Source organism: Blautia sp. An46 (assembly GCF_002161645.1).
GTDB classification, from domain to species: domain Bacteria; phylum Bacillota; class Clostridia; order Lachnospirales; family Lachnospiraceae; genus Blautia; species Blautia ornithocaccae.
Genome location: NZ_NFIF01000010.1, coordinates 1 through 113,246 on the forward strand (window position 1 = coordinate 1; position 113,246 = coordinate 113,246).

122 protein-coding genes and 2 other annotated features (1 of these 124 running past the window's edge) are annotated in these 113,246 nt (G+C 44.6%); of the genes, 115 read left to right on the forward strand and 7 right to left on the reverse strand.

All coding sequences use genetic code 11. The features are described from left to right. Positions 1 to 221: 221 nt before the first annotated feature. From alaS to rpsA, 35 genes are all read left to right on the forward strand, one after another. Entirely contained in the window at positions 222 to 2,861 is a 2,640-nt protein-coding gene (alaS, locus tag B5G00_RS09460; RefSeq protein ID WP_087272334.1) for an alanine--tRNA ligase, read from the forward strand. A gap of 137 nt (positions 2,862 to 2,998) precedes the next feature. Continuing rightward, complete coding sequence (gene rpsU, locus B5G00_RS09465; RefSeq protein WP_004222305.1) at positions 2,999 to 3,175, forward strand: 30S ribosomal protein S21; 177 nt, start codon at positions 2,999 to 3,001, stop codon at positions 3,173 to 3,175. 59 nt (positions 3,176 to 3,234) lie between these two features. Beyond that, a complete protein-coding gene (gene cls / locus B5G00_RS09470) occupies positions 3,235 to 4,770 on the forward strand; it encodes a cardiolipin synthase (protein WP_087272336.1) in 1,536 nt (511 codons plus the stop codon). Positions 4,771 to 4,834: 64 nt separating this feature from the next. Further along, on the forward strand, positions 4,835 to 6,007 hold the full coding sequence (locus tag B5G00_RS09475; protein ID WP_206423785.1) for a D-alanyl-D-alanine carboxypeptidase family protein: 1,173 nt from the start codon (positions 4,835 to 4,837) through the stop codon (positions 6,005 to 6,007). A 142-nt stretch (positions 6,008 to 6,149) separates the two neighbouring features. Further along, the gene (locus B5G00_RS09480) at positions 6,150 to 7,508 is read left to right on the forward strand and encodes an MATE family efflux transporter (RefSeq protein WP_087271969.1); all 1,359 of its coding nucleotides are present in this window, start codon (positions 6,150 to 6,152) and stop codon (positions 7,506 to 7,508) included. A 100-nt stretch (positions 7,509 to 7,608) separates the two neighbouring features. Beyond that, complete coding sequence (locus tag B5G00_RS09485; RefSeq protein WP_087271972.1) at positions 7,609 to 8,427, forward strand: metallophosphoesterase; 819 nt, start codon at positions 7,609 to 7,611, stop codon at positions 8,425 to 8,427. Continuing rightward, complete coding sequence (locus tag B5G00_RS09490) at positions 8,424 to 9,356, forward strand: AAA family ATPase (protein ID WP_087271975.1); 933 nt, start codon at positions 8,424 to 8,426, stop codon at positions 9,354 to 9,356. Before B5G00_RS09485 ends, B5G00_RS09490 begins: the two co-directional genes overlap by 4 nt. A 1-nt stretch (position 9,357) precedes the next feature. Next, a complete protein-coding gene (locus tag B5G00_RS09495; RefSeq protein ID WP_087271978.1) occupies positions 9,358 to 10,482 on the forward strand; it encodes a DUF58 domain-containing protein in 1,125 nt (374 codons plus the stop codon). After that, positions 10,479 to 11,702, forward strand: coding sequence for a DUF4129 domain-containing protein (locus tag B5G00_RS09500; protein ID WP_087271981.1), 1,224 nt, complete (start codon positions 10,479 to 10,481; stop codon positions 11,700 to 11,702). Before B5G00_RS09495 ends, B5G00_RS09500 begins: the two co-directional genes overlap by 4 nt. A gap of 46 nt (positions 11,703 to 11,748) precedes the next feature. Beyond that, a complete protein-coding gene (locus tag B5G00_RS09505) occupies positions 11,749 to 12,504 on the forward strand; it encodes a segregation and condensation protein A (protein WP_087271984.1) in 756 nt (251 codons plus the stop codon). Between the two features lie 5 nt (positions 12,505 to 12,509). Next, complete coding sequence (gene scpB, locus B5G00_RS09510; protein ID WP_087271987.1) at positions 12,510 to 13,079, forward strand: SMC-Scp complex subunit ScpB; 570 nt, start codon at positions 12,510 to 12,512, stop codon at positions 13,077 to 13,079. An 88-nt stretch (positions 13,080 to 13,167) separates the two neighbouring features. After that, positions 13,168 to 14,397, forward strand: coding sequence for a D-alanyl-D-alanine carboxypeptidase family protein (locus B5G00_RS09515; RefSeq protein WP_087271990.1), 1,230 nt, complete (start codon positions 13,168 to 13,170; stop codon positions 14,395 to 14,397). 46 nt (positions 14,398 to 14,443) lie between these two features. Then, positions 14,444 to 14,962, forward strand: coding sequence for a nitroreductase (locus B5G00_RS09520; RefSeq protein WP_087271993.1), 519 nt, complete (start codon positions 14,444 to 14,446; stop codon positions 14,960 to 14,962). Positions 14,963 to 14,975: 13 nt separating this feature from the next. Then, positions 14,976 to 15,725 carry an arginase family protein gene (locus tag B5G00_RS09525; protein WP_087271996.1) on the forward strand — a complete coding sequence of 250 codons (750 nt, stop codon included), beginning with the start codon at positions 14,976 to 14,978 and terminating at the stop codon, positions 15,723 to 15,725. A gap of 83 nt (positions 15,726 to 15,808) precedes the next feature. Further along, complete coding sequence (gene cooS / locus B5G00_RS09530) at positions 15,809 to 17,692, forward strand: anaerobic carbon-monoxide dehydrogenase catalytic subunit (protein ID WP_087271999.1); 1,884 nt, start codon at positions 15,809 to 15,811, stop codon at positions 17,690 to 17,692. Between the two features lie 16 nt (positions 17,693 to 17,708). Next, entirely contained in the window at positions 17,709 to 18,155 is a 447-nt protein-coding gene (locus B5G00_RS09535; RefSeq protein ID WP_087272003.1) for a 4Fe-4S dicluster domain-containing protein, read from the forward strand. A gap of 2 nt (positions 18,156 to 18,157) precedes the next feature. Beyond that, positions 18,158 to 19,396: an NAD(P)/FAD-dependent oxidoreductase gene (locus B5G00_RS09540; protein WP_087272006.1), complete on the forward strand. Its 1,239-nt coding sequence runs from the start codon at positions 18,158 to 18,160 to the stop codon at positions 19,394 to 19,396. An 82-nt stretch (positions 19,397 to 19,478) separates the two neighbouring features. Then, positions 19,479 to 19,732, forward strand: a binding site (T-box leader). A 425-nt stretch (positions 19,733 to 20,157) separates the two neighbouring features. Next, entirely contained in the window at positions 20,158 to 21,381 is a 1,224-nt protein-coding gene (gene tyrS / locus B5G00_RS09545; protein ID WP_087272009.1) for a tyrosine--tRNA ligase, read from the forward strand. Positions 21,382 to 21,863: 482 nt separating this feature from the next. After that, positions 21,864 to 22,553, forward strand: coding sequence for a hypothetical protein (locus B5G00_RS09555; protein WP_087272015.1), 690 nt, complete (start codon positions 21,864 to 21,866; stop codon positions 22,551 to 22,553). Between the two features lie 35 nt (positions 22,554 to 22,588). Next, positions 22,589 to 22,871 (forward strand) — a binding site (T-box leader). A gap of 123 nt (positions 22,872 to 22,994) precedes the next feature. Further along, a complete protein-coding gene (trpE, locus tag B5G00_RS09560) occupies positions 22,995 to 24,449 on the forward strand; it encodes an anthranilate synthase component I (RefSeq protein WP_087272018.1) in 1,455 nt (484 codons plus the stop codon). Then, positions 24,446 to 26,050, forward strand: coding sequence for a bifunctional anthranilate synthase component II/anthranilate phosphoribosyltransferase (locus B5G00_RS09565; protein WP_087272021.1), 1,605 nt, complete (start codon positions 24,446 to 24,448; stop codon positions 26,048 to 26,050). Before trpE ends, B5G00_RS09565 begins: the two co-directional genes overlap by 4 nt. A gap of 3 nt (positions 26,051 to 26,053) precedes the next feature. After that, on the forward strand, positions 26,054 to 26,845 hold the full coding sequence (gene trpC / locus B5G00_RS09570) for an indole-3-glycerol phosphate synthase TrpC (protein WP_206423786.1): 792 nt from the start codon (positions 26,054 to 26,056) through the stop codon (positions 26,843 to 26,845). Further along, entirely contained in the window at positions 26,838 to 27,446 is a 609-nt protein-coding gene (locus B5G00_RS09575) for a phosphoribosylanthranilate isomerase (protein ID WP_087272024.1), read from the forward strand. Before trpC ends, B5G00_RS09575 begins: the two co-directional genes overlap by 8 nt. A gap of 4 nt (positions 27,447 to 27,450) precedes the next feature. After that, positions 27,451 to 28,635, forward strand: coding sequence for a tryptophan synthase subunit beta (trpB, locus tag B5G00_RS09580; protein WP_087272027.1), 1,185 nt, complete (start codon positions 27,451 to 27,453; stop codon positions 28,633 to 28,635). Then, positions 28,628 to 29,404 (forward strand): tryptophan synthase subunit alpha, encoded by a 777-nt coding sequence (gene trpA / locus B5G00_RS09585; protein ID WP_087272030.1) that lies wholly within the window; start codon positions 28,628 to 28,630, stop codon positions 29,402 to 29,404. Before trpB ends, trpA begins: the two co-directional genes overlap by 8 nt. A gap of 128 nt (positions 29,405 to 29,532) precedes the next feature. Beyond that, on the forward strand, positions 29,533 to 30,969 hold the full coding sequence (locus B5G00_RS09590) for an acyl-CoA carboxylase subunit beta (protein WP_087272033.1): 1,437 nt from the start codon (positions 29,533 to 29,535) through the stop codon (positions 30,967 to 30,969). Positions 30,970 to 30,983: 14 nt separating this feature from the next. Then, entirely contained in the window at positions 30,984 to 31,754 is a 771-nt protein-coding gene (locus B5G00_RS09595) for an OadG family transporter subunit (protein ID WP_087272035.1), read from the forward strand. 25 nt (positions 31,755 to 31,779) lie between these two features. Next, positions 31,780 to 32,157, forward strand: coding sequence for a biotin/lipoyl-binding carrier protein (locus B5G00_RS09600; protein WP_087272038.1), 378 nt, complete (start codon positions 31,780 to 31,782; stop codon positions 32,155 to 32,157). 48 nt (positions 32,158 to 32,205) lie between these two features. After that, on the forward strand, positions 32,206 to 33,354 hold the full coding sequence (locus B5G00_RS09605; RefSeq protein ID WP_087272041.1) for a sodium ion-translocating decarboxylase subunit beta: 1,149 nt from the start codon (positions 32,206 to 32,208) through the stop codon (positions 33,352 to 33,354). A gap of 47 nt (positions 33,355 to 33,401) precedes the next feature. Further along, entirely contained in the window at positions 33,402 to 34,814 is a 1,413-nt protein-coding gene (locus B5G00_RS09610) for an oxaloacetate decarboxylase subunit alpha (RefSeq protein WP_087272345.1), read from the forward strand. Positions 34,815 to 34,947: 133 nt separating this feature from the next. Then, positions 34,948 to 35,880: a MurR/RpiR family transcriptional regulator gene (locus tag B5G00_RS09615; protein WP_087272044.1), complete on the forward strand. Its 933-nt coding sequence runs from the start codon at positions 34,948 to 34,950 to the stop codon at positions 35,878 to 35,880. A 38-nt stretch (positions 35,881 to 35,918) separates the two neighbouring features. Beyond that, a complete protein-coding gene (locus B5G00_RS09620; protein ID WP_087272047.1) occupies positions 35,919 to 37,175 on the forward strand; it encodes an NAD(P)/FAD-dependent oxidoreductase in 1,257 nt (418 codons plus the stop codon). Positions 37,176 to 37,179: 4 nt separating this feature from the next. Continuing rightward, entirely contained in the window at positions 37,180 to 37,857 is a 678-nt protein-coding gene (cmk, locus tag B5G00_RS09625) for a (d)CMP kinase (RefSeq protein WP_087272049.1), read from the forward strand. A 4-nt stretch (positions 37,858 to 37,861) separates the two neighbouring features. Further along, positions 37,862 to 38,713: a 4-hydroxy-3-methylbut-2-enyl diphosphate reductase gene (gene ispH, locus B5G00_RS09630; RefSeq protein ID WP_087272052.1), complete on the forward strand. Its 852-nt coding sequence runs from the start codon at positions 37,862 to 37,864 to the stop codon at positions 38,711 to 38,713. Continuing rightward, the gene (rpsA, locus tag B5G00_RS09635) at positions 38,694 to 39,803 is read left to right on the forward strand and encodes a 30S ribosomal protein S1 (protein ID WP_087272055.1); all 1,110 of its coding nucleotides are present in this window, start codon (positions 38,694 to 38,696) and stop codon (positions 39,801 to 39,803) included. The genes ispH and rpsA overlap by 20 nt, the downstream gene beginning before the upstream one ends. Positions 39,804 to 39,832: 29 nt before the next feature. On the opposite strand, the gene B5G00_RS09640 is transcribed toward rpsA, so the two are convergent. Continuing rightward, positions 39,833 to 40,951, reverse strand: coding sequence for a ribonuclease H-like domain-containing protein (locus tag B5G00_RS09640; protein WP_087272059.1), 1,119 nt, complete (start codon positions 40,949 to 40,951; stop codon positions 39,833 to 39,835). A 106-nt stretch (positions 40,952 to 41,057) separates the two neighbouring features. On the opposite strand from B5G00_RS09640, the gene B5G00_RS09645 reads away from it, so the two are divergent. The 24 genes from B5G00_RS09645 (at position 41,058) to B5G00_RS19005 (ending at position 61,720) form a co-directional block, all read left to right on the forward strand. Beyond that, positions 41,058 to 41,981: a putative ABC transporter permease gene (locus B5G00_RS09645; protein ID WP_087272061.1), complete on the forward strand. Its 924-nt coding sequence runs from the start codon at positions 41,058 to 41,060 to the stop codon at positions 41,979 to 41,981. A gap of 51 nt (positions 41,982 to 42,032) precedes the next feature. Continuing rightward, complete coding sequence (gene rsxC / locus B5G00_RS09650) at positions 42,033 to 43,355, forward strand: electron transport complex subunit RsxC (protein WP_087272064.1); 1,323 nt, start codon at positions 42,033 to 42,035, stop codon at positions 43,353 to 43,355. 12 nt (positions 43,356 to 43,367) lie between these two features. After that, positions 43,368 to 44,327, forward strand: a complete 960-nt coding sequence (locus B5G00_RS09655) for an RnfABCDGE type electron transport complex subunit D (RefSeq protein WP_087272067.1) — start codon at positions 43,368 to 43,370, stop codon at positions 44,325 to 44,327. Beyond that, positions 44,324 to 44,932 (forward strand): RnfABCDGE type electron transport complex subunit G, encoded by a 609-nt coding sequence (locus tag B5G00_RS09660; protein WP_087272070.1) that lies wholly within the window; start codon positions 44,324 to 44,326, stop codon positions 44,930 to 44,932. Before B5G00_RS09655 ends, B5G00_RS09660 begins: the two co-directional genes overlap by 4 nt. A 1-nt stretch (position 44,933) precedes the next feature. Further along, positions 44,934 to 45,638, forward strand: a complete 705-nt coding sequence (gene rsxE / locus B5G00_RS09665) for an electron transport complex subunit RsxE (RefSeq protein ID WP_087272073.1) — start codon at positions 44,934 to 44,936, stop codon at positions 45,636 to 45,638. 14 nt (positions 45,639 to 45,652) lie between these two features. Next, positions 45,653 to 46,237 carry an electron transport complex protein RnfA gene (locus tag B5G00_RS09670; RefSeq protein ID WP_087272077.1) on the forward strand — a complete coding sequence of 195 codons (585 nt, stop codon included), beginning with the start codon at positions 45,653 to 45,655 and terminating at the stop codon, positions 46,235 to 46,237. A gap of 13 nt (positions 46,238 to 46,250) precedes the next feature. After that, positions 46,251 to 47,039 carry an RnfABCDGE type electron transport complex subunit B gene (gene rnfB, locus B5G00_RS09675; protein ID WP_087272079.1) on the forward strand — a complete coding sequence of 263 codons (789 nt, stop codon included), beginning with the start codon at positions 46,251 to 46,253 and terminating at the stop codon, positions 47,037 to 47,039. Between the two features lie 199 nt (positions 47,040 to 47,238). After that, the gene (locus B5G00_RS09680) at positions 47,239 to 47,781 is read left to right on the forward strand and encodes a GNAT family N-acetyltransferase (RefSeq protein ID WP_087272084.1); all 543 of its coding nucleotides are present in this window, start codon (positions 47,239 to 47,241) and stop codon (positions 47,779 to 47,781) included. Continuing rightward, on the forward strand, positions 47,760 to 48,080 hold the full coding sequence (locus B5G00_RS18685) for a hypothetical protein (RefSeq protein WP_140403139.1): 321 nt from the start codon (positions 47,760 to 47,762) through the stop codon (positions 48,078 to 48,080). Before B5G00_RS09680 ends, B5G00_RS18685 begins: the two co-directional genes overlap by 22 nt. A gap of 128 nt (positions 48,081 to 48,208) precedes the next feature. Further along, on the forward strand, positions 48,209 to 49,198 hold the full coding sequence (locus B5G00_RS09685; protein WP_087272086.1) for an Rpn family recombination-promoting nuclease/putative transposase: 990 nt from the start codon (positions 48,209 to 48,211) through the stop codon (positions 49,196 to 49,198). Between the two features lie 185 nt (positions 49,199 to 49,383). Beyond that, positions 49,384 to 49,752: a NusG domain II-containing protein gene (locus tag B5G00_RS09690; protein ID WP_087272089.1), complete on the forward strand. Its 369-nt coding sequence runs from the start codon at positions 49,384 to 49,386 to the stop codon at positions 49,750 to 49,752. Between the two features lie 12 nt (positions 49,753 to 49,764). After that, positions 49,765 to 50,256, forward strand: a complete 492-nt coding sequence (locus tag B5G00_RS09695) for a Gx transporter family protein (RefSeq protein ID WP_087272092.1) — start codon at positions 49,765 to 49,767, stop codon at positions 50,254 to 50,256. Beyond that, positions 50,253 to 50,864: a Holliday junction branch migration protein RuvA gene (gene ruvA / locus B5G00_RS09700; RefSeq protein WP_087272095.1), complete on the forward strand. Its 612-nt coding sequence runs from the start codon at positions 50,253 to 50,255 to the stop codon at positions 50,862 to 50,864. Before B5G00_RS09695 ends, ruvA begins: the two co-directional genes overlap by 4 nt. Positions 50,865 to 50,957: 93 nt before the next feature. Further along, positions 50,958 to 51,947, forward strand: coding sequence for a Holliday junction branch migration DNA helicase RuvB (gene ruvB, locus B5G00_RS09705; protein WP_087272099.1), 990 nt, complete (start codon positions 50,958 to 50,960; stop codon positions 51,945 to 51,947). Between the two features lie 68 nt (positions 51,948 to 52,015). Continuing rightward, positions 52,016 to 52,423: a cell division protein ZapA gene (locus tag B5G00_RS09710; RefSeq protein ID WP_087272102.1), complete on the forward strand. Its 408-nt coding sequence runs from the start codon at positions 52,016 to 52,018 to the stop codon at positions 52,421 to 52,423. Between the two features lie 78 nt (positions 52,424 to 52,501). Next, complete coding sequence (locus B5G00_RS09715) at positions 52,502 to 54,760, forward strand: U32 family peptidase (RefSeq protein ID WP_242971328.1); 2,259 nt, start codon at positions 52,502 to 52,504, stop codon at positions 54,758 to 54,760. An 8-nt stretch (positions 54,761 to 54,768) separates the two neighbouring features. Beyond that, complete coding sequence (locus B5G00_RS09720; RefSeq protein ID WP_087272106.1) at positions 54,769 to 56,106, forward strand: FtsW/RodA/SpoVE family cell cycle protein; 1,338 nt, start codon at positions 54,769 to 54,771, stop codon at positions 56,104 to 56,106. Next, positions 56,072 to 57,571, forward strand: coding sequence for a peptidoglycan D,D-transpeptidase FtsI family protein (locus B5G00_RS09725; protein ID WP_087272109.1), 1,500 nt, complete (start codon positions 56,072 to 56,074; stop codon positions 57,569 to 57,571). The genes B5G00_RS09720 and B5G00_RS09725 overlap by 35 nt, the downstream gene beginning before the upstream one ends. A 102-nt stretch (positions 57,572 to 57,673) precedes the next feature. After that, a complete protein-coding gene (locus tag B5G00_RS09730; protein ID WP_087272112.1) occupies positions 57,674 to 58,126 on the forward strand; it encodes an NUDIX hydrolase in 453 nt (150 codons plus the stop codon). Between the two features lie 136 nt (positions 58,127 to 58,262). After that, complete coding sequence (gene pap, locus B5G00_RS09735) at positions 58,263 to 59,777, forward strand: polyphosphate:AMP phosphotransferase (RefSeq protein ID WP_087272115.1); 1,515 nt, start codon at positions 58,263 to 58,265, stop codon at positions 59,775 to 59,777. 25 nt (positions 59,778 to 59,802) lie between these two features. Next, positions 59,803 to 60,135 carry a hypothetical protein gene (locus B5G00_RS09740; protein WP_087272118.1) on the forward strand — a complete coding sequence of 111 codons (333 nt, stop codon included), beginning with the start codon at positions 59,803 to 59,805 and terminating at the stop codon, positions 60,133 to 60,135. 4 nt (positions 60,136 to 60,139) lie between these two features. Next, complete coding sequence (locus B5G00_RS09745) at positions 60,140 to 61,078, forward strand: DUF2953 domain-containing protein (protein WP_087272121.1); 939 nt, start codon at positions 60,140 to 60,142, stop codon at positions 61,076 to 61,078. A 19-nt stretch (positions 61,079 to 61,097) separates the two neighbouring features. Beyond that, positions 61,098 to 61,517 (forward strand): GerW family sporulation protein, encoded by a 420-nt coding sequence (locus tag B5G00_RS09750; RefSeq protein ID WP_087272124.1) that lies wholly within the window; start codon positions 61,098 to 61,100, stop codon positions 61,515 to 61,517. A 65-nt stretch (positions 61,518 to 61,582) separates the two neighbouring features. Continuing rightward, positions 61,583 to 61,720 carry a hypothetical protein gene (locus B5G00_RS19005; RefSeq protein ID WP_164496692.1) on the forward strand — a complete coding sequence of 46 codons (138 nt, stop codon included), beginning with the start codon at positions 61,583 to 61,585 and terminating at the stop codon, positions 61,718 to 61,720. A 79-nt stretch (positions 61,721 to 61,799) separates the two neighbouring features. Here the strand turns inward: B5G00_RS19005 and rpmB are convergent, their stop codons facing one another. After that, positions 61,800 to 61,988, reverse strand: a complete 189-nt coding sequence (gene rpmB / locus B5G00_RS09755) for a 50S ribosomal protein L28 (RefSeq protein WP_087272127.1) — start codon at positions 61,986 to 61,988, stop codon at positions 61,800 to 61,802. Positions 61,989 to 62,161: 173 nt separating this feature from the next. On the opposite strand from rpmB, the gene B5G00_RS09760 reads away from it, so the two are divergent. From B5G00_RS09760 to B5G00_RS09775, 5 genes are all read left to right on the forward strand, one after another. Continuing rightward, positions 62,162 to 62,518: an Asp23/Gls24 family envelope stress response protein gene (locus tag B5G00_RS09760; protein ID WP_087272131.1), complete on the forward strand. Its 357-nt coding sequence runs from the start codon at positions 62,162 to 62,164 to the stop codon at positions 62,516 to 62,518. Positions 62,519 to 62,535: 17 nt separating this feature from the next. After that, complete coding sequence (locus tag B5G00_RS09765; RefSeq protein ID WP_087272134.1) at positions 62,536 to 64,197, forward strand: DAK2 domain-containing protein; 1,662 nt, start codon at positions 62,536 to 62,538, stop codon at positions 64,195 to 64,197. Positions 64,198 to 64,223: 26 nt separating this feature from the next. Next, positions 64,224 to 64,346 (forward strand): hypothetical protein, encoded by a 123-nt coding sequence (locus tag B5G00_RS19510; protein ID WP_275532370.1) that lies wholly within the window; start codon positions 64,224 to 64,226, stop codon positions 64,344 to 64,346. Then, positions 64,343 to 66,400 carry an ATP-dependent DNA helicase RecG gene (recG, locus tag B5G00_RS09770; protein WP_087272137.1) on the forward strand — a complete coding sequence of 686 codons (2,058 nt, stop codon included), beginning with the start codon at positions 64,343 to 64,345 and terminating at the stop codon, positions 66,398 to 66,400. The genes B5G00_RS19510 and recG overlap by 4 nt, the downstream gene beginning before the upstream one ends. 165 nt (positions 66,401 to 66,565) lie before the next feature. Further along, positions 66,566 to 66,976, forward strand: coding sequence for a DUF6465 family protein (locus B5G00_RS09775; RefSeq protein WP_242971329.1), 411 nt, complete (start codon positions 66,566 to 66,568; stop codon positions 66,974 to 66,976). A 133-nt stretch (positions 66,977 to 67,109) separates the two neighbouring features. On the opposite strand, the gene B5G00_RS09780 is transcribed toward B5G00_RS09775, so the two are convergent. Then, positions 67,110 to 67,334, reverse strand: a complete 225-nt coding sequence (locus B5G00_RS09780) for an alpha/beta-type small acid-soluble spore protein (RefSeq protein ID WP_087272141.1) — start codon at positions 67,332 to 67,334, stop codon at positions 67,110 to 67,112. A gap of 286 nt (positions 67,335 to 67,620) precedes the next feature. Between B5G00_RS09780 and B5G00_RS09785 the strand changes: the two genes are divergently transcribed. Genes B5G00_RS09785 through B5G00_RS09800 form a run of 4 tightly spaced genes read left to right on the forward strand, consistent with a single transcriptional unit; the run spans position 67,621 to position 69,830 of the window. Continuing rightward, positions 67,621 to 68,013 (forward strand): methylglyoxal synthase, encoded by a 393-nt coding sequence (locus tag B5G00_RS09785; RefSeq protein ID WP_087272144.1) that lies wholly within the window; start codon positions 67,621 to 67,623, stop codon positions 68,011 to 68,013. A 19-nt stretch (positions 68,014 to 68,032) separates the two neighbouring features. After that, the gene (gene rsmD, locus B5G00_RS09790; RefSeq protein ID WP_087272147.1) at positions 68,033 to 68,584 is read left to right on the forward strand and encodes a 16S rRNA (guanine(966)-N(2))-methyltransferase RsmD; all 552 of its coding nucleotides are present in this window, start codon (positions 68,033 to 68,035) and stop codon (positions 68,582 to 68,584) included. A 2-nt stretch (positions 68,585 to 68,586) separates the two neighbouring features. Next, positions 68,587 to 69,078, forward strand: a complete 492-nt coding sequence (gene coaD / locus B5G00_RS09795) for a pantetheine-phosphate adenylyltransferase (RefSeq protein ID WP_087272150.1) — start codon at positions 68,587 to 68,589, stop codon at positions 69,076 to 69,078. Positions 69,079 to 69,137: 59 nt separating this feature from the next. Further along, positions 69,138 to 69,830, forward strand: a complete 693-nt coding sequence (locus B5G00_RS09800) for an ATPase (protein WP_087272153.1) — start codon at positions 69,138 to 69,140, stop codon at positions 69,828 to 69,830. Here B5G00_RS09800 and B5G00_RS09805 read toward each other — a convergent pair. Continuing rightward, entirely contained in the window at positions 69,798 to 70,742 is a 945-nt protein-coding gene (locus tag B5G00_RS09805) for a hypothetical protein (protein ID WP_087272156.1), read from the reverse strand. The two genes, B5G00_RS09800 and B5G00_RS09805, sit on opposite strands and share 33 nt — an antisense overlap. A 133-nt stretch (positions 70,743 to 70,875) precedes the next feature. Here B5G00_RS09805 and B5G00_RS09810 point away from each other — a divergent pair, with 133 nt between their 5' ends. The 13 genes from B5G00_RS09810 (at position 70,876) to B5G00_RS09870 (ending at position 83,089) form a co-directional block, all read left to right on the forward strand. Beyond that, positions 70,876 to 72,327 (forward strand): aminoacyl-histidine dipeptidase, encoded by a 1,452-nt coding sequence (locus B5G00_RS09810; protein ID WP_087272158.1) that lies wholly within the window; start codon positions 70,876 to 70,878, stop codon positions 72,325 to 72,327. 91 nt (positions 72,328 to 72,418) lie between these two features. After that, positions 72,419 to 73,084 carry a M23 family metallopeptidase gene (locus B5G00_RS09815; protein ID WP_242971330.1) on the forward strand — a complete coding sequence of 222 codons (666 nt, stop codon included), beginning with the start codon at positions 72,419 to 72,421 and terminating at the stop codon, positions 73,082 to 73,084. A gap of 52 nt (positions 73,085 to 73,136) precedes the next feature. Then, positions 73,137 to 73,970 (forward strand): GTP pyrophosphokinase, encoded by an 834-nt coding sequence (locus B5G00_RS09820; protein WP_087272161.1) that lies wholly within the window; start codon positions 73,137 to 73,139, stop codon positions 73,968 to 73,970. Next, positions 73,970 to 75,361 carry an RsmF rRNA methyltransferase first C-terminal domain-containing protein gene (locus B5G00_RS09825; protein WP_442856328.1) on the forward strand — a complete coding sequence of 464 codons (1,392 nt, stop codon included), beginning with the start codon at positions 73,970 to 73,972 and terminating at the stop codon, positions 75,359 to 75,361. Before B5G00_RS09820 ends, B5G00_RS09825 begins: the two co-directional genes overlap by 1 nt. A gap of 5 nt (positions 75,362 to 75,366) precedes the next feature. Further along, the gene (locus tag B5G00_RS09830) at positions 75,367 to 76,101 is read left to right on the forward strand and encodes a pseudouridine synthase (RefSeq protein ID WP_087272167.1); all 735 of its coding nucleotides are present in this window, start codon (positions 75,367 to 75,369) and stop codon (positions 76,099 to 76,101) included. Next, on the forward strand, positions 76,070 to 76,735 hold the full coding sequence (locus tag B5G00_RS09835; RefSeq protein ID WP_087272170.1) for an HAD family hydrolase: 666 nt from the start codon (positions 76,070 to 76,072) through the stop codon (positions 76,733 to 76,735). Before B5G00_RS09830 ends, B5G00_RS09835 begins: the two co-directional genes overlap by 32 nt. Next, on the forward strand, positions 76,732 to 78,657 hold the full coding sequence (locus B5G00_RS09840; RefSeq protein WP_087272173.1) for a YgiQ family radical SAM protein: 1,926 nt from the start codon (positions 76,732 to 76,734) through the stop codon (positions 78,655 to 78,657). The genes B5G00_RS09835 and B5G00_RS09840 overlap by 4 nt, the downstream gene beginning before the upstream one ends. A gap of 9 nt (positions 78,658 to 78,666) precedes the next feature. Then, positions 78,667 to 79,440: an SDR family NAD(P)-dependent oxidoreductase gene (locus B5G00_RS09845; RefSeq protein ID WP_330396342.1), complete on the forward strand. Its 774-nt coding sequence runs from the start codon at positions 78,667 to 78,669 to the stop codon at positions 79,438 to 79,440. Next, positions 79,437 to 80,057, forward strand: coding sequence for a hypothetical protein (locus B5G00_RS09850; RefSeq protein WP_087272175.1), 621 nt, complete (start codon positions 79,437 to 79,439; stop codon positions 80,055 to 80,057). The genes B5G00_RS09845 and B5G00_RS09850 overlap by 4 nt, the downstream gene beginning before the upstream one ends. An 8-nt stretch (positions 80,058 to 80,065) precedes the next feature. Continuing rightward, positions 80,066 to 81,073 (forward strand): RluA family pseudouridine synthase, encoded by a 1,008-nt coding sequence (locus B5G00_RS09855; RefSeq protein ID WP_087272178.1) that lies wholly within the window; start codon positions 80,066 to 80,068, stop codon positions 81,071 to 81,073. After that, entirely contained in the window at positions 81,070 to 81,597 is a 528-nt protein-coding gene (gene lepB / locus B5G00_RS09860) for a signal peptidase I (RefSeq protein ID WP_087272181.1), read from the forward strand. The genes B5G00_RS09855 and lepB overlap by 4 nt, the downstream gene beginning before the upstream one ends. Positions 81,598 to 81,609: 12 nt before the next feature. After that, entirely contained in the window at positions 81,610 to 82,143 is a 534-nt protein-coding gene (locus B5G00_RS09865) for a Holliday junction resolvase RecU (protein WP_087272183.1), read from the forward strand. A gap of 211 nt (positions 82,144 to 82,354) precedes the next feature. After that, positions 82,355 to 83,089 carry an AAA family ATPase gene (locus B5G00_RS09870; protein ID WP_162613501.1) on the forward strand — a complete coding sequence of 245 codons (735 nt, stop codon included), beginning with the start codon at positions 82,355 to 82,357 and terminating at the stop codon, positions 83,087 to 83,089. Here B5G00_RS09870 and B5G00_RS09875 read toward each other — a convergent pair. Together B5G00_RS09875 and B5G00_RS09880 are read right to left on the reverse strand one after the other, a co-directional pair. Further along, positions 83,053 to 84,084: a helix-turn-helix domain-containing protein gene (locus B5G00_RS09875; RefSeq protein WP_087272189.1), complete on the reverse strand. Its 1,032-nt coding sequence runs from the start codon at positions 84,082 to 84,084 to the stop codon at positions 83,053 to 83,055. The genes B5G00_RS09870 and B5G00_RS09875 overlap by 37 nt on opposite strands. Positions 84,085 to 84,098: 14 nt before the next feature. Then, on the reverse strand, positions 84,099 to 84,473 hold the full coding sequence (locus B5G00_RS09880) for an ArsR/SmtB family transcription factor (protein ID WP_087272193.1): 375 nt from the start codon (positions 84,471 to 84,473) through the stop codon (positions 84,099 to 84,101). 179 nt (positions 84,474 to 84,652) lie between these two features. Here B5G00_RS09880 and B5G00_RS09885 point away from each other — a divergent pair, with 179 nt between their 5' ends. From B5G00_RS09885 to rsfS, 28 genes are all read left to right on the forward strand, one after another. After that, on the forward strand, positions 84,653 to 84,871 hold the full coding sequence (locus tag B5G00_RS09885) for a cation transporter (RefSeq protein WP_087272196.1): 219 nt from the start codon (positions 84,653 to 84,655) through the stop codon (positions 84,869 to 84,871). 21 nt (positions 84,872 to 84,892) lie between these two features. Then, positions 84,893 to 86,776, forward strand: coding sequence for a heavy metal translocating P-type ATPase (locus tag B5G00_RS09890; RefSeq protein ID WP_087272199.1), 1,884 nt, complete (start codon positions 84,893 to 84,895; stop codon positions 86,774 to 86,776). Positions 86,777 to 86,997: 221 nt separating this feature from the next. Then, positions 86,998 to 87,384 (forward strand): hypothetical protein, encoded by a 387-nt coding sequence (locus B5G00_RS09895; protein ID WP_087272201.1) that lies wholly within the window; start codon positions 86,998 to 87,000, stop codon positions 87,382 to 87,384. Between the two features lie 31 nt (positions 87,385 to 87,415). Further along, positions 87,416 to 88,360, forward strand: a complete 945-nt coding sequence (locus B5G00_RS09900) for an L-lactate dehydrogenase (protein ID WP_087272204.1) — start codon at positions 87,416 to 87,418, stop codon at positions 88,358 to 88,360. A 20-nt stretch (positions 88,361 to 88,380) separates the two neighbouring features. After that, positions 88,381 to 89,553: an NAD(P)-dependent malic enzyme gene (locus tag B5G00_RS09905; RefSeq protein WP_087272206.1), complete on the forward strand. Its 1,173-nt coding sequence runs from the start codon at positions 88,381 to 88,383 to the stop codon at positions 89,551 to 89,553. A 233-nt stretch (positions 89,554 to 89,786) separates the two neighbouring features. Then, the gene (locus B5G00_RS09910; protein WP_087272209.1) at positions 89,787 to 90,614 is read left to right on the forward strand and encodes an alkaline phosphatase family protein; all 828 of its coding nucleotides are present in this window, start codon (positions 89,787 to 89,789) and stop codon (positions 90,612 to 90,614) included. Positions 90,615 to 90,641: 27 nt separating this feature from the next. Next, entirely contained in the window at positions 90,642 to 91,241 is a 600-nt protein-coding gene (locus tag B5G00_RS09915) for a ribonuclease H1 domain-containing protein (RefSeq protein WP_087272211.1), read from the forward strand. A gap of 19 nt (positions 91,242 to 91,260) precedes the next feature. Continuing rightward, a complete protein-coding gene (locus tag B5G00_RS09920) occupies positions 91,261 to 91,557 on the forward strand; it encodes an HPr family phosphocarrier protein (RefSeq protein WP_087272363.1) in 297 nt (98 codons plus the stop codon). Between the two features lie 267 nt (positions 91,558 to 91,824). Then, positions 91,825 to 92,739: a 1-phosphofructokinase gene (pfkB, locus tag B5G00_RS09925; RefSeq protein ID WP_087272214.1), complete on the forward strand. Its 915-nt coding sequence runs from the start codon at positions 91,825 to 91,827 to the stop codon at positions 92,737 to 92,739. A 22-nt stretch (positions 92,740 to 92,761) separates the two neighbouring features. Further along, positions 92,762 to 94,678 carry a PTS fructose transporter subunit IIABC gene (locus B5G00_RS09930; protein WP_087272217.1) on the forward strand — a complete coding sequence of 639 codons (1,917 nt, stop codon included), beginning with the start codon at positions 92,762 to 92,764 and terminating at the stop codon, positions 94,676 to 94,678. A 115-nt stretch (positions 94,679 to 94,793) separates the two neighbouring features. Beyond that, entirely contained in the window at positions 94,794 to 95,540 is a 747-nt protein-coding gene (locus tag B5G00_RS09935; RefSeq protein WP_087272221.1) for a DeoR/GlpR family DNA-binding transcription regulator, read from the forward strand. A 362-nt stretch (positions 95,541 to 95,902) separates the two neighbouring features. Next, positions 95,903 to 96,211, forward strand: coding sequence for a hypothetical protein (locus B5G00_RS09940; protein WP_087272224.1), 309 nt, complete (start codon positions 95,903 to 95,905; stop codon positions 96,209 to 96,211). Then, entirely contained in the window at positions 96,208 to 96,711 is a 504-nt protein-coding gene (locus tag B5G00_RS09945) for a DUF3990 domain-containing protein (protein ID WP_087272227.1), read from the forward strand. Before B5G00_RS09940 ends, B5G00_RS09945 begins: the two co-directional genes overlap by 4 nt. After that, complete coding sequence (locus B5G00_RS09950; protein WP_087272230.1) at positions 96,704 to 96,943, forward strand: hypothetical protein; 240 nt, start codon at positions 96,704 to 96,706, stop codon at positions 96,941 to 96,943. The genes B5G00_RS09945 and B5G00_RS09950 overlap by 8 nt, the downstream gene beginning before the upstream one ends. Positions 96,944 to 96,945: 2 nt before the next feature. Further along, positions 96,946 to 97,158 (forward strand): DUF3791 domain-containing protein, encoded by a 213-nt coding sequence (locus B5G00_RS09955; RefSeq protein ID WP_087272232.1) that lies wholly within the window; start codon positions 96,946 to 96,948, stop codon positions 97,156 to 97,158. 433 nt (positions 97,159 to 97,591) lie between these two features. After that, the gene (locus B5G00_RS09960) at positions 97,592 to 99,457 is read left to right on the forward strand and encodes a TIGR03960 family B12-binding radical SAM protein (protein WP_087272234.1); all 1,866 of its coding nucleotides are present in this window, start codon (positions 97,592 to 97,594) and stop codon (positions 99,455 to 99,457) included. Continuing rightward, complete coding sequence (locus B5G00_RS09965) at positions 99,441 to 100,148, forward strand: TIGR03936 family radical SAM-associated protein (protein ID WP_087272237.1); 708 nt, start codon at positions 99,441 to 99,443, stop codon at positions 100,146 to 100,148. Before B5G00_RS09960 ends, B5G00_RS09965 begins: the two co-directional genes overlap by 17 nt. Then, positions 100,132 to 101,361, forward strand: coding sequence for a ribonuclease E/G (locus tag B5G00_RS09970; RefSeq protein WP_087272240.1), 1,230 nt, complete (start codon positions 100,132 to 100,134; stop codon positions 101,359 to 101,361). The genes B5G00_RS09965 and B5G00_RS09970 overlap by 17 nt, the downstream gene beginning before the upstream one ends. Next, positions 101,343 to 101,846, forward strand: coding sequence for an NUDIX hydrolase (locus tag B5G00_RS09975; RefSeq protein WP_087272243.1), 504 nt, complete (start codon positions 101,343 to 101,345; stop codon positions 101,844 to 101,846). Before B5G00_RS09970 ends, B5G00_RS09975 begins: the two co-directional genes overlap by 19 nt. Then, complete coding sequence (locus B5G00_RS09980; RefSeq protein WP_087272246.1) at positions 101,818 to 102,852, forward strand: CPBP family intramembrane glutamic endopeptidase; 1,035 nt, start codon at positions 101,818 to 101,820, stop codon at positions 102,850 to 102,852. Before B5G00_RS09975 ends, B5G00_RS09980 begins: the two co-directional genes overlap by 29 nt. A 129-nt stretch (positions 102,853 to 102,981) precedes the next feature. Beyond that, on the forward strand, positions 102,982 to 103,287 hold the full coding sequence (gene rplU, locus B5G00_RS09985; RefSeq protein ID WP_087272249.1) for a 50S ribosomal protein L21: 306 nt from the start codon (positions 102,982 to 102,984) through the stop codon (positions 103,285 to 103,287). A gap of 5 nt (positions 103,288 to 103,292) precedes the next feature. After that, complete coding sequence (locus tag B5G00_RS09990) at positions 103,293 to 103,619, forward strand: ribosomal-processing cysteine protease Prp (protein ID WP_087272251.1); 327 nt, start codon at positions 103,293 to 103,295, stop codon at positions 103,617 to 103,619. Positions 103,620 to 103,622: 3 nt separating this feature from the next. Further along, complete coding sequence (gene rpmA, locus B5G00_RS09995; RefSeq protein ID WP_087272253.1) at positions 103,623 to 103,913, forward strand: 50S ribosomal protein L27; 291 nt, start codon at positions 103,623 to 103,625, stop codon at positions 103,911 to 103,913. A gap of 78 nt (positions 103,914 to 103,991) precedes the next feature. After that, positions 103,992 to 105,284: a GTPase ObgE gene (gene obgE, locus B5G00_RS10000; protein WP_087272364.1), complete on the forward strand. Its 1,293-nt coding sequence runs from the start codon at positions 103,992 to 103,994 to the stop codon at positions 105,282 to 105,284. 9 nt (positions 105,285 to 105,293) lie between these two features. Continuing rightward, the gene (gene yhbY, locus B5G00_RS10005) at positions 105,294 to 105,584 is read left to right on the forward strand and encodes a ribosome assembly RNA-binding protein YhbY (RefSeq protein ID WP_087272256.1); all 291 of its coding nucleotides are present in this window, start codon (positions 105,294 to 105,296) and stop codon (positions 105,582 to 105,584) included. 68 nt (positions 105,585 to 105,652) lie between these two features. Then, positions 105,653 to 106,291 carry a nicotinate-nucleotide adenylyltransferase gene (gene nadD / locus B5G00_RS10010; protein ID WP_087272260.1) on the forward strand — a complete coding sequence of 213 codons (639 nt, stop codon included), beginning with the start codon at positions 105,653 to 105,655 and terminating at the stop codon, positions 106,289 to 106,291. Continuing rightward, on the forward strand, positions 106,281 to 106,889 hold the full coding sequence (gene yqeK, locus B5G00_RS10015) for a bis(5'-nucleosyl)-tetraphosphatase (symmetrical) YqeK (RefSeq protein ID WP_087272369.1): 609 nt from the start codon (positions 106,281 to 106,283) through the stop codon (positions 106,887 to 106,889). The genes nadD and yqeK overlap by 11 nt, the downstream gene beginning before the upstream one ends. Further along, positions 106,879 to 107,235: a ribosome silencing factor gene (rsfS, locus tag B5G00_RS10020; RefSeq protein WP_087272372.1), complete on the forward strand. Its 357-nt coding sequence runs from the start codon at positions 106,879 to 106,881 to the stop codon at positions 107,233 to 107,235. The genes yqeK and rsfS overlap by 11 nt, the downstream gene beginning before the upstream one ends. A 93-nt stretch (positions 107,236 to 107,328) precedes the next feature. On the opposite strand, the gene lexA is transcribed toward rsfS, so the two are convergent. Then, the gene (gene lexA / locus B5G00_RS10025; RefSeq protein WP_087272263.1) at positions 107,329 to 107,955 is read right to left on the reverse strand and encodes a transcriptional repressor LexA; all 627 of its coding nucleotides are present in this window, start codon (positions 107,953 to 107,955) and stop codon (positions 107,329 to 107,331) included. A gap of 185 nt (positions 107,956 to 108,140) precedes the next feature. Here lexA and B5G00_RS10030 point away from each other — a divergent pair, with 185 nt between their 5' ends. The 6 genes from B5G00_RS10030 to B5G00_RS10055 form a co-directional block, all read left to right on the forward strand. Continuing rightward, positions 108,141 to 108,464 (forward strand): LysM peptidoglycan-binding domain-containing protein, encoded by a 324-nt coding sequence (locus tag B5G00_RS10030; RefSeq protein WP_087272267.1) that lies wholly within the window; start codon positions 108,141 to 108,143, stop codon positions 108,462 to 108,464. A 121-nt stretch (positions 108,465 to 108,585) separates the two neighbouring features. After that, positions 108,586 to 109,668 carry a LacI family DNA-binding transcriptional regulator gene (locus tag B5G00_RS10035; protein ID WP_087272270.1) on the forward strand — a complete coding sequence of 361 codons (1,083 nt, stop codon included), beginning with the start codon at positions 108,586 to 108,588 and terminating at the stop codon, positions 109,666 to 109,668. Positions 109,669 to 109,826: 158 nt separating this feature from the next. After that, positions 109,827 to 110,759, forward strand: a complete 933-nt coding sequence (locus B5G00_RS10040; protein WP_087272273.1) for an acyl-CoA dehydratase activase-related protein — start codon at positions 109,827 to 109,829, stop codon at positions 110,757 to 110,759. After that, on the forward strand, positions 110,749 to 111,831 hold the full coding sequence (locus B5G00_RS10045; protein WP_087272277.1) for a 2-hydroxyacyl-CoA dehydratase: 1,083 nt from the start codon (positions 110,749 to 110,751) through the stop codon (positions 111,829 to 111,831). The genes B5G00_RS10040 and B5G00_RS10045 overlap by 11 nt, the downstream gene beginning before the upstream one ends. Continuing rightward, positions 111,828 to 112,802: an acyl-CoA dehydratase activase gene (locus B5G00_RS10050; protein WP_087272280.1), complete on the forward strand. Its 975-nt coding sequence runs from the start codon at positions 111,828 to 111,830 to the stop codon at positions 112,800 to 112,802. Before B5G00_RS10045 ends, B5G00_RS10050 begins: the two co-directional genes overlap by 4 nt. Positions 112,803 to 112,955: 153 nt before the next feature. After that, on the forward strand, positions 112,956 to 113,246 hold the 5' portion of the coding sequence (locus B5G00_RS10055; RefSeq protein ID WP_087272283.1) for a sn-glycerol-1-phosphate dehydrogenase. Its footprint extends 1,038 nt past the window's final position; the window shows 291 of its 1,329 coding nt (coding positions 1–291); its start codon is at positions 112,956 to 112,958; the stop codon falls past the right edge of the window.

The following is a 113,246-nucleotide window of genomic DNA, read 5'->3' on the forward strand; positions in this document are numbered from 1 at the left end:
TGAAAAAGAAACGATTTGTGATCAGCATGAATCCGGAAGAGTTTTTGGAGCAGGTTTTGAATTTTTAAAAAGTCAATTTTTTTAAATGAGGGAGGAAAAAGATTCATGCGTACGTCGTGGGCTGGGGAGTTTTTGTCTTGAAATACCATTCTGGCTGTGCTATCATAAAAAACAATGACTGCTTAAGAAGAGAATATGGGCAGCAACGGGAGGGAAAAACCGTGAACAAATACGGAGTAAATGAATTAAGAAGAATGTTTTTAGAATTTTTTGAGAGCAAGGGACATCTGGCTATGAAGAGCTTTTCCCTGGTTCCTCACAATGATAAAAGTCTCCTTTTGATCAATTCCGGTATGGCGCCACTGAAGCCATACTTTACCGGAGCAGAGATTCCACCGAGACGGAGAGTGACAACCTGTCAGAAGTGTATCCGTACAGGAGATATCGAGAATGTGGGAAAGACTGCCCGCCACGGCACATTTTTTGAAATGCTGGGAAACTTTTCCTTTGGAGATTATTTCAAGCATGAAGCCATTGCCTGGTCCTGGGAATTCCTGACTGAGGTGGTAGGACTGGATCCGGAAAGACTGTACCCATCTGTTTATCTGGATGACGACGAGGCCTTTGATATCTGGAATAAGGAAATCGGCATACCGGCAGAAAGAATCTACCGTTTTGGAAAAGAAGATAATTTCTGGGAACATGGCGCAGGTCCCTGCGGTCCCTGTTCAGAGATTTACTATGACAGAGGAGAGAAATACGGCTGTGGAAAACCGGGCTGTACTGTAGGATGCGACTGTGACCGCTACATGGAAATCTGGAACAACGTATTTACTCAGTTTGATAATGATGGAGAGGGCCATTATACAGAACTGGAGCAGAAGAATATTGATACCGGTATGGGACTGGAGCGTCTGGCTTCTGTAGTCCAGGATGTAGATTCCATTTTTGATGTGGATACTCTTTGCGCCCTGAGAAATAAGGTATGTGAGCTGGCTCATACAGAGTATAAGAAAGACGAGGAGAAAGATGTTTCCATCCGTCTGATCACAGACCATATCCGTTCTGCTACTTTTATGATTTCAGATGGTATTATGCCTACCAATGAGGGCAGAGGCTATGTTCTCCGCCGTCTGATCCGCCGGGCTGCCCGTCACGGACGCCTTCTGGGAATCCAGGGCAAGTTCCTGGCAGAGTTAAGCGCCACTGTAATTGAAGGTTCCAAGGATGGATATCCGGAACTGGACGAGAAGAAGAGCTTTATCTTCCAGGTACTTACCAAGGAAGAAGAGCAGTTTAATAAAACCATTGACCAGGGTCTCCATATTCTGGGAGAGATGGAAGAGGCCATGGAAAAAGAAGGAAAGAAAGAGCTGTCAGGGGACGATGCCTTTAAGCTTTATGATACCTATGGATTCCCTCTGGATCTGACAAAAGAAATCCTGGAGGAGAAGGGATATACGGTAGATGAAGAAGGCTTTAAAAAATCTATGGATGTCCAGAGAGAAAAAGCCAGAAAAGCCAGAGAAGTTACCAACTATATGGGAGCAGACGCTACAGTATACGACGAGATCGATCCTTCCATTACCACAGAATTTGTAGGATATGACCATCTGGTATGGGATTCAAAAGTAACCGTTTTAACTACCCAGGAAGAGGTAACTGACGCCCTTACTGAGGACCAGAGAGGAACTGTGTTTGTAGAGGAAACTCCTTTCTATGCTACTATGGGCGGACAGGAAGGCGATAAGGGTATTATCACTATAGGAGATGCAGAATTCCAGGTTGAAGACACCATTCATTTAAGAGGCGGAAAAGTAGGACATGTAGGTATCCTTACCAAAGGAATGATCAAGGTAGGGGATGTGGTGACTCTTCATGTAGATGAGGCAGGAAGAGCAGACTGCTGTAAGAACCACAGTGCTACCCATCTGCTGCAGAAAGCCTTAAAAACCGTTTTGGGCTCTCACGTTGAGCAGAAAGGTTCTCTGGTAACTCCTGACAGACTTCGCTTTGACTTTGCTCATTTCCAGGCTATGACCCAGGAAGAATTGGCACAGACAGAAGCACTTGTAAACAAAGAGATTCAGGCAAATCTTCCTGTACAGACAGATATTATGACTATTGACGAGGCTAAGAAGACAGGGGCTATGGCTCTGTTTGGTGAGAAATACGGGGAGAAAGTCCGGGTAGTTTCTATGGGAGACTTCTCAAAAGAGCTTTGTGGAGGTACCCATGTGCCAAATACCGGTGTGATCACAACCTTTAAGATTGTATCAGAAAGCGGAATCGCTGCAGGCGTCCGTCGTATCGAGGCCCTTACCGGCGACGGCGTATTTGCTTACTATAAGGAAATTGAGAAACGCCAGGGAGAGATTGCAGCTATGCTGAAAACTACTCCGGCGGAGATCGAGGAGAAGATTGCCCATCTTCAGGCTGAGGTAAAGGCTCTTCACAGTGAAAACGAATCTTTGAAAGCAAAAATGGCTCAGGATGCTGTAGGAGATGTAATGAGCCAGGTACAGGAAATTAAAGGCGTCAAACTGCTGGCAACAGCCCTTGAAGATGTAGATATGAACGGTCTGAGAGATCTGGGCGACCAGTTAAAGGAAAAACTGGGCGAAGGTGTTGTTGTTTTAGCCAGCGTTAACGGTGGAAAAGTAAACCTTCTGGCAATGGTTACAGATCAGGCACAGAAAACAGGTGCCCATGCCGGAAATCTGATTAAAGGTATTGCGGCTATTGTAGGCGGAGGCGGCGGAGGCCGTCCGAATATGGCCCAGGCAGGTGGAAAAAATCCGGATAAAGTACCGGAAGCATTAAAGGCTGCAGGGAATATTTTGGCGGACCAGATAAAATAATGCAGGTTTTTAAGAAAAATTAATTCAAACCAGTTGACGTACGGGAAAAATCTGCTATAATGGTTTGTGTGCAAAAAAATACCCAGACAGTTGTATTATGCACAATTTACAGCTGGAGGGAGGTTAGGTGTGAGACTATGTCAAACGTAATCGTAAAAGAGAACGAGACTTTGGATAGCGCTTTACGTCGTTTCAAGCGTAGCTGTGCTAAGGCCGGCATTCAGCAGGAAATCCGTAAAAGAGAGCATTACGAGAAACCTAGTGTTCGTCGTAAGAAAAAATCTGAAGCAGCTAGAAAACGTAAATATAATTAATGTGCAGTAAAAGCCTCTGGAGCATACCAGAGGCTTTCTTACTTGACAAGGACAGATTTATGAAAAAGTTAGTAGACTTGTTATCCAACAGGCTGTTTGTTACAATAGTGGCGGTGCTTCTGCAGCTGGCCTGGATTTTTGCTCTGCTGTGGGGAGTGGGGGCTTTTTCCGGACACTTGATGAACCTGATCAATGTACTGAGCCTGATTTTGGTATTGTGGATAGTTAATAAAAAGAGCAATCCTTCCTATAAGCTGGCCTGGAGTATATTGATCCTGGCGGTGCCGGTCTTTGGCGTAATCATTTACCTTCTGTTTGGCCAGTCAAGAGTGGCTGGAAAAATGACCCAGGATTCCCAGACAGTAATGAAGAAAATCGCCAATTATTTTAAAGAGGATAAAAAGACCAGGGAGGCCCTGGAGAACACAGATCTGGGAGCCTCCATACAGTCTGCCTATATCCGGGATTTTGCAGGATTTCCTGTTCAGGGGAATACTACCACAAAGTATTACTCTGTGGGAGACGACATGTTCATCGATATGCTGGAAGATATGAAAAAAGCAGAGCATTATATTTTCCTGGAATATTTTATTATCCGGGAAGGCAGGATGTGGGGAGCGATCCTGGATGTTTTGGAAGAGAAAGTAAAACAGGGAGTGGATGTCCGACTTATATATGATGACATGGGCTGTGTAAATACCCTTCCCCATAAATATTATAAAAAGCTTCAGGCAAAGGGGATAAAATGTGCGGCATTTAATCCGGTAAGACCCATTCTGAATATTGTGCTGAATAACCGAGACCACAGAAAAATACTGGTAATTGATGGACACACCGGCTATACAGGAGGGCTCAACCTGGCAGATGAGTATATCAATGAGCTGGAGAGGTTTGGTCACTGGAAGGATACAGGGGTGCGGCTCTATGGTCAGGGTGTATGGAACCTTACGGTAATGTTCCTCCAGATGTGGTCAGTGATTACCAGGACCCAGGTTCAGTTTCCGGCTTATGGGCCATATATTTATCATACAGAGGAATTTGAAAATGATGGCTTTGTCCAGCCTTACGGAGATTCTCCTCTGGACGGGGAAGTAGTAGGAGAAAATGTATATCTGAATATGATTAATCAGGCTAAGAAATATGTATATATTTCTACGCCCTACCTGATTATAGATAATGAGATGATGACTGCTCTCTGTCTGGCTTCCAAGAAAGGGGTAGATGTTCGGATCATCACTCCTGGAATACCGGATAAGAAGATGGTATTTTTGCTGACACAGTCTTACTATGAGCAGCTGATCAGTGCAGGGGTAAGGATTTATGAATATACACCGGGATTTATTCATGCAAAGAACTTTGTCTGTGATGACGAGTTTGCGGCAGTGGGAACCATTAATCTGGATTACCGAAGTCTTTATCTGCATTTTGAATGCGGTGTATGGATGTACCAGAGCCAGGCAGTTGGCCAGGTAAAAGAGGATATGCTGAGGACTTTCGAGATTAGTGAAGAAATTACCCTTGATTGGTGCCTGAAACAAAATGTGGTCCGCAGGGCAGGGCAGAGTATTCTCCGGCTATTTGCTCCAATGCTTTAAAAAATTGCATATTTTACTGCTGCTTTGCTTACAATAATCTAAGAGGATTTTTGGAGCGCATTGTATGACAGGGAAAGCGGCGGGAGTTATCATGGCAGGGATTCTTATGATCTCTGCCATATTTGCAGGAGGAACGGTGTCTGTAAAGGCAGAAGGGGAGGAGCTGATCACATCTCCCCACGGAGTTCTAATGGAGGCCTCTACAGGACAGATTATTTACGAAAAAGATATGGATACGCAGGTGAAACCTGCCAGTATCACAAAGATTATGACACTTCTTCTGATCTTTGACGAATTGGCGAAAGGAACCATACATATGGAGGACCAGGTGGTTACCAGCGCTTATGCAAAATCTATGGGAGGCTCGCAGGTCTTTCTGGAAGAAGGAGAAAAACAGACTGTGGAGACCATGATTAAATGTATCGTCATAGCTTCCGGCAACGATGCCAGTGTGGCCATGGCAGAGCACATTGCAGGCAGCGAGGGAGAATTTGTCAAAAGAATGAATGAACGTGGGGCAGGACTTGGCATGGAGAATACCCATTTTGAGGATTGCTGCGGGCTGACAGAATCGGATAATCATTATACCAGCGCCCATGATGTAGCCATTATGTCCAGGGAACTGGTGACCAGATATCCCAAAGTCCTGGAATATTCCTCTGTGTGGATGGAAAACATTACCCATGAGACGGACAAAGGAACTTCTGAATTTGGGTTGACCAATACGAATAAATTGATTCGCAGCTATGACGGCTGCGTGGGACTGAAGACCGGAAGTACCAGTGTGGCAAAATACTGTGTCAGCGCTGTGGCTCAGAGAGATGGCATTACATTGATCAGTGTAGTCATGACGGCTCCAGATTATAAGGTGCGTTTTACCGATGCGGCAGCTATGCTGAATCTTGGCTTTGGAAGCTGCCAGCTTTATACAGACAGCGAACCGGAAGGGCTGCCCCAAATACCTGTAGAGGGAGGGGTGGAAGAACAGGTTCCCTGTGAGTATAAGGAAGAATTCCGATATCTGGATACCACGGGAGCCTCTCTTGAAAATGTGGAAAAGAAAATTGTGCTTCCCGAATCTGTGCAGGCCCCGGTGGCTCAGGGGGATAAGGCAGGAACAGCGGAATATTATCTGGATGGGGAAAAGATCGGCAGTGTAGACCTGATTTTCAGTCAGGACTGCAGGGAAGCTGGTTATACAGACTGCCTGAAAAAGGTTTGGGATATTTTTTTATAAAAATACCTATTGCAAGCCTTTACTTTTTATACTATAATGACCAGGCTGTAAACGAGCTGTCGCATTAATCAAAATCAAGAATATTTTTAATGTGACAGTTCCTTGAGCTAGAAATACAGGAGTATAAGTATTTGGAGATAGCATGGCAAGAAAAGAATTACAGATTGATATGACGGCTGGAAACCCGGCTAAAATTATTTTGAATTTTACTATACCGATTTTTATAGGAAATATTTTTCAACAGTTTTATAACATGGCGGATACCATCATTGTAGGAAAATTTGTGGGAACGGGGGCCTTGGCTGCCGTTGGAAGTGTTGGCACCATTGTCTTTCTGATCATCGGATTTCTTCAGGGACTGACAGCAGGATTTTCTGTACTGACTGCCCAGCGTTTTGGCGCGGGAGATATGGAAAACATGAGAAAATCCGTGGGCACCGCCTGCATTTTATCTCTGATCATTACAGTGGTGATGACGGCGGGAAGTATGCTGAGTATGAATTGGCTCCTTCATTTTATGAATACGCCGGAGGATATTTTTGCGGATGCTTATGCCTATATCATGATCATCTGCGGAGGAATTGCTGCCACTGTGCTTTATAATCTTCTTTCCGGAATCCTCCGTGCTTTGGGAGACAGCAAGACACCGTTATACTTTCTGATATTGTCTGCAGTGCTGAATATAGGACTTGACTTATTTTTGATCATTGTTTTTCATATGGGTGTAGCAGGAGCTGCCTATGCAACGGTAATCTCCCAGGGCGTATCCGGTATAGGATGTCTGATTTATATTATAAAAAAGGTGCCTCTTCTGAGGATGAAGAAGGAAGATTTCCGGCCAAGAGGATATCTGGTAAAGATGGAGATGGCAGTGGGATTTCCTATGGCTCTTCAGTATTCTATTACTGCAGTAGGAACTATGATGGTCCAGTCTTCCCTGAATCTGCTGGGCTCTTTGTCCGTGGCAGCATTTACTGCAGCCAATAAGATTGAATCCATAGGAACCCAGGCATATGTGGCATTAGGGACTACTATGGCAACTTATTGTGCGCAGAATATCGGAGCCGGAGATATAAAGAGAATCCGTCAGGGATTTAGAAATGCTACAGTTATGGGCTGTGTTTATGGTGTTATCCTGGCTGTTCCCATGATGACGGTAGGAAAATATCTGGCATACCTTTTTGTTTCTCAGGATGTAGAAGCTATTATTGGCCAGGTAGACATTTATTTGAAATGTGTGGGACTGTTTCTGATTCCTCTGACTGTGGTGAATGTTTACCGCAACGGGATTCAGGGAATGGGATATGGATTTTTGCCTATGCTGGCAGGTGTTGCAGAACTTTTAGGAAGAGGCGCCGTAGCTTTCTGGGCAGCAGGGCAGAGAAGTTATGTGGGGGCCTGCATGGCCAGTCCCATAGCCTGGATATTGGCAGGAAGTCTGCTGCTGGTTATGTATTTTCGGATTATGAAGAGTCAGAGCAGATACGGGAATTTAGAATGAGGATTAAAATAGAGAGAACAGGAGGGAGGGCCTTTTGGGTTCTCTCTTTCTTTTTACAAAGAAATGCGGTAAGATATAAGAAAATTTGAGAGGTAAAAAAGTGAAGAAATTTGTTACAGTAAAATACCAAATAGATTCAGATAAAATAAAGTGTCCTTTTACTGTAGTCATGGTCAGTGACCTGCACAATGTGGTCTTTGGAGAAAAGAACAGCCAGCTTCTGAAAAAAATCGGGGAGATTGCTCCAGATTTTCTGGTGATTGCAGGAGATCTGGTCCTGGGCAAGCCGGAAGCTTCCCTGAAAGAGCCAGAGGAATTTTTAAAACAGGCGCTGAAGATTGCCCCTGTTTTTTACGCTCCAGGCAATCATGAGCAGAGAATGAAGCTTTATCCCCAGACTTATGGAAAGGCTTATATAGGCTATGAGAAAAGGATTCAGAGAATGGGCGTAAAGCTCTTGGAAAACCGGACGGAAATCATACAGATAAAAGGTCAGGATGTGGCGGTTACAGGTCTGGAGCTGCCCTATGAATATTATCTGAAAAGAAAGCAGAAGACATTGGAGAAGAGAGAACTTACCAGACTTCTGGGAAAGCCGAAAAAGGACTGCTTCCAGATTCTCCTTGCCCATACGCCAAAATATGGAAAGACTTATCTAGAGTGGGGAGGAGATCTGATTTTTTCCGGCCACTATCATGGAGGTATGGTCCGGCTGCCTTTTTTCGGAGGTGTGGTCAGTCCGGACCTGCGGCTTTTCCCAAGATTCTCCCATGGGAAATTTACACAGGAAGACAGGCATCTTATCGTAGGAGCAGGACTGGGGGAACATACCATACCCCTTCGGATATTTAACCCCAGAGAACTGGTGGTTGTTTGTTGCACCCCAAAGGATGGACAGGAGAAAGGAAAGACAAAATGAGCAGAGAGAGTTTAAAAGCTATCGGAGATAATATAGAAAAGGTAATTATAGGAAAGAGGGATGTTATCGATCTCATACTTGCCGCAATAGTATCTCAGGGACATGTGCTGCTGGAGGATGTGCCTGGTACGGGAAAGACCAAGCTGGCCAAGGCTCTGGCAAGATCTGTGGAAGGGAGATTTTCCCGTATTCAGTTTACTCCGGATTTACTGCCATCGGATGTGACAGGTATGAATTATTATAACCAGAAAGAAGGGGAGTTTCGTTTTAAACCGGGACCAGTGTTCTGCCACGTGCTGCTGGCGGACGAAATCAACCGGGCAGCACCCCGTACCCAGTCCAGTCTTCTGGAATGTATGGAGGAAAAGCAGGTAACTACGGAAGGAGAAACCAGAAAGCTGGAGGCTCCCTTTTTTGTTATCGCAACTCAGAATCCCATTGAAAATGCAGGAACCTTTCCCCTTCCTGAAGCCCAGATGGACCGTTTTCTCATGAGACTGTCTCTGGGAATGCCAACCAGAGAAGAAGAACTCCAGATTCTGGAGCGTTTTGAAAGAGCGGACCCTCTGGACAGTCTGGAGCCGGTGAGCACGGTGGAAGAGCTGAGAAAAGACCAGGAGGAATATAAAAAGGTTTATGTACATCCGGAGCTGAAAGGCTATCTGACAGATATCTGCGAGAGGACCAGAAATATGGGAGAAATCCTTGGAGGGGTCAGCCCCAGAGGAACCATAGCTCTTTACCAGGCTGTACGGGCCTGGGCCTATATCCAGGGAAGAGAGTATGTGGTTCCTGAAGATATTAAGAAGCTGGCTGTGCCGGTGCTTTCTCACCGTCTGATCCTGGGCGGAGGCTTTCTGAAGGGGGAAGAGCTGATTCGCCGGATATTGAAAGAGACTGACGTACCAACGGAAGAATGGGGAAAATGAGATGATTTTTTTGCTCATACTGGCAGGAGGGATACTGGCCCAGTTCCTGGCAGGAATATATTATGAAAAAAACTGGAGAAAAGGACTGAAAGTGGAGGTCCATTTCCAAGGGGAGCCTATCTTTCAGGGAGAAGAAGGCTTTCTTACCGAAACCATAGAAAATGCCAAAAGGCTGTTTCTGCCAACCCTTCAGGCAGGATTTTCCGTAAGCAGGAATCTTTCTTTTGGACAGGAAGAGAATACCAGTATGTCGGATCAGAGCTATAAAAGGGATATTTTTTCCGTTATGGGGAGACAGAGGATTATCCGCCAGGTCCCTTTTATGGCTGTAAGGCGGGGATACTACGAAATACAGAAAGTGGACCTGGTAACCAGGGGAATCCTTTTGAATGGAGAGATGTATCATACGGTTCCTGCCAGTACATATCTCTATGTATATCCTAAAAGACTTTCAGGAGAAAACTGGGAAATGCTTTTTCGGCGGATTTCAGGAATCTACGAGTCCAGAAAAAGACTTCTGGAGGATCCCTTTCAGTTTCGCGGCATCCGGGAGTATACCCCGGAAGACCCTATGAATAAGATTAACTGGAAGGCCAGTGCCAGGACCGGCAGTCTTATGGTGAACCAGTTAAACTCAGCGGTGTCTGGCAATGTGTATATTCTTTTAGATGTGGAAGATGAGACGGTATGGAAATATGAGGAAATCCATGAAGAAGGAATCCGTCTGGCTGCAGCTGCAGCGGAATATTTTTTATCCAGAGGGATTGATGTAGGACTGATTACCAATGGAAAAGACTGCAAAGAAAAGTCCGAGATTTTTCTGGCCGGACAGTCTGGCAGAGGACAGAGGGAAAAACTTTTTCAATGTCTTTCCAGGATTGATCTGGGACAAGACTGCAGGAAATTTTCCGACTGCCTGGAGGGAAAAAAGGAGTTTCTTTTATCAAGAGAAAGCCTCTGCATTCTCATTACAAAAAATCAGTATGGAGAGCTGGAAGAGATTATGGCAGAACTGGGAGAAAAAAATCAGGGTAGCGTTTATCTGGCTACGCTGTATTCAGAGATGGAGCTGAAAATAAAAAGAAAACAAAGGATGGAAGTCCTTCGCTGGGAGGTGAAGAGATGAAGGAAGACAAAATTCTGAAAATATATGGCTTTCTTCACCTGTGGCTTTTTATGACAGGCATTCTTCTTCTACTTCTGCATTTGGGAGATGGGTTATATGCAGGAACTCCGGTAAAGATTTTCTGCATGCTCATATCTGCCCCGGTCTTCCGGGAAGTATCGATGAGAGGAAAGAAAATCTGGAGTTATCTGGCTGTATCATTTTTGATTCTGGCAGGTTTCTGGCTTTTGGGAAAGGCGGGATGGGAAAGAGGCTGTCTTCTTCTGGGTGTCCTTTTCTTTCTGACCCTGTTTTTTGTACAGAGGATAAAGGGGAACAGAAAGGCTTTTTTTCGGCCTTCTTATCCCTGCCTGCTGGTTTTTGCACTGGAATATATTTTTGCTCTGGAGTATGGGCTGGAAATCTTTCAGAATGTGTTTCTGGTCTTTGCCGGGTGTTATTGGCTTTTGATTCTGTGGTGCCGGAACAGGGAAGGTTTTCTGGAATACTGCGGCGCTCATGAAAAATTATACCGGTTTCCAAAACAGGGAATTGCTTATGGAAACCGGCTGATGCTGATCTTTCTCACAGGACTGACTGTGGGCTGCATGGTTATCCTGCCTTTTCTGGAAATTGACAGGGGAATCCTGGCTGTACTGGAGCTGCTGAGGCGGTTTCTGGCGATGCTCCTGTCTGGTGAAAGAGAAGCTCCGGAGCCGGAAGAACTGCCCCAGGAGGATATGGGAGCCCAGCCCCCTTTTCTGGGAGCCGGAGAAGAACCCTCTCCTCTGCTGACAGCTATTTGGGAAGTGCTGGAAAAAATATTAATCGCAGCATTCGTTCTGGCCATCCTGGGAGGAATCTGTGTGTTTCTTTACTGGTTGTATAGGAAATATAACAGTGAGACTGAAGTCAATGGGGATATACTGGAAAGCCTGGATGTTTCCAGAAAGGAAAAGACTGAGAAACTGGGAAAAAGCCGGATGCCGAGGTTGGGATTCTTTTGGGGCAGGACGCCTGAGGCCAGAATACGGAAATCTTACCGGCAAAAAATTATGAGAGAAGGGAAACCTTCTGCCGTCTTCACCCCCATGGAACTGGAGGAAGCAGCAGGTCTTCCAGAAGGGGAGGAAAGAGAAGAGTTTCACAGCCTTTACGAAAAGGCCAGATACGGAAATGCTCCCTGCTCCCAGGAAGAGGCCAGGCGCATGGGGGAGCTGGAGAGGGTGGACTTTTCCTGAAAAATAGTGTAGAATGGCACATAGCGAAAAAAAGAGGTAAGGAAATATGGGAACTGGAATTCCGGTAAAACTCCAGGTGTTTGAAGGTCCTCTGGATCTTCTTCTCCATCTGATCGAGAAAAATAAAGTGAATATCTATGATATACCGATTGCTGAGATCACAGATCAGTACATGGAGTATATCCATCAGATGCAGCAGGAAGACCTGAATATCATGAGTGAGTTTATGGTAATGGCAGCAACGCTGATTTCTATCAAGTGCCGGATGCTCCTGCCGAAAGAGGTAAACGAAGAGGGAGAGGAAGAGGACCCAAGGGAGGAACTGGTCCGTCAGCTCCTGGAATATAAGATGTATAAATACATGTCCTATGAACTCCGGGATCGAATGGCGGCAGCGGCGAAAAATGTGTATAAAGCCCCTACGGTTCCCAAGGAAGTACTGGCCTACAGAGAACCGGTGGACCCGGAAGAACTTCTGAAGGGCATTACCTTGGCAAAACTCAATGATATTTTCCAGAGCGTTATCCGCAGACAGGAGGATAAGGTAGACCCTATCCGGAGCAAATTTGGAAAAATCGAGAAGGAAGAGATCAGTCTTCCTGACAAAATGGAAGAGGTAGAGGACTATGCAAGGAGCCACAGATACTTCGGCTTTCGAGATCTGCTCTCAAGACAGTCCAGCAAGGTCCAGGTGATCGTTACCTTTCTTTCCATCCTGGAATTGATGAAGATGGGAAAAATCCGTATCAGCCAGAAAGAAACTTTCGGGGAAATTTATATTGAAAGCTGCATGAAAGGATAGAATCAATGGAACTGAAAAAAATCGAGGGTGCCATAGAGGCCATACTCTTTGCCATGGGAGACGCAGTATCATTAAGAGATATTGCCAAGACTATTGGTCATGATATGGAAACTACGAAAAAAATCATTCGAAATATGATGCTGAAATATCAGACAGAAGACAGAGGCATTAAGATCATTGAGCTGGAAGACTCCTTTCAGATGTGTTCAAAGGAAGAATACTATGATTATCTGGTGGCCATGGCACTTCAGCCTAAGAAGGCGGTTCTGTCCGATGTCATGTTGGAGACTCTGTCCATTATTGCTTATAAGCAGCCTGTTACAAAACTGGAGATTGAGAAAATCCGGGGCGTGAAAAGTGACCATGCAGTGAATAAGCTGGTTGAATACGGACTGGTGAGAGAGGTAGGCCGTCTGGATGCTCCGGGAAGACCGATTTTGTTTGGGACCACAGAGGAATTTCTCAGAAATTTTGGCGTTCAGGGTCTGGACGACCTGCCGGAGATCGATCCGGTACAGATTGAAGATTTTAAAGCAGAGGCAGAGGAGGAGATCCAGCTTCAGCTTGATGTTTAAAGAGATACTGCAGACGGGAGGAAGACCTGTTTGTGGTATCTTTTTTTGGGCCTGTTCATAACCTTTATAATAAGAAGGAGAGACAGGTATGAAAAAAGCTGGGAAAATATGGATAATAGGAATTCTGATCTGCCTGGAGATCATTCTTCTTCCCTGGCAGGTCTATGGAGAAGAAGTTCAGGAGCCGGACAGCCTGTATGCCCTGTCTGCAGTGCTCATGGACGGTGATTCAGGAAGGGTACTCTTTGAAAAGAACGGGGAGGAACAGAGACCAATGGCCAGTACCACTAAAGTGATGACCTGTATTCTGGTACTGGAATCGGGAAGGACAGGGGAGACAGCCCAAACTTCTGCCTATGCCGCATCTATGCCGGAAGTGCATATGGGAGCCAGAGAGGGCGAGAGTTATGGCGTCAGAGATCTTCTCTATGCCCTGATGCTGGAAAGTTACAATGACGCAGCGGTGATCCTGGCAGAGCATATCGGGGGAAGCACAGAAGGATTTGCAGATATGATGAACGAGAAAGCCAGGGAAATCAGCTGTGAGGATACATGGTTTATCACCCCCAATGGCCTGGACGCCCAGGCAGAAACAGAAGAAGGGGTAAAGATACATTCTACCACAGCAGAAGATCTGGCCAGAATCCTTCGCTACTGCATAAGAGAATCTTCTGCCAGGGAAGAGTTTCTGGAAATTACCCGTACGCCGTCTTACACTTTTACAGACTCTTCAGGAAACAAAACCATCTCCTGCACCAACCACAATGCTTTTCTGAGCATGATGGAAGGGGCGTTGACGGGAAAAACGGGATTTACCGCAGATGCAGGCTACTGTTATGTAGGGGCTCTTGAGAGAGAGGGCAGGACTTTGATCGTGGCCCTGCTGGGCTGCGGCTGGCCTAACAATAAAAATTATAAATGGTCAGATACCAGAAAGCTGATGGAATACGGACTGGAAAACTATACCTGGCAGAGCTTTGCCCAGGCTGAACTTCCTCAGATTCCACAGTATCTGCCGGTAGAAAATGGACAGACGGAGATACTGGGAGTCCCGGCCCAGGTGGCGGTTTCCCTGGAGGAACTTTCTCAGGAAGAAGGAATGCTCATCAGGAAAGACGAAAAACTGGAGGCGGTTGTGGAGATAGAGCAGAGCCTTCAGGCACCAGTAAAAGAAGGAGAAAAAGCCGGAGAGATTTTATATCAGGTAAATGGTCAGACCTGGAAGACCAGGGAGATCCATACGGCGGCTTCTCTGGAAAAAATTGATTTTCCCTGGTGTCTGGAGGAGACCTTAAAGAGACTGGTATTTGCTCCGTGACCGTGATAAAATAGTTATAAAACTACGAATATAGGAGGAATGGATGATGAATGCAGCTATGGAAAATATTCTTACAAGAAGAAGTGTCAGAGCCTTTGAGGAGAAAGAAATCCCCAGAGAAGAACTGGAGCAGATTGCAAAAGCTGCGATCTATGCGCCAAGTGGACAGAACAAACAAACCTGGAAGATAACTGTAGTTACAGACCGGACTAAGATCCAGGCACTGGCAAAGGCTGTAGGAGAAAAACTGGGAAGAGAGGGGTATGATATGTACAGTCCGCAAGTCCTGGTAATCCCTTCCAATGATAGAGATAATCACCACTCTCAGGATGATAATGCCTGTGCTATGGAAAACATTATGCTGGCGGCCCATTCCTTCGGAATTGGTTCTGTTTGGATCAATCAGGTAAGAGATGTCTGCGACGTCCAGGAAGTGAGAGCTATTTTGAGAGGCTGGGAGATCCCGGACAATCATGTGATATTTGGAATCGCTGCCCTGGGATATGCGAAGACTCCTGTTACTCAGAATCCTGAGAAAAAAGGGCAGATACATTTTGTGGATTAAGGATAGAAACAAGATGAAACCAATCATAATGGACTTTTCCGGCATCTACCGGGAAGAAAATTTTTTGAAAGAGGAAGAGGCTTTGTGGCTGGATTTTCGAAAGCTTCAGGGAGTAAACTGTTACTGTACCCAGGAGGCAGAGGATGAGATTAAAGAAAAGATTTACAGTCTGCCTTTTCAGGGAATCCATTTTCTGGATTCCGGCAATTATCATTACCTTACAAAATTCTGGCTGGAGAAAATCCAGAAGCCTTTTTCCCTTCTGGTATTCGACAATCATACAGATATGCAGGAGGCAGCCTTTTTCGGGCTGCTTTCCTGCGGCAGCTGGGCTGGAGAGGTCCTGGAAAGCCATACATTCCTTTCCAGTATGTGTGCAGCAGGCCCTCCTGAAAAAGCCTTTGAAGAATATCATGGCCCAGGCAGGGAGAAACTGACCTGCATCAGCAGGGAAGAACTGTCGATAAAGGGAGAAAATCTCTTTCTGGAATTTCTGGAGACAAATAGAGACGTGCCTTTGTACATCTCTATAGATAAAGATGTTTTAAGAGAAGAGGATGCCAGGACCAACTGGGACCAGGGAGTGCTTTCTCTGGAACAACTTTTAAAATGGCTGGAACTGGCCTTTGAAAAAAGGAAAATCTTGGGAGTAGATATCTGTGGAGAAAATCCTCCGGATACAGCCAGGCCTCTTTCAGGAGAAGAGCTGAAGATTAATTCCCGGACAAACAGAGAACTGTTATCCTTTTTAAAAAATAAATAAAAAAGCAAGTTATACTTGACTAATTTAATCCAAATTCGTTATAATTTTAACATACAATTATTTACATAGGAGGAATTTAAGAAATGAACCAGTGTTATGGATGCAATACCTGTGCCAGTGCAGACAAGCCTTTGGAGGGATTTATCCGCAGCCTTCCCATGGAGACTTCTCATCACAGAGTAGAAGGACAGAGCACCAAATGCGGCTTCGGCCTTCAGGGTGTGTGCTGCCGTCTCTGCGCTAACGGCCCATGCCGGATCACACCAAAAGCTCCCAAAGGAATCTGCGGTGCTACTGCAGATGTTATCGTGGCAAGAAACTTCCTGCGGGCAGTTGCCAGCGGTTCCGGCTGCTATATCCACATTGTAGAAAATACAGCTCTGAATGTGAAGAAAACAGCTGAGATCAAGGGAGAGATCAAAGGGGAGAAATCCCTGGCAAAACTGGCAGAGATTTTCGGTGTACAGGGAACCGACAAGTGGGATACTGCAAAACAGGTAGCCCAGATGGTCCTGGACGATCTGTATAAACCGGAATACGAAAAAATGGAACTGGTAGAAAAAATGGCTTACGGCCCCAGATTTAAGAGATGGCAGGAACTGAATATCCTTCCCGGAGGAGCCAAAGGCGAAGTGTTCCATGGCGTGGTGAAATGTTCCACAAACCTGAATTCTGACCCTGTAGATATGTATACAGACTGCCTGAAACTGGGTATTTCCACAGGTATCTACGGACTGACACTGACAAACCTGCTGAACGACGTACTTTTAGGAGAACCGGAACTTCGCATGGCACCGGTAGGCCTTCGTGTGATTGACCCGGATTATATCAACATTATGATCACAGGACATCAGCACACGATTTTCGTAGATCTTCAGGAGAGACTTACTTCCAAAGAAGCTGTTGCAAAAGCTCAGGCAGCAGGAGCCAAAGGCTTTAAGCTGGTTGGCTGTACCTGCGTGGGACAGGATCTTCAGCTTAGAGGCGCTCATTATACAGAAGTATTTGACGGCCATGCAGGAAACAACTACACCAGTGAAGCTGTTCTTGCCACAGGCGGCATTGACGCTGTTCTTTCTGAGTTTAACTGTACTCTTCCAGGCATTGAGCCTATCTGTGATGAACTGATGATCAAACAGATCTGTCTGGATGATGTAGCAAAGAAGGCCAATGCAGAGCTGAAACCTTTCAAATTTGAAGAGAGAGAAAAACAGAGCGAAGAGATTATTGACGAGATCGTAGAAGCTTATAAAGCAAGAAGAGGCAAAGTAACCATGAATCTTCAGCCGGAACATGGAAACGACCACACTCTTACCGGTGTTTCCGAAGGTTCCTTAAAGGAATTCCTGGGAGGAAACTGGAAACCTCTTATCGACCTTATCGTATCCGGAGATATTAAAGGTGTTGCCGGCGTGGTAGGATGCTCCAACCTGACAGCAGGGGGCCATGACGTTCTTACAGTAGACCTGGTAAAAGAACTGATCTCCAGAGACATTATCGTTCTCACAGCAGGATGTTCTTCAGGGGGAATCGAAAACTGCGGTCTGATGACGCCGGAAGCAGCAAAACTGGCAGGACCAAAGCTCCGTGCAGTCTGCGAAAAACTGAATATTCCTCCAGTGCTGAACTTTGGTCCATGTCTGGCTATCGGACGTCTGGAAATCGTTGCCACAGAGCTGGCAGAAGCTCTGGGAATCGATATTCCTCAGCTTCCGCTGGTACTTTCTGCCGCACAGTGGCTGGAAGAGCAGGCTCTGGCAGACGGATGCTTCGGCCTGGCCCTGGGACTGCCCCTTCATTTAGGACTGCCGCCTTTCGTTACAGGAAGCGATCTGGCAGTGAAACTTCTTACGGAAGATATGAAGAGCCTTACCGGCGGACAGGTGATCATTAACCCGGACGCTAAGGCAAGTGCAGATATCCTGGAAAAGATCATTGAGGAGAAACGTGCAGGTTTAAATATTTAAAAGACAGGAGCCTAAGATGAAGAGAATAATGATAGACGCCTCGAAATGCGACGGCTGCAAGAGCTGCTCCGTGGCATGTATGCAGGCCCACAGAAAAGATGAAGGCGATGTCTATACACTGGATCTCACAGACATTGCCAATGAGACCAGGAATTTTATCTATAAAAATCCTGATGGAAGTTATACTCCGGTGTTCTGCAGACACTGTGACCAGCCGGAGTGTGTCATGTCCTGTATGAGCGGCGCTCTTGCCAAAGACCCGGAAACAGGCCATGTACAGTACGATGAGAAGAAGTGCGGTTCCTGCTTTATGTGCGTGATGAACTGTCCTTACGGCGTACTGAAACCTGATGACAGCACCCGCAGCAAGGTGATCAAATGTGATTTCTGCATTGACAAGGGAGAAGATCCCAGCTGCGTAAAGGCCTGTCCAAAGCAGGCTATCTGGGTTGAGGAGGTGTAGAGATGGAATATGTGATCTTAGGAGCAGGAGCAGCAGGCATTACTGCTGCAAAGACTATCCGGAAAGCAGACAAAAATGGAAAGATTACGGTGATCTCTACAGATACTCAGGTACATTCCAGATGTATGCTTCATAAATATCTCAGTCACGAAAGAGATGCTGCAGGGATCAGCTTTGTGGATCCGGACTTTTTCGAGAAAAATCAGATCACCTGGCTGCAGGGAAAAACCGTAAACCGTCTGGATACCCAGGGGAAAAAGGTTTATACCGACCAGGGAGATGAAGTAAGCTATGACCGTCTTCTCATTGCCACAGGAGCAGAGAGCTTTATCCCACCGGTGGGAAATTTAAGAGAAGCTGAAAATGTTTTCGGACTCCGTCATTTAAGAGACGCCCAGGCTATTGATGAGCTAGCCAAGGATGCGGAAAATATTGTGATCATCGGTTCCGGTCTGGTTGGTCTGGATGCAGCCTATGGTCTGATGGAGACTGGAAAGAAAGTATCCATTGTAGAGATGGCAGACCAGATCCTGCCCGTACAGCTTGATAAGACGGCGGCTTTTGAATATCAGAAACGCTTTGAAGGAGCAGGAGCCCGGTTCTATCTGGGAAGAAAGGCTGCGGACACCATTATGGGAGAAGATAAGAACATTCATGAGATTGTCCTGGATAATGGAGAAAAGCTGGCCTGTGACCTGATCATTGTGGCTGCCGGCGTCCGGTCTGCAGTTGCAGGAATGGAAGGAGAAGGGATCGTCATTGACCGTGGAATTAAGGTAGACGATTATCTTCAGACAGGAGCCGAAGGAGTATATGCGGCAGGTGATGTAACCGGCCTTTCCGGTATCTGGCCAAACGCTCAGAAGCAGGGAGAAACGGCGGCTCTGAATATGTGCGGTTCTCATGTAGAATACACAGACCGTTATGCCATTAAGAATACCATTAACTTCTTCGGACTGGTTTCTATGTGTGTAGGTGTGATCCTTCCTCAGGAGGGCGATGTGGTCATTGCCAGAGAGGATTCCAGAAACTACAAACGTGTAGTCCTTCGGGATGGAAAGGTAGTTGGCGTTCTTCTCCAGGGAGATATTTCCCACGGCGGAATATGGCAGTATCTGATCAAAAATCAGATTTCCATATCCGGGATCCAGAAAGATATCTTTGACCTGAACTTCGGAGATTTCTATGGTATTAAGGACAATGGAGAATACCAGTGGAGAATGAAAGCCATAAGCAGATAAACCGGATTACTGCGTCATTGCAAGTTGTTAAAGTGCCCTTGACAAAGCCGGCAAGGTTTCTGTATACTGGTCTTCGTAAATGAGAAAAGCGAAGATGGGAACAAGTAGTATGCAGAGAGACCTACAGAAAGGAGCCGGCAGATGAGAGGCCCAGGAGAACTGCAGTGCGAATACCTCCCGGAGCTTCACACCGAAAAGCAATGAGTAGGCTGTGACGTTTTGGTGTACGTTACAACACTTTGAGTATCGCGTAAGCTGTACTTGCAGAGGCAGGCAGTGTGAGCTGTCTGTGAATAAAGGTGGTAACACGGGAATCTATAAGCTCTCGTCCTTTTGTAACAGGAAGGACGGGGGCTTTTTATCATTGTGGGGACTGCCCTGTAAAAGTTTTGCAGAATATTTACTATGTTTTCTTGAACAGTCTGGGGGAGCTATCGCATTAAACAAAATCGAGAATATTTATGTATTTTATTGCTCAGTCTGCGCCGCTTTGAGCCTGTAGTCTCAAAGCTGTGCTCGACAAATTCGCATAAAATACATAAATATTCCTGACACATGTTTAATGCGACAACTCCTGCTCGACAAATTTGCAGAAAACATAGCAAATATTCTCTGTAATTCTTCGAGGGCAGTTGAAAATGATAAAAGTTTGTGAGCTGTTTATCGGACAGACGATAGCGTCCTTCAGAAAAAAGCAAAAACTGTGGCAGCTGTTATTTGTATACTGCCATGGTCAAGTAAAGAGAAAAGGAGAATCTAAGATGAAAATTTATGAGGAATTGCAGGCCAGGGGGCTGATCGCACAGGTGACGGATGAGGAAGAGATCAGGGAATTGATCAACAACGGAAAGGCAACTTTTTATATCGGGTTTGACCCTACGGCGGACAGCCTTCATGTGGGGCATTTTATGGCTCTGTGTCTGATGAAGCGCCTTCAGATGGCGGGAAATAAGCCTATCGCTCTGATTGGCGGAGGCACCGGTTATATCGGGGATCCTTCCGGAAGATCGGATATGCGTTCTATGATGACGGCGGAGACTATTCAGCACAACTGTGACTGCTTTAAGAAACAGATGGAAAGATTCATTGATTTTTCTGATGGAAAAGCCCTTATGGTAAATAATGCAGAGTGGCTGTTAGATCTGAATTACATTGACTTTTTAAGAGAGGTAGGCCCTCACTTCTCGGTAAACCGTATGCTTACTGCAGAATGCTATAAGCAGCGTATGGAGAAGGGCCTGAGCTTTCTGGAGTTTAACTATATGATCATGCAGAGCTATGATTTCTACATGCTGTATCAGAAATATGGCTGCAATATGCAGTTCGGCGGAGATGACCAGTGGAGCAATATGCTGGGCGGTACAGAACTGATCCGGAGAAAGCTGGGCAAGAACGCCTGTGCCATGACCATTACCCTTCTTCTGAATTCTGAGGGCAAAAAGATGGGCAAGACCCAGTCCGGGGCTGTATGGCTGGATCCAAACAAGACCTCACCTTTTGACTTCTACCAGTACTGGAGAAATGTGGCAGACGCCGATGTGCTGAAATGTATCCGTATGCTGACCTTCCTTCCCCTGGAACAGATCGATGAGATGGATAAATGGGAAGGCAGCCAGTTAAATACGGCAAAAGAAATCCTGGCTTATGAGCTTACAGAACTGGTTCACGGAACCGAAGAAGCCCAGAAGGCCCAGGAAGCGGCAAAGGCCCTGTTTACCAGTGGAAATGCAGCAAATATGCCTTCTGCCCAGATTGAGGAGTCTGAGCTTACAGATGGAAACATCGACTTGATCTCCCTTCTGCACAAAAGCGGACTGGCTAATTCCCGTTCAGAGGCCAGAAGAGCTATTGAACAGGGAGGCGTAGCCATTGACGGAGAAAAAATTACAGATATCAAATATCTGGTTCCAGGAGAAAAACTTCAGGGAGAGGGAATTGTCCTGAAAAAAGGAAAGAAGAACTTCCGGAAGATTACATTAAAATAATAAAAGGTATTTTTGGAAAAAGCAGGGAGCTGTCACATTGATCAAATTCGGGAATATTTATACATTTTGCTGCTCAGCCTGCGCAGCTTTGAGCCTATAGTCTCAAAGCTGTGCTCGACAAATTCGCATAAAATGTATAAATATTCCTGATATATGTTAAACGAGACAGCTTCTTTTCTTTTGCAGAAAAGTGCAGGGAATTTTTGGCAAATCTGCCAGTTGTTTTTCGGATCTGATTGTAGTAGACTGAGGATCAGAGAGGCTGACAAATAACAAGTCTGTATCTGCATTTCATTTTTCAGCCGGAAAATACAGGATTTCTGATTTTTCATCATTTCACAGGTCTTTTTGCTTATCTATTCTCTTTTAAAAGAGATCTTTCAGATTCTGAAAAATTCCAGGGAAAATTTTTCTATCAGCCATATACTGCAAAAAAGTATTCTCACCTTTGAGAAATGCACTGCAGACGGAAAAGAGGTTTTATGTTAAAAAAAGGTATTTTATTTCAGGGACTGCCAAAGAAGGAAGGAGGCGATTATCGGGACATCACCTATCTTTTTCTGTATGGACTTTCCAGAAATGTCCTCTGCAGGGCGAAGATCAGGGATATGAAAAGAGAATGGAGGGAATATCTGCTGGAAAAAGCAGACAGAAGCGCTTATCAAGCTCCGGTTTTCTGGAAAATGCTGAAGAAGGAAGAAAAAAAGTGTGCCAGAATTGTCCTTGGCCTTTTAGAAGATCTGCGGAATTGTGAAGACGTAAGGGCAGAAAAGTCTTGGGTCTGCCTCAGGTATCTGATACGTTCCGGATACCGGGCAGAAGAAGAATATCTGAGAGAGAAAAAAGAGATATTCTTTTCCAGTCTTTGGGAATTGGCCGGTGAAGAGAAAGGGGATATCCTTTTAAGAAGCAGCCGGATATGCATGTGTCTGCTTATGGCGGAGGAAGATCACAGAGAGATAAAAGCAGATAAGGGAATTTTTCTTTTTGAAGAGGGCATAAAAAAGACGGAAGAATTATGGAAAAATGGAGAAAAAACAACCACTGACAGTTCTTTCAGAGATGAGAAGGCAGAATTTTTGCGTGTATGGATACCATTCTTTTTCTGTCTGAACAAGGCGCCGGCAGGATCTGCAAGAATTGGAAAAAAACAGACAAAAGTCTTGACATGAGAAAAATATATGTTATAATTCTACCAAATTAGAACTTTAAACCGTTGAACAAGAGTAGTAGGTAAAAATATTTGTTTACAGAGAGTTCCGGGGGGTGAGATCGGAACAGCAAGAGTTTTTATTGAATGGACTTGTGAGGGCAGCTCGAAATTTCTTGGGAAAGAGTAGACGCTGACGGGTGTACCGATCCGTTATCAGCAGGGAGTGTATGTCAGTACATGTAAAGAGTGGCCAGGAGTCTTTTTGTTTTATCAATAGAAGAAAAGAACAACTGGCAATTTGGGTGGTACCGCAGGAGATGATTCCCCTGTCCCAATAGAAGCAGAGACGCTTCTGTTGGGACAGGGGTTTTTTAATGCATTAATATTTCCCTATGCATTCAAAACTCCCAAAGGAAGTCCTTTACCGACATACGAAAATATCATTTAAGGAGGAATGTAAATGCTGAAACCTGATTATGCAACAGCCGGGAAACTGGCAAAGAACTATTCTGTGATTCCTGTATGCCGGGAAATCCTGGGAGACAGTACCACCCCTATTGCAGTACTGAAAAGACTGGCGGCAAAAAGCAGCCGGTATTTCCTTCTGGAAAGTGTAGAAGGAGGAGAAAAGTGGGGCCGGTATTCCTTTCTGGGATGTGATCCAAAGCGGAGGATTTTCTGTCAGAAGGGAAAGGTAAAGATCCAGGGACAAGAAGGAGCATACGAAACAACTGAGAAGCCTCTGAAAGCAGTGAGAAAACTGATGAAAAAATATAAGGCGCCGGTACTTCCGGATTATCCCCCTTTTACCGGAGGACTGGTGGGATACTTTTCTTATTCTGTCATTGGTCTGGCGGAACCGGTCCTCCATATAAAAAATGAGAAATTTCCGGATTTTGACCTTTTTCTTTTTGACAAGGTCATTGCCTATGATCATCTGAAACAGCGGCTCCTTTTTATGGTCAATATAAAAACCGATGATCTGGAAAAAAATTACCGGAAGGCAGAGGAGGAAATCGACAAGCTTCAGAAGCTTTTAGAAGAAGCTGAAGAAAAGCAGGAAGACTTAAGAGAGAAGATGGACTTCCAGTGTACCACAGGAAGAGAAGAATATTATGGAATGGTGGAGAAGACCAGAGAACATATCCGGAGAGGAGATATTTTCCAGGCAGTAATTTCCAGACAGTTTCAGAGTCCCATGAAAGGAAGTCTTCTGAACTCATACAGGCTCCTTCGGACTTCCAATCCTTCTCCCTATATGGTGTATTTTCACACAGAGGAGCTGGAACTGATGAGCACTTCACCGGAGACTCTTGTAAAGCTTCACAACGGAAAGGTGACCACCTTTCCTGTGGCGGGAAGCAGACCCAGAGGAAAGAATGAGGAAGAAGACAGAAGACTGGAAAAAGAACTTCTCCAGGACGAAAAAGAACTGTCCGAGCATAATATGCTGGTAGATCTGGGAAGAAATGACCTGGGAAAGATCTGCAGATTCGGAAGTGTGAAAGTGACAGAGTATATGGCTGTTCATAAGTATTCAAAGATTATGCATATCTGCTCTCAGGTAGAAGGTGTGATCCGGGAAGACAAAGATGCATTAGACGCTATCGAGGCGGTGCTTCCTGCAGGCACTTTGTCAGGAGCTCCTAAGATCCGGGCCTGCCAGATCATAGAGGAGCTGGAAAAAGAGGAACGGGGCATTTACGGAGGCGCCCTGGGATATCTGGATTTTACAGGAAATATGGATACCTGCATTGCCATCCGCATGGCGGTGAAAAAAGATCAAAAGGTTTATGTCCAGGCAGGAGGCGGTATCGTGGCAGACAGTATTCCGGAGAAAGAATACGAAGAATCCGCCAATAAAGCGGCGGCTGTGATCCAGGCCATCATTCAGGCAGAGGAGGAAGGAATATGATCTTAGTGATTGATAATTACGACAGCTTTACTTATAACCTGGTCCAATATCTGGGCACTATCCGGCCAGATATCCAGGTGGTCCGAAACGACCAGGTGACTCTGGAAGAAATCGAAAAATGGGATCCTTCCCATATCCTCCTTTCCCCGGGACCGGGCTATCCGGAGAAAGCCGGGATCTGCATAAATGTGGTGAAAAAATTTCAGGGAAAGATCCCTATACTGGGAATCTGTCTGGGACATCAGGCTATCTGCCAGGCATATGGGGCGGTGATCGCCCCGGCAAAAGAACTGATGCACGGAAAGAAAAGCCTGATAACCCTAAAACCGGACTGTTCCCTGTTTGCAGGACTGGCCGGGACTATAGAAGCAGCCAGGTATCATTCTCTGGCTGTAAAAAGAGATACCCTTCCGGACTGTCTGAAGATCACGGCGCAGACAGAAGACGGCGAGGTTATGGCGGTAGAGCATAAAGAATATCCTGTATATGGGCTTCAGTTTCACCCGGAGTCGGTGCTGACGCCAAAGGGAATGAAGATACTGGAAAATTTTGTAAAGATTGAGAGAAAGGAAAGAAAAGTTATGATAAAAGAAGCAATCCACACATTAATGGATGGAAAAGATCTGTCTTATGAGATGGCGAAAGGCGTTATGGAGGAGATGATGGACGGAACTGCTACCCAGGCCCAGATGGGAGCCTTTCTGGCGGCTCTGCGGATGCAGGGAGAGACCATTGATGAAATCACGGCTTTTGCCCAGGTTATGCGGGATAAGGGGATCAAGATCCAGCCTCAGAGAGAAGTTATCGATATTGTGGGTACAGGAGGCGATGAAGCTGGAACCTTTAACATCTCCACCACCTCTGCCTTTGTAGTGGCAGCAGGAGGAATTCCTGTGGCAAAGCATGGAAACCGGAGTGTTTCCAGCAAGAGCGGAGCCGCAGACGTGCTGGAAAAGCTGGGAGCCAATGTTTCCCTGGATCCGGAACAGAATGAAACTATTTTAAACCGTACAGGCATGTGCTTTCTTTTTGCCCCGGTATATCATTCTTCCATGAAATATGCAGCCCCGGTAAGACAGCAGATGGGTGTGCGGACAGTCTTTAACATTCTGGGGCCTCTTTCCAATCCGGCGGCAGCTACCATGCAGCTGTTAGGCGTCTATGACAAAAAGCTGGTAGAGCCTCTGGCAAAGGTCCTGGGAAATCTGGGTGTGACCAGAGGGGTGGCTGTTTGCGGAGCAGACGGCCTGGATGAGATCACCCTTACCGGAGAGACCCTGGTGTGTGAGATCCGGTTTGGAAAAGTAAAAAGCTATACCATTTCCCCGGAACAGTTTGGTATGGAGCGGTGTGATCTTTCCTGTCTGGTAGGAGGAGATCCTCAGGAAAACGCCAGGATCACCAGAGATATCCTGGAAGGAAGAGAGAGGGGGCCCAAGCGGAACGTAGTACTTTTAAATGCCGGCATGAGCCTGTATCTGGGCATTGACGGCATTACTCTGGAGGAAGGGATAAAGATGGCGGGCGAGCTTATTGACAGTGGAAAAGCTGCTGAGAAACTGGAAGAGTTTATCAAAGCCACAAAGGAATACGAGGTATAGAAAATGATATTAGAGAAAATTGCAGCTTCCACCAGAAAACGGGTGGAAGAAAGAAAAAAGGAAGTTCCCCTGGAGAAGATGAAAGCTCAGGCGGAAGCTATGGAGAAAAATACCGGCTTTCCCTTTTACCGGGCTTTGGCTCAGAAAGATATGTCCTTTATCTGTGAGGTAAAGAAAGCTTCCCCCTCCAAGGGAATTATTGCAGAAAACTTCCCTTATCTGGAAATTGCCAGAGAATATGAAAGGGCAGGAGCTTCTGCAATATCCTGTCTTACAGAGCCGGAGTTTTTCCTGGGAAAGGACCAGTATCTGAAAGAAATTGCCGGGGAAGTTTCTATTCCGGTCCTGAGAAAGGATTTTGTGATAGATTCCTATCAGATTTATGAGGCCAAGACTCTGGGAGCTTCTGCAGTGCTGCTGCTCTGTTCCCTGTTAGGGGAAGAGTCCTTGAAAGAATATCTGAAGATTACCAGATCTCTGGGGATGACAGCCCTGACAGAAGCCCATGATGAAGAAGAAATCCGCCAGGCTCTCAGGGCAGGAGCAGATGTGATCGGGGTAAACAACCGCAACTTAAAAAATTTTACAGTAGATGTGGAAAACAGCCTGCGGCTTCGGAGATATATACCGGAAGGAATCCTTTTTGTGGCAGAAAGCGGCATTCACAGCCCTGAGGATATTTCCAGAATGAGAGAAGCCGGAGTGGACGCTGTACTCATTGGAGAAGCCCTTATGAAAAGTGAGAACAAAAAGGAAATGCTAAACTGGCTGAAGAAAGGAGACACCAGTGACTAAGATTAAGATCTGCGGACTGAAGACAATAGAAGATATAGAAGCAGTGAATCGCTGGAAACCGGACTTTGCAGGATTTGTTTTTGCATCGGGAAAGCGGCAGATCACACCTGGGCAGGCTGCAGAGCTTCGTAGGGCTCTTGATCCCAAGATCCAGGCGGTAGGGGTTTTTGTAAATGCTCCTCTGAAGGAAGCGGCTGTTTTGGCAGAGACAGGAGTGATCCAGTATATACAGCTTCACGGAGATGAGGACGCCGCCTATATGGAGGCTCTCAGGAAACAGACAGATAAGCCTCTGATCAAAGCCGTGGCGGCCAGGAGCAGAGAAGAGATCCTGGAAGCTGAAAAACTTCCCTGTGAATATCTTCTCCTTGACGCTTACAAAAAAGGCAGCCCGGGAGGAAATGGGGAAACTTTTGACTGGAAGATCATTCCTCCCCTTAAAAAGCCCTGGTTTCTGGCAGGAGGCCTTTCTCCGGGAAATGTGGAGCAGGCCATAAAAACCTGCCGGCCTTTTGGCGTGGATGTCAGCAGCGGAGTGGAGATACAAGGGAAAAAATCCCAACAGCGGATCAGAGAATTTATAGAAAAAGTGAGAGGATAAGAATATGGGAAAAGGAAGATATGGAATTTTTGGAGGACAGTATATACCGGAAACCCTGATGAATGCCGTGGAGGAACTGGAGGAGGCTTATGCCAGATACAGTCAGGATCCGGAATTTCTGGAAGAGCTGGAGAATCTGTTGAAAAATTATGCGGGAAGGCCTTCTATGTTGTATTATGCAGAGAAAATGACCAGGGATCTTAAGGGAGCAAAGATTTATCTGAAAAGGGAAGATCTCAACCATACCGGTTCCCACAAGATCAACAATGTACTGGGGCAGGCCCTTCTGGCAAAGAAAATGGGAAAGACCAGGATCATTGCGGAAACAGGGGCCGGACAGCACGGAGTGGCAGCAGCCACAGCAGCAGCCCTTATGGATATGGAATGTGATATTTACATGGGAAAAGAGGATATGGACAGGCAGGCCTTAAATGTTTACCGTATGGAGTTGCTGGGGGCAAAGGTCCATGGAGTTTCCAGCGGAACGGGAACTTTAAAAGACGCAGTAAACGAAACTATGCGGGAATGGACTAGGAGAATGGAAGATACCCTCTATGTACTGGGATCTGTTATGGGTCCCCATCCCTTCCCTATGATGGTCCGGGATTTCCAGAAGGTGATCGGAAAAGAGATCCGGGAACAGCTTATGGAGAAAGAAGGCCGTCTTCCTGACGCGGTCATCGCCTGTGTGGGAGGAGGCAGCAACGCCATGGGAGCTTTCTATGAATTTATTCCCGATGAAAAAGTCCGCCTTATCGGCTGTGAGGCTGGAGGTCTGGGTATTGATACAGAGAAACATGCGGCGACTTTAAGCCGTGGGACCACAGGAATTTTTCACGGAATGAAATCCGTTTTCTGTCAGGATGAATATGGACAGATCGCTCCGGTATATTCCATATCTGCAGGGCTGGATTATCCAGGCATTGGACCGGAACATGCTCATCTGGCGAAAATCGGAAGAGCAGAGTATGTTCCTATAACTGACCGGGAAGCTGTGGAAGCCTTTGAGTATCTGTCCCGGACCGAAGGGATCATACCAGCCATAGAAAGCGCTCATGCAGTGGCTTATGCCAGAAAGCTGGCACCAAAGATGGGAAAAGACCAGATCATAGTGGTAAACCTCTCCGGAAGAGGAGACAAGGATGTAGCGGCAATCGCAAGATACAGAGGAGTGGAGATTTATGAGTAAGATTTCAGAAGCATATAAAGACACCAAAGCATTTATTCCATTTATTACAGGAGGAGATCTTTCACTGGAGATCACAGAACAGCTTTTATACGCCATGGAAGAGGCGGGAGCAGATATTATTGAGATCGGGATTCCCTTTTCAGACCCTATTGCAGAAGGACCTGTGATCCAGGCCGCAAATGAGCGGGCTCTGGCAGCAGGCTGTACTACAGACAAGCTTTTTAAGACAGTGAAGAAAGCAAGAAAGAAAGTACAGGTTCCCATGGTTTTTCTTACCTATCTGAACCCTATCTATACTTACGGGAAAGAACGTTTTATGGAACGGTGCAGGGAATGCGGGATCCAGGGCGTGATCGTGCCGGACATGCCTTTTGAGGAGAAAGGGGAACTTAAGGAAGTCTGCAAAGAATATGGGATAGAGATTATTTCCCTGATCGCTCCTACCTCCAATGAAAGGATCGCGGCTATTGCAAAGGAAGCGGAAGGATATATCTACTGTGTATCTTCTCTGGGGGTTACAGGGGTGCGGGAACAGATTTCTACAGATATTAAAGGCATGGTGGATAAGGTCCGGCAGGTGACAGAGGTTCCCTGTGCAGTAGGATTCGGCATTTCTACACCGGAACAGGCACAGAAAATGGCGGCAGTTTCTGACGGGGTCATTGTTGGAAGCAGAATTGTGAAAATTGTGGAGGAATATGGAGAACATGCAGTGCCCTATGTAAAAGAATATGTTGAAAACATGAAAAAGGCTCTGAAAAAAAGCTGAGAAGATGTTAAATTATTATCATAGCCTATTGAAAAAAATCTTAAAAAAGAGTAAAATTAATACGCACGTTGGTTTTATTTATGCAGTGTTTTAAATGACCAAAATATTAAAAAACGGAGGGCTGATAAATGAGTAGTACAGCACAAAGCTTGGCAGGCAAAAGAATCTATTCTTTGCTTGATGAGAACAGTTTTGTTGAAATTGGCGGCTGTGTGACCGCAAGAAATACAGATTTCAACTTATCTGAAAAAGAAACGCCGGCAGATGGTGTCATCACCGGATACGGCGTCATTGACGGCAGTCTGGTCTATGTTTACAGTCAGGATGCATCTGTGTTAAATGGGTCTATCGGTGAGATGCATGCGAAGAAGATCGTAAATCTGTATGATCTGGCCATGAAGACAGGAGCTCCTGTGATCGGACTGATCGACTGTGCAGGCCTCAGACTGCAGGAGGCTACAGATGCCTTAAATGCTTTCGGCGAAATCTACACAAAGCAGGTAATGGCTTCAGGGGTGATTCCTCAGATTACGGGTATTTTTGGAACCTGCGGAGGAGGACTGGCAGTAGTCCCCGGACTTACAGACTTTACGTTTATGGAGAAAGATAAGGCAAGACTGTTTGTAAATTCTCCCAATGCTCTGGAAGGAAATGATATTTCCAAATGCGATACTTCCAGCGCTCAGTATCAGAGCCAGAATGCAGGTCTGGTAGATGTGCTGGGAACAGAGGAAGAGATCCTGGCACAGATGAGACAGTTGATATCTATGCTGCCATCCAACTATGAAGATAATTCTGCATATACAGAATGCACAGACGATCTGAACCGGGTGTGCCCGGAACTGGCAAATTGTGTGGGAGATACTTCCATTGCACTGTCTCAGATCGCAGACAACAACGAATTCTTTGAAGTGAAAGCAGAGTACGCAAAGGATATGGTAACGGGCTTTATCCGCTTAAATGGAGCAACTGTAGGCTGTGTGGCAAACAGAAGCGAGATCTACAATGAAGAGGGAGAAAAGACAGATTCCTTTGATAATGTATTATCTGCAAGAGGATGCAAGAAGGCAGCACAGTTCGTAAAATTCTGTGACGCTTTTGAGATCCCTGTGTTGACTCTTACCAATGTAAAGGGATATAAAGCAACTAAATGCTCTGAGGCAAATATGGCAAGAAATGCGGCAGAGCTGACCAATGCATTTATCAGCGCTACTGTTCCAAAGGTAAATGTGGTGATCGGGGAAGCTTTCGGAAGCGCTTATCTGACTATGAACAGCAAATCCACAGGTGCCGATATGGTTTATGCATGGCCTTCTGCTCAGATCGGTATGATGGACGCAAAACTGGCAGCCAAGATCATGTATGCCGGATCTGACGTACAGACTATTAATGAGAAGGCAGCAGAATATGCTATGCTCCAGTCCAGCGCTCTTTCAGCAGCAAAGAGAGGCTATGTAGACACTATCATCGAGCCTCTGGATACCAGAAAATATGTCATCGGTGCTTTTGAGATGTTATTCACAAAGAGAGAAAATCGTCCTGACAAAAAACACGGCACGGTTTAAGCGAGGTGAAGCATATGAAGCAGATAGGAAAAAAATTAGGAGGACTCGTATCCTTAGGTATTCTGACCCTTACCCTGACTGCCTGTACCGGTTCCCAGGAGGAGATCAACGAAACAGTAGCAAATAATCTGTACAGCACCACTACCTCTACTATGGAGACTCTGGTTGCTTATGACAACGCAACCATGGAGCAGGCCATAGAAGAAAATCCCAACATGGACGATTTTACCAGGAGTGCTTTTCAGGCCTGGATGGATTCTTCAGAGGAACTGGGTGTCTATATCGGATTTGAAGATGTAGATCCTTCAGAGGCAGTAAGAAAAGATGGAAGCAACTATGTAGTGGATCTGGAAGCAGAATTTGAAAATGGTACAGCCGATGTTCAGATGGTTTACGACAGCAAGCTGAATGCGGACAGCATCGGATTCAGTATGCAGTATACCATGGGAGAGAAGATGCAGGATGCTGCCATGAATGCCGTAGTCGGCCTTGGAACAGTGTTTATCGTACTGTTCTTCTTGGTTTTTGTTATTTCTCTTTTTAAATATATACCCGGTCTTGTGGATTCTTTTGGAAAAAAGAAAACAGAAACCCCGGCCCCGGCTCCTGTTTCTGCAGCCCCTGCGCCTGCGGTTGTTCCTGCAGCAGAAGAGGAGGAAGTACTTACAGATGATCTGGAACTGGTGGCTGTTATCGCAGCAGCTATTGCAGCTTCTGAAAATACATCCCCGGACAGCTTTGTAGTCCGTTCGATCAGAAAATCAAAGAAAAATAATTGGCGTTAGCTGAAAGCCATAGGAGGAAAAGAATATGAAATCTTATACAATCACTGTAAACGGCGTTGCATATGATGTAACAGTAGAAGAAGGCACAGGAAATGGAGCAGCACCTGTGGCCGCACCAAAAGCAGCACCAAAGGCCGCTCCCAAGGCAGCACCTGCTCCCGCAGCAGCACCTGCACCTGCAGCAGCAGGCTCTATCGAAGTAAAGGCTTCTGTACCAGGCAAAGTTTGCAGCGTGGCAGCCAATGCCGGACAGGCTCTGAAAGCAGGAGACCCTATCGTTGTTCTGGAAGCCATGAAGATGGAAATTCCCGTAGTAGCACCTCAGGACGGCACAGTGGCAAGCATTAACGTGGCAGTAGGAGACGCTGTGGAAAACGGCGATGTCCTTGCTACCATGAACTAAGCGCTATGGACTGTGTAAAGTCAAAGAAAAAATACGGGAGGTAAAAAAATGTCAAACATTGCAGATGTTGCGTCAAATCTTATCAGCCAGACCGCTTTTATGAATTTGACATTTGGAAATCTGATCATGATCCTAGTGGCGTTTGTATTCCTGTTCCTCGCCATTAAAATGGGGTTTGAACCCCTTTTGCTGGTGCCCATTGCATTCGGTATGCTTTTGGTAAATATTTATCCGGATATTATGATCTCAGCGGAAGAGGCTTCAAACGGAACACCGGGACTTCTGCACGTTTTCTATATCCTGGATGAGTGGAGTGTTCTGCCTTCTCTGATCTTCCTGGGAGTTGGCGCTATGACAGACTTTGGTCCCCTGATCGCAAACCCCAAAAGTTTCCTTATGGGTGCTGCAGCACAGTTAGGTATTTATGTGGCTTATTTCCTGGCGATCTTTATGGGATTCAATGGAAAAGCAGCAGCAGCTATTTCCATTATCGGAGGCGCTGACGGACCGACTTCTATTTTCCTGGCCGGCAAGCTGGGACAGTCGGGACTTATGGGAGCCATTGCAGTGGCAGCATATTCCTATATGTCTCTGGTTCCCATCATCCAGCCGCCTATTATGAAACTTCTTACAACAGAGGAAGAGAGAAAGATCAAGATGGAACAGCTTCGTCCGGTTTCCAAACTGGAAAAGATCCTGTTCCCTATCGTTATCACTGTAGTAGTATGTCTGATCCTGCCTACTACCGCTCCTCTGGTTGGTATGCTGATGCTGGGAAATCTGTTCCGTGAGTCAGGCGTGGTAAAACAGCTGACTGAGACAGCTTCCAATGCCCTTATGTATATCGTGGTTATCCTTCTGGGAACTTCTGTAGGAGCTTCCACAAGCGCAGAGGCTTTCCTGAAGATGGATACTCTGAAAATCGTTGTCTTGGGTCTGGTGGCCTTTGCCTTTGGTACTGCGGGAGGCGTGCTCCTGGGCAAGCTGATGTGTAAGCTGTCCCACGGCAAGATCAATCCTCTGATCGGTTCTGCCGGAGTATCTGCCGTACCTATGGCAGCCCGTGTATCTCAGAAGGTAGGCGCTGAGGCTGATCCTACCAACTTCCTGCTGATGCACGCCATGGGACCAAACGTAGCAGGCGTTATCGGTACAGCCGTAGCTGCCGGAACCTTTATGGCAATTTTCGGCGTATAGTAAAATCCGCATCAGCGGACATGGAAATATAAATGGAGGAAAAAAAGATGGCAGAAGTAGTAAAAAAACCTATTAAGATTACTGAGACGATCCTGCGTGACGCTCATCAGTCTCTGATTGCCACCAGAATGACAACAGAACAGATGATGCCTATCGTGGATAAACTGGATAAAGTGGGTTATCATTCTGTAGAATGCTGGGGTGGCGCTACCTTTGATGCATCCCTGCGTTTTCTGAAAGAAGACCCATGGGAAAGACTTCGTAAATTCCGTGACGGATTCAAAAATACAAAGCTTCAGATGCTGTTCAGAGGACAGAACATTCTTGGCTACCGTCCTTATGCAGATGATGTGGTAGAGTATTTTGTGCAGAAATCTATTGCCAACGGAATCGATATTATTCGTATTTTTGACTGCCTGAATGATCTGAGAAATCTGCAGACAGCAGTAAAGGCAGCGAATAAAGAAAAAGGACACGCTCAGGTGGCTATGTCCTACACTTTAGGCGAGGCTTATACCCTGGAATATTGGGTAGATCTTGCAAAAAGAATTGAAGATATGGGAGCTAACTCTATCTGTATTAAAGATATGGCAGGACTTCTCCTTCCATATGCAGCAACTGAGCTGGTAACAGCCCTGAAAGAAGCTGTTGATATACCAATTCAGCTTCATACCCATTATACTTCCGGTGTGGCTTCTATGACTTATCTGAAAGCAGTAGAGGCAGGGGTAGATGTGATCGATACGGCTATGTCACCCTTTGCTCTGGGAACTTCCCAGCCAGCTACAGAGGTTATGGTAGAGACCTTTAAGGGAACTCCCTATGATACGGGATTTGATCAGAACCTGCTGGCAGAGATTGCCGATTATTTCCGTCCGATTCGTGATGAGGCTCTGGATTCCGGCCTTCTGAATCCGAAGAACCTGGGAGTAAATATCAAGACCCTTCTGTATCAGGTGCCGGGCGGTATGCTTTCCAACCTGACTTCTCAGCTGAAAGACCAGCATGCAGAAGATAAATATTACGATGTTCTGGAAGAAGTTCCGAGAGTTCGTAAGGATCTGGGAGAGCCGCCTCTGGTTACACCATCTTCTCAGATCGTTGGTACTCAGGCCGTATTTAACGTGCTTATGGGTGAGCGTTACAAGATGGTAACAAAAGAGACAAAGGACGTTTTAAGCGGCAAATACGGCGCAACTGTAAAGCCTTTCAATCCGGAAGTTCAGAAGAAATGTATCGGTGATGCAGAAGTGATCACCTGCCGTCCAGCAGACCTTCTGGAGCCTGAACTGGATACTCTGAGAGATGAAATGGCTCAGTGGTCTGAACAGGAGGAGGATGTATTGACTTATGCACTGTTCCCACAGGTTGCTACAGACTTCTTTAAATACAGAGAAGCGCAGCAGACAAAGGTAGACCCGAAAGAAGCGGATACAGAAAACGGAGTATATCCGGTATAAGAGGTAAATAATTAAAAGAAGCTGCCTTCTGCAAGACCGGCTGGTTTTGCAGGGCAGCTCCTTTTGCTTTCTTCAGAAAATTGTGCTATGATAAAAAACATCTGAAAGAAAAAGAAAAGAAGAGGCACGGAAAATGAACAATACGGAACATCTGCTTGGCAGAATTAACCATCAATATCAGAGTTTCAGTAAAGGTCAGAAAAAACTGGCATCCTATATTCTGGATAATTATGATAAGGCGGCATTTCTTACTGCAGCAAAGCTGGGGGAGACAGTAGGAGTCAGCGAATCTACGGTAGTGCGTTTTGCTATACATCTGGGCTACAAAGGATACCCGGAATTTCAGAAGGCTTTGGAAGAACTGGTACGCAATAAACTGAATTCTATACAAAGGATGGAAGTGACATATGGAAAAGTACCTCAGTCAAAAATCCTGGATACGGTACTCCATTCAGATATAGACAAAATCAAGCTGACTCTGGAAGGAATTGACCATCAGGCATTTGAACTGGCCATAGAGCTTCTTCTTTCAGCCAGAAACATTTATGTTGTGGGAATCAGAAGCTGTGCTCCTCTTGCCAGTTTTATGAGCTTCTATTTGAACCTGATCTTTGATAATGTACGGCTTTTAACTACCAGTAGTTCCAGCGAGATCTTTGAGCAGATGATTCATATAAGCGAGGAAGATGTAATTGTGGGTATCAGCTTTCCAAGATATTCTATGCGAACCCTGAAAGCTCTGGAATTTGCCAATAACCGGAAAGCCAGGGTGATTACCCTTACAGACAGCGTTCATTCCCCTATGAATCTATATTCTTCTTGTAATCTTATTGCAAGAAGTGATATGGCTTCTATTGTGGACTCTCTGGTAGCTCCATTAAGCGTGGTCAATGCTCTTGTGGTGGCCTTGAGTATGAGAAAACAAAAGGAAGTAGTGGAGCGGTTGGAATCTCTGGAAAAAATATGGGATGAATATCAGGTTTATAATAGCGACGAGATCAATCCTGCAGATAATCAGGAAATAGAGCTGCTGGACCCGGAACATGGAACCAGGCAGACTGACTGAAGCGAAAGGAAAAGGAGCGGGCATTAAAGGAGCAGTTTATGGAAAAGATAGTAATCATAGGAGGCGGTGCGGCTGGCATGGCAGCCGGTATTTTTCTAGGGGAACAGGGACACAAGGTTCATATTTTTGAAAAAAATGAAAAGCTTGGAAAAAAACTGTTCATTACGGGAAAGGGCAGATGTAATCTGACAAATTCCTGCGATGAAGAGGCTTTTTTCCAGTCTGTAGTGACAAATGCAAAATTTCTTTATAGTTCTTTTTATGGCTTTACAAACCAGAATGTAATTTCTTTTTTTGAAGACCTGGGACTGAAGCTCAAGGAGGAACGGGGAGGAAGGATTTTTCCTGTGTCTGATCATTCCTCAGATGTTATAGGAGCTCTGGAGAAAAAGCTCCATCAGCTGGATGTGAAGATACATTTAAAAAGCCAGGTTCAGGAAATTTGGACAGATGAGGATGGAGAAGGAGAGAAAAAGGTAAGAGGAGTGCTGCTGGAAAATGGAGAGAAGATAGAGGCAGACAGGGTGATTGTAGCTACAGGCGGCTGCTCCTATCAGGCTACAGGCTCTACTGGGGATGGCTACCATTTTGCACGAGCCACTGGACATACTGTTACGGAAATTCGTCCTGCTTTGGTTCCGATAGAGACAGAAGAGGCCTATATTACCAGTATGCAGGGACTTTCTCTGAAAAATGTAGAGCTGACCATAAAGGATGGAAAAAAAGTCCTGTACAAAAATTTTGGAGAACTTTTGTTTACGCATTTTGGAATGTCCGGTCCCCTGGTGCTTACCGCCAGCTCATATATTGGAAAACGGCTGCAGAAGGGCTCTCTGCTGGGAACACTGGATTTAAAGCCGGCCTTGACCAGGGAACAGTTGGATAGGCGGCTTTTGAGAGAATTCGAGGAAGGGACAAATAAGCAGTTTAAAAATATAATAAACAGCTGGTTTCCTGCAAAGCTTTATCCTGTAATGCTGGAGCTGGGAGGGATCGCCCCGGAGAAAAAAGTTCATGAGATTACAAGAGAAGAGAGAAATGCTTTCCTTGAGAAGGTGAAGAATCTGCCTTTTACTATTACAGGACTGCGGGGATTCAATGAGGCTATTATTACCCAGGGAGGAGTCAAAGTAAAGGAAATTGATCCAGGGACTATGGAGTCAAAAAAGGTGAAGGGCCTTTATTTTATTGGAGAGGTGCTGGATGTAGATGCCGTTACCGGAGGGTTTAATCTGCAGATCGCCTGGTCTACAGCAAAAGCGGCAGCCAGAGAAAGCGAAAGGAAAAGGAGTTAGAAAAATGGCAGTGAATATTGCAATTGACGGGCCGGCAGGCGCCGGAAAAAGTACCATAGCAAAAGCAGTGGCGAAAGAACTGGAATTCATTTATGTGGATACGGGAGCTATGTACAGAGCCATGGCTCTGTACCTGATCCGACAGGGAATTTCCCCTGAAGAAAAAGAAAAGATGGAAGAGGCCTGCAGGGAAGCAGATATCTCCATTGTGTATGAAGAGGGGGCTCAGCAGGTTCTTCTTAATGGAGAAAACGTAACTCCTTACCTCAGAAAAGAAGAGGTAGGGAATATGGCATCTGTAAGCGCTGGAAATCCTGTGATCAGAGAAAAACTAGTGGAGCTTCAGAGAAATTTGGCTGCAAGAGCTAATGTGGTCATGGACGGCAGAGATATTGGCACCTGTGTGCTGCCAGATGCAGATATAAAGATTTATCTTACTGCAAGTGCCAGGACCAGAGCCCTTAGAAGGTGCAGGGAGCTGGAGGAAAAAGGAATTCCCTGCAGTCTGGAAGAAATCCAGGAGGATATCTGTCAGAGAGATAAAAGAGACATGGAAAGAAAGATATCGCCTCTGCGGCAGGCAGAGGATGCCTGCCTTGTGGATTCCTCAGACATGAATATCCAGGAAGTGAAGGAGGAAATCCTTCGCCTTTACAGAGAAAAAAGCGGGGAAGAAAAATAGGATTATGAAAGTAAAAGTTGCAAAAACCGCAGGCTTCTGCTTTGGTGTAAAAAGGGCAGTAGAAAAGGCCTATGAAGTGGCTGACGCCAAAAAGGGACCGGTTTATACCTATGGTCCTATTATCCACAATGAAGAAGTGGTAGCAGACCTGAAAAAAAGGGGAGTTCAGGTTCTGGAAACAGAGGAGGAGCTGAGAGCGCTGAAAAGCGGTACTGTGATCATCCGTTCCCATGGCGTGCCGGAATATATTTATGATCTGCTGAAAGAGAAAAAGCTGGATTATGTGGACGTCACCTGCCCCTTCGTGCTGAAGATCCACAGGATTGTAGAACGGGAGAGTAAAGGTGGCCGTCATATTGTTATCATAGGAAATCCGGACCATCCTGAGGTGGCTGGTATCCGTGGGTGGTGCCATGGTCCTTCCACTGTGATCCGAACCAAGGAAGAAGCAGAGGGCTTTTTGTCAGAAGACCACGAAAAAGTTTGTATTGTGTCTCAAACGACATTTAATTACAATAATTTTCAAGAAATAGTTGAAATTCTGAACAAAAAGAGGTATGATAGACTTGTTTTAAATACGATTTGCAATGCCACCCAGGACAGACAGGCTGAGGCAGAGGAAATCGCAAAACAGGTAGACGCCATGATTGTCGTTGGGGGCAGGCATAGCTCAAATACCCAGAAGCTTTATGAAATATGTAAAAAGGAATGTAGAAATACTTACTATATACAGACACTTGCTGATTTGGATTCTGAACGTTTTCGTTCCGTTCAATGTATAGGTATTACAGCAGGGGCGTCAACCCCAAATAAAATAATTGAGGAGGTTTCAAAACATGTCAGAATTAAGTTTTGAACAGATGCTGGACGAGACATTTAAAACTATAAGAAATGGAGAGGTAGTCGAAGGCACAGTTATTGATGTCAAAGAAGATCAGATTATCTTAAACATTGACTATAAAGCAGACGGCATTATTACCAGAAGCGAATATTCCAATGACCAGAACCTTGACCTGAGAACTGTTGTACACCCAGGGGACACCATGGAGGCAAAGGTGCTGAAGCTTAACGACGGGGATGGACAGGTACTTCTGTCTTCTAAGAGACTGGCTGCAGACAAGGGAAATAAGAGACTGGAAGAAGCCTTCGAAAACAAAGAAGTGCTGAAAGCAAAGGTTACGCAGGTATTAGAAGGCGGTTTAAGTGTTGTAATCGACGAGGCCAGAGTATTTATTCCTGCAAGCCTTGTATCCGATACTTATGAAAGAGACCTGACAAAATACCAGGATCAGGAAATTGAATTTGTTATTACTGAGTTCAATCCTAGAAGAAGAAGAGTTATCGGTGACAGAAAACAGCTTCTGGTTGCAAAGAAGGAAGAGATGAAGAAAGAACTCTTCGAGAGAATCCATCCAGGAGATGTTGTAGAGGGTACAATTAAGAATGTAACTGACTTTGGTGCTTTCATCGATTTAGGTGGGGCTGACGGACTTCTTCATATTTCAGAAATGTCCTGGGGCAGAGTGGAAAATCCTAAGAAGGTATTTAAGGCAGGAGAAAAACTTACTGTCCTGATCAAAGAAATCAATGGCGACAAGATTGCACTGAGTCTGAAGTTCGAGGATCAGAACCCATGGCTTCATGCAGCAGAAAAGTATGCTGTAGGCAATATTGTAGAAGGTAAAATTGCTCGTATGACAGACTTCGGCGCTTTTATCGAGCTGGAACCTGGAGTAGATGCCCTTCTTCATGTTTCTCAGATTTCAAGAGCTCATGTGGATAAACCATCTGATGTTCTCAAAGTGGGACAGGAAGTAACTGCAAAGGTCGTAGACTTTAACGAAGAAGAGAAAAAAATCAGCCTGAGTATGAAAGTCCTGGAACCTGCCAAAGAAGAAACTGCTGAACCAGTTCAGGAAGAAGCAGCAGAAGCTGAAGAAGAATAAAAATCCAAAACAGATTAAGGGGTACCGCATTAATGCGATACCCCTTTTAATATTGCCAGAAGATAGTCGTGAAGGGAATCAGAGGACATATCCTGAAATGGCCATAGAGCATATGTGGCCTGACTTTTGTAGCTTTCTTTAAGAAGGGGAACCGGTTGGTTTCCAGGAGCAGCTACAAAGGTTCCGGTATATTTCTTATAACAGTTGGAGGCCTTGGCTTTTTTTCTTCGGGAAGGGTCTGTGTATACAGCTACGCTTTTGTGGATGGCTTCATCTTCATAAGGCAGATAGTAATAATTCTGATAGTCAGGATAGAAATATTTCAGGGTACCCTGATAAAGAGGCATTTTAAGCTTTCCGTGGGAACCTTCTATAGCTATGCGGAAGAAATCTGTGACCCCAGTAAGCCGGACTGGAATGGAAAAGGGAAAATCCAAAGAAAAGAGGAGTTCTCTTTTTTGACCTCCTTCCAATGCAGGCTCCAGTATTTCTTCGGAGTTGAGAACAAAAAAGCTGCCAGAGAGAAAATCTTTCAGTTTTCCAAGAGGAAGGAGAGAAAACATGCCTTTTAAATCATCTTGATTGTGAAGAAGAAGCAGGTCCAGTACTTTCGTTTCTTTAGATTTTACATAAATTTGATAAAAATTTATCATATCTTTTCCCGAAAGCTTATCTCTTCTGGGATAATTCATCAGGGTCTCAAAGGTTTTCTGTTTATGGTCAGGCATTTGCCGGAAAAAGCCGGGGAGTCCTGTAAGCTCTCTGTAAAGGTCGATCTGCATCAGAGAAGAGAAGGGAGATACAAGGCCCAGAGCTTTGTATCGATGGCACAGATATGGGACATCAAAGGAGGTGCCGTTAAAGTGTACCAGATATTTTTTGCCAGAAATAAGCTTTGCAAAGGATTTCAGTAATTTCTTTTCTTCTTCAGCGGTTCTGGATTCCGCCAGAAACTGTATAAGAGACCAGGGAGAGCCGTCCTTTCTTTTTTCAACAGCGCCAATGAGAAATACCTGGCTGTTTCCTGGACTTAGTCCGGTGGTTTCAATATCAAAGAAAAGTACATCTTCAGGCTTCAGATCTTTTGGAAAAAATCCCTCTCTGATATCGATATTTTTTTGACAGAGAATTGTTCTATTTGTTATCATTTTAACAAAAACCTTTCAAATTGTATTTAAAATAGTACGAAAAGTGCACAATTTTTTCTAGTGCTTTCTATAAAAAGATGATATATTATATAGAAAGGAGAAAAATATGGATTTTGAAATAGCAGGAATATCTCTTTATTATATCATAAGCTGGTTTTTTATCTACAGTTTTTTAGGATGGGTATGGGAATCAGTTTATGTATCTGTAAAGAAAAGAAAGCTTGTAAACAGAGGCTTTATTAACGGCCCTTTCTGTACCATATATGGTGCAGGAGCTGTGACAATTTATCTGCTTTTAAGGCCTCTGAGGGGAAATCTGGCTCTTCTGTATCTGGGAGGTGTGCTCACTGCCACGGTACTGGAATATTTCACGGGCTGGATCATGGAAGCTGTTTTTCATACCAGATGGTGGGATTACAGCAGCAAGAAGTTTAATCTCCATGGATATATATCCCTGGCCTCCTCATTACTGTGGGGAGTTTTTTCTATTTTGCTTTTTAAAATACTGCAGCCATTTGTCTCCTGGCTTACCAGCCTGTATCCTCAACCTGCAGGAGAGGTAATACTGGCTGTGGTGATCATTCTGTACTGTGCGGACTTTGCCGTTTCCGCATACACAGCTTTTGGACTTTCCAAGACCTTTGGAAAGGTGGAAGATATGCTTGAGGACCTTACCTCTTATCTGCAGAATACCCGCCTTTATGAAACAAGGGAAGAAATTGGAGAAAAGCTCGAGAGCATCCGCACTGCCATCAGACAGGGTGAGCTCATGGAACGTCTGGAAGCTCGAAGAGAAGAATTTATTGACCGTTTTGAGACGGTAATCGCCGAAAATTCTCTGAAAGAAGGCAGATTCTACAGCGAAAAGAAAGAGGAACTGGAAAAGCGGCTGGATGATTTTTTAAGAAAATATATGGAAATTCGCCAGAAACAGAATGTGTTTAAAAGGCGTATGGTTCGTGCCTATCCAAATCTGAAAAATGGATTTAAGCGTTACAGAGAAAAGCATCAGGATAAAAGAACCAGATAGACGATAGCCGGAAATTATCCGGTTATGGATAGATAAAGGAGGGACTAACATATGGCGTTTTTAACCTTTCGAGGCGGCGTTCATCCTTATGACGGAAAAGAGCTGTCAAAGGAAAAACCTGTCCGGGAACTCCTTCCCGGAAAAGAACTGGTATATCCGCTGTCACAGCATATCGGCGCTCCGGCGAAACCGATAGTGGCAAAAGGCGACCATGTTCTGGCAGGTCAGAAAATTGCAGAAATGGGGGGCTTCGTTTCTGCGAACATTCACGCTTCCGTGTCAGGAACTGTGAAGGAGATCAAAAAAGTCAGAAATAATGTAGGAGCCATGGTGGATGCCATTGTGGTAGAAAACGACGAAAAGTATGAAACTGTAGAATTTCAGAGTGCAGCATCTCTGGAGGCTCTGTCCAAGGAAGAAGTCCTTGAACGGATCAAAGAAGGCGGCGTTGTGGGAATGGGAGGCGCAGGTTTCCCTACTCATGTAAAGCTGGCGCCAAAAGAACCGGAGAAGATCGAGTATGTGCTGGTAAACGGTGCAGAGTGTGAGCCGTACCTTACCTCTGATTACAGAAGAATGCTGGAACAGCCGGAATGGATCATCGGCGGATTAAAGTGTATTCTGAAACTTTTCGACAACGCAAAAGGCTATATCTGTATTGAGGATAACAAGCCAGACTGTATTTCCAAACTTACAGAGATGGTAAAGGATGAGCCGAAAATCGAAGTAAAGACTTTGAAGACCAAGTACCCTCAGGGGGCTGAGCGCTGTCTGATCTATGCGGTGAGCGGCAGAGAAATCAATTCCTCCATGCTTCCTGCAGATGCAGGCTGCGTCGTGGACAATATTGATACAGTGTGCGCTGTTTACCGGGCAGTTATGGCCGGAGAGCCGGTAATGGACCGTATTGTGACAGTGACTGGTGAAGCTGTGGCCGATCCCTGTAACTTTAAGGCTAAAATGGGAATGTCCTTTGCTGAGCTTCTGGAGGCAGCCGGCGGACTTAAACAGCCTGCCAAGAAAATTGTTTCCGGCGGCCCCATGATGGGATTTGCCATGTTTGACTATCATGTTCCTGTGGTAAAGACCTCATCAGCCATGCTTTGCATGACAGAGGACGATATCTCTGAGAAAGAACCTACAGCCTGTATTAACTGCGGCAGATGCGTCAATGCCTGCCCGGCAAGGCTGGTGCCTTCAAGACTGGCCACCTATTCGGAACACGGACAGGCAGAACTGTTCGAGAAACATCATGGTATGGAATGTGTAGAGTGTGGGTGCTGCAGTTTTGTCTGTCCGGCAAAACGCCCCCTGACCCAGTCCATGCGTTCCATGAGAAAAATGGTTATGGCAAACCGCAGAAAAGCGAAATAGGAGGAGAAAGTCATGAGTGAATTATTACACGTATCATCTTCCCCTCATGTAAGGTCGAAGGTGGACACCAGCAGCATAATGCTTACAGTGATCATTGCATTACTGCCTGCCACATTATTCGGAATTTATAATTTCGGACCCCACGCCCTTCTGCTTATCCTGGTAACCATAGCCACCTGTGTGGTAACAGAAGCGGTTTATGAGAAGATTGTACATAAAAAACTTACAGTGAAGGATTACAGTGCAGTAGTTACAGGACTTCTGCTGGCGCTGAACCTTCCCCCCAAGGCCCCATGGTGGATTGCCGTAATCGGCGGTGTTTTTGCTATTTTGGTAGTAAAACAGCTTTTTGGCGGTCTTGGACAGAACTTTATGAACCCGGCTCTGGCAGCCAGATGTTTCCTTTTAATTTCCTTTACAGGAAGAATGACAGACTTTGCCGTACCGGATGGCGCCTGGGGAAATATTGTAGATACTGTATCAGGAGCTACTCCTCTGGCAGCTATGAAATCCGGAGAAACTGTGGATCTGTTAAGTCTCTTCATCGGAAATGTACAGGGAACCATCGGTGAAACATCAGCTCTTGCCATTTTGATCGGTGCAGCAATCCTTCTGATCAGAGGAATCATTGATTTCAGGATCCCGGTTGCATATATCCTTACTTTCAGTGTCTTTGCTCTGATTTTTGGCGGACACGGACTGGACTTCTACTATCTGCTGTGCCAGCTCTGCGGCGGCGGATTGATGATGGGTGCATGGTTTATGGCTACAGATTATGTCACATCTCCTATTACAAGCAAGGGACGGATCGTATATGGCATCTGCTTAGGTATTTTTACAGGACTTTTCCGTATCTTCGGAGGAGCCGCAGAGGGGGTTTCCTATGCGATCATTTTCTGCAACCTGCTGGTTCCGCTTATTGAGCGCTTTACCATGCCGGCAGCCTTCGGAAAAGGAGGTAAGAAAGCATGAAAAATACAATCATAAAAGATACCATTATCCTTACACTGATCACTTTAGTATCCGGCGGTCTTCTGGGACTGGTCTATCAGGTTACCAAAGAGCCTATCGCCCAGCAGGAAGAGCTGGCAAAACAGGAAGCCTATCAGGCGGTTTTTGAAGATGCAGATTCTTTTGAGGTCTGTGTAGAAGAAGGAGATACGGAAATCTCTCAGTATCTGGCAGACAACGGTTTTGCAAACCAAACTGTCAATGAAGTTATGGAGGCAAAGGATGCTTCCGGTGAGACTATCGGTTATGCTCTGAATATGACTACTTCTGAAGGCTATGGCGGCGATATTACTTTCTCCATGGGCGTACAGCTTGATGGAACATTAAATGGAATTTCCATTCTGACCATTAATGAAACGGCAGGTCTTGGAATGAACGCTACAGATGAATCCTTTAAGGGACAGTTCAGCAATAAAAATGTGGAGTCTTTCACAGTAACGAAAACAGGGGCTTCCGCAGATAATGAGATCAATGCTATCAGCGGTGCGACCATTACTTCAGATGCGATTACAGGCGGTGTAAACGCTGGTCTGTGTGCCTTCAATTATGTAAAGGAGGGAGAATAAGATGAAAGCAAATACACCTGTGGAACGTTTGTATAACGGTATCATTAAAGAAAATCCCACCTTTGTGCTGGTTTTGGGTATGTGTCCTACTCTGGCGGTAACAACGGCGGCTATTAACGGTATCGGTATGGGACTTACCACCACCGTAGTCCTTGCTATGTCTAACCTGTTTATTTCCCTTTTACGGAATATCATTCCGGATAAAGTGCGTATGCCTGCTTACATCGTTGTAGTTGCTTCTTTCGTAACCATCGTTCAGCTGCTTTTACAGGGATTTATTCCAAGCCTTTATGATTCTCTGGGACTTTATATTCCTCTGATCGTAGTAAACTGTATCATTCTGGGAAGAGCAGAAGCCTATGCTTCTCAGAACGGCCCTGTAGCTTCTATCTTTGACGGTATTGGTATGGGTCTGGGCTTTACCATGTCCATTACGATTCTGGCTGCTTTCCGTGAACTGATCGGCACAGGAACAGTTTTTGGATTCCAGATTATGCCAAGCGCTTATGAACCTGCGACGATCTTTATCCTGGCGCCAGGAGCTTTCTTTGTATTGGCTTTTCTGGCAGCAGTAAGGGCAAAGATCATGGAGAAAAAACCAAAAGAAGAACAGAAACCGGTACATTGCATGGAAGGCGGCTGTGCTTCCTGCAGCAATGAAGCCTGCAGCGGAAAATTTTATGACAATACGGTTGTGAAGAAGTAAGGGGGGACAGATAAATGGAAGGTTTAGGAAATTTATTAATCATAGCAGTCAGCGCTGCAGTAGTAAATAATGTCGTATTAAGCCAGTTCTTAGGTCTGTGTCCTTTCTTTGGAGTTTCCAAGAAAATTGAGACAGCGGCAGGAATGGGCGGAGCGGTAATCTTCGTTATCACCCTTTCTTCCTTTGTGACAGGTCTGGTTTACCAGTTTATCCTGGTTCCGTTGGACATGAGTTATATGCAGACCATTGTGTTTATCCTGGTGATCGCAGCTCTGGTACAGTTCGTGGAAATGTTTCTGAAAAAGTCCATGCCTTCTCTGTATCAGAGTCTGGGTGTTTACCTGCCTCTGATCACTACAAACTGTGCAGTTTTAGGTGTTGCCCTGAATAATGTGCAGTATGGATATAACCTGTTGGAAGGTGTGGTTTACGGTTTTGCTACAGCTACAGGTTTTACCATCTCCATCATCTTGATGGCAGGGTTAAGAGAAAAAATGGAGTACAATGATATTCCCAAGTATTTCCAGGGATTTCCTCACGTACTCCTTACAGCCGGATTGATGGCCATCGCTTTCTTCGGCTTTTCAGGAATCATATAAGGAGGCGTAAGACATGGTAACAGGTATTATCATTGCGGCAGTCCTGGTAGGGGGCGTAGGTCTCTTTATTGGACTTTTCCTGGGAATTGCCGGAAAGAAATTTGCAGTAGAAGTAGATGAAAAAGAAATACTGGTAAGGGAAGCTCTTCCCGGAAATAACTGCGGCGGCTGCGGTTATCCAGGCTGTGACGGTCTGGCAGCAGCTATTGCCAAAGGGGAAGCTCCCGTAAATGCATGTCCCGTAGGCGGCGCAGCAGCGGCAGCTAAGATCGGAGAGATCATGGGACAGGAGGCAGGGGAAAGCGTTCGTATGACAGCCTTTGTAAAATGTGCAGGTGACTGTGAGAAGGCTGGACAGAGCTATGAATATACAGGTGTAAAAGACTGTAAAATGGCGGCTCTGATGCAGAACGGCGGCTCTAAAACATGTACCTATGGTTGTCTGGGCTATGGCTCCTGCGTAAAGGTCTGCCCCTTCGATGCCATTCACATTGTTAACGGCATCGCTAAGGTAGATAAAGAGAAGTGTAAGGCCTGCGGCAAATGTGTGGCAGAATGTCCGAAGAAGATTATTGAGCTGATCCCTTATGATCAGAAACAGGCGGTGGCCTGCAGTTCCAAAGATAAAGGAAAAGCAGTTATGAGCGCCTGTGAAGTAGGCTGTATCGGCTGTAGAAAATGCGTAAAAGAATGCCCAAAAGAGGCTATTACCGTAGTGGACAACGTAGCCCACATTGATCCCGAAAAATGTATCAACTGCGGCAAGTGTAAAGCCACCTGTCCAAGGAAGATCATTGTATAATAAAAGTGATTGAGAAAGAGCAAGGCGCTTGTTGCATTACTCAAACTCGAGAATATTTATACATTTTATTGCTCAGCCTGCGCAGCTTTGAGCCTTTAGTCTCAAAGCTGTGCTCGGCAAATTCGCATAAAATGTATAAATATTCCTGAAATATGACTAATGCGACAGCGCCTTGTCCTTTTTAATAGAAGAATGGACTATGAGAGTAGAAAGTAGTATTTATGAAATAAAAGGAAAAGAACTGATCCTCAGAAATCCGGAAGAAAGCGACGCAGAAAGACTTTTATCTTATCTGAAAACAACCAGCAGGGAAACACCCTATTTAATAAGAGAGCCGGAGGAGATTACCCTCACCCTGGAAGAAGAAAAAGAATTTATCAAAGGGCAGAACAACTCCGAACATAATCTGCTTCTGATCGGACTGCTGAATGGAGAACATGTAGGAAATTGTTCACTGATGAGAATGGATTTAAAACGATACCAGCACAGAGCAGTTATGGCCATTGCCCTGTATCAGAAATATGCAGGGCTGGGTATCGGGAGCATCATGATAGAAAAGATATTTTCCATAGCAAAAGCACAGGGCATTGAACAGATAGAACTGGAAGTGGCAGCAAGTAATCAGAGAGCGGTTGCCTTATACCAAAAACTGGGATTTAAAATCTTCGGAACTCTTCCAGACAATATGAAATATAAAGACGGAACTTACGAGGCGGCATATTGGATGATGAAAAAGTTATAAGTTGCCTGACCATGCCATTTCACGCAATAAAAGCTGCCATTCCCGTCACAGCACCCTCTGACCTAAAAAGCCAGCAGCCCACCGCACCCTTCTCGCCGGCGAATTCCAGTCTGAGCCGGAAGAAGGGTGCGGTGGGCTGCGTCCTTTTTTGCCTAAACATCTATTTTTGCTTGCAGACTACAGAAGGCTGTTTTATAATTAATTTAATTCGCAACATTTCTTACCTATACGGTGCAGAAGTAAATCGCACCAAGTTTCAAAACGGCTATTCAGCCGGAAAATCCCACAAATTTTTATAACAACTGAATGGGAGAGGCTTGCACCCAAAATAAGGGAACAGTATAATGATTTTATAGGATAGCTGAGAATCCTGTCTCCTGCCGTTATATTCTGTAAGCTCTTCCATAACAGACAAGGAGGAAGAGCTATGAGCAGAAGAAAAAAAGGAAGAATAGCATTGTCTGCATATGATGTCGAAATTTATGAAGCCCTTCAAGAGCCAAAGGTATTTGCAGATTTGTTTAACGGCAGTCTTTTTGCTGGCCGGCAGCTGATACGAGAAGATATGCTGGAGGAGGAAAATGAAAAAGGGTTGGTAAAAGCACAGGATAACCATGGAAATCCGGCAATTATTTACCGTGTAAGAGATAACAGTAAGAAAGGATATTTTTCAGAAAACCGGCTGAAGGTTATTCTCGCAGTAGAAAATCAAAGATCTGTACATTACGGCATGCCAGTACGGAATATGATGTATGATGCAATTGCCTATACGAAAGAAGCTAAGACTTTAGAACAACAAAATCGGAAATCTCTGGCATTACAGAAATCAGAGGAATTTTTAAGTGGTTTAAAGAAAGAAGCTAAACTGTCACCAGTCCTTACATTAATATTTTATTATGGAGAAAACCAGCATTGGGACGGTCCGGTATCCCTGCATGAAATGCTGAACATTCCAAAGGAGCTAGAATCATGGAAAAACTATATACCGGATTATAAGATTAATCTGGTAAGCAGCGAAACAGTAAATAAAAACAATTTTCGAACAGGACTAAAAGAAGTGTTCGAGCTTTTGAAAGTTTTTTCAAACAAAGATGAATTGGAACAACTTTTGAAAGAAAAAGAAGCACACTATAAAAGTTTAGATATAGAAAAATCTAGGCTTATAGAAACATTTCTCGATATCCCAGTGCTGAAAGAAAATCAGGAGAAATATAGAGATGAAAGGGGAAAAGTGAATATGTGCACAGCAATCAGAGATATGGTAAAAAGCGGCGAAAAACGGGGAGAAGAAAGAGGAGAGGAACGAAGTGCCAGACTGGCATTCCTTCTGGCAAAGATGGACAGATTAGAGGATCTGGAAAAGATATCCAAGGATAAAGAGTACCGTGATAAGCTGTTCCAGGAGTTTGGAATATAGCGCAACCTGTCAGTAGCACAACCTTCCACCCTAAAAAGCCAGCAGCCCGCCTATCCCTTCTCGCCGGCGAATTTCAGTCTGAGCCGGAAGAAGGAATAGGCGGGCTGCGTCCCTTTTCTAATCAATTTGCAATTTCACTTCTCCTATGGTAAGATAAAACACAGCCAATCAAACAGGAGAGATTCATGAAGAAAAGAGACTTTATACTGATCGGCGCTGTGCTGGCTGTAGCCCTGCTGTGCTGGCTTATCCCCAGAGGTCTGGGGATTTTTGCTGGAGAGGATGCTTCTCAGGTACGGATTACCGTGGCCGGGGAAGAATATGGGACCTACAGTCTGTCAGAAGATCAGACAATAGAAATCAATGACACGAACGTCTGTGAAATACAGAATGGAGAAGTAAATATGACAGAGGCGGACTGTCCAGATCAGCTATGTATCCATCAGGGGCCTATTCATATACAAGGTGAGACGATTGTATGCCTCCCTAACCGCGTAGTGCTGGAAATTACAGGAATGGATACGGAAGAACAATTAGACGGCGTTGTCCAGTAGCAGGAGAGAAGAATGAAGAAAACAGCATATATGGGCCTTTTTGCGGCAGTTGCCATTATTTTTGGATATGTGGAATCCCTTCTTCCTGTATTTGCAGGAATACCGGGAATTAAGCTTGGACTGGCAAATCTGGTCACTGTATTTATACTCTATACTTATAGTTTCAGAGAAGCGGCTGCTATATCCCTGATAAGGATTTTAGTAATAGGCTTTATGTTTGGAAATCTTTTTTCCATTCTGTTCAGCCTGGCAGGAGCTGCCTTAAGTCTTGCATGCATGACTCTGGCAAAAAAATATCTGGGACTTTCTGTGACAGGGGTAAGTATTCTGGGAGGAGTTACTCATAATCTGGGGCAGATCGTAGTGGCAGTTTTGGTAGTAGAAAATGTAAATCTGTTCTACTATTTCCCGGCATTGCTGATTGCAGGACTGATCACAGGATTTTTAATCGGAATCCTGTCAGGGGAAATTTTAAAGAGAACACCAGGAAGGAAACTTGTATGATCGCATATATTAAAGGCACAGTAGCCGAAGTCCTGGAAGACAGGGTGATCCTGGAAGCGGGAAATATGGGCTACAATATTTTTATGCCTATGGGGGCTGTGGAACACCTTCTCCATAAAGGCCAGGAAGTTAAAATACATACGTATTTGAATGTAAAAGAGGAGGCTCTTCAGCTGTTCGGATTTTTGACCAGGGATGACTTGAATACTTTTAAGCTTCTTTTGGGAGTAAACGGTATAGGGCCTAAGGCAGCTTTGGGAATTCTATCAGGCCTTACTGCAGATGAACTGCGTTTTGCGGTTTTGGCAGATGATGTGAAGACTATTTCCAGAGCGCCGGGCATAGGAAAAAAGACCGCACAGAAACTAATTTTGGAATTGAAGGACAAATTTAATATCCAGGAAGCCCTGGAGATGAAGGCAGAACATACCCAGACCGTCAGCGGTGAGGAGACAGACCTTACCGATGTGAAGAAGGAGGCCATAGAGGCTCTTACAGCTCTGGGTTATTCAGGGGCAGATGCTCTTCGGGCTGTAAAAAAGGTAGAGCTGGCTCCGGATATGAGTGTGGAAACACTGCTGAAGCAGGCTCTGAAAAATATGTTTTAGTGACTATATCCTCTCTTGATAAGGTATGTAGATTTTTTTAAGAGAGGATAAACAGACAAAAAAGGCTGCCTTGGAACAGCCTGGGAGAGTAACATGGAAAGAAGAATCATTACCACAGATATTATGGAAGAAGACATCCGTACAGAAGGCAGTCTCCGCCCTCAATATCTGAAAGATTATATCGGCCAGGAAAAGGCTAAAAGCAATTTGAAAATTTATATTGAAGCGGCGAAGCAAAGAGGAGACGCCCTGGACCATGTACTGTTTTACGGCCCTCCTGGACTGGGTAAGACCACTCTGGCAGGGATTATTGCAAATGAGATGGGAGTGCATATGAAGGTCACCAGCGGACCGGCTATAGAAAAACCAGGGGAAATGGCAGCGATTTTAAACAGCCTCCAGGAAAACGATGTGCTTTTTGTAGATGAGATCCACAGACTGAACCGCCAGGTAGAAGAGGTTCTTTACCCGGCTATGGAAGATTATGCCATTGATATTATGATAGGAAAAGGTGCTACTGCCCGTTCTATCCGTCTGGATCTTCCAAAATTTACGCTTGTGGGCGCAACAACCAGAGCAGGACTTCTTACGGCGCCCTTAAGAGACCGTTTCGGCGTGGTCCATCATTTGGAATTCTATACGGAAGAAGAGCTTCAGAAGATTATTATCCACTCTGCTGGGATACTGGGAGTGGAGATTGATAGGGAAGGGGCTTTGGAGATGGCCAGACGTTCCAGAGGAACTCCTCGTCTTGCCAACAGACTTTTGAAGCGAGTAAGGGATTTTGCCCAAGTGAAATATGACGGAAAGATTACCAGGGACGTGGCCGACTTTGCTATGGACCTTCTGGAAGTGGACAGATATGGGCTGGATCAGACAGACAGGCTGCTGCTTTCCACTATTATTGAAAAATTTGCAGGAGGGCCGGTAGGTCTGGATACTTTGGCAGCAGCCATTGGGGAAGACGCAGGAACCATTGAAGATGTTTATGAACCGTATCTGATCAAGAAAGGATTTCTTCTCCGTACGCCCAGGGGAAGAGCCGTTACAGATCTGACGTATCATCATCTGGGGACAAAATAATAGTTGTTTTTCCATAAAATTCGATTATAATAGACATAGAAACCTAAGAAAAAGGCGGGAGGAAGCAGATGGCAGTGAAAAATACCACCCAGGTGCTGATTGGGGGAAAGATTGTCACATTAAGCGGCTATGAAAGTGAAGAATACTTGCAAAAAGTTGCCAATTATATGAATAACAAACTTACGGAGCTGGGGCAGCTTCCGGGATATAACCGGCAGGCTCTGGAAACGAGACATACTTTATTGAGCCTGAATATTGCAGATGATTATTTCAAAGCAAAGCGCCAGGCCGAAATGTATGAGGAAGAGCTGGAAGCAAAAGACCGGGAAATGTATGATCTGAAGCATGATCTGATCAATGGACAGGTGGAACTGGACAAAGAAAAAAAATCTCAGGCGGAGAAAGACCGGCAGATCGCAGAGCTTCAAGCAAAGGTAGATGAGTTGGAGAAGGAGCTGGAAGAGCTCCTGAAGTAAGAGAATAAAAAGCAGGGGCGGCAGATAATGTAACGCCCCCTTTTCTTTTTATATAGAAAATAAGGAGTTTAAGGCTGTATGGGAGAAAAGGAAAAAGAAAGGAAAAGAGAGCCTATGAATATAGAACTATTGTCTCCTGCCGGATCTTATCAGGGGCTTCAAGCCGTGATAAGAGCCGGTGCAGACGCAGTGTATATTGGCGGCAGCAGATTCGGGGCCAGGGCCTATGCGGATAACCCTGACGTGGAAGAACTGAAAGAAGCCATTGATTTTACTCACATCCATGGAAAGAAAATTTATCTGGCAGTAAATACATTGCTGAAGAATCAGGAGTTATACGGACAGCTTTATGATTTTATGGCTCCCTTTTATGAACAGGGAGCAGATGGAGTCATTGTTCAGGACTTTGGCGTACTGTCTTTCTTAAAAAGAGAATTTCCCGGACTGCCCCTTCACGCCAGTACGCAGATGACGGTTACAGGCCCAAAAGGGGCCGGGATCCTGAAGGAAGCCGGCGTCTCCAGAATTGTGCCGGCCAGGGAACTTTCTCTGAAAGAAATAAAGGCTATCCACGAAGAGACAGGAATGGAAATTGAATGCTTTGTTCACGGAGCCCTCTGCTATTGTTATTCTGGCATGTGTCTGTTCAGCAGCATGCTGGGAGGAAGAAGCGGCAACCGGGGACGATGCGCACAGCCCTGCAGACTTCCTTACCAGGCTTTTTGCGAAGGAAAACTTTTAAACGACGAACAGAGCCGGTATCTTCTCAGTCCCAAGGATATGTGTACCATTGAAATCCTTCCGGAGATACTGAAAGCAGGTGTCTATTCTCTGAAAATCGAGGGAAGGATGAAAAGACCGGAATACGCGGCAGGGGTAACTGCCGTTTATCGAAAATATCTGGATCTTTATCGGCAAAATCCGGAGAATTACCAGGTAGAAGAGGAAGACAGGAAAAGGCTTCTGGACCTGTATCAGAGGGATGGGTTTAACCAGGGGTACTATCACAGCCATAATGGAAGAGATATGATGGCTGTGGTCAATTATAAAGAGCAGAACAGAAAGAAAAAAAATTCAGAAAATCGTAATGAAGAACTGTTTACTGAATTAAAAAAGAAATATCTGGATACAAAAACACAAGAAAAAATTTATGGAAATTTAATCCTCTTTGCCGGCAGTCCTGCTATACTGGATTTAGATTTTCAGGACATCCATGTACAGGCTCAGGGAGCTGTGGTGGAGGAGGCTATAAAACAGCCTCTTTCCTCTGAAAGAGTAAGACGCCAGATGGAAAGGACCGGCGATACCCCTTTTGTCTTTGAAGATCTGGAAATCCTGACAGATGAAAAGGGATTTCTGCCGATGCAGAGTCTGAACACCCTGCGCAGAGAGGCTCTTGGAAAGCTTCAGGAAGAATTCTTGAAAAAATTCAGGCGGAGCCTTCCTGAAGGACAGACAGTGATGCCAAAAAGGGGGGAGAACAGTCAGGAAGAGGTTCCGGAGAAAAAACTTTATGTGCTTACAGAGACCAGAGAACAATGGAAAGCGGCTCTGGAGACAGATTTTGTCACAGGGATTTATTGTGGGATTTCCATGGCTGGGCTGAAGGAATTAGAGCAGAATACCAGAGAATTGGCAGAGGAAGCCGCCAAGTCAGGAAAAGAGTTTTATCTGGCAATGCCTTATATGCTCAGAAAGGGGCGGCTGGATGGATATGAGGATATTTTCAGAAATCTGGGAAAGGATATAGATGGATTTCTGGTGAGAAATCTGGAAGAGCTGGGTTATTTAAAAGAGCTGGGACTGGAGAACAAAATCGTCTGCGATTATTCTCTATATACCTTTAATGATATTGCAGGAGAATTTCTGAGAGATCTGGGGGTCCTGCGGACTACAGTTCCTCTGGAACTGAATGGGAATGAGATAAGGGAAAAGGACTGCCGCAGAAGCGAAATGGTTATCTACGGATACTATCCCATGATGGTTTCCGCTCAGTGTATTAAGAAAACCTGCGGGGCCTGTGACCACAAGCCGGGAAAAATCCTGCTGAAAGATCGGTACGGCCAGCGTTTTCTGACAAAATCCTTCTGTGATTTCTGTTACAATGTGATTTACAACAGTATTCCTACCGGACTTCTAAAAGAAGCAGAGGAGATACTGGTAATGGATATTCCTGTTCTTCGTATGAATTTTACAGACGAAAGCTACAGAGAAGCAAAGGAGATGCTGGAGCTTTTTGCCCAGGCATATGATTACAGACAAAATACAGAGAAAAAGAAAAACCGGTCTGAATTGCCAGCTTTTACTAAGGGACATTTCAGACGGGGAGTAGAGTAGGTGAAAAAGTGCTTAATATTATTGTTGAAATATCGAAATATCTGATACTGATTATTATGTTGCTGTATACCCTGGAAAGTTTTTGGGTCTTTCGGTATGAGGAGGATTATGATCAGAGATACGTTCTGAGAAATCAGCTTCTGCTGATCATTTTTTTAGATTTTACAGCTTTTCTCGTAATCTTTTTACAGACAGAAGAATTAAAGGTGCTGTATATTTTCGGGACTCTGATTCTGTACCTGGTTATTGTCCAGGCTTTGTACAGAGTCTTTTATAAAACATCGTCTATCTTGCTGCTGAATCACATGTGCATGCTTCTTTCTGTAGGATTTATTATGCTGGCCAGGCTGGATCCGGATTCAGGGCTGAGACAGATGGCAATTGCAGTGGCAGCTACGGTTCTGGCTATGGTTATTCCTGTGATGATTCGGAAAATGTATTTTTTGAAAAAGCTGACTTGGCTTTATGCCGTCGTAGGATTTCTGATGCTGTTGGTTGTTCTGGTAGTAGGGTCAAATGTAAACGGAGCCAAGATTAATATCAATATTGGATCTTTTACATTCCAGCCATCTGAGTTTGTAAAGATTATTTTTGTGTTTTTTGTGGCCAGCAGGCTTTATAAGAAAAGCGCCACATTCCGGGATCATGTGATTACTACTGCAGTTGCGGCAGCTTATGTGCTGGTCCTGGTGCTGTCCAGAGACCTGGGAAGCGCGGTGGTATTTTTCATCACTTACGTGGTGATGCTCTATGTGGCTACGAAAAAACCAGTGTACCTTTTGGCTGGTCTGGGAAGCGGCTGTGGAGCAGCAGTTATTGCTTACTTCCTGTTTTCTCATGTACGGCAGAGAGTAGTAGCCTGGAGCGACCCATTCTCTGTCTGGGAAACCTCCGGCTATCAGATTCTTCAGGGGCTTTTTGCAATAGGGGCAGGAGGATGGTTTGGCGTGGGACTCTGTAAGGGTTCTCCGGAACTGATTCCTTTTGTACAGCAGGATTACATGTTTGCAGCAATCTGCGAAGAACTGGGCAGCCTTTTTGCCATCTGTATGATATTGGTGTGCATGAGCATGTTCCTTCTGGTTGTAAATATTTCTCTGAGGATTAAAAAACGTTTTTATAAATTAATTGCCCTGGGTCTTGGAACGGAATATGCTTTTCAGGTGTTCCTGACTATTGGAGGCGTCAGCAAATTTATTCCCATGACAGGAATCACGCTGCCTTTGGTCAGCTATGGAGGAAGTTCTGTGCTGGCTACCATTATCATGCTGGCTATTATCCAGGGACTGTATATTTTGAGAGAAGACGAGGATGAGGAATTTGAACGGCAAAAAGAAAAAATATGAGAAGCAGCTTCGAAAAGAAGAAGCGCTGCAGAAGAAAAAACAAAAAAAAGCGAAAAGACGGAAAAACAGAGAATATACCATTGTCAGCTATTTCTTCGTGTTGATTTTTGTTTCCTTAATTGGCTATATGGCTTATTTCAATATTTGGGAGAGAGATGCCATAACCAGCAGCCCATATAACAGCAGACAGAATCAGGCAGAGGACCGAATCGTGAGAGGGAGTATTCTGTCTTCCAACGGTCAGGCCCTGGCCTATACCCAGGTGGATGATCAGGGGAATGAAACCAGGATTTATCCCTATGGAAATATGTTTGCCCATGTAGTGGGATATGAAGCAAATGGAAGAAACGGCCTGGAGTCTCTGGCCAATTCGTCTCTTATGTCCACTCATCATGAATATGTTGACAGGCTGAAAAATGAAATCCTGGAGCTGAAAAATCCTGGAGACAATGTAGTGACAACGCTGAATACAAGACTTCAGGAGGTTGCCTACAACGCCCTGGGAGGATATAACGGAGCTGTGGTAGTAATGGATCCTAAGACTGGAGCGGTACTGGCTTCTGTGAGCAAGCCGGATTTTGATCCTAATACAGTGGAAGCCAACTGGGATTCCCTGGTTAACGATTCTACAAACAGCAGTCTCTTAAACCGGGCTACACAGGGAGCTTATCCTCCAGGCTCCATCTTTAAAATAGTGACGGCGCTTACTTATCTCAGAGAGCATGGTACTTTAGATGACTTTTCCTATAACTGCACGGGAAGCATTACCCAGGAAGGACATACAATTCCTTGTATTTACGGAGAGGTTCATGGACAGGTGGACTTTACCACTGCCTTTGCAGAGTCCTGCAACACGGCTTTCGTTCAGATGGGACTGGACCTGGGGGCAGATGCCATTCAGGAAACAGCGGAGGACTTGCTTTTTAATCAGGAATTGCCTATTTCTCTGGACTATAGGAAGAGTACTATTGATCTGAAAGAATCTGAGGGAATTCCATTCCTTATGCAGTCTTCTATCGGACAGGGAACTACCCTGGTATCACCGATGCATATGGCTATGATCGTCAGCGCTATTGCAAACGGCGGAGAATTAATGGAGCCTTACTATATTGACCATGTGGAGAATGATGCGGGCGATGTGGTAAAGACTACCAGCCCTTCCACATATAAGGAACTAATGAGCGAAAGCGAAGCAGAGACGCTGAAAAATCTTATGGCAGAAGTAGTCAATTCCGGTACTGGTACCCAGCTTTCAGGAGAGAGCTACAGCGCCGCAGGAAAAACAGGCTCTGCAGAATATGAAGGCAGTGATGGTTCTATCCAGACCCATTCCTGGTTTGTGGGATTTTCCAATGTAGAAGATCCGGATCTGGTAGTAGCAGTAATCGCAGAGGGCGCTGGTACGGGAAGTAAAGTAGCCCTTCCTATTGCCCATGAGATATTTAACGCTTATTATTACGGGTAAGCAGATGGAATAAGATATTGCGTCGTTCCTAAAAAAGAGGTATACTACTTTTAAGAACACAACGCAGGCATTTTGGATGCCATTAGCAGGAGGACGCACAAAATGATCGAAGCAACAAGCTGTGGCGGGGTGGTAATATATCGGGGAAAGATACTGACTTTATATAAGTCCTATAAACATAAATATGAGGGATGGGTACTGCCGAAAGGAACAGTGGAAAAGGGCGAAGATTATAAAACAACTGCCCTCAGAGAGGTAAAAGAGGAAGCAGGAGTTAACGCCAGTATCATTAAATATATAGGAAAAAGTCAGTATAGTTTTTGCATACCGGAAGATACTGTAGAAAAGAATGTCTACTGGTATCTGATGTCTGCAAACAGTTATTACAGCAGACCGCAAAGGGAGGAATACTTTGTAGATTCCGGCTTTTACAAGTTCCATGAGGCTTATCACCTGTTGCGTTTTTCCAATGAGAAGCAGATTCTGGAAAGAGCTTATAATGAATATTTGGATTTGAAGAAAGCAAATCTTTGGGGGAATCGAAAGTACTTTTAAGAGAAGGCTGCCGCACTAAACAAATATATGCTGTTTATTGCGGCAGCTTCTTCCATATTCACCCATTGGATAAGGCCTTTGACCCTTTGGGTAAGGAGATTATGGTATGGATAAAACAAAGGAGGTGCAGTAAGAAATGTTAGAACAGATCAATCTTACAAAAAAAATGGAGAAAAGTGTATACCAGGAGAAAATGGAAGTCATGGAGCCTCAGCTTGCCAAGCTTCAGAGAGAATGTAAAGGCCTTGGAATTCCGGTGATCATTGTTTTCGAGGGGGTGGGGGCCTCTGGAAAGGGACTCCAGATCAGTAAGCTGATCTATCCTCTGGACCCCAGGGGATTTCAGGTTTTTGCAATTAAGAAGCCGACAGAGGAAGAGGAGATGCACCCCTTTTTATGGCGGTTCTGGACAAAAACTCCGGAAAAAGGCCGCATTGCAATTTTTGATACAAGCTGGTACAGAAAGGTTTCTGTGGACCGGTTTGAGAATAAGATTTCCAGGGAAGAATTAATTTATGCATATCAGGAAATCAATACATTTGAACGAACATTAACAGACGATGGAGCGGTCCTGATAAAATTCTTTCTTCATATCAGCCAGAAAGAACAGAAAAAACGCTTTGACAAGCTGCTGAATTCCAAGGAAACAGCCTGGAGAGTCAGCAAAGAGGATATAAAGAGAAATAAAGAATACGACCACTATAAAGCTATGAATGAGGAAATGCTGGAGAAGACGGAAACGGAGTGTGCTCCATGGACCATTATTGAGGCAGAGGACAGGCGTTTTGCTACAGCTAAGATTTACAGTACGGTAGTGGAAAAACTTTCTGAAAAAGTTCTGGAGAAAAAAGCAGAGCTGGCTTTGGCGGAAGAAAAGAAAAAAGCCGCAGATGAGCTGCAGAAAAGGCAGCCCAAGGAAGATAAGGATCTGGATTCCACAGTGCTCAGCAAGGTGGACCTCTCACTTTCCTATACCAAAGAAGAGTATAAAGAAAAGCTGAAAAAGCTTCAGGATCGTATGGAAATCCTTCACAGCGAATTGTATCGGCAGAGGATACCGGTAGTCCTGGGATTTGAAGGCTGGGACGCAGGAGGAAAAGGCGGAGCTATCAAACGCCTGACAGAGTCTATGGACCCTAGAGGATATGTGGTGAGTCCTACGGCTTCTCCTACGCCTACAGAGAAAAGCCATCATTATCTCTGGAGATTCTGGAGAGCTATGCCAAAGGACGGACATATTACGATTTTTGACCGAACCTGGTATGGACGAGTTATGGTAGAAAGAATAGAAGGCTTTTGCACCAGAGAAGAGTGGCAGAGGGCTTATAGGGAGATCAACGATATGGAGGCCCATCTGGCCCATTCCGGCGCTATTGTTTTGAAATTCTGGATGCAGATTGATAAGGATGAGCAGGAGCGCAGGTTTAAAGAGCGGATGGAGAATTCGGAAAAACAATGGAAGATTACAGACGAAGACTGGCGGAACCGTGAAAAATGGGATCAGTATGAGGAGGCTGTCAATGAAATGATCATTAAGACCTCTACATCCTATGCTCCGTGGATCATTGTGGAAGGAAATAATAAATATTATGCCAGGATCAAAGTTTTGGAGTCTGTAGTCAGTGCTATAGAAGAGAGACTGAAAAAATAAAGAATCCGATGGGAAAGAGAATTTTATGTTAAACTGGTATAAGGGGCTGTATGTTGGCAATAATGCAAAAAAGAAAAAAAAGAAGCTGGTCCGCAGGATCAACCAGGGCATCGGGGTGATCGACGTTTATCTGATCACCCTTGCCTCCAACTCCAGGGATCAATTAGATATTTTTTCTGCCAATGAATTGCTGCAGAAACCCAGGCGGAGAAATTGTCCTGTGATTATAGGACTCGCCTGCGGATATTGGGAGGCCCTGGAGCTGGTGGAAGAACTGGTGCGGCGGACATATAGGGAAACCGGAACCGGAGAAGTGAGAAAATGGCTGCAGCGGCAGATAGGGGAGGACAGCAGGTAACAAAATGGCGGTGTTACATATTGTTTTGATGATCTTAAAATTTATAGGTATCCTTCTGTTAATACTGCTGGGGATTTTCTTGCTGACAGTACTTGGGGTTCTTTTCTGTCCTGTTAGATACAGCGCCCAGGGATATAAAGATGAGAATAAATATGGAGGAAAAGCCAAAGTATCCTGGCTCTGTCACCTGGTTTCTTTTTCTGTGTGGTATGACAGCAGTCAGGGAGAAGCAGGATATGGAGTCCGTATTTTCGGGATTCCTCTTTTAAAGGTTCTTGAAGAACTTTCCAAGAGAAAAGAGAAGAAAAAAAAGAAAGCAAAGGCAGCCAAAGTACAGGCGGCAGAAAGAGAAGGGCGGGAAATACCGGAACAGGACAAAGCTTCAGAAGAAAAAACTTCCAAGGAAAGTTCTGAAGCAAAAGAAGCTTTGGAGGAGAAAGGCTCACGAAAAGAACAAAGGGGAGAAGATTTCCGGCAGACTGAAGGAAAAGCTCAGAGACTGCTGGGAAAAGTTAAAGCTATTTTCCAGATTCCGGGAAAAATATTTGAGGCTTTCCGTAAATTTCAATTAACAGCAAAAGGTATCTGTGATAAAATAAGGAAAATTAAAAATTTTTTGGAAAGTGAAAAATTCAAAAGAGGAATGTGTCTGATTCTTCAGGAAGGAAAAAAGATGCTTGCTCATGTGAAATCAAGGAAAATAGAAGGGCGTATAAAGTTCGGTACAGAAGATCCCTGTCTTACGGGAGAAATTCTTGGGGCAGCAGGCATATTTTATCCGCTGTATGGAGAAAATTTTAGCATAGAACCCTGCTTTGACCAGACAGTTTTAGAAGGAACAATCTCTCTTAAAGGGAGAATGTATGGCATTGTACTGCTTATCTCAGCAGTGAAGATTCTTCGCAGCCGGGATATCCGCTATATAATCAGACATTTTAATTAACATGAAGGAGGAACCAGCTATGGCTTCAGAAAACAATAACTTTCAATCTACAGTAGAATCTTTGTTTAAAGGAATGGACAGTTTTATTACCACTAAGACTGTGGTAGGGGAAACGATTACAGTGGGAGACACGATCATCCTTCCTCTGGTAGATGTTACTTTCGGAGTGGGGGCAGGAGCCTTCTCCGGTGAGAAAAAAAATAATGGCGGCGGCGGTATGGGAGGAAAGGTTTCTCCCAGTGCAGTCTTGGTTATTTCCGGCGGCGTGACCAAGCTGGTAAATATCAAGAATCAGGACGGACTGACCAAAATTCTGGATATGGTACCGGACTTCCTGAATAAATTTACCGACAGTAAGAAAAGTGAGGTAGTCCTTTCTGAGGAAAAGGAAGAAAAAAAGACGGAAGATAAGACAGAAGAAGAGAAAAAAGAAATATAATATTATATAATGGGTCCCCACAGGTCTGCATATACTGTTAATGAGAGATAAAGGAGAAACAGAACATGCGCAGAGTGTGGGGACTTGCATTATTTTGTGTGGGAGCAGGGCTTTTTATCGCTCTGATCTTTCCAAAAAGCTTTTTGATGGTGGTGGCTGCCGCCCTGTGTCTCCTGGCAGGGTATAATTTATTTTGCTGTTGACACAGCTGTGGAAAGAAGTTTCCTGTATAATAAAAACAGGCCTTGTCCTACCGGGCAAGACCTGTTCATATAATACTCATTATGCTCTCTCAACTTTACCGCTTCTTAAGCAGGAAGTACAAACATACATTTTCTTTGCATTTCCGTTCTCTGTCTTAACTCTTACAGATTTAATATTGGATTTCCACATCTTGTTTGTTCTTCTATGAGAATGGCTGACATTAATTCCGAAATGAGCGCCTTTGTCACAAATAGCACATCTTGCCATGGTAGCACCTCCCTAAATATATATTAAGTCCGTATAAACAAACTCACAACACTAGCTATTTTAGCAGATTAGATTTTAATTTGCAAGTAAAATTCTAAAAAAATTAAATTATTATTTCGTTTTAGGAAAAGATATGTTAGAATAGCTTATATAAAATTATGGAGGTGTCCGGCATGAATGGATTTGTTGATACAGGTTTAGGAAAAATTACGATTGATACAGATGTCATTGCCACTTATGCGGGAAGCGTAGCGGTTGAATGTTTTGGAATAGTAGGTATGGCCGCAGTGAGTATGAAGGACGGGCTTGTAAAACTTTTAAAGAAAGACAGCCTGAAACACGGAATTAATGTGACGATAGCGGACAACAGGATCACTTTGGAATTTCATGTGATCGTTGCTTACGGGGTAAGCATTTCTGCAGTGTCTGATAATCTGATTAGTAATGTAAAGTATAAGGTAGAGGAATTTACCGGTCTTACTATAGAGAAAATCAACATCCTTGTAGAAGGCGTGAGAGTAATTGATTAATAAGGAGGAAACTTGTTGTGAATACCAATACTGTTGATGCAAAGATCCTTGGACGGATGTTTCTTTCAGGGGCCAAGAATCTGGAAGCAAAGAAAGAGTGGATTAATGAGCTGAATGTTTTCCCGGTTCCTGATGGAGATACAGGGACAAATATGACTTTGACCATTATGTCTGCGGCGTCTGAGGTGAATGCACTGTCAGATCCGGATATGAAAAGTCTGGCAAAGGCCATATCTTCCGGCTCTTTAAGAGGGGCGAGAGGTAACTCCGGAGTTATTCTGTCACAGCTTTTAAGGGGATTTACAAAGGTTATTGAGAAGCATGAGGAGATTGATGCTCCCATTTTTGCAAAAGCTTTTGAGCGGGCAGTAGAAACGGCTTATAAAGCAGTCATGAAGCCAAAGGAAGGTACAATCCTTACGGTGGCTAAGGGCGTATCAGAAAAAGCATCAGAAATTGCAGAGGACAGTGAAAGCCTGGAGAGTTTTTTTACAGATGTGATTGCAGAAGCGGAGACAGTCCTTGCCAAAACACCAGAACTTTTGCCTGTCTTAAAAGAAGCAGGAGTGGTAGATTCCGGCGGACAGGGGCTTGTAGAAGTGCTGAAAGGCGCCTTTGACGGCTACCTGGGCAAAGAGATCAATCTGGATTTTGAGAAACCGGCAGTAAAGCTTACGGGAACAAAACCGGTATCGGCAGAAGAGAGTGATATCAAATTTGGATATTGTACAGAATTTATTATCATGCTGGAAAAAGAATTTACCGATAAGGACGAAGAAGATTTTAAGGATTATCTGATGTCTATCGGAGATTCTTTGGTAGTAGTGGCAGATGACGATATTGTGAAAGTCCACGTCCATACCAATGACCCGGGAGAAGCCATCCAGAGAGCTCTGACCTATGGACAGCTTTCCAATATGAAGATTGACAACATGCGTCTGGAGCATCATGAGAAAGTGATAAAAGAAGCAGAAAAAATGGCGGCTCAGCAGGCGGCTCAAAAAGCTGCAAAACCGGAGAAAGAAGTTGGTTTCATCTCTGTATCCGTAGGCGAAGGTATGGGAGAGATTTTCAAGGAGCTGGGAGCCGACTACCTTATCCAGGGCGGACAGACTATGAATCCCAGTACAGAGGATATGCTGAAGGCTATTGAAGAAGTAAATGCGAAAAACATATTTATCTTCCCGAATAACAAAAATATTATACTGGCTGCAAACCAGGCCAAAGACCTGACGGAAGATAAAAATATCGTAGTCATTCCGACCAAAACTATTCCCCAGGGAATTTCGGCTATGATCTCCTATGTGCCGGAAAAGAACGTAGAGGAAAATACCGCAGAGATGATGGAAGCTATCGGGAATGTAAAGACCGGCCAGGTAACCTATGCGGTACGTGATACCAGAATTGATGACAAGGAAATCCATCAGGGCGATATCATGGGAATCGGCGACAAGGGTATTCTGTCAGTAGGACAGGATATCCAGGATGTAGCTGTGGAAATGACAGGGCAGATGACAGATGATGACTGTGAATTGATCAGCATATATTATGGAGAAGAAGTTACAGAGGCAGATGCAGAGGAAATTTCTTCCCGTCTGGAAGAGTTGTATCCGGATTATGATATTGAGATCAACTATGGCGGACAGCCTATCTATTACTACGTGATTTCTGTAGAATAATAAAACCGGTATATGGTTTCCTTGTGATGAAAGTAAATGAAATTGTACACAGGAAGATTCAGATGAGCTGGAAGAGGACTGCGGCATTGAAAGATGCAGCAGTTTCCTTCCAGCCTCTTTTTACCATCAAAGCAGGAGTGAGAGAATGAGAGAACAGGACAGTATACGAACAATTAAAGGAATTGGTGAAAAGACGGAAAAGCTCCTGGGAAAGCTGGGGATATTTACAGTGGGAGATTTCCTGCGGTATTATCCCAGAGACTATGATGAATATCGGGAACCCGTAGAAATCCCACAGACGACTCCGGGAAAGAAATGGGCGGTACTGGCAAGACTTTCTGGAAAAGTAGGGGTGAAAAATACAGGCAGGCTTACGGTTATTACCGCCAGCGCCAGAGAAGGAGAGGAGACTCTGTGGTTTACCTGGTATAATATGCCTTTCCTCAGAAATACTCTGAGGCCGGGAGGCCTGTATATTTTCCGGGGACTGGTAGTGGAAAAAAAGGGAAGAAAGACTATGGAACATCCGGAAATCTTCTCCAGGGAGCAGTATGAGGAACGGCTCCATGTCCTCTATCCGATCTACAGTCTGACCAAGGGACTGACCAATAAATTCATGGCAAAGACTATGAGACAGATACTGGAAGAAAGGGAGATGACCCAGGAATATCTTCCGGAAGAATACAGGACTCATTATCAGCTGGCAGAGTACAATTATGCAGTAACCCATATTCATTTCCCAGAAAACAGAGAAGACATGATACTGGGAAGAAAGCGTCTGGTCTTTGATGAGTTTCTGCTTTTCGTTCTCTCTGTTCGCATGATGAAAGAAAAGAACCAAAACCAAGAGAATGCCTTTCATTTAAAACCAGTTTGGGAGACTGAAAACATTATTGAAAATCTGCCCTATTCCCTTACAAAGGCTCAGAAGCGGGTCTGGAATGAGATTGAGACAAATATGACCGGGGAGCATCTTATGTCCAGACTGGTCCAGGGAGATGTGGGAAGCGGGAAAACCATTATTGCTTTTCTGACTATGATTCTGGCTGCAGCTAATGGATATCAGGCAGCGTTGATGGCGCCTACAGAGGTCCTTGCCCGACAGCATTATGAGGGTTTGTGCAAGCTTTTAGAGGAACAGGGCCTTTCCTATCAGGCAGTGCTGCTCACAGGCTCTACTAAGGCCAGGGAGAAAAGGGAAATCTATAAACAGATTGAAGATGGAGTAGCAAAGCTGATTATTGGTACCCATGCATTAATCCAGGAAAAAGTCTTCTATCATGACCTGGCTCTCGTGATCACAGATGAACAGCACAGATTTGGAGTTGACCAGAGAGAGGATCTTTCCAGAAAAGGACAGAAGCCCCATGTGCTGGTTATGAGTGCAACGCCTATTCCCAGAACTCTGGGGATCATCCTCTATGGGGACCTGGACATATCCATTATGGATGAACTTCCTGCCAGGCGGCTCCCCATAAAAAACTGTGTAGTGGATACTTCTTACCGGCCAAAAGCTTATAGATTCATTGAAAACCAGGTCCAGCAGGGAAGACAGGTTTATGTGATCTGTCCTATGGTAGAAGAAAGCGAAGGATTGGAGGCAGAGAACGTGCTGGATTACAGCAAGATGCTTTCTGAGATCCTTCCTTCTCAGATTAAGGTAGCGTACCTCCATGGGAGAATGAAAGCAGCCCAGAAGAACGAGATCATGGGAGCGTTTGCCCGAAATGAGATACAGGTGCTGGTATCTACAACCGTTATTGAGGTAGGCGTAAATGTTCCAAATGCTACAGTGATGCTGGTAGAAAATGCAGAGCGGTTCGGACTGGCCCAGCTTCATCAGCTAAGAGGGAGAGTAGGCCGGGGAGAGCATCAGTCTTACTGTATCTTTATTTACGGAGGCAATGATGAGGAGACCAGAAAACGGCTGGATATCCTGGTTAAATCTAATGACGGATTTTTCATAGCAGGAGAGGACCTGAGACTGCGGGGCCCGGGAGATCTGCTGGGTATACGTCAGAGCGGCATGCTGGAATTCCGACTGGGAGATATTTTTCAGGATGCGGATATCCTGAAAAAAGCCAGTGAGGCAGCCGGGTCCATCTTGCTCCTGGACCCGGAGCTGAGTCTGGAACAGAACAGCCGATTAAAGGATCGGCTTCTGTCCTATGCCAGGGATAAAATGGAGTCTCCGGGGCTGTAATCCAGGGCTTACGATGCCATATAAAACCATGAATTTTTGATTCTGACTGTATGTTATGTTTCTGTAAAAAACCATAAACTTCCGGGAAAAACTTGAAAATTAAAAAAAAAAGGTATATGATAAACGGGACATTTAGAGTTGGAAGTATAAAGGAGGAGAATTTTTATGTCACCAAGAAAGACAACATCAAAAGCAGCTCCGGCAACAAAAGCTGCTGTGAAGACAACTCCGGCGAAGACAGAAGAATCTAAAACAGAAACTGCTGCTGCTGAAAAGAAAGCACCGGCAAAAAAAGCAACACCAGTAAAAAAAGAGACCACTACCGTTAGAAAGACTGCTGCTAAAAAGACTGTAGAGAAGGCAGAAATAAAAGAATCTGTATTTGTTCAGTTCGCAGGTGCAGAGTATAATTTAGATGATGTAAAAGCCAATGTAAAAAAAGCATGGATGGCTGAAACTGGCAAAAAAGAAAGCGATATCAAGGATATCCAGATTTACGTAAAGCCTGAAGAGCATGCTGCTTACTATGTAGTAAACGGCGAATTTGTAGAAGGCGGAAGAAAAGTAGAGTTATAAGTTAAGTTTTTATAATTCCAATATAAATGTTGTAAAATTTCAGGGCAGGAGACATCAGCTGTTGATATCTTCTGCCCTGATTTTTTGCCATGAGGTCCTGCTCTATATTTTTACGGCAGGAAATTATGGCTTTTTAGTACTGCTGAGAACTTCCGCTGGACATCTGTCTTTCCTGAGCTTCGATCATTTTCTTGACCATATATCCGCCGACAGAACCGTTCTGCTTAGAAGTCAGATTGCCGTTGTAACCGTCTGTGAGGGGCACTCCCAACTCATTGGCTACCTCATATTTAAAACGGTTTAATGCGCTTTTTGCCTCTGGCACTGCAGCTTTGTTAGAAGAATTACTGTTAGGCATTTTTAGTTCCTCCTTTGAAAGTTGTTTTTTGTTACAGTGGTAGTATATGAAAATAAATAAAAAATACACTAGAAGTTCTTTCATGTTTTGACAAATTCTGAGAATTATATTACAATAAGAAATCAGACTTATAGAAAGGAAAAGGGATTCAGAAAGGCAGTACAGAGTATTTTGGAGAGAATTGCCATTGCTTTGTAAAAAATGTATAAATTTATAAATGATAATTGAAAAAAGTTAGCGTTTTTGCTATAATGATTTTTGACAAAAAATAATGAGGATGATGCAGATGAACATAGGAATTATAGCACATAACAGTAAAAAGGCTTTGATCGAGGATTTTTGTATTGCATACAAGAATATTCTTTCAAAGCATGAGATATATGCTACAGGGACAACAGGTAGAAGGATTGAAGAAGCTACGAATCTTCATGTCCATAAATTTCTTCCTGGCAGTATGGGGGGAGACAAACAGTTTACGGAGATGATAGAGAGAGGAGACATTGATATGGTCATCTTTTTCTACAATCCGGCAATGATCGATCCCAAAGAACCAGATGTATATCAGATTTCCAGGTGCTGTGATCAGTACAATATTCCCATTGCTACCAATATCGCAACGGCAGAATCACTGATACTGGGACTGGAACACGGGGATCTGGATTACCGTCTGAATCCCTGACATCGAAAAGGACTAATATATGAGAGTAATTGCAGGAAGCGCAAAAAGTATGCCCCTGAAGACAATTCCGGGTTTGGACACAAGACCCACCACAGATAGGATCAAGGAGACCCTTTTTAACATTCTCCAGCCCTATATGTGCGGATGCCGGTTTCTGGATATTTTTGCCGGAAGCGGCGGAATCGGGATTGAAGCATTGAGCAGGGGGGCAGATTTTTGCGCCTTTATTGAGAAAAACAGAAAAGCAGTAAAAATCATTGAGGAGAACCTGAAATTTACCAGGCTGGACAACAGAGCCAGGATTCTGGGGCAGGAGGCGCTGACAGCACTCCGCCTTCTGGAGGGTGAGGATCCCTTTGACTGCGTTTTTATGGACCCTCCCTATGGAAAAGGACTGGAAGAACAGGTACTGGCAGTTTTGAAAGATGCTTCTTATGTAAGCGAGGAGACGCTGATCATTGTTGAGGCATCTCTGGATACAGATTTTTCTTATCTGGAAAGTTATGGATTTGCTACTGTCAGAGAAAAAAAATATAAGACAAACATGCATGTGTTTATCAGAAAGGCATAAGTATGGTGAGAGCAATCTATCCGGGGAGTTTTGACCCCGCCACATATGGTCATTTAGATATTATCCGCAGGGCTGCAGCGCTTTTTGACGAGGTGATTGTAGGAGTTTTGAATAATTCTGCAAAAAGTCCGTTGTTTTCTGTGGAGGAACGTGTTAATATATTAGAGAATATAACAAAAGATGTGCCTAATGTAGCGGTTACATCTTTTAGCGGGTTATCCGTAAATTTTGCAAGAAGCTGTAACGCAAAGGTGATTATCCGGGGACTGCGTGCTATTACAGATTTTGAGTATGAACTTCAGATGGCTCAGACCAACAGGGTATTGGCCCAAGATGTAGATACCATGTTTTTGACTACTAGTCTTGAATATGCCTACCTAAGTTCTACAACAGTGAAAGAAGCCGCCTATTTCGGAGCAGATATTTCCAAGTTTGTACCGGAATACGTGGTGCGCAAAGTAGAGGAAAAATATCGGCGGAATCCTGCCGGATGATAAGAGGCAGAAAGATTCTTCCGCAGCCAGGAAGAAAATACATTAAGGAGAAATGAGAAATGAGCAGCAGAATTGAACAAATCATTGAGGAAATCGAGGAATATGTAGAGAGCTGTAAATATCAGCCTTTATCCACAACAAAGATTATTGTAAATAAAGAAGAAATTGAAGAACTTCTGCGGGAACTGCGTCTGAAAACTCCTGATGAGATTAAACGTTATCAGAAGATCATCAGCAATAAAGACGCCATTCTGGCAGATGCCCAGTCAAAAGCAGATAATATTATTGAAGACACCAAGAAGCAGGTTCAGGAAATGGTGAAAGAGTCCGAGGTTATGCAGCAGGCATATGCCCAGGCAAATGAAACCATCAACAGTGCAAACCAGCAGGCCCAGGCAATCATTGATGCGGCTACTAATGATGCAAATGCTCTTCGCCTGAGCGCGGTGTCCTATACAGATGAGCTTATGGGCAATATGGGACAGATTGCTTCCAGTATGCTGGAAAATGCCGCCGGCAAGTATAATGAATTTGTACAGGCTCTCCAGGCATCTTTAGATGTGATCCGTCAGAACAGAGCAGAACTGGCGCCTCAGCTTCAGGGTGGGACGGCTCCTCAGAGTGCAGCACCTGTACAGGAAACTGTTCAGAATGACTATCAGGAAGACAGCCAGGCAGAATATGAAGATGATGACGAATACGATGATGAATATGATGATTTAGATGACGATTTTGACGATTTCGATGAATAATCTTCCAAGGAGCAGGGTGAAAAGGGAGGAGCAGGACTTTCCCTTCAGGTAAGGAGACAGAGGAAGGTCTGTTTCGGCCAGCATGGATTTTGACTGGAAAGCGATGCAAAGTCCTCCGGAGGCAGTAAGAGCCATAAGCAGAGGAAAAGAGACAGACAGATTCCAGTTTCTCTGAGCAATGGCCATAGTTCCAGTGGTGATTTCTGTAAATCCCAGCAGCAGACATTTCAGGTCAGCAGGAAGACCAGGTAAAAGCTCCAGGATTCCCTGGATAAGGGAAAACAGGATGATATATCCCCCCAGCTTGGTAATCGACAAAAAACTGTTCATAATAGAGGCGTCCAGCGCTTCTCCCCAGGAGAAAGCGGCGGATGCCTCTTTTCTTTTGAATTCTGGGAGAGAATTTTCATCAAAGGAATAGCAGCGGCGGAAAAGCAGAGAGGTGAAAAAACTGGAGAGATAAAGGACTCCATAGGCAGGAAGTATGAGCCATTCCCTGTGGAGAAGTTCTACGCAGAGATAAGAAGAGAGAAAGGCAGGTCCGGGATGATTGGAAAAAGTCAGAAGGTAGCAGGCCTCCTGCCGGGAAATCCTGTGGTCCTGATAAAGGTCTGCTGCAGTTTTTGCCCCCATGGGATAACCACAGAAAATTCCTATGAGCAGACCGTATCCCCCCATAGGTGTGAGATGAAAAACAGACTTCCAAAAGCCTTTTGTGATAGCCAGAAGCTTTTCTGCAAAGCCGGCTTTCATGAAAAGCCCGGAGATTATCATAAAAGGAAGCATGGAGGGCAGAAGGGTGTTGAACCAGAGCATGAGACCGGCTCTGGCACATGCTACGGCAGTTTTTGGAAAGAAAAGAAGATAAAGTAAAAAACAGGAAAAAGACAGACAGAAGAAAATGCGTTTCATAGAGAATGTCCTCCAACCTTTATTAAAAATATATGAAAAGCAGGCTTTTTCATGACTGGAAAATGGAGGCTTGCCATTTCTCAGGGAATGTGTAAGAATAAGAGAGGAAATCAGGAAAACCAGGAGGTAGAATATGTCTGTTTTAAAAAATTTACAGCCGGAACGTGTATTTTATTATTTTGAGGAAATTACAAAGATTCCCCACGGCTCAGGAAATACAAAGCAGATCAGCGATTATCTGGCGGAATTTGCCAGAAACCATGGGCTGAGATATATACAGGACGAAAGCAATAATATTATCATTTTTAAAGAAGCATCTAAAGGCTATGAGAAGGCACCCTGCGTGATTCTTCAGGGCCATATGGATATGGTGTGTGAGAAGACTCCAGGCAGCGCTCACGATTTTACCAGGGACCCTCTGAAACTGGTGGTAGAAGGGGATTATATTTCCGCAGAGGATACCACTCTGGGAGGGGATGACGGCATTGCAGTAGCTTATGCTCTGGCAATCCTGGAGGATGACAGCCTTCCTCATCCTGCTCTTGAGGTGCTGATCACAGTAGATGAAGAAATCGGACTTCTGGGAGCAGCAGCCCTGGATACTGCACCGCTGAAAGGAAGATATCTGATTAATCTGGATTCTGAGGAGGAAGGATATCTCTGGGTAGGATGTGCAGGAGGACTTACCGCTCAGACCAGCATACCAGTGAAATACCAGGAGACCAGGGGTATGAAGTACGAAATTACGGTGTCCGGACTTCTGGGGGGACATTCCGGTGCTGAGATTGATAAAAACCGGGCCAATGCAACCCTTCTTTTAGGAAGATTCCTTTTTGAAGCCAGAGAAAAAGAGGACTATGTTCTGGCAGAGCTGGAAGGAGGGCAAAAAGACAATGCCATTCCAAGGACAGCCAGGGCACTGATATTGGCGGATAGTAAAGCTGGTGCAGAACTCCAGAGTTTTGCCAATGAATTTACAGAGAATCTGAGGAAAGAATATGCGGGCAGTGATGAAGGCATTACAGTTACAGTAGAGGCAAGAGGAGAAGGAGAAGAACCCACACTTCACCCGGTAAGCCTGGAAAAGCTCCTTTTCTTCCTTCTTCACTATCCTAACGGAATCCAGAAGATGTGCGGTTATATGGAAGGTCTGGTGGAGACTTCCTGCAACCTGGGAATTGCCAGACTGACCCAGGAGGATTTCCAGTGTTCAGCCAGTGTCCGCAGTTCTGTAGCTACAGAGAAAAAGGCTCTGGCAGATAAGATTGCTTATCTTACTGAATTTTTAGGCGGGGAATATAAAGCAGAGGGAGATTATCCTTCCTGGGAGTATAAGCAGGATTCGAAACTCCGCCCTTATATGGTGGATATCTACGAGAAACTTTATCATACCAAACCAGAGGTAAAGGTTATCCATGCAGGACTGGAGTGCGGCCTTTTCTATGAGAAAATTCCGGGACTGGACTGTGTGTCTCTGGGACCTGATATGAAAGATATCCATACTACAGAAGAACAGCTGTCGATATCTTCTGTTAAAAGGGTATGGGAATATCTGCTGGAAGTTTTGAAAAATCTGAAAGGATAATGTCATAAATGCCTCTGTCCGTGCATAAAATGATACACTGGTAAGAACTTATTGCCGCCGGGTATCGTCTTTGGAGGACGGAGGTGTTTTTTTGGGAAGATGTCTGCTGTTTTTATGGCTGCTTTTATTTGCAGACGCTTTGCTTCTGGGAAATCTGGAGGAAAAAACCTCTCTTGGTGTGCTTCGGGAGGCGGGAATCCCTCAGGAGAGCTTTCAGGAGGCAGGAATCAGCAGTGAAGATGCCCTGCTCTATGTAGAATTCTGGGAAGATCTGGAATACTTTCCCCTGGCTTTTCCCTGCAGCCGTAAAGAAGAGTTTTTCTTTGAGAATGGCTGGCACGATAAGAGAAATTATGGCGGGGAAAGGCTCCATGAAGGCTGCGATATTTTCGGCAGTCAAAGTATCAGCGGTTATTATCCAGTGGTGAGCATTACTGACGGAGTAGTAGAGCAAGTTGGGTGGCTGCCTCTAGGCGGCTGGCGGATCGGCATCCGCAGTTCGGGAGGCGGATATTTTTACTATGCCCATCTTTCTTCCTATGGCCGGAAGTTTACAGAGGGAGAAAAGATAAATGCCGGAGAACTGTTGGGATTCCTGGGAGACAGCGGATATGGAACAGAAGGAACGACAGGAAAATTCCCCCCTCATCTCCATCTGGGAATCTATGTGCGGACGGAAAAGGAAGAAGAGTATGCCCTGAATCCCTATCCGGTACTGAAGTTCTTACAGGAAAAGCAGAAAATTTTTTTCTATTAAAAAGAAAAAAAATATGCTATACTTTTAAGATATAGTTAAGGAGTAATGTGTTATGGAAATACGTTTGTGGCGTGAATTGCTGATCCCTTATGAACTTGCAGTGAAAGAGCTGGTTATGAAGTTTAACCATCTGAAAAAAGAGCATCAGGAGAAGGACTTGTACTCTCCCATTGAAGAGGTGACAGGGAGAGTGAAATCCATCAACAGTATTCTGGAAAAAATGCAGAGAAAGAACATATCCTGGGAAGAATTGGAAGAAAAAGTAGAAGATATTGCCGGAGTGCGGATCATCTGTCAGTTCTATGAGGATATCGAAAAAGTGGCGGACCTGATCCAAAAGCGCAGTGATATGAAGGTCCTGGAAATCAAGGATTATGTGACCCATATGAAGGACAGCGGATACCGGAGTTATCATATGATCATTTCCTATGCCACAGAGACCCTAGATGGGAAAAAAGAAATCCGGGCAGAAATTCAGATCCGCACCCTGGCTATGAATTTCTGGGCAACTATCGAGCATTCCCTTCAGTATAAGTACAAGGGGAATATGCCTGCCCATTTGGCAGAGCGGCTGACTAATGCGGCGAATTCTATTATCCAGCTGGATACGGAGATGTCTTCTGTTCGAAATGAGGTTATGGATGCACAGAATTCCATGCTTCATCAGTCCAACCTGGTGGCAGATATTCTGAATAATATTGAAAACCTGTATCATTATTCCAATAAGAGAGAAGTGGCAAAGATACAGGATGAGTTTTACAGAATCTACAAAAGAAAGGACCTGCAGCAGCTTGAGCGGTTTCACAGAGAACTGGACATTATAGCGGAAGGATATCAGGCTCAGGCGCTGAACTTTAAAGGAGTTGAGGGGAACTGGCAGAGATGATAGAATTACCGAAAAAATTTAAAGAAGAGATGAAAGAGCTTCTGGGAGAGGAGTATCCCGTTTATCTGGCTACCTATGACCAACCAGTGCGCCAGGGACTGCGATTTAATTCCCGAAAGCTGACAAAGGAAAAGTGGGAGGCAATGGACCCTTTTGGGAGTCAGCCGGTTCCCTGGACGAAAAATGGATATTTTGTGGAAAAGGAAAAGGGGGAGGAGAAGGGCGCTGGCCCTTCCGGACACCCCTATTATTATGCAGGGCTTTATTACATACAGGAACCCAGTGCTATGACTCCGGCCAGCCGTCTTCCGGTGGAGCCGGGGGATCGGGTTTTGGATCTGTGCGCTGCACCGGGAGGAAAGGCCACAGAGCTGGGCTGCCGGCTGTCGGGGAAGGGCTTTCTGGTGGCAAACGATATCAGCAACAGCAGAGCAAAGGCTCTTTTGAAAAATCTGGAGATGACAGGTCTGGCCAATTACTATGTAACCAGCGAGGACCCGGAGAAACTCTGTGAAAAGTTTCCGGAATATTTTCATAAAATTCTTATCGACGCCCCCTGTTCCGGGGAGGGGATGTTCCATAAAGAGCCCCAGATGGCCCGGTATTGGGAAGAGAAGCCTCCGGCTTATTATGCCCAGATTCAGAAACGTCTGATCCTTCAGGGAGCAGATATGCTCCGCCCCGGCGGCATGCTACTTTACTCTACCTGTACCTTTTCCAAAAAAGAAAATGAGGAAGTTATCGCTTATCTTTTAAAGGAACGGCCAGATATGGAGACAGTGGAGCCGGAACCCTATGAAGGATTTTCCAAAGGTTTTCCTTTAGAAGGAGAGGCAGAAGAGATGAATGGACAGCTTCAGAAATGCATCCGTCTCTTTCCCCATAAGATTTCCGGAGAAGGACATTTTGCAGCTCTGATAAGGAAAAAAGGAGAGGCTGCAGAAGAAAGGCCGGCAAAAGAAAAAAGTATTTCCCTGCCTCTGCCGGTCCAGGATTTCCTGAAGATGACGTCCATGGATTTTTCCCGGGGATTTTTTAAGATGGAGGGCGAGAGGGTATACTTTCTTCCTGAGGGAGGAGCGATGCCCAGACTCCGGTATCTCCGCACAGGACTGTATCTTGGGGAGGCAAAGAAAAACCGTTTTGAGCCCAGCCAGGCTCTGGCTATGGCTCTTTCACCGGAGACTTTTGACTCCTGTATCAACCTTTCCTCAGAAGACATCAGAACTGTAAAATATCTGAAAGGGGAGACCATTGAAACAGGCGATATCCCTACAGCCCGAGAAACAGGCTGGCAGCTGGTATGTGTGGAGGGATTCGCTCTGGGCTGGGGCAAGCTAAACAACGGAATCCTGAAGAATAAGTATTATGCAGGATGGAGGCTTAGATAGTTGAAATGATGAGACTGGACAAATTTCTGGCGGATATGGGTCTGGGAACAAGAAGTGAAGTGAAAAAGGATATTAGAAAAGGTCTGATCCTGGTAAACGGAACCCCAATAAGAACCCCGGAGTATAAGATCGATATCCAGAAAGATCAGGTGACGGCAAAAGGCCAGCCGGTATCTTATGCAAAGCAGGAGTATTATATGCTGAATAAGCCTGGAGGAGTGGTATCTGCCACAGAGGACAAGCGAGAAAAGACAGTGCTGGATCTGATACAGGAGAAAAAGCGAAAAGACCTTTTTCCTGTGGGGCGGCTGGACAAGGATACGGAAGGGCTGCTGCTTATTACCAACGACGGCCCTTTAGCCCATGAACTGCTGTCTCCAAAGAAACATGTGGACAAGACTTATTTTGTGAAAGCCGGGAAACCGTTGTCTGATGAAGATGTCAGAATGCTGGAGACAGGAGTAGATATCGGGGAAGAAAAGCAGACTCTGCCTGGAAAGGTATCCCGATTATCTCCGGAGAGGACAAGCTTTTGTCTCACTATCAGAGAGGGGAAATTTCATCAGATAAAGAGAATGCTCCAGGCGGTAGACAATGAAGTGCTGTATTTAAAAAGGCTGTCTATGGGCAGCCTGGTTCTGGACGAGGGACTGGATCCAGGAGAGTACAGACCTTTGACCCAGGAGGAAATTGAGAGGTTAAAAGAACATGCTGGAAAACAAAAAAGCAGTGATATTTGATTTAGACGGAACCCTGGTAGACTCTATGTGGATGTGGAAGGAGATTGATCTGGAGTTCCTTTCAAAAAAAGGGGTGGTGATTCCGGAGGATATCCAGAAATTTCAGGACGAGCTGGAAGGCATGGGATTTACGGAGACAGCCTGTTTCTTTAAAGAGAGGTTTCACCTTGCCGATTCTATTGAGGAGATCAAGAACACCTGGATTCTCATGGCAGAGGATAAATACTGCAATCAGGTACCTTTAAAGCCGGGGGCCGGTGAATTTTTAGAAGCATTGAAAAAAAGAGACTTTCAGATTGGGATCAGCTCCAGCAACAGCCAGGAACTGATTCGGACAGTCTTAAAGGCTCATAAGATAGAAGATTGTTTCAACTGTATTACTACCTGCTGTCAGGTGCCGGCGGGCAAGCCTGCACCGGATGTATATCTGGAGACTGCCAGAGGTCTTGGGATTTCTCCGGCTGACTGTCTGGTATTTGAAGACGTTCCTATGGGAATCCTGGCAGGAAAACGGGCTGGCATGAAGGTCTGCGCCGTAGAAGACGATTTCAGCAAGGGACAGGAAAAACAAAAACGAGAGCTGGCAGACTGGTATATCCAGGACTATTATGAGGTTCTCAGGGAGTGCCTATGAGCGGAAAATTTCTGCCGGTGACAAGGGAAGAGATGGAGGAGAGAGGAATCCTCCAGCCGGATTTTGTCTATATTTTAGGAGACGCCTATGTGGATCATCCTTCCTTTGGCGCGGCGATTATTACAAGATTATTAGAGAGCCGGGGATACTCGGTAGGTATTATTTCTCAGCCTGACTGGAAAAAGAAGGAGAGTATTGCCCTCTTCGGGGAGCCCAGACTGGCCTTTCTGGTTTCAGCGGGAAATATGGATTCTATGGTAAATCATTATACGGTTTCCAGAAAACACAGAAAGACCGACGCTTATTCTCCCGGAGGGGAAATGGGGCTTCGGCCAGACCGGGCGGTGACAGTATACAGCAATCTGATTCGCCAGACCTATAAGAATACTCCTATAATCCTGGGAGGGATCGAAGCCTCTCTCAGAAGAATGGCCCATTACGATTACTGGGCAGATGCTATGAAACATTCGGTCCTGCTGGATTCCGGAGCAGATATGATCTCCTATGGAATGGGCGAGAGGAGTATCCTGAAGATTGCCGAAGCTCTGGATATGGGAATCCCCGTAGAACATATTACCAATATTCCGGGAACGGTGTACAGGACCAAGGAGCCGCCTAAGAAGGGAATCCTTCTTCCCTCTTATGAGGAAGTTTCCGGAGATAAAAGGGCTTATGCCAAAAGCTTTAAGATACAGTATGAGAATACAGACCCTTTTACGGGTAATGTGCTGATGGAATCTTATGGCGGCAAAGGCTATATTGTGCAGAATCCGCCTTCCAAGCCACTGAGTCAGAAGGAGATGGACGAAGTATACGGCCTGCCCTATGCGGGGACCTATCACCCTATGTACGAGAAAAAGGGAAAAATTCCGGCTATCGAAGAGATCCGGTTCAGCATTACCAGCAACCGGGGCTGCTTCGGGGGCTGTAATTTCTGCGCCCTGGCCTTTCATCAGGGAAGGATTGTCCAGACCAGAAGTCAGGAATCTATTTTGGAAGAGGCAGAGAAATTTACCAGAGAGCCGGATTTTAAGGGCTATATCCATGATGTGGGAGGGCCTACGGCAGATTTCCGTCACCCTTCCTGCAAGAAGCAGATGACAAAGGGAATCTGTACAAATCGACAGTGCCTTTTTCCAAAACCATGTAAAAATCTGGAGGCAGATCATAAGGACTATCTGGAACTCCTTAGGAAGCTTCGTAAGCTGCCAGGAGTAAAGAAGGTCTTTATCCGCTCAGGAATCCGCTTTGACTATGTGAACCAGGATCCTTCGCCGGAATTTCTGGACGAACTGGTACGCTACCATGTAAGCGGACAGCTTCGGGTGGCTCCCGAGCATGTTTCAGACCAGGTTCTGTATTACATGGGCAAACCAGAGCATCAGGTATATGAGGAGTTTATCAGGAGATTTTATAAGGCTAATGAGAAATATGGAATGAAGCAGTACGCAGTGCCCTATCTTATGTCCTCTCATCCCGGCTGTACCATGAAAGAGGCGGTAAAGCTGGCAGAGTATGTAAGGGATATGGGCTTTATGCCGGAGCAGGTCCAGGATTTTTATCCTACCCCGTCGACCATGTCCACCTGTATGTATTACACAGGTATAGATCCCCGGACAGGAGAAAAGGTCTATGTGCCCAGAGATTCCAGGGAGAAAGCCATGCAGAGAGCCCTTCTTCAATATCGGAAACCAGAGAATTATGAGCTGGTCCGGGAGGCCCTGGAAAGAGCAGGAAGAACCGATCTTATTGGATTTGGTGGAAAATCCCTGATACGGCCCAGAAAGGGCGAAAAGGCTGGACTGACCGGAGGAAAAAGGACAGAAAAGACTGGACAGCATCTTCAGGGGAGAGAAAAGGCCGGAAAATCGGGAAAGAAAAAGACTATTCGGAATGTACACAGAAAAAAGACAAAAGGGTAAGGTTGTGGTATGATGAAAATAGCGGTTGTCACAGGCGCTTCTTCCGGTATGGGAAGAGAGTTTGTGGGGCAGATCGCAGAAAAATATCCCTGGCTGGATGAAATCTGGGCCATTGCCAGAAGGGCCGGGGAGCTGGAAAAATTAAAAGAGGAAATACAGGAAGTCTCAGTGCGTCCTCTGCCTCTGGATATTTCCAGGGAAGAAGACCGGGAGAAGCTGAAAAAGCTTTTGAAGAAAGAGAACCCCAAAATCCTGCTTCTGGTAAATGCCGCAGGAATGGGAATACAGAAAGAATTCGCTGGGATTTCGCCTCAGGAGGCTGTTTCTATGACAGAGCTGAATTGTTCTGCCCTTACCGGGATTACCGGTATCTGTCTGCCTTACTGCAAAGATGGGAGCAGGATTTTTATGCTTGCCAGCGCTGGGGCTTTTGTCCCTCAGCCGGGATTTGCCGTATATGCGGCCTCAAAGGCTTATGTGGTCAGCTTTTCCAGGGCTCTGAACCGGGAGCTGAAACCGCGGAGGATTCAGGTCACCGCAGTGTGCCCCGGCCCTGTGGATACCCCATTTCTGGAAAAAATGGGAGGGAAAGACCAGATGCCCGGCTATAAGAAACCCTTTATTGCCAGGCCCGGAGCCGTTGTGAAGAAGGCTTTAAGAGATGGAGCCAGGGGGAGGGAACTGTCGGTTCCAGGAGTTTTTATAAAGGCTCTGGAAGCTGGCTGCAAAATCCTTCCCCACAGTTTGATACTGAGATTTATGGAGGGAAAGTCAGATTCATGAGTAAGACGACAAAGAAAAAAATCCGGAAAGGAGATTTCGGATATATCAAGACACAGCAGAAAAAAAGAATCCTATATACAGTCCTGGCTTTTATTGCCCCTCTTCTGGTGTTTTTTACGGGACTGTACATTAACAGGACCAGGAATACAGTTTTTACAGTGGTAGCTGTGGTTGCCTGTCTTCCGGCCTGCAAATTTGCAGTGGATATGATCATGATGTTTCTTCAGAAACCTATGGCGGAAGAGGACTACAAGGAGATTGAAAAACACAGGCATGGGCTTACATGTGCTTATGAGCTGGTAATCTCAGCCTATGAGAAACAGTCTTTTGTAGATTCTTTAGCGGTCTGCGGCAATAATGTGGTAGGATATACAAGCAGAGAGAAAACAGATACGGCTTTTGTAGAGAAACATATCCAGGATATGCTCCGGCAGAACGGCTTTTATGTGACAGTAAAGATTTTCCGGCGGCTTCCCGATTATACGGCCCGTCTGGAATCTATGTGGGAGCACAGAGAGGCACTGGAAAAAGATATTAAGTATCGTCCAGATCCGGCAACTCCTGATATGACCAGGAGTGAGAAGATCATGGCTGTGCTTTATGCGATTTCTCTCTAGGAGGAGTTATGGAACAGATTACAGTAAAAGAGGGAGACAGCGGACAGCGGCTGGATAAATATCTGGGGAAATATTTAAAAGAAGCGCCCAAAAGTTTTCTCTACAAAATGATGAGGAAAAAGAACATCACCCTGAATGGAAAAAAGGCTCAGGGAAATGAAATCCTGAAAGAAAAGGATGAAATCCGGCTGTTTCTGGCTGCTGAAACCATAGAAAAATTCCGGGGCGCCGGGAAAGAGGAAGGGGTTCATGGCCTTTTGGATATTCCTTATGAGGATGCCCAGGTACTCTTTGTCAATAAACCGGCAGGAATGCTTTCTCAGAAGGCTGCCAGAGAAGATGTTTCTCTGGTAGAATATCTTACAGGTTATCTTCAGGAAAAAGAAAAGGCAGGGGAGGAAAGAGGAGATACTTTCCGTCCTGGCATCTGCAACCGGCTGGACCGGAATACCAGCGGCCTGGTGGCGGCAGGAAAGACGGTGAAGGGGCTTCAGGCTCTGTCAGAGGCCTTCCGGGAAAGGACTATGCATAAATATTACCTGGCTCTGGTAAGGGGGAGAATTGCAAAGCCTGCCTATATTAAAGGATATCTGAAAAAGGATGAGAAGAAAAATCAGGTAAGGATAACAGAAAAGGAAATAAAGGGAAGCCTTCCCATAGAAACCAGGTATAAGCCCCTGGAGATTTCTCAGGGAGGAGATACCCTTCTGATGGTAGAACTTTTAACCGGACGTTCTCATCAGATACGGAGTCACCTGGCATCTATAGGACATCCGGTTATCGGAGACCGAAAATATGGGGAGAAAAAGAGTAATGACAGGTATGAGAGAAAATACGGTGTGAAAAGCCAGCTCCTCCATGCATGGAAGCTTCAGTTTCCCTGGGAAGAGGGAACACTGAAAGGTCTGTCAGAACGAACAGTTACGGCCCAGCCGCCGGACTTATTTCAGAAAGTCCTGGAAGGGGAAGGATTTGATGAAAAGATATACAGAGAAAATAAGGGAGAAGAATCATGAAGAAAACATCTATCGCAAAAGAACTGTGGGAATATGTAAAGATGATCATCTTTGTGGTGGTTTTTGTGCTGGTAGTAAATAATTTTCTGATCATTAATGCAAAGATTCCTTCTGAATCTATGGAAAATACTATTATGACCGGGGATCGTATATTCGGCAACCGGCTGGCTTATCTTCTGGGAGGTCCGGAGAGATATGATATTGTTATTTTCCGGTATCCTGATGATGAAAGTCAGCTTTTCATTAAGAGAGTTATCGGTCTTCCCGGAGAGACTGTGGAGATCATAGATGGGAAGGTGTACATAGACGGCTCAGAGACGCCTTTGGATGACAGCTTTACCCCGGAGACCCCTACGGGAAATTACGGACCATATACAGTTCCGGAAGGCTGCTACTTTATGCTGGGAGACAACAGGAATAATTCCAGGGATTCCCGTTTCTGGCAGAACCCTTATGTAGAAGAAGATAAGATTCTGGGAAAAGCCGTGCTGAGATATTTCCCAGGTATTAAATTCCTGGAGTAAGGAGGCGAACAGATGGCAACCTGGAACTCCAGAGGCCTGAGGGGCTCAACACTGGAAGAATTTATCAACCATACCTGTGAACTATACAGAGAGAAAAATCTGGCTCTCATACAGAAAGTGCCTACACCTATTACGCCAGTACAGATTGACCAGAAAAGCAGGCACATTACCCTGGCCTATTTTGAAAAAAAAAGTACAGTAGACTATATTGGGGCTGTTCAGGGGATTCCGGTATGCTTTGATGCAAAGGAATGCTCTACAGACACATTTCCCCTTCAGAATATCCATGAGCATCAGGTGGCATTTATGAGAGACTTTGAAAGGCAGCAGGGAGTAGCTTTTCTAATCTTATATTTTTCTCACAGAGATGAGGTTTATTATTTGACTTTCCGCCAGATGTACCGCTTCTGGCAGCGGGGAATCCAGAGGGGGCCAAAACATTTTAAATACCAGGAGCTGGAACCTCAGTGGTTTCTGGAGAGGAAAGGAAATGTTCTGGTACCTTTCCTGGATGGGATACAGAGAGACCTGGAATACAGAGTATAGCAACCTTTGGGTAAATACTGCGAAACGAAAAGGAACTTCTTCAGAGGCTCCTTTTTTTGTATACTAAAATTAATACTGGGATAAAAGACTATGCTTTCCGGTAATTTTCAGATATTCTGAGCAGGCATTAGACGGGTTTTTATTCCGCTGTTATACTATGTGTAAAAATAAGAAACAGGAGACAAAAGCTCTGAGACAGGGAGGGAAAAGATTGGAAAACCATTTAGATATTGTACACCAGGTACTTGAACAGGTGAACCAGGTGATTTTAGGAAAAAGGGAGGAAATCCGGGAGGTTATGCTGGCTTTCCTGGCAAAGGGACATGTGCTTCTGGAAGATATTCCCGGGGTGGGAAAGACAACCCTGGCAGTAGCTTTTTCCCGGACAATGCTCCTGGATTACAAAAGAGTCCAGTACACAGGATGGAACCTTTCTGTACCAAGTCTGCAGACACAGAGCAGAGAGGAGACCAGAGATACCCAGAACAGACAGAGCCCTGGAATATTTTTTGAAGTGGACAAAAGGACAGTATGGAAAGGAATCCTTACCGGAGCAGGAGGAATAGGAATTCTGTGTCTGATTTTCTACAGGCGCTGGAAAAGGCGGGATCAGTGGATACAGAAAGGAGGCATGGGACGTCTTTTTGACCAGCTTCTTTTTGAGCTGCATTTTTCCGGAAGAATGAAAGAATATCAGGGATGGGAAAAAGACTTTGCCTATAGACTTTCAGAAGAAATACCGGCGGTTACTTTGGAAGAAACAGAGCAGCTTCTCCGGGGAGCAAGAGAGGAAGCCTTTGGAGAGCCTGGAAAACAAAAAAAAGAAAGCTTTCAGGCAGCCTGGAGAAGCTGCCTGAAGGTAAGAGTTCATTTATTATCCAGGATGAAAAGACCAGTAAAACTGCTTTATTATATACGGGTTTCTTTCCGATGGTTTTCACCTTGATACTGTTTCCGGTAATCTGTGGGAAGAATCCCTGTTACACTTTTAAAGGCATTTGTAAACTTACTAGGACTTTCATATCCCACAGAAAGGGCAATGGAGGAGATGCTTTCCTGGGAACAGCGGAGCATGGCGGCTGCCTGCTGGATACGATATTCTTTCATGTATGAGGCAATGGGAAGTCCGTAGACAGACTTAAAAATGCTCTTCAGGGCAGAGCTGTTGATCAGATACTTTTTTGAAAGCTCCTCTATGGTGAACCTTTTCGTGAGATTTTGGGTGAGAAGACTGTGGACAGAACGGATAATCTCTACCTGATCTGAGTAATACGGGTCTGCAGCTTTTCCCTGAGAAGGATCTTCCATATAAAGAAACAGGAGAAGTTCCTGGCACTTTAATTTCAAATAAGGAAATTTCATCTCCTGAGGCAGATGGTAGAGTTCGGAAAAAATATGTTCTACTCTTTTGTTAGCCGGAAAAGAAAAAATTTCCTGGGAGGTACAGAACTTATGAAACAGCAGGCCCTCTGGAAGTTCTGTCTCATTAAGAGGAGAGGGAAGAGATGTTTTCAGAACATCTAAATCTATGGAAACTGTAATGCCTTCATAGTACCCTAAAGGAAATGTAATCTCTGTCCTGGATTCTTTACAGGCATCTCTGCAGTGAACAGCCAGATCTCCCTTTCCTACATAGAGGCTTTGGCCGTTTTCCATATTCCAGCCAATCCGCCCCAGATTGCAGTGATCAATCTTCAAAACAGAAGGCTTATGGCTGTGATGAAAGGCAAACTTATGGCCAAGACACCAGGCAAAGGTAATGCCCATTCCCGGATACAGATCATAATGCTCGAGAAGCAGTTTGGTATCCTTAAAATCCCCAAGAGGGAAGAGTTTTTCCTGTACGGTTTTTGCAGGATAGGAATAAATTCTGAGCAGGCACTGGCCGGCATCCAGATCTTTTAGTCTTTCTTTCAGCTGACAAGATAATTCTTTTTCCATAAGACAAGACTCCTTCAGATTTTTTCTGTCCTTTCAGGACAGGTGATCTTGCCAAGGGTTTCTATGGTGTGATGGAGAACTTGGGCCAGTTCAGTGTCTGCTGTACGGTAATACATTTCTTTTCCTTCCCGGCGGCTTACGATCAGGCCGCTGCTTTTTAACAGCTTCAGATGATGAGAGACTGCAGGGCTGCTCATGTTGACAAGAGCAGCAATGTTCAGCACACATTCTTCGCAGTGGCACAGGAGCCAGAATATCCTCAGACGGCTTGGATCTCCCAGTTGTTTCATAGCTTCAGAGACTCCTGCAATTTCCTCTTCCGTAGGCATGTGTTCTGCAACTTTCTTTTCATTATACCCATGATCATGGGGTAAAATCTGATTTTTCATAGACGATTCCTCACAAGTATAGTTGTAAATTGTTCCATTTGGAAATAGTTTTAGCCCGAATAGAAAAAGGGCTCTTTTTTCTCTTGACTTATTATACAATCAGAAGTAAAGTATAGTCAACAATTAAAAGATTGTTTAATTAAATAAATGATTAAACAAATAGAGAGGAGAAAAGAAAAATGAAAAAAACTTACAAAATCGATGTTGACTGTGCCAACTGTGCAAATAAGATGGAAGATGCTGCAAAGAAAACTGCCGGTGTGAAAAACGCCGTTGTAAATTTTATGACTTTAAAGATGCAGGTGGAATTTGAAGAAGGCCATGAGCCAAAAGCAGTTATGCAGGAAGTTCTGAAAAACTGCAAAAAAGTAGAAGACGACTGTGAAATCTTTTTATAAAGAGAGAAAGAGAGTGGCCCTATGAATAAGAAACAGAAAAAAATGCTGATCCGGATTCTGGCGGCGGCTGCTTTGATGATAGGCCTGAGCTTTCTTCCTGTGGAGGGAGGGCTCAGGTTCCTTCTTTACCTGATTCCTTATTTTATCATTGGATATGATATCCTTCGGAAAGCTTTCAAAGGAATCAAAAACAGGCAGCCTTTTGATGAATCTTTACTCATGTCTATCGCCACCATTGGCGCTATTGCCATAGCTGTCTGCGATGACGGAGACTATACAGAGGCTATTGCGGTAATGCTGTTTTATCAGATCGGAGAATGGTTTCAGAGCTATGCGGTGGGAAAGAGCAGAAGAAGTATCAGCGAGTTGATGGATATCCGTCCGGATTATGCGAATATAGAGATAAACGGAAAGCTGGAACAGGCAGACCCGGATGAGGTAGAAGTTGGCTCAGTAATCCTGGTACAGCCGGGAGAAAAGGTTCCTATCGACGGAATTATCCTGGAAGGCAGTTCCACATTGAATACCAGCGCTCTTACTGGAGAAAGCCTTCCAAGAGAGACTGGACCGGGAGATGAGATTATCAGCGGTTGTATTAATATGACAGGAGTGCTGAAAATACGAACTACCAGAGAATTCGGGGAGTCAACAGTTTCTAAGATCCTGGATCTGGTGGAAAATGCCAGTTCCAGAAAATCTAAATCCGAAGACTTTATTACAAAATTTGCAAGAGTTTATACCCCGGCGGTTGTTTACTGTGCCATTGCTCTTGGAGTCCTTCCGCCTCTGGTGCGGATGATCGGTATGGGACTGAGCCCTGACTGGGGAACCTGGATATACCGGGCGTTGACCTTTCTGGTGATCAGCTGTCCCTGTGCGCTGGTAATCAGTATACCTTTAAGCTTTTTTGCAGGTATCGGAGGGGCCAGCAAAGAGGGGGTTCTTGTAAAAGGTTCCAATTATCTGGAGAGTCTTTCACAGACAAAGTATTTGGTGTTCGATAAAACAGGAACCCTTACTCAGGGAGTTTTTGAGGTAAACGGCGTCCACCATGCAGCTATGGAAGAGGAGAAACTTCTGGAGTATGCGGCGCTGGCGGAAAGCGCTTCCTCTCATCCTATCAGCAAAAGCCTTCAGAAAGCATACGGGAAAGAAATTAACCGCTCCAGAGTACGGGATATCCGGGAAATCAGCGGAGAAGGCGTTACGGCTGTAGTAGACGGGGTGCCTGTAGCGGCAGGAAATGAAAAACTGATGAAGAGGCTGGGAGTTGAGTCTGTTCCTTGTCACCATACAGGAACTATTATTCATATGGCAGTAGATGAAAAATACGCAGGCCATATCGTCATCTCCGATATTGTAAAGCCGCATTCAAAAGAAGCAGTTGCAGCCCTAAAAAGGGCAGGCGTAGAAGAAATTGTTATGCTTACAGGAGATGACCATCGGGTGGCAGAAAGTGTAGGGGCTTCTCTGGACATCGACAGAATATATGCAGAGCTTCTTCCGGGAGATAAAGTGGAAAAAGTCGAAGAACTTCTGGGGGAAAAGAAAGGAAAAGGCAAAGTTGCTTTTGTAGGAGATGGGATCAATGATGCCCCGGTGCTTTCCAGAGCTGATATCGGAATTGCCATGGGAGCTATGGGTTCAGACGCTGCCATTGAGGCGGCAGATGTGGTTCTCATGGACGATGATCCTCTAAAGATAGCTAAGGCCATTAAAATTTCCAGAAAATGTTTGAAGATTGTCTATGAAAATATTTGGTTTGCCATTGGAATTAAAATTATCTGTCTATTCCTGGGGGCTGTGGGAATCGCTAATATGTGGCTGGCCATATTTGCAGACGTAGGAGTCATGATTTTGGCTGTGCTCAACGCCATACGGGCATTATTTGTTAAAAAATTGTAAATCTGGTGAACAACTTCTTTTATAAAAAAGGACCGATTTTCCATACAATAGGTTTTTGTATGGAAAATCGGTCCTTTTTCAGGTGAAATGGGAAATTTTACTTGTATTTTTTTCTGTACAAAGAAATTGACATCTCTATATGTTTATGATAGACTTGTTAAAAAAGTGAATTTTTTAACAAATTGTAAAAACAGTGAAATACTCTAGAGGTATAATTCTTTATGAAAAATCATAAACGGATACTGTTATCCTTAGTATTTATGCTCTTATTTGTTCAAAGCACTCTGCATTTCAGCGGTTCACAACTGTTACTAGGGGACCCGGAAGGAAAGAAAACTGTCTGTTCTTCTCAGGAAAGAAAGAAGATCCCTTCTGTGACGGTTCCAATGTCTGCAAAAGATACACGAGCGCTGTGGACCAGAGAAAAACAAGTAAGCATACACCTTACGGATTTCTCTCAGTGTACTTCTTATACAGAAGAATGCCCGGAAGAAAAAAGTTACAGATGGAGAGATGAATCTTATCTGGAAAGGCAGGAGAAACAGAAACTGCCAGATGGTCTGCGGGCGCCGCCCGAGACAAATCATGTAACACTAAAGGCAATATAAACAATATTACAAGCAAATAAGGAGTGCAGTGATGAACAATTCAGGAAAAACTAAAATTGTAGTTGTAGGAGCCGGAAATGTAGGAGAAGCTATCGCCTATACTCTCATGGTAAGAGAGCAGGCTACAGAAGTAGTAATGGTTGATTTAAATGAAGCCAGGGCAAAAGGCGCAGCTCTGGATGTTTTTCATGGTGCAGGATTCCACTGTCCAGTAAGAGTAAAACAGGGCGGATATGAGGAATGCGCCGATGCAGATATTATTATTGTGACTGCGGGTATTGCAAGAAAGCCTGGACAGACTCGGCTGGAACTGGCGAAGACCAATGTCTCTATTATTAAGAGTGTTACGGAAAGCATTATGAAATATGCAGAGAACCCGCTGATCATTGTAGTATCCAATCCGGCAGATATCCTGACCATGGAAGTACAGAAGGTTTCGGGACTTCCTTCTCATAGGGTTATTGGAAGCGGAACATCTCTGGATACAGCCAGATTCAGATGCAACATCAGCGAGCCCCTGAATGCCGATGTGGAAGACATTCAGGCATACATCTTAGGCGAGCATGGAGACAGCCAGGTGCCTGTATGGAGTTCTGCTACAATTGCAGGTCTTCCTTTAGATGAATATTTAAAACAGACTGGAAAGGAACTTGACAGAGCTGAGATTTCAGAACATACTAAGACTGGCGGTGCAGAGGTTATCGAATTAAAAGGCGCTACCTTCTACGGCGTTGCAATGGCGGTTTCCGCTATTGTGGAAAGTATCCTGAAAGACAGCGGAGCCATCCTTCCAGCTGCCCATGTACTGGATGACAGTTTTGATAATTGGTCTGGAATTGCATTTTCTCTGCCATGCCGCATAGGAGGACAGGGAATACAGGGCGTTTTAAGAGTTCCTATGAATGAGGAAGAGAAGGCCGCAATGGATAACTCAGCCAAAATCTTAAAAGATTTCTGGGCGCAGGTAAATGAATAAAATATAAAGGAGAGAAAAAAATGGACAAGAGAGAATTTGCATTAAAGCAGCATGAAGAATGGGCTGGAAAAATTGAAGTAATCAGCAGAGCGAAGATTGAAACACCGGAAGATCTTTCTGTTGCTTACACACCAGGAGTTGCAGAGCCTTGTGTGGAGATTTCAAAAGATGTAGACCTGTCATATAAATATACACGCCGGGGAAACATGGTAGCGGTTGTTACAGACGGAACAGCTGTATTAGGTCTTGGGGATATCGGACCAGAAGCAGGAATGCCTGTTATGGAAGGGAAATGCGCATTATTTAAAACTTTTGCAGATGTGGATGCTTTTCCTCTGTGCGTACGTTCTAAAGATGTAGACGACATCGTAAAGACTGTAAGTCTTCTGGCAGGAAGCTTTGGCGGTGTAAACCTGGAAGATATTTCCGCTCCCAGATGCTTTGAAATTGAGAGAAAATTAAAAGAGTGCTGTGATATTCCGATTTTCCATGATGACCAGCATGGAACAGCAGTTGTTACAGCCGCTGCTCTGATCAATGCCTTAAAACTGGTAGGAAAGAACCTGGATGATATTAAAGTAGTTACTTCAGGAGCAGGAGCTGCAGGTATTGCCATCATCAAACTGTTAGTAAGCCTGGGTCTGAAGAACGTGGTTATGTGTGACCGTCACGGAGCAATTTATAAAGGCCGTGAAAACCTGAATAAAGAAAAAGAAGAAATGGCAGAAATCTGCAATCAGAATATGGAGAAGGGAACTCTGGCAGAAGTACTGAAAGGCGCCGATGTATTTATTGGCGTTTCCGCGCCTGGTACAGTTACTGAGGAAATGGTACAGAATATGGCAGAAAAACCAATCCTTTTCCCAATGGCAAACCCAGTTCCGGAAATCATGCCAGACCTGGCTAAAAAAGCAGGCGCTGCTGTTGTAGGAACAGGAAGAAGCGATTTCCCGAACCAGATCAACAACGTACTGGCATTCCCAGGTATCTTCAGAGGTGCTCTGGATGTGCGTGCGAAAGATATCAATGATGAGATGAAGGTAGCAGCAGCATATGCTATTGCTGGATTGGTAGAAGAAGACAAGCTGTCTCCAGACTACATCATTCCAAATGCATTTGACAAACGTGTGGCTAAAGCCGTAGCGGAGGCAGTAGCCGAAGCAGCTCGCAAGACAGGCGTAGCAAGAATTTAATTTTATAATTTGTTAGTTGTGAACCAGGTTAATGTTTGAAACCTAAACAAGTAAAAATAAAAAAGACATTTCGTATCGAAGAGGATACGGAATGTCTTTTTTGCTAAGAAATTTTCTTTTTTATATTTTTCCTAAAAAAAGAATGATAAATGTTCGGGTATGTGTTAGAATACAAATGATGAATGTGTTTTTTTTAACATGCTTTTGTAATGCGGAGGGGGGGAAACAGAGAAATGGATCATGAACATGGAATCGGTCAGACAGCAGCTACTGTTCTACGGCTTCTGAATGTGACTCCCGGCCCCAAGATGGCGAAACCTCATGATAAAGTTCTGGATATGGCGGAACAGATATTGACCGGAGAGGGCAGGAGGCGGGCATTTTTTTATAACCCTGACGCAATCGGAATGTGGATTTACAGAAAATACCAGAAAAAGTTTGCAGGATTGGAGAATCGGGTGCAGCTTCGTATGAAAATCCATACAGCATATCCTCCGGTTACGCCGGTATGCTTTGGAAGTATGTATACGGGACTTCCGCCAAAAGAACATGGGATTACAAAATATAGAAAGCCGGTCCTTCTGGTAGACACGGTATTTGACTATCTTGTGAGAGCAGGAAAAAAAGCAGCTATCATCTCTACAGAAGGAGACAGTATTTCTCGGATATTTCTGGGGAGAGATATTGATTATTTTATTTATCCTACCGTAGAGGAATGTAATGAGAAAGCGCTGGATCTGATAGAACGTGACAAATATGATTTTATGGTCCTGTATAACGGCAATTATGACTATATGATGCACCGGTTCGGACCGGAAGGGAGCCGGGCCCTGGAAGCTCTGGATCAAAATATAGAGACATTTCTGAATATTTATGACAGGATAAAAGAATATTGGAAAGATCATCCTACGGTTCTGGCTTTTGCACCGGATCACGGGTGTCATAAAAAGCTGATGTTTATGGGGAGTCATGGAATCCAGATACCTCAAGATATGGAGACTATACATTTTTACAGTTTTATAAATTCAACAGACCAGTGCACCATACCGCAGCAAAAATAGGCAGGGTATGCTGGGAAAGGGAACTAAATGGCAAAGAAGTTTTATGCAGTAAAGAAAGGCAGAAATACGGGAATTTTTACTACATGGGAGGAATGTAAAGCCAGTGTGAGCAGATATTCCGGCGCCCAGTATAAAAGCTTTCCCACATTGGAAGAAGCCAGAGAGTATCTGGAGGGAAGCCAGGGGCCTTCGCCGGGAGGTTCAGACCAGGAGGAGGATAGTTGTACAGCCTATGTGGACGGCAGTTTTGATCAGGAAAAAAATGCGTATTCATACGGCTGTATCATTTTATACCGGGGAGAACGGACAGAAATGAGTCAGGCTTTCCAGGGGGGAGAGGACATTTCCATGAGGAATGTAGCGGGGGAACTGGAAGGAGCCATGGCCGCTATGAAGTTTTGTGAAGAGAGGAAGATAAAGGTTCTTCATCTCTACTATGACTATCAGGGAATCGAATCCTGGGCTGTGGGAGACTGGAAAAGGAACCGGCCCGGAACCATCCGATACAAAAGTTTTTATGATGGCTTGAAAAATGTGAAGGTAGTATTTCATAAAGTAAAAGGGCACAGCGGCGTGGAACTAAACGAGGCGGTAGACCGTCTTGCCAAGGCTGCTTTGGGAATTTAAAAAGGGAGAGAATAAGATTATGGTCAGTAAAAAAGTAAAAATCATAAATCCGTCCGGTCTTCATTTGAGAACGGCAACGGTATTGTCAAACAGCGTTCTGAAATATGACGCAAAGCTGCAGTTTGCATATGAAAAGAACAATTTTAAAGGAGTTGTAAATCTGAAGAGTATCCTGAATATTGTGGCAGCAGGGGTGATCCAGGGACAGGAAATAGTGATTACCAGTGAAGGCCCTGAGGAAAGGGAGGCATTGGCAGCGGCTGTGGCGGCTATTGAAAATGGCCTGGGAGAGATGGATAAAAACAAAAATTTATGAAGATATGGAGCTGAAGTTCTTCTTATGTCAAAGAAAAACTACAGCTCCATTTTTTTCTTTGAACGGCTGACATTATAGTATACTGTCTAAGAATCGGCAGTAAAGGTTGAAAACCAGATGAAATAAAATGAATGATTGTGAATGGATATATGGGATTAAATGATTGTTTGTGAAAGATTGCTAAAAACAGATTTGAAATATTGTGAATTAATATGATTGAAAATGAATGAATATGATGTATAATATAAGCATAAAGGAGGAAAAGAAATGGTTTATACAGTTACATTCAATCCTTCTCTGGATTATATCGTTTCCATGGAAGGCTTTCAGCTTGGAAAGACCAACCGGACTGCAAAAGAGCAGATGCTGCCAGGAGGCAAGGGGATCAATGTGTCTACGGTGTTGAAGAACCTGGGGATTCCCAATATAGCTCTTGGTTTTTCAGCAGGATTTACCGGAGAGGAGATTAAAAGAAGAGTAGAAGAAATGGGACTGGCCAGTGATTTTATCAATCTGCAAAATGGCTATTCCAGGATCAACGTGAAAATGAAGGATTTTGACGGGACAGAGATCAACGGTCAGGGACCGGATATCAGCCCGGCAGAAACAGAAAAGCTTCTGGAAAAGCTGGATGGACTGAAAGAAGGAGATGTTCTGGTACTGGCAGGAAGTATTCCCAGAACCATGCCGGATTCCATTTACAGCGATATTCTGAGAAGGCTGGATGGGAAAGGGATTCTGACAGTGGTAGACGCTACCGGAGAGCTCTTGCTCCATGTTCTGGAGTACAGCCCTTTCCTGATCAAGCCTAATAACCATGAACTTGGGGAGATTTTCCAGGTGAAGCTGGAGACCAGAGAGGATGTGGTCCCATATGCCAGAAAGCTGCAGGAAAAGGGAGCCAGGAACGTGCTGGTTTCCATGGCAGGCCAGGGAGCGGTGCTCCTGGATGAAATGGGACAGGTCCATATGCTCCCTGCGCCAAAGGGAAAACTGGTCAACGCCGTGGGGGCAGGAGATTCAATGGTGGCTGGTTTTCTGGCAGGATGGCTTACGAAAAAGGATTATGAATATGCTTTCCGCATGGGGATCTCTGCAGGAAGTGCAAGTGCTTTTTCTGAAAACCTGGCCACAAAAAAAGAAATAGAAGAAGTTTACAGGCAGGTCAGCCAGTCTGCCTGACAGATAGAAGGGAGAAAAAGATATGAGAATCACAGAATTGCTGGATCCCAGGAGCATTTCTCTGACCGGCGCTCCGGCATCCAAAAAAGAAGCCCTGGATCAGATGGTAGAACTGATGGCGAAAAGCGGAAAAATACGGGACAAAGAAGCTTACCGCCAGCAGGTGTATGCAAGAGAAGAAGAAAGTACCACAGGAGTAGGAGAGGGGATTGCTATCCCTCATGGAAAAGGAGATTCTGTTATACGTCCTGGCCTTGCTGCAATGGTAGTAAAGGATGGCGTAGACTTTGATTCCCTGGACGAAGAGCCGGTTCACCTGATTTTCCTTATTGCTGCTCCAAACACCAAGGATAATGTACATCTGGATGTGCTGAGCAAGCTTTCCACACTGCTGATGGACGAAGACTTTGTAAAGAACCTTCAGAATGCCTCCACTGTAGAAGAATTTCTGGACATTGTGGATAAGGCAGATGAGGAAAAGCCGGATCTGGACGAACAGCTGGCTTCCCAGACCTTAGAGGATCCTTCTGAAAAAGTCTGCCGGATCGTTGCCGTGACTTCCTGCCCTACAGGAATCGCTCATACTTATATGGCTGCGGAAGGACTGGAAAAGGCAGCCAAAAAGAAAAACTGCCGGATCAAAGTAGAGACCAGGGGCTCAGGAGGAGCAAAAAATGTATTGACGGAAAAAGAAATCCAAGAGGCTGACTGTGTGATCATTGCCGCAGATGCAAATGTGCCCATGGAGAGATTTGACGGAAAGCACCTGATCGAATGTCCTGTATCCGACGGCATCAGTAAGGGGGATCAGCTGATCGACAGAGCCATGAAGCAGGATGCCCCGGTTTATCATTCAGATAGTCCCAAAACAGAGAAAAAGACCAAAACTGCAGGGGGTGCAGGACATAAGGTATATACTCAGCTGATGAACGGTGTTTCTCATATGCTGCCTTTTGTAGTTGGAGGCGGTATCCTGATCGCTCTGGCATTCCTGATCGATGGCCTTAGCGTGGATGTGAATTCCCTTTCCCAGGAAGCCAGGGCAAATTTTGGTACCATTACCCCGGTAGCCGCTCAGTTCCGGCAGATCGGTAATGTGGCTTTTGGCTTCATGCTCCCTGTACTGGCTGGCTTTATTGCCATGAGTATCGGAGATCGTCCAGGTCTGGCCGTAGGATTTGCAGGGGGTATGATCGCAGCCAATGGAAAATCAGGATTCTTAGGAGCTCTGGCGGCAGGTTTTATCGCAGGTTATCTTATCGTTCTTCTGAGAAAAGTTTTTGACAGGCTTCCGGCGTCTATAGAAAAGATCGCCCCGGTGCTGTTATACCCTTTATTCGGTATCCTTTTTATGGGACTGATCATGAACTTTATCATTGAGCCTCCTATCGGCGCTTTGAACACAGCTTTAAATACAGCGCTGACAAACATGAGTGGAAGCAGTAAGATCCTTCTGGGGATTATTGTAGCCGGTATGATGTCTATTGATATGGGCGGTCCCTTTAATAAGGCGGCTTATGTATTCGGAACTGCGTCCATTGCCGCAGGCAACTACGATATTATGGCGGCAGTTATGATCGGCGGTATGGTTCCGCCCTGCGCCATTGCCCTGGCAACTCTGCTGTTTAAAAACAAATTCACAAAACAGGAGAGAGAATCCGGTCCTGTAAACTTTATCATGGGCCTGGCCTTTATTACAGAAGGGGCAATCCCTTTTGCAGCTTCCGATCCCCTTCACGTACTGCCTTCCTGCATTATCGGATCCGCAGTTTCCGGAGCATTGTCCATGGCCTTCGGCTGTACCCTTATGGCTCCTCATGGCGGGATTTTCGTATTCCCGGTAGTGGAACATCCACTAATGTATCTGGTATCCTTAGTAGTGGGTACAGTGATCGGCGCACTGCTTCTGGGTGTATTAAAGAAAAAGGTGGAAGCATAACAGGAAGGATCCTGTTAAAACACGGAAATGAGGAAAATGGTTGCCCCGAAAAAGAAAGTTGTGTAGAATAAAAGACAGCAGGACGAACAACAGAATTTTCTAAGGGGGAAATCATATGCTGACGGAACAACGACAGGAAGAAATCCTTCGGCTCCTGAACCAGAAAGGGAGCGTTACTCTTCAGGAGCTGAAGGAGTATTTCCATGCCTCAGAGTCCACTATACGGCGGGATCTGAATGCACTGGATAAAAGAGGCGCACTTACAAAAGTCTTTGGAGGGGCGGTGAGACCGGAAGGACGGGTCATGCTCAGAGAGGAACAGGTATCTCAGAGACAGGAACTTTATCGTGAAGAGAAAAACAGGATCGGCAGATATGCAGCTTCTCTTGTGGGGCCTGAGGATTTTGTCTATCTGGATGCAGGAACTACAACGGGAGCCATGATCCCTTATCTCACAGAGCATTCTGCGGCTTTTGTTACGAATGCCGTTTCCCATGCTCTTCATCTGGCAGAGAATGGTTTCCGGGTGATCCTCATCGGCGGAGAGGTGAAAGCAGCTACAGAGGCTATTGTGGGAAATGAAGCCTATGTAAATCTGAAAAAATTTAATTTTACAAAAGGTTTCTGGGGCACTAACGGAGTCAGCCCTTCGGCAGGATTTTCCACTCCGGATATTAATGAGGCTATGGTAAAGAAATGCGCTCTTTTACACACCCAGCAGGCTTACATTCTCTGTGACAGCAGTAAATTTTATCATACAAGTCCGGTAACCTTCGGAGAGTTTGAGGACGGGATCATACTTACAGACCGTCTTCCGGATGAAAGTTTTCAGAAATATGAGAATATTGTGGTGGTTCCATAAAGCCATTACAAACAGCGGCAGCAGATGAGGATCTGTTATAGCCGCTGTTTTTTTAAGCCAAGGGTCTGTTTCCAAAGTTCCGTTTTTCGTTGTTCCGAAAAACGGAACTTTGGAAACAAATAAACTATCTGCTATGTATAACATCATAAACTTAAGAAAATCTGCTTTGAAATAGGCAGGTTTCCTTTTGTATCCCGGGATAACTACTGCCGAGAACCTAAGAATTGGAATTTGAGGGGTATCTAAAAGTTAATGCTACGGTCAGGAATCCAAGAATCGCAAAATAAGCGGTAGCCTAGAGTGAATACTACGGTTAGGAATTCAAAAGTCAGAGGTGTTTTATACTATAATTAGGTGATAATATGAGCTTATTGGAAAATGCAGTTGTGCAAGAGCAACGGCGGATTGAGTATATGATAGAGAAATATGAGGCAGAACTTGCTAATTTGCCGAAAGGCGCACTGATCGCAAAAATGATTAAAGGAAATCAATATTACTATTTACAGTATCGCAGCGGGAAAAAGACAATTTCGAAGTATGTTGGGAGAGCAGGCGATAAAGTTGAAAAACTACAGCAGCAGATTGAACGACGCAGGCATATCCAGTCCATGCTGAAAGCTTTGTCTGAAGAATATGCTACAGCACAGAAAATGATGGAGGTTTGTATATGATTGTATATCATGGAAGCAATATGATAGTAGACCATCCAAGATTAGTCCGCCAAAATCGAACATTGGATTTTGGATATGGTTTTTATACAACGTTCAATAAAGATCAAGCAGTAAATTTCGCAGAAAAAGTAACGGCTCGAAGGGAAACAGGTATTCCTTGTGTCAGCATGTATGAAACAGCAGAGTTAGAAGAACTGAAAAACAAATATAAACTCCTGTTTTTTTCAGAAGCAAATGAAGAATGGTTGGATTTCGTATTTGCAAATTGTAATGGAAGTTATGAAGGGGTAAAGTTTGATATTATTTTCGGACCAGTAGCTAACGATACGATTTATCGGACGTTTATTGCTTATGAGGAAGGTATTTTAACAAAGGATGAGACGATTGCCAGACTGAAAGTTAAGAAGCTGTATAATCAGATGACTTTTACAACAGAGAACTCCTTAAAAGAGTTAAAATATACTGGGCAGTTACCGATAGGGAGGGATTGCAATGAGTGAAAAGGGGATAAAAGGAATGCTGGAGCTTATTGTGCCGCGTCTGCTCCGGATGATAATGGAAAAACAGTCACTTACAGAAAAAGAAGCCTTGACACGGCTATATGCTTCTGAACTTTATCGCCAGTTAGAACGAGAGGAAACGAAGCTTTGGCATTTAAGTATTCCTACTTTATATGAAATGTGGTTGGAAGAAAAAGAGAGCGGGCATATTACTTATCCAGAGGAGGTCTGAGTATGGATGAAAAAATGAATTTTATTGTATATTGTATAGAAGAATATAAAAATGAAAAAGGAATGAATGGAAAAAATGTCATTGATTTGTTTAATCGGTATCGTGTGATCGATTATATTCGGGACTATTACGAAGCACTTCATACTACTGGCAGACAGTATATTGTTGATGATATTGACATGTATATTGAGGCAAGGCAGTCATCTATGAGGTAATGGGGCTTCAGTGAAAAAGCATTGAAAGAATGTATCCAGGGGGATCCCCTGGATATTTCAAGTTATATGAAAAAAATAAGAGAAAGATGTAGGGCAGCACTAAAAAGACTGGATGCAAGGATTGACGAGAAATATTTGCTTGAAGTTCTTCCGAACAAGGTATATAATATCACGGATTATATCATCAAAATGGTTTAATCCATGATGTATAATGCCAAACTCTTTTTTATCATAATGAATAGTTATGCATAATGTCCCAGAGTAGGAAAAAATGAAATTTGTTGTAAAGTAGTGATTTCGTAGTAAAAAAGAGACTGTTTATGGCAAAAAAGAGGCTTGAAAATCCAGTGATTTTTCTGGATTTTCGCCTCTGAAGTCATTCAAAAACAGTAAAACTTTTTTGTACATTACTCACAAAATAAGAGAGGTTTTTATGAGAAAACTAGCTTTAAATGATGAAATATTACTAAATATCGAGAAGCCGGCCCGCTATATCGGCAACGAGGTAAACTCGGTGATGAAAGACAAGGATCAGGTGGACATCCGTTTCGCTATGTGTTTTCCGGACGTCTATGAGATCGGTATGTCTCATCTGGGGATCCAGATCCTCTACGATATGTTTAGCCAGAGAGAGGATACCTGGTGTGAGAGAGTTTATTCACCCTGGCCGGATCTGGATAAGATCATGAGGGAAGAGAAGCTTCCTCTTTTTGCCCTGGAGTCCCAGGACCCTATAAAGGATTTTGATTTTCTGGGTATTACGATCCAGTATGAAATGTGCTATACCAATATACTCCAGGTACTGGACTTAAGCCAGATTCCTCTTCGGGCGGCAGACAGGACCGAGGAGCATCCCTTTGTTATGGGCGGAGGCCCCTGCGCCTATAATCCGGAGCCCCTGGCGCCCTTTTTTGATATGTTTTATATCGGAGAAGGAGAAACGGTGTTCAACGATCTCTTAGATGCCTATAAAGATTGGAAGAAGGCAGGAAAGAGCAGAAAAGAATTTCTGGAAATGGCGGCGGAGATACCTGGCATCTATGTACCGGCCTTTTATGATGTGGAGTATCATGAGGACGGGACCATTAAAGCCTTTACGCCAAATAATCCTCACGCCAAAGAGAAAATTGAGAAACAGGTGGTCATGGATGTGACCCACACCTATTATCCCAGAAAACCGGTAGTGCCCTTTATCAAAGCTACTCAGGACAGAGTTGTCCTGGAGATACAAAGAGGCTGTATCAGGGGCTGCAGGTTCTGTCAGGCAGGAATGCTGTACCGGCCTACCAGAGAGCGAGACCTGGAATTTTTAAAGGATACAGCCAGAGCTCTTATGGAGAGCACCGGCCATGAGGAGATTTCTTTAAGCTCATTAAGCTCCAGTGATTATTCACAGCTTCCAGAGCTGATTGATTATCTGATCGAAGAATGTTCTGCCCGGAAGGTGAACATTTCCCTTCCTTCTTTGCGTATAGATGCTTTTTCTCTGGACGTAATGAGCAAGGTTCAGGATATCAAAAAGAGCAGCCTTACCTTCGCGCCGGAGGCAGGATCCCAAAGACTCCGGGATGTGATCAACAAAGGCCTTACGGAAGAGGTGATTCTGGACGGAGCCTCAAAGGCTTTCCAGGGAGGCTGGACCAGGGTGAAGCTGTACTTTATGCTGGGGCTTCCCACAGAGACAGAAGAAGATATGAAAGGAATCGCTCATCTGGCAGAGGAGATTGCCAAGAAGTACTATGAAATCCCCAAAGACCAGAGACATGGCAGATGTCAGATCGTGGTGAGTACTTCTTTCTTTGTACCCAAGCCCTTTACTCCTTTCCAGTGGGCCGGCATGTTCCGGAAAGAGGATTATCTGGATAAGGCCAAGATCGTAAAGGAAGAAATCCGGGCGCAGTTAAATCAGAAGAGTATTAAGTACAATTACCATGAGGCGGACGTGACAGTCCTGGAAGGAATCCTGGCCAGAGGAGACCGGAAAGTGGCAGATGTGCTGGAGGCAGCTTACAAGAAAGGCGCTGTCTTTGACTCCTGGTCTGAATATTTCCGCTATGACCTTTGGATGGAAGCCTTTGAAGAACTGGGGATCGACCCAGAGTTCTATACTCTGAGAGAAAGATCTTTGGAAGAGATTTTCCCCTGGGATTTTATTTCTATCGGCGTAACCAAAAATTTCCTGAAACGAGAATGGCAAAAGGCTATGAAAGGGGAAATCACCCCTAACTGCAGGCAGCAGTGTTCCGGCTGCGGCGCAGGAGCATATAAAGGAGGTGTCTGTGTTGAAGGTAAGAATTAAATTTGCAAAACAGGGAGCTATGAAGTTTATCGGACATCTGGACATTATGCGGTATTTTCAGAAAGCAGTGAAGAGAGCCAGACTGGATGCGGCCTATTCTGAAGGTTTCAGTCCCCATATGATCATGTCCTTTGCAGCACCTCTGGGAGTAGGGATCACCAGTGAAGGAGAATATTTTGACCTGGAGCTGAAGACCCCGGTATCTTCTAAAAAAGCTGTGGAACGTCTTAACCAGGTTATGGTAGAAGGCATGGAGGTTTTAAGTGTCCGGGAGGTCCCTGAAGGGAAAAAAGGAAAAGCCATGTCTTTAGTGGCTGCTGCAGACTACCTGGTTTCTTTCCGGGAAGGAATGGAGCCTGGAGAAAACTGGCAGGAAAAAATCCGGACTTTTATGGAACAGCTGGAAATCCTTATCCTGAAAAAAACCAAGAAAAATGAAAAAGAAGTGGACATTAAACCATATATTTATGAAATGGAGATACGGGGAGAAAGTATCTTCCTGAAACTGGCTGCAGGAAGTGTGAAAAATACCAAGCCGGAGCTGGTCATGGAAGCCTTTTTTGCCTTCTGCGGCCAGGAATTCCAGCCTCTGTCCCTTCTGATCCACAGAGTGGAAGTCTATGGCGACCTGGGAGAAGAGGGTGAGAGAAGACTGGTGTCTCTGGAAGATTTAGGTGAAGAAATTGAGTAAACTGATTATAACCCATATGGACTTCCAGGGAGAAAATCTTCTGATAAGTGCCAAAGAAGAAAAAGGCCGTATCTGCCAGTTTAATATTGTCCGGGAGGGAGAAAAGAAACTCCTGGGCAATATTTATATAGGCAAAGTAAAGAATATCAAGAAAAATATTCATTGTGCTTTTATTGAGATCGCTCCCGGAGAGATGTGCTATTATTCCATGGATGAAAAGGAGCCTCCGATTTTTACTAATCCGAAAAAGGATTCGGTCATGAAAATAGGAGATGAAGTGGTAGTCCAGGTGTCCAGGGAGGGAATTAAATCAAAGCTGCCCTCTGTTACAGGAAACCTGAACTTTACAGGAAAATATCTGGTCCTTACCAGTCAGAGGAAAGAGCTGGGATTTTCTGCAAAACTGACAAAAGAAGAAAAGGCCCGTATCCGCCCTGTCCTGGAGGAACACTTAACCGGACAGGAGGGGATCATTGTACGGACCAATGCCAGAGATGCTTCCTCCCAGGAGCTTTTGGAAGAGCTGACCAGACTGAAAAAAAGGTATGAAGAGCTGAGGGACCGGGCTATGTCACGAGTCTGTTACAGCCTTCTGGAGACAGGTCTGCCGGAACCTCTCCGTATCCTTCAGGGAGTCTATGTCCGGGATCTGGAAGAAATCCTTACAGATGATGGGGAGCTTTATTCCCGGATTTCTGAGGAAGTTTCTGCAGAGAAAGAGAAAAAGGTTCCGGTGCGGCTTTATAAAGATAAGCTTCTGCCTCTGCCTAAGCTGTACCGCCTGGAAAAAGCCCTGGAGGAAGCTTTGGACCGGAAGGTTTGGCTGAAATCCGGCGGATTTTTGGTCATTGAGCAGACAGAGGCTTTTGTGAGTATTGACGTAAACTCCGGGAAATTTTCAGAAAAGAAGGATACCAGAGAAACCTTTCGGAAGATTAATCTGGAAGCAGCCAGAGAGATTGCTTTTCAGCTTCGTCTCCGGAATCTTTCCGGCATCATTCTCATAGATTTTATCAACATGGAAGCAGAAGAAGACAAAAAGGAGTTGCTAAAGTTCCTTCAGGGCTGTCTGAAAGAGGATCCTGTTAAGGCTTCTGTGGTTGATATGACTCCTTTGAACATTGTGGAAGTGACCAGGAAGAAAGTACAGAAATCTCTTGGAGAAGAGATGAAGAGTAGAAGGGATGTGGAAAAATGGGAAAAAAGTCTGTAATGACCACCCTTTGCTATATTGAAAAGGATGACAGCTATCTGATGCTGCACCGTGTTGTGAAGGAAAATGACATAAATAAAGATAAGTGGATCGGTGTAGGCGGTCATTTTGAAGAAGGAGAAAGTCCTGAGGAATGTCTTCTCCGGGAAGTGAAAGAAGAGACAGGACTGACGCTGAAATCCTTTGATTTCCGCGGCCTTATTACTTTTAAACTTACAGATTCCCAGACGGGAAAAACATTGACCGAATATATGTGCCTTTATACGGCATCAGAATATGAAGGAGAGCTTACTTCCTGTGATGAAGGGGTGCTGGAATGGGTGCCTAAGGAAAAGATTAAAGATCTGGATATCTGGGAGGGGGATAAAATTTTCTTCCGCCTTCTGAAAGAGGGGCGCCCTTTCTTTTCCCTGAAAGAGTGGTATGTAGATAATGAATTAAAAGAGGCGGTATTAGATGGAAAAGCAGTTGAATTGCCAGGATAAAGAAGAAAATCCAAAAGAGAATAAACTGAAGCCGGTTCATGGAATCCTGCTTTTTGCAGTGGTAATGATTTCCTTTTTTACCATTATTGCCTGGGCACAGAGAAAATGGGGAATGTATGGACTGGCCCTGACAGAACTTTATCTTTTGGCTCTGTCCCTGGGAGGGGCAAAGCTTCTGAAAGTACCTGTAAAAGAAGTTTTCCCGGTAAAAAGGCCAGAATGGCAGAAGATTTTTGCAGTGCTGTTCTGCTGGATCGGCTCTTACAGTGGGGTAATCCCTCTTTCAATGATCGTGGCCTACTTTTTTCCAAATGAGATATTTTCCGTCAGCAGCAGCTTAAATAACTTTATGGCTACAGTGCCTCTGGCAGTTTCTGTATTTATAAGCTGTGTCATGCCCGCAGTCTGTGAGGAAGCCCTTCACAGAGGGTTTATCCTGAAAAGCTTCCAGTCCAGGATATCCAGAAAGTGGGTCCTGGTGGGGCTTATGGGGCTGCTCTTTGGACTTTTTCATGGAAACCTGTGGCGGTTTCTGCCTACGGCTCTTTTGGGAGCCGCCCTTACCTATCTGATGGTGGAGACGGAAAACATGATTTATCCGGCTCTGTTTCACTTTGTGAATAACTTTTTCCCTACCCTGTTGTCAGGTCTGACAGGGCTTGCAGAGGGAAGCGCAGAAACCCAGGCAGTAACTCAGTCTCTAATGGAAAATGGCCTGCCCCTGTATTTCCTGGGAATTTATATTGCCATGGGCTGTGTGGCGCCATTCTGCTTTTACACAGCGTCCTATCTGCTCCGCCGGGGTGTGCCGGGAAAGGAACAGCGGTATTTTACCTCTAATAAAATATTGGTGCTGCTGGTCGTTCTGACAGTAATCCCTATACTTATAGGTTCGGCTTTGTTTTTCTGGGGAATTTTTGATATGGTAATAAACGGAGGCGACAATATTTTCTTCTACCAGAACGGATATCTTATCCAAATGATTTTAAGTAATTTCAGCCGATAAAAAAATGAAATTTATGTATTGACGGAACGAAGGAATGATGGTAATATACTAGCGTATGCCGCACAAAGAGGTCGAAGTGTCCATAGCGGACCACCATATTTGGCGAGTAATGATAATAGGAGGTGCCATATGTACGCAATTATTGCAACAGGTGGTAAACAGTACAAAGTAGCCGAAGGCGATGTTATCAGAGTAGAGAAGCTTGGAGCAGAAGCTGGTGAAACGGTTACCTTTGACCAGGTACTTGCTGTAAGCAATGACGGTTTAAAAGTTGGTGAAGATGTTGCCAACGCAACAGTAACTGCATCTGTAGTTGAAAACGGTAAGGCAAAGAAAGTTATCGTTTACAAGTATAAGAGAAAAACCGGATACCACAAGAAAAACGGTCACAGACAGCAGTTTACTAAAGTAAAAATCGAAAAGATCAATGCTTAATCCCTATGATTAAAGTAACGATTTATCAGAATTCAGAAGGAGAGATTACGGGAGTCTCCATACAGGGACATGCAGGTTATGCAGATAACGGCAGTGATATTGTATGTGCAGCCGTATCGGTCCTGACTCAGAATACAGTTAATTCCATCGAACAGTTTACAGAAGACAGATTTTCCGTTGATGTGGACGAAAAAGAAGGAGGTCTGTATCTCAAGATGAAGCCTGGATACTCCGGAAGATCAAAACTTCTGCTGGATTCCCTTATCCTCGGTTTACAGGGGATAGAAGAAGAATATATGGATTATTTGGATGTCATATTCGAGGAGGTGTAAGACATGTTAAAGATGAACCTTCAGTTATTTGCTCATAAAAAGGGAGTTGGTTCTACAAAGAACGGACGTGATTCCGAGTCCAAAAGACTGGGCGCCAAGAGAGCTGACGGACAGTTTGTAAAAGCTGGAAACATCCTTTACAGACAGCGTGGAACAAAAATCCATCCAGGCGTAAATGTAGGCAGAGGCGGAGACGACACTTTGTTTGCATTAGTGGACGGTGTAGTACGTTTCGAGAGAAAAGGAAGAGACAAAAAACAGGTTTCTGTAGTTCCAGTAACTACTGCAGAGTAATTACGATAACAGGGCGGCTTCAAATCATTATGGTTTGGAGCCACTTTTTTTCATATGAAAGATCAGACGGAGGATATTATGTTTGCAGACAGAGCGAAAATCTATATCCGCTCAGGTAAGGGCGGCGACGGACATGTAAGCTTCAGGAGGGAGCTTTTTGTCCCCAGCGGCGGTCCTGACGGCGGAGACGGCGGAAAAGGCGGCGATGTTATTTTTGAAGTGGATAAAGGATTAAACGCCCTGAGCGATTACCGTCATAAAAGAAAATATGCCGCAGGAGACGGAGAGCCGGGAGGCAAAAGAAAATGCCACGGGGCGGATGGAAAAGATATTGTCCTGAAGGTTCCGGAGGGAACTGTGATCAAGGATGCTGCCAGCGGTAAGGTGATTGCTGATATGTCAGGAGAGAATACCCGGCAGGTAGTCTTAAAAGGCGGCAGAGGTGGAAATGGAAACCAGCATTATGCAACGTCTACCATGCAGGTGCCAAAATACGCTCAGCCGGGACAGGCTGCCCAGGAGCTGGAGGTACAGTTAGAGCTGAAAGTGATCGCAGACGTGGGACTGCTGGGATTCCCTAATGTGGGAAAATCTACCCTTCTTTCCCGGGTCAGCAATGCAAGACCGCAGATTGCCAATTATCACTTCACTACCATAAATCCTCACTTGGGTGTAGTGGATTTTGAGGGATGCCAGGGATTTGTCATTGCAGATATTCCGGGACTTATTGAAGGCGCTTCCCAGGGAGTAGGCCTGGGCCACCAGTTCCTGCGGCACATTGAGAGAACAAGAGTGCTGATCCATCTGGTGGATGCGGCGTCTACGGAAGGCCGTGATCCGGTGGAAGACATATACAAGATAAATAAAGAACTGGAAGCCTACGATCCGGAGATGATGAAGAAACCACAGGTCATAGCAGCCAATAAGATTGACGCAATCTATTCGGGAGATGAAGACCCGGTAGAGAAGCTGCGTCAGGAGTTTGAGCCTCAGGGTATCCGGGTTTTTGGAATTTCTGCAGTAAGCGGAAAAGGGCTGAAAGAACTGCTCTATTATGTAAAACAGCTTCTGGACTCTATAGACAAAGAGCCAGTTGTCTTTGAACAGGAATTTTTCCCGGAGGATATGATGATCCGTGAGAACCTTCCTTATACTGTGGAGCAGTCGGAAGAAGACGAGCATATCTTTATTGTAGAAGGTCCCAAGATTGAGAAAATGCTGGGTTATACTAACCTGGATTCCGAAAAGGGCTTCCTGTTTTTCCAGAAATTTTTGAAGGATTCCGGAATTTTGGAGGACCTGGAAAAAGCAGGTATCCAGGAGGGGGATACGGTACGGATGTACGGATTCGATTTCGATTATTATAAATAGGAGTAGACTATGACAAGCAAACAGAGAGCTTATTTAAAGAGTCTTGCAATGAAAATGGACCCCATTATTCAGATTGGGAAATCCAGCCTTACCCCGGAACTGACCAAGGCCGTGGAGGAGGCGCTGACTGCAAGAGAACTGATTAAGATCAGCGTGCTCCAGAACTGCTTGGATGACCCAAGAAGTCTGGCAGACATGCTGGCAGAAAGAACCCATTCTCAGGTAGTTCAGGTTATCGGGAAGAAAATTGTTCTTTACAGAGAAGGAAAAGAAGATAAGAAAAAAATACTTCTTCCCTGATTTTTGCAGGGAGTTTCAATACAGGAATTTCGGCTGTCTGCCGGAGAGATGAAGAAAGAGGAGCAGTCATGAGTGAAAAGAAGAAGCGCATAGGAATCATGGGAGGAACCTTTGATCCTATCCATATCGGACATCTGATCCTGGGGGAGACTGCGTATCACCAGTTTCATCTGGACAGGATTTTATTCATGCCGGCTGGGAATCCTCCACATAAGAAGGTCAGAGAGAACCGGGCTACAGACCGTCAGAGGGTGGACATGGTCCGCTTGGCCATTGCCTCCAATCCTCATTTTTCTCTGTCTCTGGAGGAAATGCACAGGGAAGGATATACTTATACCTATCGGACACTGGAGCGGCTGAAAGATCAGAATCCAGATACAGAGTATTATTTTATTCTCGGAGCGGACTCTCTTTATACCTTTGATGAGTGGAGAGAGCCGGAAAGGATTTTGAGAGCCTGCACGATTCTGGTGGGAACCAGAAACCATACCAGTGATGAAAAGCTTGACAGAGTCATAGGGGAGCTAGAGGATAAATATCAGGGAAATATTCAGAAGCTGGAATCCTTAAATATTGATATTTCTTCCGAGATGATACGTTCCTGGATTGAAAAGGGAAGAAGTCTGGCTTATTATGTACCGGATCAGGTAATCGATTATATACAGAAGAATAATATTTACAAGGGTTGTGATGAAGATGAAGTATAATTTTGCAGAATACGAGAAAAAATTGAAAAAATATCTGGACAAAGACAGATATCGGCATACTCTTGGAGTGATGTATACTGCAGCGGCACTGGCCATGGCCCATGAGTATGATATGGAGCAGGCCCAGATGGCAGGACTTCTCCATGACTGTGCCAAATGCATTCCCAACAAAAAGAAGCTGAAGATCTGCAGAAAACAGAATATACGGATTTCATCTGTAGAACAGGCTAATCCTTTTCTTCTCCATGCAAAGCTGGGGGCTTATATTGCAGAGAAAAAATATCAGGTTGAAGATGAGGAAATCCTGTCCGCAATCCGCTGGCATACTACAGGAAAAGAAGCCATGAGCGACCTTGAGAAAATTGTATATATTGCAGATTATATTGAACCTGGAAGGAATAAGGCTCCCAGACTGCCCTGGATACGGAGAGTGGCTTTTGAAGATCTGGATGAAGGCATGTATTACATTCTGAAAGACAGCCTCTCTTATCTGGGAAAAGGGAGTAAAGTCCTGGACCCTATGACACAGAAGGCTTTTGACTATTATGAAACTCTTCACCTGGAAAGAAAACAGAGAAAGGAAAAAAATGGAAAGTAGAGAAATGGTGCGTCTTGCCTGTGAGGCTATGGAAGATAAAAAAGCACAGGACATTAAGATCATTGATATTGAAAAAGTTTCCACACTGGCGGATTATTTCATTATCGCCAGCGGAAGCAACCGGAATCAGGTACAGGCTATGGCGGACAGCGTCAGTGAAACTTTGGGAAGAGCCGGAGTAGAGCCAAAACAGATGGAAGGTTACCAGACCGCAAACTGGATCCTGTTAGATTACAGAGATGTGGTCATCCATATCTTTGATGAGGAAAACCGTCTGTTCTATGACCTGGAGCGTATCTGGAGAGACGGCATTCTGGTAGAGCGGGAAAGCTTTGATAAAGAATAGATAACAGAAATGTGAGAACAAAGACCGCAGAAAGCTTTTGAAAGTTTCATGACTTTTCAGAGCTCTCTGCGGTCTTTTGTGATAGAGGAGACTTCAGTGCATAAAACGGAAAACGCCAATGACTCTTCCCAGGATCTGGAAAGTCTGGTCTGGCTCTACGATAATCGGCTCCATAGCATCGTTTTCCGGCTGAAGGCGGATGTATCCGTCTTCTTTATAAAAAGTCTTTACAGTGGCAGAATCATCTACCAGAGCAACTACTTTCTGACCATTTTCCGCAGTAGGCTGTTGTTCTACAACAACATAGTCGCCGTTGAAAATGCCGGCATTGACCATGCTGTCCCCCTGGACTACCAGCATAAAGGTTTTGTTATTAGGCATATATTCTGAAGGAATAGGGAAATATCCCTCTACATTTTCCACTGCCAGAAGAGGCTGGCCGGCAGCCACTTTGCCGATAATAGGAACATTGACGGTTTCACGTCTCACCAGATTGAAATTATCATCTACGATCTCTATAGCCCGGGGCTTTGTAGGGTCCCTGCGGATATAACCGTTTTTCTCCAGAGTTTCCAGATGGGAGTGTACGGAAGATGTGGATTTTAAATTTACAGCTTCACATATTTCCCGGACAGAGGGAGGAAAACCACGGTTCAGGATTTCATTTTTTATATATTCTAAAATTTCAGATTGTTTCTTACTGATCTTTCCATAGGACATAACAGATATACCTCCGATTAATTTAAATAATCATAACATAAAATCCTGATAAATGCAAACAGATATTCCGAAAGTTTGTTCGAAAAAACTGTTGACAAACATTTGTTCTTGTATTATGATGGTCTCAAGAAAAAAGAACGTATGTTTGCGAATGAGTGTTCGTGTAAGCTTCAGGAGGTATATAAATGAAAAGAAGAAGAAAACAGAAAAGATTATCTTTGGCAGCTTTGTTATGCTTTGCAGTTTTTACGGCTTTCGCTGTAAGCTTTACTATGGTCAGCACCGCTGAGGCAGGAACCCAGGAATCCTGCCGCTATAAATATTATACAAGCGTTCAGATAGAGCCTGGAAGCAGTCTCTGGGATATAGCCCAGGAGTACGCCTCCAGAGAGTACGAAGATTTAAATGACTATATTCAGGAAGTACGCCGGATCAATCATCTGGACGAAGACACGATCTATGCAGGGTCATATCTGTGCGTTCCCTATTATTCTTCAGAGTATAAGTAAGATATAAGAGTTCAGTTATGAGAGGAACTGTCACAATAAGAACAGTGACTGACAGGAGAAGGGCTTGTGGGAAGAGAAGTTCAATGCTACAATATTTTAAAAATGTATTGAGGTATACCCCATGAACCGAAAAAAAGTAACATCTACAGATGTAGCCAGAAGAGCTGGAGTTTCGCAGCCTACAGTATCCATGATCCTGAATAAAAAATACAATGTATCTTTTTCCAGAGAGACCATTTTGAAAGTAGAAGAGGCTGCCAGAGAACTGGGATATTCAAATGAGAAAAAACAGAATAAACACAGGATCCAGATGAGGGGAACTGTTTTCGTAATGTGTCCTAATCTGACAAATCCCTATTATTTTTCCCTCCTTCAGGGAATCGAGAAGACAGCCAAGAAAAACCGATATGATGTTTTTCTGTGCAATACAGGAAGAGATTATCAGACTGAGGAAAAATATCTGAGAAAAATTGAGAAGCTGAATCCTTCAGGGATTATCTTTACCTTTACGCCTAGTTTTCCAGAGTTGATCCAGGTGATTTCAAAAAAAATACCTGTAATACTTATTGGCGAAAAAGATGCAGTAAAGGGGATGGACATGGTAGAACTGAATAGTGAGAGAATGGGAAGGATTCTGGCAGAACATCTGCTGGAGCTTGGTCATAGAAAGGTGGCTTTTCTTTCCACTCCTCTTACTCAGAGACAGTCAGCCAGGAGGGCCCGGGTTCGCGGATTTTGTCAGGCTTTTGAAGAAGCGGGGTATGGGGACAGCGTTTATGTAAAAAGTCTTCCAGAAGAAATGGATGTTATGTTTCAGGAAATGGATATGGAGTATAAGACTGGTTATGAGCTGGCCTCTGCTCTTGTTATGGAAGTCCCCGATATTACAGCGGCAGCAGGGACCAATGATATGGTTGCCCTTGGTATCCGGGATGCACTGCTGGACAAGCATTACCGCATACCGGAAGATATTTCGGTATTAGGATGCGATAATCTGTTGTTTTCAGGACTCAGAGGGATTGACCTGACAACAGTGGAACATTTTACTTCTAAAAAAGGAGAAAATGCCTGTGAAATCCTACTGAGAAAAATAGAAGAACAACGTCAGAAACAGGATAAAAGAGAACAGGGAATGATTTATCACATTGAATATGAACCTCGACTGATTCTCAGAGGAAGCACATCCTATCCCCGGCAGCTGTAGATAGGAACAGTAAAATTTATCGACTTATGTCTGTATATGAAATTTTTCTTTGCATAACAAAAATCCAGTGGTATAATAATTATAATTTTCCGGTTCGTTCTTATTGGGCGAACCGGTTTGTTTACTAATTATTCCATTGCAGAAGAGAGGAAAGAGATATGGCGATTCAAAAAATTGGAATCCCCAGAGGATTAATGATATACCGGGATGGGATATTGTGGAAATCCTTTTTTGAAAACTTGGGATACCAAAGTGTAGTCAGCGAAAAAAGTGACAGGCAGATACTGGACGAAGGAATCCAGCTTGCCATTGATGAAACCTGCCTTCCTTTTAAAGTATATCTGGGACATGTAAAAGAGCTGATCGGAAAATGTGATGCAGTATTTGTGCCCCGTATGGGAGGATTTGAGTCAAAAGAACGGATGTGTACGCGATATCAGTCTCTGCCGGATCTGGTGGAAAATATCTTCAAGGGAACACAGCTGCAGATTTTAACAGTTAGCTATGACTGGTATGACCACACAAAGGAAGAAAAGGTTTATATGGAGCTGGGACTTTGTCTGGGCAAAACCAAAAAAGAAGTGAAAAAGGCATATAACCTGGCAAAAAAGGAGCAGGAGAGCTGGTTTAAGTCTCAGGAAAAGAAACAAGGAAAAATCTTAGAAGGAACAAAGACAAAAATTCTGTTGGCCGGTCATCCTTATGTGTTACATGATGGATATATGGGCGGTGAGATTGCAGAAATCCTGAAAAGAATGGGACATGAAGTTTTATATACGGATTACGTAAACAGAGAAAACGCTTTAAAGAGAAGTTACCATTTTTCAAAGGTAATGCCCTGGATCATTAACAGAGAAATGACTGGTGCGATCATGCTGCTGAAAGATAAGGTTGACGGCATTGTGCTGATCAGCGCATATCCCTGCGGGCCGGATGCGCTGGTTAATGACATGCTCATAAGAAAAATTAATGGCATTCCGGTCCTCCAGCTTACTTTGGACGCCCAGGAGGGGACGGCGGGTGTAGAAACACGAATTGAAAGTTTTATAGATATTATTCAATATCAGAAAGCAGGAGGCTATGGAAATTAATTTTGACGACAGAAAAAAGATTGCTTTTCCACGGTTTCATCATTATGATTATGCGATACGCTATATTGCAGAGCAGGCTCTGGGATTGTGCTATATTCAGCTTCCGCCAGCTACCAGAGCCACAGTGGAGCTGGGAAGCAAGTACAGCCCAGATTATGCCTGTGCGCCATTTAAACATACTCTGGGCAGTCTGATCGAGGCACTGGAGGCAGGAGCAGATGTTGTTGTGGAGACAGGAGGCCTTTGCAGACTTGATTATTACGGAGAGCTTCAAAAAGAAATCCTGAAGGAACTAGGGTATCACTTTGAATTTATTAACCTTGCCGAATACATGGGGGGAAAGAAAAAAGAATGGCTGAAGCTTGCAAAGGAGCTAAATCCCCGTCTGAAACCTGCAAAATTTGTGTCCGGAGTCCTGGATGGAATTAAGATGGCAGAATATATGGACGAGCTGGAGGCCTTTTATTATAAGAATGCAGGATATGAGGCAGAGAAAGGCAGTTTCCGGAAGGTCATGGACCAGTTTTATCTGGATATGCAGATAGCAGAGACGAAAGAAGAGATCAGAAATGGCTATCAAAAAGCAAAATCAGAAATGAGCCGTCTGGAAATCCGGATGCCGGAAAGGCCTATTCGGATTGGCATAGTGGGAGAATATTTTACAGTAATGGATGCCCACGCCAATCATCACCTTCAGGATAAATTGAGCGGCCTTGGAGCGGCGGTGTATCGATACATGAGCGTGACAAACTGTCATTTCAGAGCAAAGGAAAGGGCTCTGCGTCCCAAAATCCGGGAGTATGTTAAATTTAATATGGGTCCCACCACAACCTGGACGGTAAATTCTGCTTTAGACTATGCCAGACAGGGATTTGACGGAATTGTTCATGTGAAATCTTTCGGATGCACGCCGGAGATTGATGCAGTTCCCGTACTGCAGAACATAAGCAGGGATTATCATATCCCGGTTTTATACCTGAGTTATGATACACAGAACAGCGATACGGGCCTTGATACGAGACTGGAGGCATTTTACGATATGTTAGAAAGGAAGAAGAAAGTACTGCGATGAAGAAGAAAGCATATTTGGGAATTGATATAGGTTCTATCTCCACAAAAGGTGTGATCATTAATGAAAATAAAGACTTTCTGGCGGAATGTTATCTGTGGACAGAGGGAAACCCTACGGAAGCAACAAAAAAAGTGCTGACTGAACTGCAGAAAAATTTTGACGGGGAGCAGTATGAGATCGTGGCTTCTGGTACAACAGGCAGTGCCAGAAAATTAGTGGGAAGCATGATCGGGGCCCAGGTGGTGAAAAATGAGATCACTGCTCATGCAGTGGGAACAACCTCCATTCATCCGGATGTGCGTACGATTCTGGAAATCGGCGGCCAGGATTCTAAGATCATTTGTGTGGAGAATGGTGTAGCAGTAGACTATGCTATGAATACTCTCTGCGCCGCAGGAACAGGAGCTTTTCTTTCCAGCCAGGCTCACAGACTTGGAGTGGAAGTGGAAGATTTCGGCAGGATTGCCTTGTCAGCCAAAAGAGCAGCGCCGGTGGCGGCCAGATGTACAGTTTTTGCAGAATCTGACCTGGTCCATAAACTCCAGGTTGGATATCCCAGAGAAGAGATCATAGCGGGACTATGTAAAGCCGTAGCTGGCAACTATCTGAACAATGTGGCAAAAGGAAAGAAAATTATTTCCCCTGTAGTGTTCCAGGGCGGCGTCAGCAAAAATGAAGGCGTTGTAAAAATGTTTGAAGAAGAGCTGGGGATGCCTGTACTGGTAGATGAAAAAGGTCATCTCATGGGAGCTTTCGGTATTGCAATTCTGGCAAAGGAATCCAGACAAGAGGGAGCTTTTGATTTTCATGTGGCAGACATGGAATTTAAAACAAGAGAAATCACCTGTGGCAAGTGTGCGAACCATTGTGAGATTATCTGTGTCTACAGAGATGGAAAATTAATTGATTCCTGGGGAAACCGTTGTCCAAATGGAGAAATAACAGCCAAAAATCAAGGGAAAATATACTAATAAATTAAAATATTAATAATATGATTAGTTAATATTTTAAATCTCTCTTTGACATAGACAAATACCGTGTTATAGTTATAGCAGAAATAAAGGTGGCATGGCCTGAAATGGTCATCTGTGGACCAGCCTGTACAAGAGAGGTTATGGTGAAAAATGGATTGGAAAGAATATTTACAAAAAGAAAAACACTGCAGCTGCGGAAAAAATCATGTCTGCGATATTGAGGAGATCATTATTGAGGACGGTGCGATAAAACGTCTTCCCCAGGTTTTGGGCAAACATAAGTATCAGAAACTGTGTGTGGTCAGCGATCTCCATACAGAGCAGGCAGCGGGCCTGATGGTTTATGAAGAACTTGAGAAGGCGGGATATGCTTTTGAAAAGGTTGTTTATCAGGACGAAGAGCTGGTGCCTGATGAGGATGCACTGATTTACCTTTTTACC

Excerpts from the sequence above, each read along its gene's own strand:
- B5G00_RS09975 (WP_087272243.1), top strand. The coding sequence starts at position 101,343 with ATGGGAAAAAAGTCTGTAATGACCACCCTTTGCTATATTGAAAAGGAT.
- rpmA (WP_087272253.1), top strand. The coding sequence starts at position 103,623 with ATGTTAAAGATGAACCTTCAGTTATTTGCTCATAAAAAGGGAGTTGGT.
- cls (WP_087272336.1), top strand. The coding sequence starts at position 3,235 with ATGAAAAAGTTAGTAGACTTGTTATCCAACAGGCTGTTTGTTACAATA.
- B5G00_RS09775 (WP_242971329.1), top strand. The coding sequence starts at position 66,566 with ATGTCACCAAGAAAGACAACATCAAAAGCAGCTCCGGCAACAAAAGCT.
- B5G00_RS19005 (WP_164496692.1), top strand. The coding sequence starts at position 61,583 with ATGCGCAGAGTGTGGGGACTTGCATTATTTTGTGTGGGAGCAGGGCTT.
- B5G00_RS09915 (WP_087272211.1), top strand. The coding sequence starts at position 90,642 with ATGGCAAAGAAGTTTTATGCAGTAAAGAAAGGCAGAAATACGGGAATT.
- B5G00_RS09990 (WP_087272251.1), top strand. The coding sequence starts at position 103,293 with ATGATTAAAGTAACGATTTATCAGAATTCAGAAGGAGAGATTACGGGA.
- tyrS (WP_087272009.1), top strand. The coding sequence starts at position 20,158 with ATGAAAATTTATGAGGAATTGCAGGCCAGGGGGCTGATCGCACAGGTG.
- B5G00_RS09900 (WP_087272204.1), top strand. The coding sequence starts at position 87,416 with ATGAACAATTCAGGAAAAACTAAAATTGTAGTTGTAGGAGCCGGAAAT.
- B5G00_RS09615 (WP_087272044.1), top strand. The coding sequence starts at position 34,948 with ATGAACAATACGGAACATCTGCTTGGCAGAATTAACCATCAATATCAG.
- B5G00_RS09535 (WP_087272003.1), top strand. The coding sequence starts at position 17,709 with ATGAAGAGAATAATGATAGACGCCTCGAAATGCGACGGCTGCAAGAGC.
- B5G00_RS09520 (WP_087271993.1), top strand. The coding sequence starts at position 14,444 with ATGAATGCAGCTATGGAAAATATTCTTACAAGAAGAAGTGTCAGAGCC.
- B5G00_RS09745 (WP_087272121.1), top strand. The coding sequence starts at position 60,140 with ATGGCGGTGTTACATATTGTTTTGATGATCTTAAAATTTATAGGTATC.
- B5G00_RS09810 (WP_087272158.1), top strand. The coding sequence starts at position 70,876 with ATGTCTGTTTTAAAAAATTTACAGCCGGAACGTGTATTTTATTATTTT.
- B5G00_RS09805 (WP_087272156.1), bottom strand. The coding sequence starts at position 70,742 with ATGAAACGCATTTTCTTCTGTCTGTCTTTTTCCTGTTTTTTACTTTAT.
- B5G00_RS09905 (WP_087272206.1), top strand. The coding sequence starts at position 88,381 with ATGGACAAGAGAGAATTTGCATTAAAGCAGCATGAAGAATGGGCTGGA.
- B5G00_RS09865 (WP_087272183.1), top strand. The coding sequence starts at position 81,610 with ATGGCAACCTGGAACTCCAGAGGCCTGAGGGGCTCAACACTGGAAGAA.
- B5G00_RS09595 (WP_087272035.1), top strand. The coding sequence starts at position 30,984 with ATGAAGCAGATAGGAAAAAAATTAGGAGGACTCGTATCCTTAGGTATT.
- B5G00_RS09845 (WP_330396342.1), top strand. The coding sequence starts at position 78,667 with ATGATGAAAATAGCGGTTGTCACAGGCGCTTCTTCCGGTATGGGAAGA.
- B5G00_RS10040 (WP_087272273.1), top strand. The coding sequence starts at position 109,827 with ATGGCGATTCAAAAAATTGGAATCCCCAGAGGATTAATGATATACCGG.
- trpE (WP_087272018.1), top strand. The coding sequence starts at position 22,995 with ATGCTGAAACCTGATTATGCAACAGCCGGGAAACTGGCAAAGAACTAT.
- cooS (WP_087271999.1), top strand. The coding sequence starts at position 15,809 with ATGAACCAGTGTTATGGATGCAATACCTGTGCCAGTGCAGACAAGCCT.
- B5G00_RS09525 (WP_087271996.1), top strand. The coding sequence starts at position 14,976 with ATGAAACCAATCATAATGGACTTTTCCGGCATCTACCGGGAAGAAAAT.
- B5G00_RS10045 (WP_087272277.1), top strand. The coding sequence starts at position 110,749 with ATGGAAATTAATTTTGACGACAGAAAAAAGATTGCTTTTCCACGGTTT.
- rnfB (WP_087272079.1), top strand. The coding sequence starts at position 46,251 with ATGGTAACAGGTATTATCATTGCGGCAGTCCTGGTAGGGGGCGTAGGT.
- B5G00_RS09760 (WP_087272131.1), top strand. The coding sequence starts at position 62,162 with ATGAATGGATTTGTTGATACAGGTTTAGGAAAAATTACGATTGATACA.
- trpB (WP_087272027.1), top strand. The coding sequence starts at position 27,451 with ATGGGAAAAGGAAGATATGGAATTTTTGGAGGACAGTATATACCGGAA.
- B5G00_RS09475 (WP_206423785.1), top strand. The coding sequence starts at position 4,835 with ATGACAGGGAAAGCGGCGGGAGTTATCATGGCAGGGATTCTTATGATC.
- trpA (WP_087272030.1), top strand. The coding sequence starts at position 28,628 with ATGAGTAAGATTTCAGAAGCATATAAAGACACCAAAGCATTTATTCCA.
- B5G00_RS09800 (WP_087272153.1), top strand. The coding sequence starts at position 69,138 with ATGAGCAGCAGAATTGAACAAATCATTGAGGAAATCGAGGAATATGTA.
- rpsU (WP_004222305.1), top strand. The coding sequence starts at position 2,999 with ATGTCAAACGTAATCGTAAAAGAGAACGAGACTTTGGATAGCGCTTTA.
- B5G00_RS09980 (WP_087272246.1), top strand. The coding sequence starts at position 101,818 with ATGGAAAAGCAGTTGAATTGCCAGGATAAAGAAGAAAATCCAAAAGAG.
- lepB (WP_087272181.1), top strand. The coding sequence starts at position 81,070 with ATGAAGAAAACATCTATCGCAAAAGAACTGTGGGAATATGTAAAGATG.
- B5G00_RS09785 (WP_087272144.1), top strand. The coding sequence starts at position 67,621 with ATGAACATAGGAATTATAGCACATAACAGTAAAAAGGCTTTGATCGAG.
- B5G00_RS09695 (WP_087272092.1), top strand. The coding sequence starts at position 49,765 with ATGAAGAAAACAGCATATATGGGCCTTTTTGCGGCAGTTGCCATTATT.
- rsfS (WP_087272372.1), top strand. The coding sequence starts at position 106,879 with ATGGAAAGTAGAGAAATGGTGCGTCTTGCCTGTGAGGCTATGGAAGAT.
- B5G00_RS09950 (WP_087272230.1), top strand. The coding sequence starts at position 96,704 with ATGAGTGAAAAGGGGATAAAAGGAATGCTGGAGCTTATTGTGCCGCGT.
- B5G00_RS09885 (WP_087272196.1), top strand. The coding sequence starts at position 84,653 with ATGAAAAAAACTTACAAAATCGATGTTGACTGTGCCAACTGTGCAAAT.
- scpB (WP_087271987.1), top strand. The coding sequence starts at position 12,510 with ATGGAACTGAAAAAAATCGAGGGTGCCATAGAGGCCATACTCTTTGCC.
- pap (WP_087272115.1), top strand. The coding sequence starts at position 58,263 with ATGTTAGAACAGATCAATCTTACAAAAAAAATGGAGAAAAGTGTATAC.
- coaD (WP_087272150.1), top strand. The coding sequence starts at position 68,587 with ATGGTGAGAGCAATCTATCCGGGGAGTTTTGACCCCGCCACATATGGT.
- B5G00_RS09690 (WP_087272089.1), top strand. The coding sequence starts at position 49,384 with ATGAAGAAAAGAGACTTTATACTGATCGGCGCTGTGCTGGCTGTAGCC.
- rpmB (WP_087272127.1), bottom strand. The coding sequence starts at position 61,988 with ATGGCAAGATGTGCTATTTGTGACAAAGGCGCTCATTTCGGAATTAAT.
- recG (WP_087272137.1), top strand. The coding sequence starts at position 64,343 with ATGAGAGAACAGGACAGTATACGAACAATTAAAGGAATTGGTGAAAAG.
- B5G00_RS09710 (WP_087272102.1), top strand. The coding sequence starts at position 52,016 with ATGGCAGTGAAAAATACCACCCAGGTGCTGATTGGGGGAAAGATTGTC.
- obgE (WP_087272364.1), top strand. The coding sequence starts at position 103,992 with ATGTTTGCAGACAGAGCGAAAATCTATATCCGCTCAGGTAAGGGCGGC.
- B5G00_RS10030 (WP_087272267.1), top strand. The coding sequence starts at position 108,141 with ATGAAAAGAAGAAGAAAACAGAAAAGATTATCTTTGGCAGCTTTGTTA.
- B5G00_RS09730 (WP_087272112.1), top strand. The coding sequence starts at position 57,674 with ATGATCGAAGCAACAAGCTGTGGCGGGGTGGTAATATATCGGGGAAAG.
- B5G00_RS09910 (WP_087272209.1), top strand. The coding sequence starts at position 89,787 with ATGGATCATGAACATGGAATCGGTCAGACAGCAGCTACTGTTCTACGG.
- ruvA (WP_087272095.1), top strand. The coding sequence starts at position 50,253 with ATGATCGCATATATTAAAGGCACAGTAGCCGAAGTCCTGGAAGACAGG.
- B5G00_RS09750 (WP_087272124.1), top strand. The coding sequence starts at position 61,098 with ATGGCTTCAGAAAACAATAACTTTCAATCTACAGTAGAATCTTTGTTT.
- ruvB (WP_087272099.1), top strand. The coding sequence starts at position 50,958 with ATGGAAAGAAGAATCATTACCACAGATATTATGGAAGAAGACATCCGT.
- B5G00_RS09600 (WP_087272038.1), top strand. The coding sequence starts at position 31,780 with ATGAAATCTTATACAATCACTGTAAACGGCGTTGCATATGATGTAACA.
- B5G00_RS09685 (WP_087272086.1), top strand. The coding sequence starts at position 48,209 with ATGAGCAGAAGAAAAAAAGGAAGAATAGCATTGTCTGCATATGATGTC.
- B5G00_RS09945 (WP_087272227.1), top strand. The coding sequence starts at position 96,208 with ATGATTGTATATCATGGAAGCAATATGATAGTAGACCATCCAAGATTA.
- rsmD (WP_087272147.1), top strand. The coding sequence starts at position 68,033 with ATGAGAGTAATTGCAGGAAGCGCAAAAAGTATGCCCCTGAAGACAATT.
- B5G00_RS09565 (WP_087272021.1), top strand. The coding sequence starts at position 24,446 with ATGATCTTAGTGATTGATAATTACGACAGCTTTACTTATAACCTGGTC.
- B5G00_RS10035 (WP_087272270.1), top strand. The coding sequence starts at position 108,586 with ATGAACCGAAAAAAAGTAACATCTACAGATGTAGCCAGAAGAGCTGGA.
- B5G00_RS09605 (WP_087272041.1), top strand. The coding sequence starts at position 32,206 with ATGTCAAACATTGCAGATGTTGCGTCAAATCTTATCAGCCAGACCGCT.
- B5G00_RS09645 (WP_087272061.1), top strand. The coding sequence starts at position 41,058 with ATGGATTTTGAAATAGCAGGAATATCTCTTTATTATATCATAAGCTGG.
- B5G00_RS09680 (WP_087272084.1), top strand. The coding sequence starts at position 47,239 with ATGAGAGTAGAAAGTAGTATTTATGAAATAAAAGGAAAAGAACTGATC.
- B5G00_RS09780 (WP_087272141.1), bottom strand. The coding sequence starts at position 67,334 with ATGCCTAACAGTAATTCTTCTAACAAAGCTGCAGTGCCAGAGGCAAAA.
- B5G00_RS09740 (WP_087272118.1), top strand. The coding sequence starts at position 59,803 with ATGTTAAACTGGTATAAGGGGCTGTATGTTGGCAATAATGCAAAAAAG.
- B5G00_RS09890 (WP_087272199.1), top strand. The coding sequence starts at position 84,893 with ATGAATAAGAAACAGAAAAAAATGCTGATCCGGATTCTGGCGGCGGCT.
- B5G00_RS09820 (WP_087272161.1), top strand. The coding sequence starts at position 73,137 with ATGGAAATACGTTTGTGGCGTGAATTGCTGATCCCTTATGAACTTGCA.
- cmk (WP_087272049.1), top strand. The coding sequence starts at position 37,180 with ATGGCAGTGAATATTGCAATTGACGGGCCGGCAGGCGCCGGAAAAAGT.
- rpsA (WP_087272055.1), top strand. The coding sequence starts at position 38,694 with ATGTCAGAATTAAGTTTTGAACAGATGCTGGACGAGACATTTAAAACT.
- B5G00_RS09590 (WP_087272033.1), top strand. The coding sequence starts at position 29,533 with ATGAGTAGTACAGCACAAAGCTTGGCAGGCAAAAGAATCTATTCTTTG.
- B5G00_RS09940 (WP_087272224.1), top strand. The coding sequence starts at position 95,903 with ATGAGCTTATTGGAAAATGCAGTTGTGCAAGAGCAACGGCGGATTGAG.
- B5G00_RS09480 (WP_087271969.1), top strand. The coding sequence starts at position 6,150 with ATGGCAAGAAAAGAATTACAGATTGATATGACGGCTGGAAACCCGGCT.
- rsxE (WP_087272073.1), top strand. The coding sequence starts at position 44,934 with ATGAAAGCAAATACACCTGTGGAACGTTTGTATAACGGTATCATTAAA.
- ispH (WP_087272052.1), top strand. The coding sequence starts at position 37,862 with ATGAAAGTAAAAGTTGCAAAAACCGCAGGCTTCTGCTTTGGTGTAAAA.
- rplU (WP_087272249.1), top strand. The coding sequence starts at position 102,982 with ATGTACGCAATTATTGCAACAGGTGGTAAACAGTACAAAGTAGCCGAA.
- B5G00_RS09880 (WP_087272193.1), bottom strand. The coding sequence starts at position 84,473 with ATGAAAAATCAGATTTTACCCCATGATCATGGGTATAATGAAAAGAAA.
- B5G00_RS09640 (WP_087272059.1), bottom strand. The coding sequence starts at position 40,951 with ATGATAACAAATAGAACAATTCTCTGTCAAAAAAATATCGATATCAGA.
- B5G00_RS09850 (WP_087272175.1), top strand. The coding sequence starts at position 79,437 with ATGAGTAAGACGACAAAGAAAAAAATCCGGAAAGGAGATTTCGGATAT.
- B5G00_RS09505 (WP_087271984.1), top strand. The coding sequence starts at position 11,749 with ATGGGAACTGGAATTCCGGTAAAACTCCAGGTGTTTGAAGGTCCTCTG.
- B5G00_RS09960 (WP_087272234.1), top strand. The coding sequence starts at position 97,592 with ATGAGAAAACTAGCTTTAAATGATGAAATATTACTAAATATCGAGAAG.
- B5G00_RS09875 (WP_087272189.1), bottom strand. The coding sequence starts at position 84,084 with ATGGAAAAAGAATTATCTTGTCAGCTGAAAGAAAGACTAAAAGATCTG.
- B5G00_RS09855 (WP_087272178.1), top strand. The coding sequence starts at position 80,066 with ATGGAACAGATTACAGTAAAAGAGGGAGACAGCGGACAGCGGCTGGAT.
- nadD (WP_087272260.1), top strand. The coding sequence starts at position 105,653 with ATGAGTGAAAAGAAGAAGCGCATAGGAATCATGGGAGGAACCTTTGAT.
- B5G00_RS09495 (WP_087271978.1), top strand. The coding sequence starts at position 9,358 with ATGATTTTTTTGCTCATACTGGCAGGAGGGATACTGGCCCAGTTCCTG.
- B5G00_RS09895 (WP_087272201.1), top strand. The coding sequence starts at position 86,998 with ATGAAAAATCATAAACGGATACTGTTATCCTTAGTATTTATGCTCTTA.
- B5G00_RS09920 (WP_087272363.1), top strand. The coding sequence starts at position 91,261 with ATGGTCAGTAAAAAAGTAAAAATCATAAATCCGTCCGGTCTTCATTTG.
- B5G00_RS09930 (WP_087272217.1), top strand. The coding sequence starts at position 92,762 with ATGAGAATCACAGAATTGCTGGATCCCAGGAGCATTTCTCTGACCGGC.
- B5G00_RS09620 (WP_087272047.1), top strand. The coding sequence starts at position 35,919 with ATGGAAAAGATAGTAATCATAGGAGGCGGTGCGGCTGGCATGGCAGCC.
- yhbY (WP_087272256.1), top strand. The coding sequence starts at position 105,294 with ATGACAAGCAAACAGAGAGCTTATTTAAAGAGTCTTGCAATGAAAATG.
- B5G00_RS09540 (WP_087272006.1), top strand. The coding sequence starts at position 18,158 with ATGGAATATGTGATCTTAGGAGCAGGAGCAGCAGGCATTACTGCTGCA.
- B5G00_RS09670 (WP_087272077.1), top strand. The coding sequence starts at position 45,653 with ATGGAAGGTTTAGGAAATTTATTAATCATAGCAGTCAGCGCTGCAGTA.
- B5G00_RS09610 (WP_087272345.1), top strand. The coding sequence starts at position 33,402 with ATGGCAGAAGTAGTAAAAAAACCTATTAAGATTACTGAGACGATCCTG.
- B5G00_RS09840 (WP_087272173.1), top strand. The coding sequence starts at position 76,732 with ATGAGCGGAAAATTTCTGCCGGTGACAAGGGAAGAGATGGAGGAGAGA.
- B5G00_RS09490 (WP_087271975.1), top strand. The coding sequence starts at position 8,424 with ATGAGCAGAGAGAGTTTAAAAGCTATCGGAGATAATATAGAAAAGGTA.
- B5G00_RS09835 (WP_087272170.1), top strand. The coding sequence starts at position 76,070 with ATGCTGGAAAACAAAAAAGCAGTGATATTTGATTTAGACGGAACCCTG.
- pfkB (WP_087272214.1), top strand. The coding sequence starts at position 91,825 with ATGGTTTATACAGTTACATTCAATCCTTCTCTGGATTATATCGTTTCC.
- lexA (WP_087272263.1), bottom strand. The coding sequence starts at position 107,955 with ATGTCCTATGGAAAGATCAGTAAGAAACAATCTGAAATTTTAGAATAT.
- B5G00_RS09955 (WP_087272232.1), top strand. The coding sequence starts at position 96,946 with ATGGATGAAAAAATGAATTTTATTGTATATTGTATAGAAGAATATAAA.
- B5G00_RS09655 (WP_087272067.1), top strand. The coding sequence starts at position 43,368 with ATGAGTGAATTATTACACGTATCATCTTCCCCTCATGTAAGGTCGAAG.
- trpC (WP_206423786.1), top strand. The coding sequence starts at position 26,054 with ATGATATTAGAGAAAATTGCAGCTTCCACCAGAAAACGGGTGGAAGAA.
- B5G00_RS09715 (WP_242971328.1), top strand. The coding sequence starts at position 52,502 with ATGGGAGAAAAGGAAAAAGAAAGGAAAAGAGAGCCTATGAATATAGAA.
- B5G00_RS09500 (WP_087271981.1), top strand. The coding sequence starts at position 10,479 with ATGAAGGAAGACAAAATTCTGAAAATATATGGCTTTCTTCACCTGTGG.
- B5G00_RS09725 (WP_087272109.1), top strand. The coding sequence starts at position 56,072 with ATGAGGAATTTGAACGGCAAAAAGAAAAAATATGAGAAGCAGCTTCGA.
- B5G00_RS09555 (WP_087272015.1), top strand. The coding sequence starts at position 21,864 with ATGTTAAAAAAAGGTATTTTATTTCAGGGACTGCCAAAGAAGGAAGGA.
- B5G00_RS09660 (WP_087272070.1), top strand. The coding sequence starts at position 44,324 with ATGAAAAATACAATCATAAAAGATACCATTATCCTTACACTGATCACT.
- yqeK (WP_087272369.1), top strand. The coding sequence starts at position 106,281 with ATGAAGTATAATTTTGCAGAATACGAGAAAAAATTGAAAAAATATCTG.
- B5G00_RS09515 (WP_087271990.1), top strand. The coding sequence starts at position 13,168 with ATGAAAAAAGCTGGGAAAATATGGATAATAGGAATTCTGATCTGCCTG.
- B5G00_RS09830 (WP_087272167.1), top strand. The coding sequence starts at position 75,367 with ATGATGAGACTGGACAAATTTCTGGCGGATATGGGTCTGGGAACAAGA.
- rsxC (WP_087272064.1), top strand. The coding sequence starts at position 42,033 with ATGGCGTTTTTAACCTTTCGAGGCGGCGTTCATCCTTATGACGGAAAA.
- B5G00_RS10050 (WP_087272280.1), top strand. The coding sequence starts at position 111,828 with ATGAAGAAGAAAGCATATTTGGGAATTGATATAGGTTCTATCTCCACA.
- B5G00_RS19510 (WP_275532370.1), top strand. The coding sequence starts at position 64,224 with ATGAAAGTAAATGAAATTGTACACAGGAAGATTCAGATGAGCTGGAAG.
- B5G00_RS09935 (WP_087272221.1), top strand. The coding sequence starts at position 94,794 with ATGCTGACGGAACAACGACAGGAAGAAATCCTTCGGCTCCTGAACCAG.